This window comes from Serratia sp. CY56464 (genome assembly GCF_052168435.1).
Taxonomy (GTDB): Bacteria; Pseudomonadota; Gammaproteobacteria; order Enterobacterales; family Enterobacteriaceae; genus Serratia; species Serratia marcescens.
The window spans coordinates 111,132-224,892 of the sequence record NZ_JBJNMV010000005.1 but is presented as its reverse complement, the minus strand read 5'-3'; the positions used below and the strand labels follow the sequence as shown (position 1 = coordinate 224,892).

Sequence of the window (113,761 nt, the reverse complement as noted above, 5' to 3'; positions counted from 1 at the left end):
CACGATTTACCACAACCCACGCTGCTCCAAGAGCCGTGAAACCCTGGCGCTGCTGGAACAGCACGGCGTCGATCCGAAGGTGGTGCTGTACCTCGATACGCCCCCTACGGTCGATGAGCTGAAAAAGCTGTTGAAGGAACTGGGCTTCACATCGGCGCGCGATCTGATGCGCAAAAAAGAAGATCTGTATAAGGAATTGAAGCTGGCGGACGACAGCCTGAGCGAAGAGCAACTGTTGGCGGCGATGACGGCGAACCCGAAACTGATCGAACGCCCCATCGTGGTGAAAGGCAGCAAGGCGCGCATCGGCCGGCCGCCGGAGCAGGTGCTGGAGATTTTGTAAATTCGAATTCGGGCGCGGACTATTGCGCCCTTTCTTTTACGGTAGCGGCTACAGCCCCAGAATTTCTTTAACGAACGGAATGGTGAGCTTGCGTTGGGCAGTGATCGAGGCGCGATCGAGCTGATCGAGAGTCATAAACAGCGTGCGCATCTCGCGATCCAGCCGTTTCAGCAGGAAGCGGCCCACGTCTTCCGGCAGCTCGAAGCCGCGCAGTTTGCCACGCAGCTGCAGCGCCAGCAGCTTCTCTTCGTCCGACAGCGGCTGCAGCTTGTAGATCTGCCCCCAATCCAGACGCGAAGCCAGATCCGGCAAACGCAGGTTCAGCTGACGCGGCGGGCGATCCCCGGTGATGAACAAACGGGTGCGGCCGGTTTCCAGGATGCGGTTGTAAAGGTTGAAGATCGCCATCTCCCACTCTTCGTCGCCGGCGATGCATTCGATATTGTCGATGCAGACCAGCGCCAGCTGTTCCATGCCGTCCAACACTTCAGGCACGAAGTAAGCGCGCTTGTCGAGCGGCACATAGCCCACCGCTTCCCCCTTCTGCGAAAGCTCGGCGCAGGCCGCATGCAGCAAATGGCTGCGCCCGCCGCCTTCACGCGACCAAAAATAGATATAGCTGCCATGTTCCTGACGGACGGCGGATTGGATCGCGGCTAATAGGGATGGGTTCTCGCCCGGATAAAAACTGGCGAAAGTTTCATCATCGGGAAGATAAAGTGGCAGTGAAAGCTGTGCCGGCGTATTCAGAGAAGCACCTCAACCAAAACTGGCAGAAAAACGTGGGCAGTTTAACACAGAAAACGGGCGCTGTTGAACCGGCTGGATCTTATGCCGCAATAGTGAACAATGCCTAAGCGCCGCTTGATTGGCTGCGGCCCCCGCCAAGGCAAGAATTATCCGAGTTAATTCCCTAACCCCATGCCTGCGCAGGTTAAATTTGTCATTTAAGCCAAATCTGGCCTAGTATAGGTAGGCTAAACGCAATCACCATCAACAAGGTTTCTGCAAGGATATAGACGATGAAAGTATGGAATAAAGTGCTGTTGGCCTCCTTTATCGGGTTGTTGGTTGCCGGCTGTGATGACTCGTCCAAGGTTGACGCCAACCTGGATAAAGCCAAAGACAGCGCCGAGCAGATGAAAGACGCCGCCCAGAAAAAAGCGGACGATCTGACGGACAAGGCGAAAGCGACGGCGGATGAAATCAAAAAAGAGGCCGCCACTCAGGCGGATCAGCTGAAAGACAAAGCTTCGGCGATTAAAGAAGACGCCGCCAAGCAGGCGGACGCCATCACCAACGACGCCAAGGCCAAGGCCGCCGCGATCAAAGACGACGCAGGCAAACAGAGCCAGCAGTTGGTGGATCAGGCCAAGGCCATCAAAAACGACGCCATCAACGGCGCCAACGATCTGACCGAGCAGGCCAAGGCGAAGACCGAAGCCATCAAGAACAGCGCCGAAAACAAAGCGCAAGAGTTGAAACAAGAAACCGATGCGGCGGTGAACGGCAATACTCAGCCGGCCACCCAGCAGTAAGCTATTCTCAGCCACAAAAGAAAGGAGCAGTAAATGGGGATTATTTCCTGGATTATCTTCGGCCTGATCGCCGGTATTTTGGCTAAGTGGATCATGCCCGGCAAAGACGGCGGCGGCTTTATTCTGACCGTCGTGCTGGGGATCATCGGCGCCGTGGTCGGCGGCTATATCAGCACCTTCTTCGGCTACGGCAAGGTTGACGGCTTCAACTTCGGCAGCTTCGTGGTGGCGGTTATCGGCGCCATCGTGGTGCTGTTCGTGTACCGCAAAATTCGCAGTTAAGGCGAATGCCATAAGTCAAAAGGGCAGCCCAAGGGCTGCCCTTTTCGTTACTTCTGCTCCGCCGGTTCGTCCGGCGCGTCGAGCACCTCTTCTTCCTTGCGGAACAGGCTGATGACCTTGAACAGCAGGCTCAAGCCAATGCCGACGATGGTCGCCAGCGCCATGCCTTTCAGCTCCGCCGCGCCGATATGCACCTTGGCGCCGCTCACGCCGATAATCAGGATCACCGAGGTTAAAATCAGGTTTTGCGCTTTGTTGTAATCCACTTTGGATTCGATCAGCACGCGAATGCCCGAGGCGCCGATCACGCCGTACAGCAGCAGGGAAACGCCGCCCATCACCGGCACCGGCACCGCCTGGATCGCCGCCGCCAGCTTGCCGATGCAGGACAGCAGGATCGCCAGCACCGCCGCGCCGCCGATCACCCAGGTGCTGTAGACCTTGGTGATGGCCATCACGCCGATGTTCTCGCCGTAGGTAGTGTTCGGCGTGGAGCCGAAGAAGCCCGAGAATACCGTCGAGATGCCGTTGGCGAACATCGAGCGGTGCAGGCCCGGATCGCGGATCAGGTCTTTCTTCACGATGTTGGCGGTCACCACCAGGTGGCCGACGTGCTCGGCGATCACCACCAGCGCCGCCGGCAGAATGGTGAAGATGGCGAACCACTCAAAGCGCGGGGTGTAAAAGGTCGGCAGCGCGAACCAGTGCGCCTCGCGGATCGGAGTCAAATCCACCACGCCCATGAAGAACGACAGCGCATAGCCCACCAGCACGCCGATCAGGATCGGGATAATCGCCAGGAAGCCGCGGAACAGCACCGAGCCGAGCACCGTGACCGCCAGCGTCACCAGCGAAATGGTGATGGTGGTCGAGTCGGCGCTGGCGCCTTCCGCCGGCAGCAGGCCCGCCATGTTGGCCGCCACGCCCGCCAGCTCCAGGCCGATGACGGCGACGATCGCCCCCATCGCCGCCGGCGGGAACATCACGTCCAGCCAACCGGTGCCGGCCTTTTTCACGATCAGCGCCACCAGGCAGAACAGCACGCCGCACATGATGAAACCGCCCAACGCCACTTCGTAACCGAGCGGCAACAGCAGCAACACCGGCGAGATAAACGCGAAACTGGAACCGAGGTAGGCCGGGATCTTGCCTTTACAGATGAACAGATACAGCAGCGTGCCGATGCCGTTGAACAACAGCACGGTCGCCGGGTTGATCTTGAACAGGATAGGCACCAGCACGGTGGCGCCGAACATGGCGAACAGGTGCTGGAAGCTGAGCGGAATGGTCTGGAGCAGCGGCGGGCGCTCGCTGACGCCGATGGCGCGACGGGTCATGTGTGCTTTTCCTCTGAGTCATTAATCGTTATGCAAGCTGAATTGTCTATGCTCAATGGATTTCAAGTTACAGCCAGGCGGCCAGGGCAATAATCCCCAGGAGCTTATATCAAATAAGTGACTGGGGTTATTGCCTGCAGCCAACAACGCTGTAGCTTGAAAGACGAAGAGCATAAAAAAGCCGACTCGTTAAGTCGGCTCAAATGTTTACTTGGTACCAAATATCTTGTCGCCCGCATCGCCCAGGCCCGGCACGATGTAGCCCTTGTCGTTCAGACACTGATCGATGGAGGCAGTGTACAGCTCAACGTCCGGATGCGCTTTCTCCAGCGCGGCGATGCCTTCCGGCGCCGCGACCAGAACCAGCACCTTGATGCTGTGGCAGCCGGCTTTCTTCAGCAGATCGATAGTGGCGATCATCGAACCGCCGGTGGCCAGCATCGGGTCGACGACCAGCGCCATGCGCTCTTCGATGTTGGAAACCAGTTTCTGGAAGTACGGCACCGGCTCCAGGGTTTCTTCGTCGCGGTATACGCCCACCACGCTGATGCGCGCGCTCGGCACGTGCTCCAGCACCCCTTCCATCATGCCCAGACCTGCGCGCAGGATTGGCACTACGGTAATCTTTTTCCCTTTGATCTGATCCACTTCAACTGGCCCGCACCAGCCTTCGATGGTGACTTTTTCCGTCTCCAGATCGGCGGTCGCTTCATAGGTCAGTAAACTACCCACTTCTGAGGCCAGCTCACGGAAGCGTTTGGTGCTGATGTCATTTTCGCGCATCAGGCCAAGCTTGTGTTTTACCAGCGGGTGTTTCACCTCAACGATCTTCATCATTTTTCTCCTATTAAGGTGGTTGCGGCCAAAAAAATCGCGGGATTATACCTCCTTTTTTTCGCCGCGCCACCCACAATAGCCCGATCGGGATCAACAAAAGTTTGAATATCAGTATAGATGACGAAAAAGCGGAGCCGGTTCACAAGCCGCTCGCAAACGTTTGCCTGCGCTGTTAGAATTGCCGCGCCTTATTCCGGAATCAACATCGGAAGCACAGTTTTCAAACCGCAAACCGTCGTGGGGAATCGCGCAGTGACCGACAAAACCTCTCTCAGCTATAAAGACGCAGGTGTCGATATCGATGCAGGCAACGCATTGGTAGATCGCATCAAAGGTGTAGTTAAACAGACCCGTCGCCCGGAAGTGATGGGCGGTCTGGGCGGGTTTGGCGCCCTGTGTGCGTTGCCGCAGAAATACCGCGAGCCGGTGCTGGTTTCCGGTACCGACGGCGTGGGCACCAAGCTGCGTCTGGCGATGGATCTGAAACGCCACGACACCATCGGCATCGATCTGGTGGCGATGTGCGTCAACGATCTGGTGGTTCAGGGCGCCGAGCCGCTGTTCTTCCTCGACTACTACGCGACCGGCAAGCTGGATGTGGACACCGCGGCCAGCGTGATCACCGGCATCGCCGAGGGCTGCAAACAGTCCGGCTGTGCGCTGGTGGGCGGCGAAACCGCTGAAATGCCGGGCATGTACCACGGCGAAGACTACGACGTGGCCGGTTTCTGCGTCGGCGTGGTCGAAAAATCCGAGATCATCGACGGCAGCAAAGTGCAGTCCGGCGATGCGCTGATCGCCCTGGGCGCTTCCGGCCCGCACTCCAACGGCTACTCGCTGGTGCGCAAGATCCTGGAAGTGAGCAACACCGATCCGACCGCCACTCAGCTGGAAGGCAAGCCGCTGGCCGACCACCTGCTGGCGCCGACCAAAATTTACGTGAAGTCCGTGCTGGAGCTGATCGAGAAGGTTGACGTACACGCCATCGCTCACCTCACCGGCGGCGGCTTCTGGGAAAACATTCCGCGCGTGCTGCCGGAAGGCATGCAGGCGGTGATCGACGAAGCCAGCTGGCAGTGGCCGGCGGTGTTCACCTGGCTGCAGCAGGCCGGCAACGTCAGCCGTCATGAAATGTACCGCACCTTCAACTGCGGCGTAGGCATGGTCATCGCCCTGCCGGAAGCCGAAGTGGAAGCGGCCATCGCGCTGCTGACCGCGGCAGGTGAAAAAGCGTGGAAAATCGGTAAACTGACCGCCTCTTCCGACGAACAACAAGTGGTCATCAACTGATGAAAAAGATCGTGGTGTTGGTCTCCGGCCAGGGGAGCAATCTCCAGGCGCTGATTGACGCCTGCCAGCAGGGCCGCATCGCCGCCGAAATCGTGGCGGTGTTCAGCAACAAGGCGCAGGCTTATGGCCTGCAACGCGCCGAAGCGGCGGGCATCGCCGCCCAAGCGCTGGATGCCAAGGCCTACGCCGATCGCACGGCGTTCGACGCCGCGTTGGCGGACGCCATCGACCAGTACCAGCCCGATCTGGTGGTGCTGGCCGGCTACATGCGCATCCTCAGCCCGCAGTTCGTGCAGCGCTATGCCGGCCGCATGCTGAACATCCACCCTTCCCTGCTGCCGAAATACCCGGGGCTGCATACCCACCGTCAGGCCATTGACAACGGCGACAGCGAACACGGCACCTCGGTGCACTTCGTGACCGAACAGCTCGACGGCGGCCCGGTGATCTTGCAGGCCAAGGTGCCGATTTTCGCTGACGACGAAGAGGATGACGTGGTTGAACGGGTGCAAACCCAGGAACACACGATCTATCCGCTGGTGGTGAGCTGGTTCGTCGACGGCCGCCTGGCGATGCGCGACGGCGCCGCCTGGCTGGACGGCGAACGCCTGCCTGAACAGGGTCACGCCGCCGACTGATGCGCGCAGCCTGAACCTTGCCTAAACGGCGCCCGCGCGGCGCCGTTTTTTTTCGCCTTCATCCATTCTGTGAAGTTATACTTTGCACAATTTCACGGCACAGAGGAGCCCACATGTCCAGCACTGCCAGCGTCAGGTTACGCCCATTGGAACGGGACGATCTGTCGTTCGTCCACCAGATGGACAACAACGCCAGCGTCATGCGCTATTGGTTTGAAGAACCCTACGAAGCCTTTGTCGAGCTTTCCGATCTCTACGACAAACACATCCACGATCAGAGCGAGCGCCGCTTTATCATCGAGCACGAAGGCGCCAAGGTCGGCCTGGTAGAGCTGGTGGAGATCGATCACATCCACCGCCGCGCTGAGTTCCAGATCATCATCGATCCCGCCCACCAGGGCAAAGGCTATGCCAGCACCGCCGCCCGCCTGGCGATGGACTACGGTTTCTCGGTGCTGAACCTGTACAAGCTGTACCTGATCGTCGATAAGGAGAACCCGAAGGCGATCCACATCTACAGCAAGCTGGGCTTCAACGTGGAAGGCGAGCTGATCGACGAGTTCTTCGTCAACGGCGAATACCGCACCGTGCTGCGCATGTGCATCTTCCAGCCGCAATATCTGGCGAAGTTCAAAACGCCAAGCGATAAGCCGCTGGTGAAGTGACAATTCGCGAGAAAAAAGAGAAAACCCGCCCAGGCGGGTTTTTTATTGGAAAATAAGCGACTAGTATTAATAGATGCTATTTTATCGTCAGGAAATAGCCTGATGAATGCGGAAATAAATAATATTTAACCGAAATAATTAATCGAAAAATAATTAATAGTAAGAATTACCCTCTGCCTCTACAAAGGAAAAATGCCATGACGACCGTCTCAAACCTGCTGCTTTTTATCGGCCTGGCGATGCTCGCCATCGCCGCCGGCCTGAATACCTATAGCGGCTACGCGCCTGCAGATCCCAATAGCACCCCGCTGTTTTCCCCGCTCTGGTGGACGCGCTGGTTCCCACTCTATGCCTCGGGCGCTGCGTTGCTGCTGGTGGGGTTGGTGCTGCGGGTTTCGGCTAAAGGCCGCGCGCATTAAGGATTACCATTTCAGCACCGCCGAGCCCGCCACAGCCATTATCGACATGAACAATTATATTGATCATCACCGACAACATAATTGTGGTTGATAATAAATTGCAGAGAATGGATTGAATTCCACATGATGAAAAATGAATAAAACAAACTCGCCGGCAATCAGACTTATGCCATGCCTTAATTCATGCCGGCTTAATGCGCGGGTAAAATAAAACAGCAGACGCAGGCCGACTGCAACGGCCATTGCCGGCGACGGAGCGAAAACCTCCGTCGCTCATCCCTCACCCATATCGCCCGGTAATATAATCCTCGGTGCGGCGCTGGCGCGGCGAGGTGAAAATGGCGTCGGTGTCGTTGTACTCCACCAGCCGGCCCTGATGAATAAAGGCGGTGTAGTCGGAGACCCGCGCCGCCTGCTGCATGTTGTGCGTCACCAGCACCACGCTATAGCGCTGCTTGAGTGCGGAAATCAGCTCTTCGATGGTCAGCGTGGAGATCGGATCGAGCGCCGAGGTCGGCTCGTCGAGCAGCAATACTTCCGGCTCGATGGCGATGGCGCGCGCGATCACCAGGCGCTGCTGCTGGCCGCTGGACAAGCGGAACGCATTTTCGCGCAGCCGGTCCTTCACCTCATGCCACAGCGCGGCGGCGCGCAGCGAACGCTCCACCGCTTCATCCAGCAAGCGCCGGTCGCGCACGCCCTGCAGCCGCAGGCCGTACACCACGTTTTCATAGATCGATTTCGGGAACGGGTTCGGCCGCTGGAACACCATGCCCACCCGCCGCCGCAGCGCCGCCACGTCGATCTGCGCGCCGGAGATCGCCGCGCCGTTCAGCTGCAGATCGCCCTCGATGCGGCAGTTGTCCACCAGATCGTTCATGCGGTTGAAACAGCGCAGCAGCGTCGATTTGCCGCAGCCCGAGGGACCAATCAAAGCCGTCACCCGGTGCTTCGGGATACGTAACGAGATATCGTGCAACACCTGCTTGTCACCATAAAACAGGTTCAGGCCGTTGACCGCCAGCGCGGTCTGTTCATCGTCGAGATGCTGGACATCCAGCCGGGGCAAACTGCCTGGCGTCATCAAACCCATTACGCACTCCCCAAAAATAGCGTCATTGTTACTGCGACCATGCTCGGTACCGCTCCCTCAACGAATGGCGGATACCCATCGCCGCCAGATTCAAACTCACCACGATCGTCACCAGCAGGAAGGCGGTGGCGAACACCAGCGGCCGCGCCGCCTCTACGCTCGGGCTCTGGAATGCCATATCGTAGATCTGGAAGCTCAAATGCATGAACTTCCGCTCCAGGTGCAAATACGGGAAAATCTCGTCCACCGGCAGCACCGGCACCGATTTCACGACCCCCACCAACATCAGCGGCGCGGTCTCCCCGGCGGCGCGCGCCACTGCCAGGATCAGGCCGGTCATCATCGCCGGCGCCGCCATCGGCAGCACGATGCGCCACAACGTCTCGGCCCGGCTGGCGCCCAACGCCATCGAGCCCTGCCGCAGCGAGGTGGGAATGCGCGACAGCCCTTCCTCGGTGGCGACGATCACCACCGGCAGCGTCAGCAGCGCCAGCGTCAGCGCCGCCCACAGCACGCCGGGCGTGCCGAAAGTCGGGTTGGGCAAGGATTCAGGATAGAACAGCTGATCGAGCGTGCCGCCGATCATATAAACGAAGAAGCCGAGGCCGAAGACGCCGTAGACGATCGAGGGCACGCCGGCCAGGTTGACCACCGCGATGCGGATCACCCGCGTCAGCAGATTGTTGCCGGCATACTCGTGCAGATATACCGCCGCGATCACGCCAAACGGCATCACCACGATCGACATCAGGATCACCATCAACACCGTGCCGAAAATGGCCGGGAACACCCCGCCTTCTGTATTCGCTTCGCGCGGGCTGTCGGTGAGGAACTTCTTCACCTGCTCGCCCCAGTGCGCCAGCTTCTCGGCGGTGTTCATGGCGTTCGGGTACCAGGCATCGCGCACCTGACTGAGCGGAATGGTCAACGTCTGCCCGTGCATGTCGCGCAGCAGCAGCGCGTCGCGCTGGCGATCGCGGTTCAGCCCCGCCAGACGTTCGGACAGCAGCTGATACTGCCGCTGCAGCTCCAGCCGTTCGGCCTTGATGGCGTCCTGCGCGCGGGCGTCCAGCTTATCGTCGCGCTGCAGGCGCTTTTCCCGCAACCGCAGCGCGTCAAACTGCTGATTGATGCGCGCCATGTCGCGGAATTGAATGTCGTGCGCCTGGCGCGAGAGCGCGGCGATTTGCGGCAGCCGCTGCTGCAGCGCCTGCCCCAGATTGCGGCCGGTCAGCGGTTGCCCATCCTCCAGCAGCCCTGCCAGATAGCCGTAGGCGGTGCCGTGGCTATCACGCTCCAGCACCAGCAGGCTGCGCGGCGTGCTTTGGCTGCGGATGTCTCTGGCCAGCAGCGTGCGGAAATCCTGCCCCTCGCGCTCGCGGTTGCCGACCTTAATCAGATAGCGTTCGACGCTCTGCGCCTCGCCCGGCGGCGTGACGCCCGCCTCGGCCAGTTGGCGCCGGGAAATGCTTTGTTGCTGGTACAACTCGCCGATCACCGTCACCGGCCCGGCGCCGTTCTGATTCAGTTCGAACTGATAAACCGGGCTCGGCCAGAAATAGCGCATCCCCTGCCCGGCCAGCAGCAACAGAATGCCGATCAGCGCCAGCAGGCTGACGGCCACCGAACCGGCGGTCAGCCATATCCACGGCGACCCGCTCTTCACCCAGCTCTTCATGGCGCCTCCTGATTCGGCGTGTAACGCTTGCGCAACCGCAGGCGCACCGCCTCCGCCAGCGTGTTGAACACGAAGGTGAAGACAAACAGCACCAGCGCGGTCAGGAACAGCACGCGGTAATGGCTGCTGCCGGAGACCGCCTCCGGCATTTCAATGGCGATGTTGGCCGCCAGCGCGCGCAGCCCCTGGAACAGGCTGCCATCGATAATCGGCGTGTTGCCGGTGGCCATCAGCACGATCATGGTTTCCCCCACCGCGCGGCCAAAGCCGATCATCAGCGCGGAGAAAATGCCGGCGCTGGCGGATGGCAGCACCACCTTGATCACCGTCTGCCACTGGGTGGCGCCCAGCGCCAAAGAGCCCTGGCTCAGGGTCGCCGGCACGCTGAACAGCGCGTCCTCCGCCAGAGAGAAGATGATCGGCACCAGCGCGAAGCCCATCGCCACGCCCACCACCAGCGCATTGCGCTGATCATAATTATCCCCCAGCCAGAAATGCAGCGGCTCACCGAACAACGCCACCTCCAGCCGCGGCCCCAGGCTGAGCGCCAGCCACACCGTCAACGCCAGCAGCGGTAATAGCAACAGCAGATCGACGCCCGGCCGGCAGCGCGGCATAAAGCGATGGGTCAACGCGCCGCACAGCAACACCGCCGCCGCCAACAGCAGCGGCAACGCCAGCACCGCCAACAGATACTGCTCGATGATCGGCGCCAGCCAAATGCCGGCCACCAGCCCGATCACCACCGTCGGCAGCGCGCCCATCACTTCGATAGCCGGTTTGATCACCCGCCGCAGCCCCGGCGTCATAAAGTAAGCGGTATAGATGGCGCCGGCCAAGGCCAGCGGGATGGCGAACAGCATCGCGTAAGCCGCCGCCTTAAAGGTGCCGAAGATCACCGGCATCAGGCTGAATTTAGGTTGGTAACTGTCTTCGCCGGAGGTGGACTGCCAGACATAGGCCGGCTGCGGGTAGTTCTCATACCACACCTTGCCCCACAACGAACGCCAGGTGACGTCCGGATACGGGTTGTCGAGCGCATAGCGCTGCCAGCCCTGCGCGCTCTCCAACAGCAGGCCATCGCCGCGCGGCGCGAACGCCATCTGCCGCACCTCGGCGCCCAAACGGGTATTCAGCAGCGGCTGCGGTTGAATGGCGGAGAACAGCGAGAAGCCGCCATCGGGCCGCAGGGTGGCGAACACCCGGCGATAAGGTTCAGCCACCGTCAGCTCCTGCCCGTCGGCGCCGTGGTCGAAATGCTGCACCGGCGTCAGGCGCCAGCGCCGATCTTTTTCCACCTCGAACCACTCGCGCAGGTTGCCGTCGGCGCCCTTGATCAGAAGCGCGCTGCCGCCGGGCAGCGCCGTCATCTGATACGGTGCATGTTCGCCAAGGGTACGCGTTTCACGCAGCTGCACCTGTGCGCCGTCGATCTGATAACGCGCCAGCCGGTTGCCGGTCAGCAGATAAAGCTGGCGGCCATCCGGCGTCAGCACCAGCTGCTCCCCGTCGTGCTCCAGCGGCCGCTCGCTAAACTGTGGCGGCCGGTCGGGGCTGAAGCGGCCGAACACCAGCCGCCGATCGTCGGTCACTCCGGCCAGCAGATACTGCCCGCGATGCGCATCCGCCAGCGACAGCAGTTTCAGCGGCTTGCGCTGTGGATCCAGCGCCAATGGCTGCTGCCCGAGCGGGAACTGCCACTGCGGCCGGCCGTTTTCCGCCGTGGCGAAATCCGCGCGCGCCACCACCAACCGGCCGTCAGCCTGCGCCAACGCAAACAGATCGCGCTCGCCGGCGGCCTGCGCGAGCAGCGTCGGTTTGGCCAACAGCGTCTGCTGCGCCAGCGGCGTCTGAGCCTGGCCGCTCGGCGCCGGCGTCAGGCGATAAAATTGCCCCGAGCCCTGCGCGTCGATGCGATAACCGACGCGCTGCTGCACGTCCATGCCCAGCGCCAGCGCCGGGGCCGATACCGTGAGCGGCAGCGGCTGCGCCTGGCCGAGCGAGGCCGGTTTGAACAACGGCAGCACCGCAAACAGCAGATAAACGAAGATCAGCATCAACGTCATCAGCACCATCAGCCCGCTGGCGGTCACTGCCGCCTGCACGCCGCGGTCGATGCGCCCGCGCATGCGATCTCGGGGATGTTGATTGGCCGTCGTCTGTATCATGTGTCTCGCTGTCGCTGATGTAATCGGGCTTGCGCCGTAAGATAACCGGGCATCTTATGTCAGTTTTATGACGTTTGCATGACAAAGTTACCCACCATAACCCAGGTTTTTTACACTGCAAAAAGACAATATGGCTTTGATATATTGCTGAAAAATGAACGTAAACACGCTTAATATCACCAAGAATAAGTCTGCTAATCGTCATTTCCTGCTGTTCATTTCGCCACCTGGCGCCCCACCTCTGAGAAAATTTATTGCCGCCGAAAAACGCCGCGCGCCAACGCAATGGATATGTTGGACTTTCCTGTCAATCTCTCGCAATAATGATGAAGGACACTAGAGCGGCATCCGGGCGCTGCGTCCCGGATCCTATTCTAAATTTGAACTGGAGTGGCAATGGGTCAGGAAAAGCTCTACATCGAAAAAGAACTAAGCTGGTTATCCTTTAATGAGCGCGTGTTGCAGGAAGCCGCAGATAAGAGCAATCCCCTGATTGAACGTATGCGTTTTCTGGGCATTTACTCCAACAACCTCGACGAGTTCTATAAAGTCCGCTTCGCCGATCTCAAACGGCGCATCCTGATCAGCGAAGAGCAAGGCTCCGCCGGTTCTTCACGCCATCTGCTGAAAAAGATCCAGGCCAAGGTGCTGAAAACCGATCAGGAGTTCGACGGTCTGTACAACGATCTGCTGCTGGAAATGGCGCGCAACCAGATCTTCCTGATCAACGAACGCCAGGTGTCCGAGAACCAGCAAATCTGGCTGCGGCAATATTTCAAACAGCACCTGCGCCAGCACATCACGCCGATCCTGATCAACCACGACACCAACCTGGTGCAGTTCCTGAAAGACGATTACACCTATCTGGCGGTGGAGATTATCCGCGGCGCGCGCACCGACTATGCGCTGCTGGAGATCCCGTCGGACAAGGTGCCGCGCTTCGTCAATCTGCCACCGGAAGCGCCGCGCCGCCGCAAGCCGATGATCCTGCTCGACAACATCCTGCGCTACTGCCTGGACGATATCTTCAAGGGCTTCTTCGACTACGACGCGCTCAACGCCTATTCGATGAAGATGACCCGTGACGCCGAGTACGATCTGGTGACCGAAATGGAATCCAGCCTGCTGGAACTGATGTCCTCCAGCCTGAAACAGCGCCTCACCGCCGAGCCGGTGCGCTTCGTTTATCAGCGCGACATGCCGAACGAAATGGTGGAGCTGCTGCGCGGCAAGCTGGGCATCTCCAACTACGATTCGGTGATCGCCGGCGGCCGCTACCACAACTTTAAAGATTTCATCAGCTTCCCGAACGTCGGCAAAGCCAACCTGGTCAACAAGCCGCTGCCGCGCCTGCGCCACATCTGGTTCGACGGTTTCCGCAACGGCTTCGACGCCATTCGCGAAAAGGACGTGCTGCTCTACTACCCGTACCACACCTTTGAGCACGTGCTGGAGCTGCTGCGCCAGGCGTCGTTCGATCCGAGCGTGCTGGCGATCAAAATCAACATCTACCGGGTGGCGAAAGATTCGCGCATCATCGAATCGATGATCCACGCCGCGCACAACGGCAAGAAAGTCACGGTGGTGGTCGAACTGCAGGCGCGCTTCGACGAAGAGGCCAACATTCACTGGGCGAAGCGCCTGACCGAGGCCGGCGTACACGTGATCTTCTCCGCGCCGGGGCTGAAAATCCACGCCAAACTGTTCCTGATTTCGCGCCGTGAAGGCGATGAAATTGTGCGCTATGCTCATATCGGCACCGGCAACTTTAACGAAAAAACCGCGCGCATCTACACCGACTATTCGCTGTTGACCGCCGACTCGCGCATCACCAACGAGGTGCGCCGGGTGTTCAACTTTATCGAGAACCCCTACCGGCCGGTCACCTTCGACAACCTGATGGTGTCGCCGCAGAACTCGCGCCTGAAGTTGTATGAGCTGATTGACAACGAAATCGCCAACGCCCAGGCCGGGGAACAGGCCGGCATTATGTTGAAAATAAATAATCTGGTGGATAAAGGGCTGGTAGATCGGTTATATACCGCGTCCGGCGCTGGCGTGAAGATCCGTCTGCTGGTGCGGGGCATGTGTTCCCTGATTCCCAACCTGCCGGGGATCAGCGACAATATTCAGGTGATCAGCATCGTCGATCGCTTTTTGGAACACGATCGGGTTTACGTTTTCGACAACAAAGGTGACAAACGGGTGTATCTGTCCTCCGCCGACTGGATGACCCGCAACATAGATTACCGTATCGAAGTGGCGGTATCGCTGCTGGATCCGGCGCTGAAACAGCGCGTTCTGGACATTCTGGAGATCCTGTTCAGCGATACGGTCAAGGCCCGTTATGTGGATAAAGAACTGAGCAACCAGTACGTTCCGCGCGGCAACCGCCGCAAAGTGCGCGCCCAGGTGGCTATTTACGAGTATTTAAAAGCTCTGGAACAACCAGGACAGTAGGCCAGCAACTATGCCGCTAAAAAACACTGCAACGAACAAACCGCAGGAAATCGCCGCCATCGACCTCGGGTCGAACAGTTTCCACATGGTGATCGCCCGCGTCGTCAACGGCGCCTTACAGGTATTGGGCCGTTTAAAACAGCGGGTGCATCTCGCCGACGGATTGGACAGCAACAACGTACTCAGTGAAGAGGCGATAGAACGCGGCCTGGCCTGCCTGGCGCTGTTTGCCGAACGGCTGCAGGGCTTCCCGGCGGATAACGTCACCATCGTCGGGACCCACACCCTGCGTCAGGCGGTGAACGCTGAAGTGTTCCTCAAGCGCGCCGCCAAAGTGATCCCCTACCCGATCGAAATCATCGCCGGCCAGGAAGAGGCGCGTCTGATCTTCATGGGCGTGGAACACACCCAACCGGAGAAGGGCCGCAAGCTGGTGATCGACATCGGCGGCGGCTCCACCGAGCTGGTGATCGGCGAAGACTTCGAGCCGCTGCTGGCGGAAAGCCGCCGCATGGGCTGCGTCAGCTTCGCCCAGCTGTTCTTCCCGGGCGGCGAGATCAGCAAAAACAACTTCCGCCGCGCGCGGCTGGCGGCGGCGCAGAAGCTGGAAACGCTGGCCTGGCAGTACCGCATTCAGGGCTGGCAGTACGCGCTGGGCGCCTCGGGCACCATCAAGGCCGCCCACGAAGTGCTGGTGGCGATGGGCGAAAAAGACGGTCTCATCACCCTGGATCGTCTGGAAATGCTCGCCGAACAGGTGCTGCAGTTCAAAAGCTTCGGCTCGTTGAGCCTGCCGGGGCTGTCGGAGGATCGCCAATCGGTGTTCGTGCCGGGGCTGGCTATCCTGTGCGGCGTGTTCGACGCGCTGGCGATCCGCGATCTGCGCCTGTCCGACGGCGCGCTGCGCGAAGGCGTGCTGTATGAAATGGAAGGCCGCTTCCGCCACCAGGACATCCGCAGCCGCACCGCCAAAAGTCTGGCCGATCACTACAACATCGACCGCGAACAGGCCAAGCGGGTGCTGGAAACCACCGAGCTGCTCTACTCGCAGTGGATGGCGCAAAACACCAAGCTGGTGCATCCGCAGCTGGAGGCCCTGCTGAAATGGGCCGCCATGCTGCACGAGGTGGGGCTGAGCATCAACCACAGCGGCATGCACCGCCATTCGGCCTACATTCTGCAAAACTCCAACCTGCCCGGCTTCAACCAGGAACAGCAGCTGCTGCTGGCGGCGCTGGTGCGTTTCCACCGCAAAGCGATCAAGCTGGAAGAGCTGCCGCGCCTCAATCTGTTCAAGAAGAAACACTACCTGCCGCTGATCCAGCTGCTGCGTCTGAGCACCCTGCTCAACAACCAGCGGCAGTCGACCACCACGCCGGAAACGCTGCGCCTGACCACCGACGACAACCACTGGACGCTGCGCTTCCCGGCCGGCTACCTGGCGCAGAACAACCTGGTGCAGCTGGACTTCGAGCGCGAGCAGGCCTACTGGAACGACGTCGTCGGCTGGAAGCTGCTGATCGACGAAGAAGGCTCGCAAGACGAACAGCGCTCCGCCTGATCCCCGCCCCCTGCCAGCCAGGGGGTTTTTCTTTCCGCCCCGCCCCGTCAACCTAAACGAAACCCTAATACGCCGCGCCGCACGCCGGAAAAAAATGGACAACTTTTGTCATCAGCGCCTAAAATCCGGTTACAAATTCTCGAGCGAATAACACAGGATACCGGCATACCGGGTGATATATGCGCAAGAAAACCACCGGACAGATGACGAAGATAGTGTTGTTTATCAGCTTTATCATTTTAGTCGGCCGACTGCTGTACGCCGCCGTGGTGGCGGTGCCTCATCATCAGGAAAAAAAGCAGGCCGCTGCGCAAAACGCCGCCGAAGTCAGCGCCCCGCAACAGGACGCCTCCTCTGAATAACCGCCGCGCCCCGTCCGTTTCATAAAAATGACGCCGGCACTCGCTATGCTCTATCTTTTAATGAGCCTGCGTCAGGAAGGCCGAGCGCCCGTTAAGGAACACCATGTCAGCCGCAACCCATAACGTCAAAAAAGTCGCTGAACACCGCCAGCGCATTCTCACTCTGCTGTTGAACAATAAGGAATTGGTCGACGGCATTCTCGGCCGGCCAGGGGATGAACACGCCCTCAGCCAAAGCGAACTGCTGAACCAGACGGCGGAAATCACCGGCCTGCTGGACGACATGCACGCCGCCGACCTTGCGGACCTGCTGGAGGCGCTGCCGCAGGACGAACGTATGGCGCTGTGGCGGCTGGTGGGCAACAGCAAGCGCGGCCAGACGCTGGTGGAAGTCGCCGAACCGGTCTGGGATAGCCTGATCGAGGAAATGAGCGACAAAGACCTGCTCAAAGCGATCAAAACGCTGGACGTCGACGAACAGGCCTACCTGGCGCAATACCTGCCGCGCAACCTGATGGGCCGGTTGCTGACCTCGCTGGAGCCGGAACAGCGCGCCCAGGTGCGCGAGATGAGCCAGTACGCCAAAGACAGCGTCGGCTGGATGATGGATTTCGAACTGGTGACGGTGCGGCCGGACGTCACGCTCGGCGCGGTGCACCGCTTTTTGCGCATGCGCAAAACCATTCCCGACGCCACCGATAAACTGTTCGTCACCGACCGCAAAAACACCCTGCTGGGCGAACTGCCGCTGACCGCAGTGCTGCTGAACGACCCGGAGATCCCGGTGCGCGAGGTGATGGACAGCGATCCCGCCACCTTCCAGCCCGAAGACAAGGCCGATGAAGCGGCCGGCGCGTTCGAACGTTACGACCTGATCAGCGCCCCGGTGGTTGACGCCAAGGGCAAACTGATGGGCCGCCTGACCATCGAAGAGATCGTCGACGCCGTCAACGAAGAGAGCGACACCAACCTGCGCCGCATGGGCGGTTTGAGCCCGGAAGAAGACGTGTTTGCCCCGGTCAGCAAGGCGGTCAAGACCCGCTGGGCCTGGCTGGCGATCAACCTCTGCACCGCGTTCGTCGCCTCGCGCGTGATCGGTCTGTTCGAACACACCATTTCCCAGTTGGTGGCGCTGGCGGCGTTGATGCCGATCGTCGCCGGTATCGGCGGCAACACAGGCAACCAGACCATCACCATGATCGTGCGCGCGCTGGCGCTACACCAGATCGAAGTCGGCAACATCTCGCGCCTGATGCTCAGGGAGCTGGGCGTCGCCATCATCAACGGCGTGGTGTGGGGCGGCATCATGGGCGTGGTCACCTGGCTGCTTTACGGCGACGCGGCGATGGGCGGCGTAATGACGCTGGCGATGCTGCTCAACCTGCTGCTGGCGGCGCTGATGGGCGTGGTGATCCCGATGACCATGCTCAAACTGGGCCGCGATCCGGCGGTCGGCTCCAGCGTGCTCATCACCGCGCTGACCGATACCGGCGGCTTTTTCATCTTCCTCGGCCTCGCCACTCTGTTCCTACTGTAATACGCCAAAAGCCGGCCCTGTGCCGGCCCTTTCCACCGGATGACATCGTTGAAAACGTGCCCTGATGATTCGCCAGAATAACAGAGCCCCCGCCGCCATTTGCCGCGTTCAAACCACGCCGTATTCCCTCATCCGTCACATTATGTTAACCAAGACAAGATTAGTGATATAAATAACACCTGAGGCTTAAACGATTAAGTAAGATGAAGCGCCCATGCGAGTATCAGCGTATCCGTTGGTTTTCCTCGACATGTGATGGCTCAGGGATAAGGGACTATGGAAAAGAAATGGTTTTCCGCCAGGGAACTGATGGGTAAGGCGGGCTTGCCTTCAACTCCGCAAGGGGTCAATTTGATGGCCCGGCGTGAAGGCTGGGTCAGCCGCCGCCGCAGCGGCGTACAGGGCAAAGCGCTGGAATACCATATCGATAGCCTGCCGTTCGGCGCGCGCAGCCTGTCGGCCTTGCGCGAGGCCGATCATCCGGACTACGACGTCAAACGTCAGGATCCGATACGGGTCTGGATCGAGCATTACTACCACCTGACGCCGGCCGAGCGGGAAAAGCTGCTGGCGTTCCTGATGCGCGAGGGCATGAGCCGCCTGCTGCAGCTGATCGACGCCCCTCGCTAGCTCTGCGTTCAACTCTCCCCTTCCGGCGCCCAGCCGTCGTTGTGCCACAGATGCAGCGTGGCGTAAGAACGCCACGGGCGCCAACGTTCGGCGTAGCGTTCTATCTGGCGCGGCGTCATGCCGGGAAAACGCTGTTTGATCAGATAATCGCCGGCCAGGAACACGTCCGGCCACGACCAGGCGCGCATCGCGATATAGCTGGCGGTCCAGCTGCCGATGCCCGGCAGCGCGGTCAGCGCCTTGATGCCCCGCTCGATATCCAGCACGTTGTCGAGCTGCAGCCGCCCTTCGCCCAGCGCGCGGGCGATCTCGATCAGCGCCGCCGCGCGCTTCAGCTGCACCCCGAGCGGGCGCAGTTCTTCGGGCTGCAGCCGCGCCACCCGTTCTGCGGTGGGGAAGACATGGGTGATGCCCTCATGCGGCGTCGCCAGGGCTTCCCCCCAGCGTTCGGCCATCCGCCCGGCGAAGGTCGCCGCCATTTTTACGCTGACCAACTGGCCCAGCACCGCCCGCGCCGCCTGCTCGAAACTGTTCACGCAGCCCGGCAGGCGCAGCCCCGGCGCATCGGCCGCCAGCGAGCCCAGCGCCTCATTGATGCGATCCGGCGCGGCGTCCAGATCAAACAGCAGGCGCACCCGGCGCAACACCTCCGTCGTCACCAGACTGAGCGCAGGCGCGATCTCGACCCGAACCCGATTGCGCGCCTCTTCCGGCTGCACGCTGACCCAGCCGCAGTGTTCCGTGCCGCCCTGGCTGACGGCGATCGAGCGCAGGTAACGGCGTCCGTCGACCCGTTCCACGCCCTGCACGGCGCGCGCCTGCAAGAAATTCAGCATGCGCTCCCAGTCATAGGGCGGCCGATAGCCCAGGTGAAACACCAGCCCGCTGGCGGCGGCCCGTTCACCGCGCGCGCCGCCGCTGCGCAGCGCTGACGGGATCAGGCGGTAGCGCGCCTTGAACAGCTCGTTGAAACGCCGCAGGCTGCCGAAGCCGGCGGCGAACGCCACCTCGCTGAGCGGCAGATCGGTATCCGCCAGCAGGCGCTTGGCTTGCAGCAGCCGGTGCGACTGCGCGTAATCGATCGGCGAAGCGCCAAACTGTTCGGCGAAGATGCGCCGCAGATGGCGATCGGAAATGCCCAGCCGCGCCGCCAGCGCTTCGCAGCTGTGTTCGGACAGATATCCCTGCTCGATGAGCTGCACCGCCACCTGCGCATAACGGTTGCCCAGATCGATCAGCGCCAGACCGGGCGCCAGCTCCGGCCGGCATTTGAGGCAGGGGCGAAACCCCGCCAGTTCAGCCGCCGCCGCGCTCGGATAAAAGGTGCAATTTTCCCGCTTCGGCGTGCGGGCGCTGCACACCGGACGGCAATAGATACCGGTTGAAGAGACGCCGACGAAAAAGCGTCCGTCGAATTTGCGGTCACGCGCGCGCAGCGCGTCGTACAACGCTTGCTGTTGAGTATTCATGGCAACGCTCGGGGTCGGTTTTTTCGGCATTATGGGGCTCGGCTGGCGCGCTGACGTGCGGAATTCGGACATTAAGTTACGCGCCTTCCCGCCGTCCAGATTAGCGATTGTCTTTAATGATTATGCGTCTTAACAGCGTTCAGACGCACCATTTTTACCGCCACCGACATAAAGCCCCGCAGCCCGACGATTTATTGCCCCTGGCGCGGTACCCCCAATGCCCGACGCATCAGCCCATCGAAGGCGCGATCGGACAACAAGCGCCGCAGAAAAATCAACGGTTTCGCGCCAAACCCCACCGCATAGCGCGTTTTCGGACGATGGGCGGCGACGGCTTTGGCGATCGTATCGGCAATCACGCTCGGCGGCGATTGCCGTTTCTTGCTGGCGTCGCTGACCATGGCGTGGGCGACAGCATGAGCCTGAGCGGCGTACTCGCTCTGGCCGGAAACGCCGATCAGTTTTTCCGCGGCGATATCCGCCCATTCACTCTGGATGCCGCCGGGTTCGATCACCACGACGTCGATGCCGAAAGGTTGCACCTCCATGCGCAGACAGTCGCTGATGGCCTCCAAGGCGAATTTGGTGCCGTGATACCAACCGCCCAGCGGCGTATGTATTTTTCCGCCCATCGACGTAATATTGATGACGGTGCCGGAGCGCTGCGCTCGCATGTGCGGCAAAATCAGCTGCGTCAGCCGAACCGCACCGAACACATTCACATCAAATTGAGCGCGAGCCTCATCCGCAGAAACGTCTTCAATAGCGCCATAGGAGCCGTAGCCGGCGTTATTGACCAGCACATCGATACGCCCCGTTTCGGCGATGATGGTCTTTACCGCCTGCGCCATGGAAGCATCGTCGGTGACGTCCAACGGCAAAACGCGAATGCCAGCGGCAACCAGAGCCTGCATGCGCTCAACCCGGCGGGCGGCCGCATAAACGGTGTGCCCGCGCTGCTTTAACGTGACGGCGGTGGCTTCACCAATACCGGACGAAGCGCCGGTCACCAGGATCACTTTGGACTTCATACTGACTGCTCCTTATTAGGATGATTGCGTTGGCGACTGCCTGCGCAGTCTGTATGTTGTCCACTTTAAGCGACGGGCCCTGCCGCAACCATGTCGAACCGCGCCAATCAACTCGCAGAATGCGCCAACGTGAACAGCGCCTCTCGGCTAATTCAGCCGCATCGCCTGGCGAGCCGCTTCCGGCGTTTGCCCTGTCCATTCGTGAAAGGCGCGGAAGAAAGAGTTCGGCTCTTCAAAACCGAGCAAAAAGGCAATCTCTCCGCTGGTAAGGGTCGAATGCTTAAGATAGTGGCGCGCCAATTTTTCCCGGGTGCCGTTGCTCAGCGAACGAAAATTCTCGCCCTCATCTTCCAGACGCCGCTGCAGCGTCCGGCGGCTCATGCCCAATCTTGCCGCCACCGCATCGATGCCGGCGGTATTGCTGGGAATCAACTCCAGCAGCACCGCACAAACGCGCTCTCCGGTGGTTGCCGTGGCGTCCAGTTCACTGAGGCGACGACGCAGCTCGGGTTCGAAAACGCGCCACATGCCCTCATTCACTGTCAAAAAGGGACGCAAGGCATCTGCGGAGGAGAAAGTAATGCCCGGCCCTGCCCCAGGCGTTACCGCGCAGCCGAAGAAGGCTGCCAAGGGGCGTGAAAGCGCTGCAGGCGGCAGTTCAGGCAAGGTGATACGGCGCGCTTTTACCGGTTCGCGCGTGGCAAGCTGCGCCAGCCGAACATAAAATGCCAGCTCAGCCACCAGCAAAGACGCCGGTACTGCCTCCTCCGCCAACAGCCAGCGGGGTGAAATCGTCATTTCGCCTTCAGGGCCGATGGCGAGCTCCAGGCTCATCGGCGCCGTAAGTTGCTTGTATTTCGCTAACCGCTGGACAGCTTGCGCCAGATTGGCGCTGCACAGGGCGGCGAATATCGGAGGGTCAAACGATTCCGTTGACATCAGCGCAACGATTTTCAACGGAAACAACGGGTCGCCCGTTCCTTCCTCCATCGCGCGCCAGAAGCGGAAATATTCTTCCGTTGTGATCCCTTCAGCGGTGCGTGACAACAGATCTTCAGGCAATGCAGCCCGGCGTAAAACATCCGTCGGCTGGAGTCCCAGATCTTTCAGCAGGGTTCGCCAGCCGATATTCATGAGAAAGGTAGAGTTGCGCGTCATGGAATCCTCATCGCAGAGTCATAGGGAAAGGCATTCCCCGCTCGGAATACCTGTTGAGTATAAAGAAATGGCGTGCGTCTTGATGGGCGAAGCACGCCATTTTCATAGCCGACTGTGCCATTGCTGCGGCTTGAGCGTTATTCACACTGAGAAAGTTCGCGCACGCTAAATTTTTCGACACTCGCGCATTGGCGCATTGCCCGCCGGCCCCGTCTCGGGTAAAGTCGCCCCCCTTCATTGGCATGGGGACAAAAAAGAGATGTTTATTGGATTCGACTACGGGACAGCCAACTGTTCCGTTGCAGTGATGCGCGACCACGGCCCCGAGCTGTTGACGCTGGAAAACAACGCGCCCTATCTGCCTTCGATGCTGTGCGCGCCGACCCGCGAAGCGGTGAGCGAATGCCTGCACCGCCATTGGCAGATCCCGACCGGCAGCGAAGAAAACCAGCAGTTGCTGCGCCGCGCCATCAGTTACAACCGCGAAGAAGACATTCCGGTCAACGGCGACAGCGTGCTGTTCGGTCTGCAGGCGCTGGCGCACTACATGGAAGATCCGGAAGAGGTGTACTTCGTGCGCTCGCCGAAATCCTTCCTCGGGGCCAACGGCCTGAAACCGCAGCAGATCGCGCTGTTCGAAGACCTGGTGTGCGCCATGATGTTCCACATCAAACGCCAGGCGGAAAACGTGCTGCAGACCGGCATCGATCAGGCGGTGATCGGCCGGCCGATCAACTTCCAGGGCATCGGCGGCGACGAAGCCAACCGGCAGGCGCAGGGCATTTTGCAGCGCGCCGCCGAACGCGCCGGTTTCAAGGACATTGAATTCCAGTTCGAGCCGGTGGCGGCGGGGCTGGACTTCGAAGCGACGCTGAGCGAAGAGCAAACCGTGCTGGTGGTGGACATCGGCGGCGGCACCACCGACTGCTCGGTGCTGCTGATGGGGCCGCAGTGGCGCGACCGCGCCGATCGCCAGCAGAGCCTGCTGGGCCACAGCGGCTGCCGGGTCGGCGGTAACGATCTGGACATCATGCTGGCCTTCAAACAGCTGATGCCGCTGTTCGGCCTGGGCGGCGAAACCGCGAAAGGCATCGCCCTGCCGGCGCTGCCTTACTGGAATGCGGTGGCGACCAACGACGTGCCGGCGCAAAACGATTTCTACAGCGCCGCCAATGGCCGCGTGCTGCGCGATCTGATCCTCGACGCGGCGGAGCCGGAAAAGGTCAAGCGCCTGCTGAAAGTGTACCAGCAGCGCCTGAGCTACCGATTGGTGCGGGCGGCAGAAGAGAGTAAGATCGCCCTGTCCGGCCAAACGGCCATCAGCGCGCCGCTCAATTTCGTGCAGGCCGATCTGGCGGAGAACATCAGCCAGGCTCAGCTCGCCGACGCCATCTCGCAGCCGTTGATGCGCATTCAGGAGCAGGTCAGCGCCGCGCTGGCCAGCAGCCAGACCGCGCCGCAGGTGATCTACCTGACCGGCGGCAGCGCGCGCTCACCCCTGCTGCGCGCCGCGCTGCAACAGCAGCTGCCGGGCATTCCGATCGTCGGCGGCAACGACTTCGGCTCGGTCACCGCCGGGCTGGCGCGCTGGGCGCAAACGCTGTTCCGTTGACTGCCCACGGGCGCGGCTCGCCGCGCCCTTGTTCATTGGAGGCTATGCATCATGTCGACCATCCTTACCCTCGACAGCGCCAGGCTGCGGCTGCGCCCCTGGCGTGATGACGATCTGCCGGCCTTCGCCGCGCTCAACGCCGATCCGCAGGTGATGCGCTATTTCCCGGCGCCGATGACGGCCGAGGGAAGCCGCGCGCAGGCCGAACGCATCCGCGCCTTCATGCAACAACACGGCTGGGGGCTGTGGGCGGTGGAAGTGAAAGGCGGCGCGCCCTTTATCGGTTTTGTCGGGCTGGCGCGGCCGGGCGACGACCTGCCTTGCGCCCCCTGCGTGGAGATTGGCTGGCGGCTGGCGGCGGCCCACTGGGGCAACGGCTACGCCGCAGAGGCGGCGCGCGCCGCGCTGGCGTGCGCCTTCGACACGCTGCACTTGCCGGAAGTGGTGTCCTTCACCGCCGAAGATAACCAGCCGTCGCGCCGGGTGATGACGCGCATCGGCATGCGCTTCGACGGCGAAACCTTCCTGCACCCGCGTCTGCCGGCGGGCCATCCGCTGCAACAGCACGTCTTGTACCGGCTGAACCGGCAAACGTGGCGCGAACGCCACGGCGATTAATACAGCGTATCCTTCAGCCGCTGCGGCAGCGCGCTGTCGTACTCCTCACCGTCGAAGCGCGTTTGGCTCACCGCGGCCAAAATATGGCCGGGGCTGGGCAGCGCCGAACGTTCGAGGCGGCTGCCCTCTTCCCACAATCCCGAACGCAAGATCGCCCGGCTGCACTGGAAGAACACCGCCTCCACCCGAATGCGCAGCACCGAACGCGGCAACTGGTTGCGGTGAGCGAAGCGCTGCAGCACCGCCGGCGCCACCACGATCTCCGCCCGCCCGTTAATCCGCAGCGTTTCGCCGATGCCGGGGATCAGCAACAGCAGCGCCACCCGGTTATCGTGCAGGATATTGCGCAGGCTATCGATGCGATTATTGCCGCGCCGGTCCGGCAGCAGCAGGGTTTTCTCGTCTTCGATCTGGATAAAACCGGCCGGATCGCCGCGCGGGGAGACATCCATGCCGTCCGGCCCGACGGTCGAGAGGGCGGCAAACGGCGCCGCCTCGATAAACGGACGGTACGCCGGGTGGATATAGCTGACTTCTTTAAAAACCGAGGGCGCGGCGGGTTTGCCGTAAAGCTGTTCCAGCGCCGCGAGGTCGTTGATGATATCGCCAGACATTGCAGTTTCCTGAATAAGTCATATTGACCCCTTCAGCATAGAGCAAAATCGCCGGCGGCTTTTACTCAGCGCTGGCGTGGTTCAGCGTCTGAATGTCGTCCGCATCCAGCGTCAGGCGGGTGGCGCTGACCAACTCATCCAACTGCGGCAACGAGGTGGCGCTGACGATCGGCGCGGTGATGCTCGGGCGCGCAATCAGCCAGGCCAGCGAGACCTGCGCCGGGGAGCTGCCGTGTTTGCCCGCCACCTGATCCAGCGCCGCCAGAATGCGGAAACCGCGCGGGTTCAGGTAGCGTTCGACGATGCGATCGCCGCGCTGGCTTTTGCCCTCGTCCGCTTTGCTGCGGTATTTGCCGGTCAGAAAACCACTGGCCAGCGCGAAGAAATTGATCACCCCTAGCCCGTGGCGCTGCGCCACGCCTTCCAGCTCGGCTTCATACCCTTTGCGCGCATACAGATTGTACTCCGGCTGCAGGGTTTCGTAGCGCGCCAATCCGTTGTTCTCGCTCACCCGCAGCGCTTCTTCCAGGCGATCCGCCTGATAGTTGGAGGCGCCGATCGCCCGCACCTTGCCGGCTTTGATCAGCGCATCGAACGCCGTCAGCGTCTCTTCCAGCGGCGTATCGCGGTCATCGTCGTGCGACTGGTAGAGATCGATATAATCGGTTTGCAGACGGCGCAGCGAATCTTCCACCGCCTGCTGAATATAGCGCGGCGACAGCCCCTGTTTGCCTTCGCCCATCGGTTTGCCCACCTTGGTGGCGATGATCACCTGGTCGCGCTTGCCGCTCTTCTTCAGCCATTCGCCGATGACGGTTTCCGATTCGCCGCCCCGGTTGCCCGGCGCCCAGCTGGAATAGACGTCGGCGGTATCGATAAAGTTGAGCTGATTGTCCACCAGCGCATCCAGCAGACTGAACGAGGTCGCTTGATCCGCCGTCCAGCCGAACACGTTGCCGCCAAAGGTCAACGCCGGCACCTGAATGCCCGAACGGCCCAGTTGTTTCTTGCTCATCACAAAGGCTCCATGGGTTAAATGATTTGCCTGTTAATTATTAGCGCCAAATGCAGGAAATCGTTAAAACGTATTGGCTATAAGCCGGAATAAATCACTTATAAACATAGCACGCGCAAATCACCCACTTATTAAGACAATGCTGACGGTTCCTCCATATTTCCTTCATTTTTATGCCGTCTTCGCTGGCTAAACTAGTATCCTGTAAGGAGTGTCATTTTTGTGGCAATGAGTGCCCGCGCCCCTGCCTTTTGGAGAGAATTTTCACCACCATGAATGCAAAACCCCAACGTCGTTCCCTGCTGCTGCGCCTGCTGGCTGCGGCGATTGCGATCATCGTCGCCGTTCTGGCCTGGCGCCATTTCAGCGCCGTTCAACCGACCGCCGGGACGACGCCGGGCGCGCACCAGGCCGCCGGTAAAACGGGAGCGGACCGCGCGGCGGGCGGCAGACGCGGCGCGCCGATGTCGCCGGTGCAGGCGGCGACAGCCACGCAACAAACCGTGCCGCGCTATCTTTCCGGCTTGGGCACCGCCACCGCCGCCAATACCGTGACCGTCACCAGCCGGGTCGATGGCCAACTGATGGCGATCCACTTTACCGAAGGCCAGCAGGTCAAAGCCGGCGATCTGCTGGCGGAGATCGATCCCCGGCCGTTCCAGGTGCAGCTGACCCAGGCTCAGGGGCAGTTGGCAAAAGATCAGGCCACGCTGGCCAACGCCCGGCGCGATCTGGCGCGCTATCAGCAGTTGGTGAAAACCAATCTGGTTTCCCGTCAGGAGCTGGATACGCAGGCCTCGCTGGTGCAGCAGACCGAAGGCGCGATCAAGGCCGATCAGGGCGCGGTCGACAGCGCCAAACTGCAGATCACCTACAGCCGCATCACTGCGCCAATCGACGGCCGCGTCGGCCTGAAACTGGTCGACGTCGGCAACTATGTCACCAGCGGCAGCACCACCGGTCTGGTGGTGATCACGCAGACGCACCCGATCGACGTAGTGTTCACGCTGCCTGAAGGCAACATCGCCGATCTGCTCAAGGCGCAAAAAGCCGGGCCGGTGAGCGTCGAAGCCTGGGATCGCACCAACCAGAACAAGCTGACGACCGGTTCGCTGCTGAGCCTGGACAACCAAATTGATACCGCCACCGGCACCATCAAGCTGAAAGCGCGTTTCGCCAACGAAGATGACGCGCTGTTCCCCAACCAGTTCGTCAACGCGCGGCTGCAGGTGGATACCCTGCACGACGCGGTGGTGATCCCGACCGCCGCGCTGCAGATGGGCAACGAGGGCAACTTCGTCTGGACGCTCGGCGAAGACAACAAGGTCAGCAAACATCGGGTCACCGCCGGCGTGCAGGACAGCCGGCAGGTGGTGATCAGCGCCGGCCTCAACGCCGGCGATCGGGTGGTGACCGACGGCATTGATCGCCTGACCGAAGGCATGCAGGTGGAAGTGCTGGCGCCGAACGACGCGCCTGCGGCGTCAAAAGCCAAGCGCGAACCTGACGTTCAGAGGAAGTCCTGATGCAGGTGATGCCACCGACCCGCGGCGGCGGCCCTTCCCGCCTGTTTATCCTGCGCCCGGTCGCCACCACCCTGCTGATGGTGGCGATACTGCTGGCGGGGATCATCGGCTATCGCGCGCTGCCGGTGTCCGCCCTGCCGGAGGTGGATTACCCCACCATCCAGGTGGTGACGCTATACCCCGGCGCCAGCCCGGACGTGGTGACCTCCGCCATTACCGCGCCGCTGGAACGCCAGTTCGGCCAGATGTCCGGCCTGAAGCAAATGGCGTCGCAAAGCGCCGGCGGCGCCTCGGTGGTGACGCTGCAGTTCCAGCTGGCGCTGCCGCTCGACGTCGCGGAGCAGGAAGTGCAGGCGGCGATCAACGCCGCCACCAACCTGCTGCCGAACGATCTGCCCTACCCGCCGATCTACAGCAAGGTTAACCCCGCCGATCCGCCCATCCTGACGCTGGCCGTGACCTCCACCGCCATGCCGATGACGCAGGTGGAAGACATGGTGGAAACCCGCGTGGCGCAAAAAATTTCTCAGGTGACCGGCGTCGGCTTGGTGACCCTGGCCGGCGGCCAACGCCCGGCGGTGCGCGTAAAATTGAACGCCGCGGCGGTCGCCGCCTATGGCCTGGACAGTGAAACCATCCGCGCCGCCATCAGCAACGCCAACGTCAACTCGGCGAAAGGCAGCCTTGACGGCCCGACCCGATCGGTCACCTTGTCCGCCAACGACCAAATGAAATCTGCCGACGACTATCGCCAGCTGATCGTCGCCTATCAGAACGGCGCGGCGATCCGCCTGCAGGATATCGCCACCATCGAACAAGGGGCGGAAAACACCCGGCTGGCGGCCTGGGCCAACAAGCAGCAGGCGATCGTGCTGAACATCCAACGCCAGCCCGGCGTCAACGTCATCACCACCGCCGACAGCATCCGCGAAATGCTGCCGACTCTGATTAAAAGCCTGCCCAAGTCGGTCGACGTCAAGGTGCTGACCGATCGCACCACCACCATCCGCGCCTCGGTCAGCGACGTGCAGTTCGAGCTGCTGCTGGCGATCGCGCTGGTGGTGATGGTGATCTACGTGTTCCTGCGCAACGTGCCGGCGACCATTATCCCCAGCGTGGCGGTGCCGCTGTCGCTGGTGGGCACCTTCGCCGCCATGTACTTCCTCGGCTTCTCCATCAACAACCTGACGCTGATGGCGCTGACCATCGCCACCGGCTTCGTGGTGGACGACGCCATCGTGGTGATCGAGAACATCTCGCGCTACATCGAGAAAGGGGAAAAACCGCTCGACGCCGCGCTGAAAGGGGCCGGCGAGATCGGCTTCACCATCATCTCGCTGACCTTCTCGCTGGTGGCGGTGCTGATCCCGCTGCTGTTCATGGGCGACATCGTCGGCCGCCTGTTCCGCGAGTTCGCCGTCACGCTGGCGGTGGCGATTTTGATCTCCGCCGTGGTGTCGCTGACGCTGACGCCAATGATGTGCGCGCGCATGCTCAGCCACGAATCGCTGCGCAAGCAGAACCGTTTTTCCGCCGCCTCCGAACGCTTTTTCGAGCGGGTGATCGCGCGATACGGCCAGTGGCTGAAAACGGTGCTTAACCATCCCTGGCTGACGCTCGGCGTGGCCGTGGGCACCCTGGCGCTGACGGTATTGCTGTATCTGCTGATCCCGAAAGGTTTCTTCCCGGTGCAGGACAACGGCATCATTCAGGGCACGCTGGAAGCGCCGCAGAGCGTCTCGTTCAGCAACATGGCCGAGCGCCAGCAGCAGGTCGCAGCGCAGATCCTCAAGGATCCGGCGGTGGAAAGCCTGACCTCGTTCGTCGGCGTCGACGGCAGCAACGCCACGCTCAACAGCGGCCGGTTGCAGATCAACCTGAAGCCGCTGAGCGAACGCAGCGACCGCATTCCGGCGATCATCAGCCGCCTGCAGCAGCAAACGGCGCAGTTTCCCGGCGTGAAGCTGTACCTGCAGCCGGTGCAGGATCTGACCATCGATACCCAGGTCAGCCGCACCCAGTACCAGTTCACCCTGCAGGCGATGTCGCTGGACGATCTCAGCCTGTGGGTGCCGCAGCTGATGGATGAGCTGAAACAAACCCCGCAGTTGGCGGACGTCACCAGCGACTGGCAGGATCAGGGGTTGGTGGCCTACGTCAACGTCGATCGCGATTCGGCCTCCCGCCTCGGCGTCACCATGAGCGACGTGGACAATGCGCTGTACAACGCGTTCGGCCAGCGCCTGATCTCCACCATCTACACCCAGGCCAACCAATACCGCGTGGTGCTGGAGCACGACGTCAGCGCGACACCGGGGTTGGCGGCGCTCAATGAGATCCGTCTGAGCGGCAACGATGGCGCCGTGGTGCCGCTGAGCGCCATCGCCAAAATCGAAGAGCGCTTCGGCCCGCTGTCGGTCAACCATCTCGACCAGTTCCCGTCGGCCACCGTTTCGTTCAACGTCGCCGACGGCTACTCGCTCGGCGAGGCGGTGGACGCGGTCACCCAGGCGGAAAAAAATCTCAACATGCCAAGGGACATCACTACCCAATTCCAGGGGGCGACCCTGGCCTTCCAGGCGGCGCTCGGCAGCACGCTGTGGCTGATTTTGGCGGCGGTGGTGGCGATGTACATCGTGCTGGGCGTGCTGTATGAAAGCTTCATTCATCCGGTCACCATCCTCTCCACCCTGCCGACCGCCGGGGTCGGCGCGCTGCTCGCGCTGATGATGGCCGGCAGCGAGCTGGACGTGATCGCCATCATCGGCATCATCCTGCTGATCGGCATCGTGAAGAAGAACGCCATCATGATGATCGACTTCGCGCTGGCGGCGGAACGCGAGCAGGGCTTATCGCCGCGCGACGCCATCTATCAGGCCTGCCTGCTGCGTTTCCGGCCGATCCTGATGACCACGCTGGCGGCCCTGCTCGGCGCGCTGCCGCTGATGCTGAGCACCGGCGTCGGCGCGGAGCTGCGGCATCCGCTCGGCGTCTGTATGGTCGGCGGTTTGATCATGAGCCAGATCCTGACGCTGTTCACCACGCCGGTGATCTACCTGCTGTTTGACAAACTGGCGCGCAACACGCATCGCCAGCCGGATACGCAGGAGTTGCCGTGAGATTCTTCGCCCTGTTCATTCACCGGCCGGTGGCCACCACCCTGCTGACGCTGGCCATCGCCATCAGCGGCGCGATCGGCTTTCGCCTGTTGCCGGTATCGCCACTGCCGCAGGTGGATTTTCCGGTGATTTCGATCAGCGCGTCGCTGCCGGGCGCCTCGCCGGAAACCATGGCGTCTTCGGTGGCGACGCCGCTGGAGCGCGCGCTGGGCCGCATCGCCGGGGTTAACGAAATGACGTCGATGAGCTCGCTCGGCAGTACCCGGGTCATTTTGCAGTTCGATCTCGATCGCGACATCAACGGCGCCGCGCGCGACGTGCAGGCGGCGATTAACGCCGCGCAAAGCCTGCTGCCGACCGGCATGCCGAGCCGCCCCAGCTACCGCAAGGTCAACCCTTCCGACGCGCCGATCATGATCCTGACGCTGACCTCGGACACCTACAGCCAGGGGCAGCTTTACGATTTCGCCTCCACCCAGCTGGCGCAGAAGATCAGCCAGACTGAGGGCGTCGGCGACGTTTCCGTAGGCGGCAGCTCGCTGCCGGCGGTGCGGGTGGAGCTGAACCCTTCGGCGCTGTTCAATCAGGGCGTGTCGCTGGACACCGTACGGCAGGCCATCGCCAACGCCAACGTGCGCCGCCCGCAGGGCGCCGTGGAAAACCCGCAGCAGCGCTGGCAGATCCAGGCCAATGACGCGCTGAAAACCGCCGACGCCTACCGCCCGCTGATCGTTCATTACAACAACGGCTCGGCGGTGCGTTTAGCCGACGTGGCCGAGGTCAAAGACTCGGTGCAAGACGTGCGCAACGCCGGGATGACCGACGCCAAACCGGCGATCATTCTGGCCATCAGCCGCGCGCCGGACGCCAACATCATCGAAACCGTCGATCGCATTCGCGCCGAGCTGCCCGCCCTGCAGGAGAATATCCCGGCCTCGATTCAACTCAACGTCGCGCAGGATCGTTCGCCGACCATCCGCGCGTCGCTGGCCGAGGTGGAACAGTCGCTGGCGATCGCCATCGGGCTGGTGATCCTGGTGGTATTCATCTTCCTGCGCTCCGGGCGCGCCACGCTGATCCCGGCGGTCGCCGTACCGGTGTCGCTGATCGGCTCGTTCGCCGCCATGTATCTGTGCGGGTTCAGCCTCAACAACCTGTCGCTGATGGCGCTGACCATCGCCACCGGCTTTGTGGTGGACGACGCCATCGTAGTGCTGGAAAACATTTCCCGCCACGTCGAGGCCGGCATGAAACCGATCAACGCCGCGCTGCTGGGCGCGCGGGAGGTCGGTTTCACCGTGCTGTCGATGAGCGTTTCGCTGGTGGCGGTGTTTATCCCGCTGCTGCTGATGGAAGGCCTGCCCGGCCGGCTATTCCGCGAGTTCGCCGTCACCCTGTCGGTGTCGATCGGGCTGTCGCTGATCGTCTCGCTGACGCTCACGCCGATGATGTGCGCCTACCTGTTGCGCCACCAGCCGCCGCGTTCGCAGCGGCGGGCGCGCGGCTTCGGCAAAATGCTGCTGGCGCTGCAGCAGGGCTACGGGCGCTCGCTGAACTGGGTGCTCGGCCACTCTCGCTGGGTGCTGGCGGTGTTCCTCGCCACCGTTGCGCTCAACGTCTGGCTGTATATCAGCATCCCGAAAACCTTCTTCCCGGAACAGGATACCGGGCGTCTGATGGGCTTTATTCAGGCCGACCAAAGCATTTCGTTCCAGGCAATGCGCGGCAAACTGGAAGACTTCATGAAAATCGTGCGCGAAGATCCGGACGTGGAAAACGTCACCGGTTTTACCGGCGGTTCGCGCACCAACAGCGGTTCGATGTTCATCTCACTGAAACCCCTGTCGGTACGCAGCGACGACGCGCAGAAAGTGATGGCCCGCCTGCGCGCCCGCCTGGCCAAAGAACCGGGCGCCAGCCTGTTTTTGATGGCGGTGCAGGATATCCGCGTCGGCGGCCGGCAGGCCAACGCCAGCTACCAATATACGTTGCTGGCGGACGATCTCGCCGCGCTGCGCGAATGGGAGCCGAAGATCCGCACCGCGCTGGCCGCATTGCCCGAGCTGGCGGACGTCAACTCGGATCAGCAGGATAAAGGCTCGGAGATGGATCTGGTCTACGATCGCGAAACCATGGCGCGCCTCGGCATTTCGGTGTCCGACGCCAACAACCTGTTGAACAACGCCTTCGGCCAGCGACAGATTTCGACCATCTACCAACCGCTCAACCAATACAAAGTCGTGATGGAAGTGGCGCCGCCCTACACCCAGGACGTGAGCTCGCTGAACAAAATGTTCATCATCAACAACGAAGGCAAAGCGATACCGCTCTCCTACTTCGCCAGTTGGCGGCCGGCCAACGCGCCGCTGTCGGTCAACCATCAGGGGCTGTCCGCCGCCTCGACCGTCTCCTTTAACCTGCCGGACGGCGGCAGCCTGTCGGACGCCACCGCGGCGATAGAGCGCACCATGACTCAGCTCGGCGTGCCGTCCACGGTGCGCGGCGCGTTCGCCGGCACCGCCCAGGTGTTCCAGGACACCCTGAAGTCGCAGCTGATCCTGATCCTGGCGGCGATCGCCACGGTGTATATCGTGCTCGGCGTGCTGTATGAGAGCTATATCCATCCGCTGACCATCCTTTCCACGCTGCCTTCCGCCGGCGTGGGGGCGCTGCTGGCGCTCGAGCTGTTCGGCGCGCCGTTCAGCCTGATCGCGCTGATCGGCATCATGCTGTTGATCGGCATCGTGAAGAAAAACGCCATCATGATGGTCGACTTCGCGCTCGAAGCGCAGCGCAACGGCGGCATCAGCGCCCGCGAGGCGATTTTCCAGGCCAGCCTGCTGCGTTTCCGGCCGATCATGATGACCACGCTGGCGGCGTTGTTCGGCGCGCTGCCGTTGGTGCTGACCAGCGGCGACGGCGCGGAGCTGCGCCAGCCGCTCGGCATCACCATCGCCGGCGGCCTGGTGATGAGCCAGTTGCTGACGCTGTACACCACCCCGGTGGTCTACCTTTACTTCGACCGGCTGCAGGCGAAGTTCCGCCGCAACAAGCAACTGGCTCCGCTGCCCCATTAATGGCCGACTGATGCTGATGAAACACGCCGCCACGGTACGCTGGCAACTCTGGATAGTGGCATTCGGCTTCTTTATGCAGACGCTGGATACCACTATCGTCAACACCGCCCTGCCCTCAATGGCCGCCAGCCTGGGGGAGAACCCGCTGCGCATGCAGTCGGTGATCGTCTCCTATGTGCTGACGGTGGCGGTGACGCTGCCGGCCAGCGGCTGGCTGGCGGACAAAGTCGGCGTACAGCGGGTGTTTTTCAGCGCCATCGTGCTGTTCACCCTCGGCTCCCTCCTCTGCGCCCGTTCGGAAACCCTGAACGAGCTGATCGCCTCGCGCGTGCTTCAGGGCGTCGGCGGCGCGATGATGGTGCCGGTCGGGCGCCTGACGGTGATGAAGATCGTGCCGCGCGAGCAGTACATGGCGGCGATGACCTTCGTGACGCTGCCGGGCCAGATCGGCCCGCTGATGGGGCCGGCGCTGGGCGGTTTCCTGGTGCAATACGCCAGCTGGCACTGGATTTTCCTGATCAATATTCCGGTGGGCATCGTGGGCGCCATCGCCACACTGCTGCTGATGCCCAACTACCAAATGCAGACCCGCCGCTTCGATCTCAGCGGCTTTATCCTGCTGGCGATCGGCATGGCGTCGCTGACGCTGGCGCTCGACGGCCATAAAGGCATGGGGCTGTCCGGCGGCGCCATCGCCGGCCTGGTGGCGCTGGGCGCAGCGGCGCTGTTGGGGTATGTTTGGCATGCCTACGGCAATAGCCGCGCCCTGTTCTCGCTGCGGCTGCTTCGCACCCCAACCTACAAAATCGGGCTGCTGGCCAGCCTGCTGGGGCGCATCGGCAGCGGCATGCTGCCGTTCATGACGCCGCTGTTCCTGCAGGTGGGCATGGGTTTCACGCCGTTCCACGCCGGGCTGATGATGATCCCGATGATCATCGGCAGCATGGGCATGAAGCGCATCGTGGTGCAGGTAGTCAACCGCTTTGGCTACCGCAACGTGCTGGTGGCCGCCACGCTGCTGCTGGCGCTGGTCAGCCTGAGCTTCCTGCTGGCGGCGATGCTCGGCTGGCTGTGGCTGCTGCCGGTGGTGCTGTTCTTCCAGGGGATGATCAACTCACTGCGCTTCTCGGCGATGAACACTCTGACGCTGAAAGATCTGCCGGACCGGCTGGCCAGCAGCGGCAACAGCCTGCTGTCGATGGTCATGCAGCTGTCGATGAGCCTCGGCGTCAGCGTCGCCGGCATCTTGATCGGCAGCTTCGCCCATCACCAGGTGGTGGCCGATAGCCCGGCCATCCACAGCGCATTCATTTACAGCTACTGCTGTATGGCGTTGATTATCGCTCTGCCCGCGCTCGCCTTCGCGCGCGTGCCGGCCGATAGCGCGCCCAACCGCACGCTGACCAAAGAGCCGGGTACCGGCTCAACGAGGTTGCAATGAGGATAGGCATTACCGGAAAACTGTTCCTGGCCATTTTCGCTACCTGCATGCTGGTGTTGATCACCATGCATTGGGGGGTGCGTGTCAGCTTTGAGCGCGGCTTTATCGATTACATCAAGAGCAGCAACGAGCAGCGCATCAACATGCTGAGCGAAGCGCTGGAGGAACAGTACAGCCATCATGGCAACTGGATATTCCTGCGCAACAACGATCAGGTGGTCTACCAAATCATGCGTTCGTTCGAGCAGAATAGCGACAGCAGCCACAATCTGCCGCCCAAGGGGTGGCGCACCCAGTTTTGGGTGGTGGACAGCCAGTTCAATCGGCTGGTCGGGCATTCCGGCCCGTTGCCGAAGGAAGGGCCTCGCCACCCGATCCGCTACAACAACGAGATCGTCGGCTGGGTGCTCACCACCCCGGTCGAGCGCCTGACGCGCAATACCGACATCAACTTCGATCGCCAGCAGCGGCGCACCAGCTGGATTATCGTCGCGCTCTCCACCCTGTTGGCGGCGGCGGTGACCTGGCTGCTGTCGCGCGGCATGCTGGCCCCGGTCAAGCGCCTGGTGGCGGGCACCCACCGCCTGGCGGCCGGCGATTTCACCACCCGCGTGGCGGTCAGCAGCCAGGATGAACTGGGCAGGCTGGCGCACGACTTCAATCAGTTGGCCACCTCGCTGGAAAAAAACGAGCAGATGCGTCGCGCCTTTATGGCCGACGTGTCGCACGAGCTGCGCACGCCGCTGGCGGTGCTGCGCGGCGAGCTGGAGGCGCTGCAGGACGGCGTGCGCCAGCCGACGCCGGCGTCGCTCAGCTCGCTGCAGGCCGAGGTATCCACCCTGACCAAACTGGTCGACGATCTGCACCAGCTGTCGCTCTCCGATCTCGGCGCGCTGGCCTATCGCAAGGCGTCGGTGGACTGCGTGCACCTGGTGCAGATCGCCGTCGCCGCCTTCCGCGAACGCTTCCGCGCCAAAGGGCTGGAGATCGTCACCCATCTGCCGGCGCAAGCGCCGCTGTTCGGCGATCCCGATCGCCTGAACCAACTGTTCAATAACCTGCTGGAAAACAGCCTGCGTTACACCGACGCCGGCGGCCGATTGGAGATCGGCGTCGAGCAGCAGCCGGGGCGGCTGCTCCTTTACTGGCAGGACAGCGCGCCGGGCATCAGCGATCAGCAACTGACGCGCATTTTCGAACGTTTCTACCGGGCGGAAGGTTCACGCAACCGCGCCAGCGGCGGTTCCGGGCTGGGGTTGGCGATCTGCCACAACATCGTGGAAGCGCACGACGGGAAAATCCGCGCCGAGCATTCGCCTTTAGGCGGCGTGCGCATTACAGTAGAATTTGCTACCCCGATAAAAAATAAGGCGCCCTGATGGACATTCAGAATCAACCCGTGCAGATCATGATTGTTGAAGATGAGCCCAAGCTGGGCCAACTGCTGGTGGATTATCTCCAGGCGGCGGGCTACGCCACCCGCTGGCTGACCAACGGCAATGAGGTGGTGCCGACCGTGCACCAGCATCCGCCGGCGCTGATCTTGCTCGACCTGATGTTGCCGGGGGCCGACGGCCTGACGGTGTGCCGCGAGCTGCGCCGCTTCAGCGACGTGCCCATCGTGATGGTGACGGCGAAAATTGAAGAGATTGACCGCCTGTTGGGGCTGGAGATCGGCGCCGACGATTACATCTGCAAACCCTACAGCCCGCGCGAAGTGGTGGCGCGGGTGAAAACCATCCTGCGCCGCAGCTATCGGCCGCAGGAGAACGCGCGGGAAGATGACCTGCTGCACATCGATGAACCGCGCTTCCAGGCCAGCTATCAGGGGCAGTTATTGGATCTGACGCCGGCGGAGTTCCGCCTGCTGAAAACGCTGGCCAGCCAGCCGGGCAACGTGTTTTCACGCGAGCAGCTGCTGAACAACCTGTACGACGACTACCGGGTGGTCACCGACCGCACCATCGACAGCCACATCAAAAACCTGCGCCGCAAACTGGAACTGATCGACGGGGAAAAATCCTTCATCCGCTCGGTATACGGCGTGGGCTACCGCTGGGAAGCCGAGCCCTGCCGGCTGATGAATGGGGTTTAGGGGAAATCAGCGCGTCCAGTCTTCAACCGCCAACCCGGGCACCATGGCGAATGCGCGATCGTTGGTCACCAGCGTCGCGCCACGGCTCTGCGCGTGAGCGGCGATCAGTTGATCCATCGCGCCCATGATTTTGCCCTTTCTCTCCATGGTTGCCCGCATTTCACCGTAGCAACGGGCGGCCTCGCTATCCCATGCATAGACCGTCACTGCAGCAAGAAAGGCCTCGACCATGCTTTGCAACGCCTTGTTCCGCCGTTTAGCCACACCGTAAAGCAGTTCCGCCTCCGTGACGCTGGAAATACATACGGCAGAAGGCGGGAGCTTTTCCATGACGTTAAGCACCTGCGGATGCTGCCGAAACAAGTGGCTGACGGTGTTGGTATCAAACATGTACATCGCCTACTCTTCCTCTGAGAACGGATCGCGGTCTGCCACCCCTTGCTGACGATCTTCCGCGCCAAGAAATTCTTGCGGCACCGGCGTTTGGGCGATAATGCTCAGCAGCGGTGCCCAGCTGTCCGGCTTTGCCGGATATTTGGATAAAATCACGTTGCCCTCCCGATCGCGACGGATATAGACACGATCCGTATCAAATTCAAATTCCACCGGTAACCTCACCGCCTGATTTCTGCCGTTTTTAAACAGCTTTGCGATTCTTTCCATCTTGACACCTCCACAGCAGGCATAGGCCAAAGCATATGCCTGTAGCGTTTCGATGCCAAGATATATCGCTCATTTTTCATCCACATTGACGAAACGGCCAAACAGTAACGCACAATCTCACGGGGTGAAACCCTGTTCCCCTTGTTATGCGGCGCACTGCGCAATCGCCGCCCGCTCCCTTAGCTTCCCGTGCGGCGCTGTGCTTCTCGGACGAAAACTCCGCGCCGGCGCAAAAAAACTGCGCATTTTTTCGACTAAGCTGCTGTGAGGTTTAGCCGCCGATTTTCAAGCGATTGGCTACACTTACATCACGAATCGGAACCTACAGGAGAAGAACCATGGCAATCGGTCATTACGAGCTGAAAAAAGCAAAGAACGGACAGTACCACTTCAACCTGAAAGCCAGTAACGGCGAGATCATTCTGGCCAGCGAGATGTATGCCAGCAAAGCCTCGGCGGAGAACGGCATCGCCTCGGTGCAGACCAATTCACCGCACGAAGCGCAGTACGAACTGAAGCACAGCGCCAGCAATCAGCCCTATTTTGTGCTGAAGGCCAAGAACCATCAGGTGATCGGCGTCAGCGAAATGTACAGCTCCGAAAGCGCGGCCAAAAACGGTATCCAGTCGGTGACGAAAAACGGCCCGACCACCGACATCCGCGATTTGAGCGCCTGATCCCCCGTTTCGCCCGCGCGGTGGCCGCCACCGCGCGTTTTCCGTTTGACCGGGATCAATCTCCCTTGAATAAATCCGGTTAACTGCTGATTTCTTGCCGCGCTGCGGCTACAATCCCCCGCTTTTACTGCGCCATCAGGTGGCGTGGTGCTGACCTGAAATCAGACCGAGACACACTATGTTTACACCGGAACTTCTCTCCCCGGCCGGCACGCTGAAAAATATGCGTTACGCCTTCGCCTACGGCGCCGATGCGGTTTACGCCGGCCAGCCGCGCTACAGCCTTCGGGTGCGCAACAACGAGTTCAACCATGAGAATCTGGCGCAGGGCATCAACGAAGCGCATGCGCTGGGCAAAAAATTCTACGTGGTGGTCAACATCGCCCCGCACAACGCCAAGTTGAAGACTTTCCTGCGCGATCTGAAGCCGGTTATCGATATGGGCCCGGATGCGCTGATCATGTCCGATCCTGGCCTGATCATGATGGTGCGCGAAGCCTTCCCGCAGATGGACATCCACCTGTCGGTGCAGGCCAACGCCGTTAACTGGGCGACGGTGAAGTTCTGGAAGCAAATGGGCCTGACCCGCGTGATCCTGTCGCGCGAACTGTCGCTGGAAGAGATCGCCGAGATCCGCGCCGAAGTGCCGGACATGGAGCTGGAAATCTTCGTCCACGGCGCGCTGTGCATGGCCTACTCCGGCCGCTGCCTGCTGTCCGGCTACATCAACAAGCGCGATCCCAATCAGGGCACCTGCACCAATGCCTGCCGCTGGCAGTACAAAGCGGAAGAAGGCAAAGAGGACGACACCGGCAATATCGTGCACCTGCACGAACCGATCCCGGTGCAAACCGTCGAGCCGACGCTGGGCATCGGCGCGCCCACCGACAAGGTGTTCATGCTGTCTGAAGCGCAAAAGCCAGGCGAATATATGAGCGCCTTCGAGGACGAACACGGCACCTATATCATGAACTCCAAGGATCTGCGCGCCATCCAGCACGTGGAGCGTCTGACGCAGCTCGGCGTGCATTCGCTGAAGATCGAAGGGCGCACCAAGTCCTTCTACTACTGCGCCCGCACCGCTCAGGTCTATCGCCGCGCCATCGACGACGCGGCCGCCGGCAAACCGTTCGATCCGACCCTGCTCACCACGCTGGAAGGCCTGGCGCACCGCGGCTATACCGAAGGCTTCCTGCGCCGCCACGTGCACGAAGCGCAGCAGAATTACGACTACGGCTCCTCGCTCTCCGAGCGCCAGCAGTTCGTCGGCGAATTCACCGGCGTGCGCCGTGATGGCTGGGCGGAAGTCGACGTGAAGAATAAGTTCGCGCTCGGCGACAGCGTCGAAATGATGACACCGGGCGGCAACGTGGTGTTCACCCTCGAGAGCATGAAAAATAAGAAAGGCGAATCGATTGAGGTGGCGCCGGGCAACGGCCATATCGTTTATTTGCCGATCCCGCAGGATATCGATCTCAATTATGCGTTGCTGATCCGCAATTTGGCGGAAGAAAATAGCGCCGGGGCATAAAAATGAATCGCCGTCATTCGGCGGCGATTTTTAGCAAATATTAGAATTGGATCACATCAATGTGCGCGCAGCTTGGTTACTATCACGCTGCTTAAAACGAACAACGAAAATATTTGCATAGCAATACTAGGAACCACCTCCTTAGCCGGCCCAATCTCCCTTGGGCTGGCTTTTTCTTTATGGGTGCGCCTATTTTTTTCCACCACGCCTATTTCCATAACTTATTCCCATTATCCGTTTTAATAATAATAATCACGCCGCTTCGATATATAAATAACGCTACAGCGATTAATCCTCGCTTCTTTAACACTTTGCTTATTTCCGCGTAAAATTCAGATAAATTCGCATTGCTTCATATTCACTGAGCGCCGGGAAATAACCGGAATTAGCTGAATATTCTGATGGCCTGGTGGCGGCAGCTGGTTTATCTTGAGGCATTCTTGGTTTTCCGCCGGAGGATATCGGCAATGCCTCAACACTCACATGCGTCCGCCCTGCTTATCATCAACGGCAAAGGCGCCGGTAACGAAGAGCTGCGTCAGGCGGTCAACCGGCTGCGCGAAGAACAGATAACGTTGCACGTGCGCGTCACCTGGGAGCACGGCGATGCCGCGCGCTATGTCGCGGAAGCCGCGCAGCTCGGCGTCGGCACCGTCGTCGCCGGCGGCGGTGACGGCACCATCAACGAAGTGGCCGCCGCGCTGGTGCAGCTGCCGGCGCACAACCGGCCGGCGCTGGGCATCCTGCCGCTCGGCACCGCCAACGACTTCGCCATGGCGTGCAATATCCCTCCGTCCCCCGAACTGGCGCTGCAGCTGGCGATCAAGGGCCGTTCAGTGCCGATCGATCTGGCGAAGGTCAACGGCGAGCGCTACTTCATCAACATGGCCACCGGCGGCTTCGGCACCCGCATCACCACCGAAACGCCGGAGAAGCTGAAGGCGGCGCTGGGCGGCGTGTCCTACTTTGTGCACGGCCTGCTGCGCATGGATACGCTGCAGGCCGACCGCTGTGAAATCCGCGGGCCGGACTTCCGCTGGGCCGGCGAGGCGCTGGTGATCGGCATCGGCAACGGCAAACAGGCCGGCGGCGGCCAGGAACTGTGCCCCAGCGCGCTGATCAACGACGGCCTGCTGCAGCTGCGCCTGCTGATCGCCGATGAACTGCTGCCGGCGCTGGTCGCCGCCCTGTTCAACGACGAAGAGAGCAACAGCATCCTCAGCGCGGCGCTGCCGTGGCTCGAGATCGACGCGCCGCATGAGATGACTTTCAACCTCGACGGCGAACCGCTCAAAGGCCGCCATTTTCGCATCGAAGTGTTGCCACAGGCCATCGAATGCCGCCTGCCGCCTAACTGCGCCCTGCTGGGCTGACCTTGTCGGGCGCAGCCGCTGCGCCCCGCTTCTTCCCCTCCGCTCATCCGCTTACACTCGCGATCAAATGTGATCCTCTCCGGCAAATTCATTAATTCATACTTGTATGGTAGTTAGTTCATGGCGTATTTTCGCGCTATCTCTCCGCAGCTACAGGATGTGAAGGTTATGAAAATCGTCAACGCCGAGGTGTTCGTCACCTGCCCGGGGCGCAACTTTGTCACGCTGAAAATCACCACCGATGACGGCATCATCGGCCTCGGTGACGCCACGCTGAACGGGCGCGAATTGCCGGTGGCCTCTTACCTGAAAGATCACCTCTGCCCGCAGTTGATCGGCCGCGACGCGCAGCGGATCGAAGACCTCTGGCAATTCTTCTACAAAGGCGCTTACTGGCGGCGCGGCCCGGTGACCATGTCAGCCATTTCCGCCGTCGACATGGCGCTATGGGACATCAAGGCCAAGGCCGCCAATATGCCGCTGTATCAGCTGTTGGGCGGCGCCTCGCGCTCGGGAGTGATGGTGTATTGCCACACCACCGGCCACTCGATCGACGAGGTGCTCGACGACTACGCCAAACATAAAGAGCAAGGCTTCAAGGCGATCCGCGTTCAATGCGGCGTGCCGGGCATGAAAACCACTTACGGCATGGCCAAGGGCAAAGGCCAGGCTTATGAGCCGGCCACCAAGGGCGACTGGCCGGAAGAGCAGCTGTGGTCGACGGAAAAATACCTCGATTTCACCCCCAAACTGTTCGACGCGGTGCGCACCAAGTTCGGTTTCAACGAGCACCTGCTGCACGACATGCACCACCGCCTGACGCCGATCGAAGCGGCGCGCTTCGGTAAAAGCGCCGAGCCGTATCGCCTGTTCTGGATGGAAGATCCGACGCCGGCGGAAAATCAGGCCTGCTTCCGCCTCATCCGCCAGCATACCGTCACGCCGATCGCCGTCGGCGAGGTGTTCAACAGCATCTGGGACTGCAAACAGCTGATCGAAGAACAGCTGATCGACTACATCCGCACCACCCTGACGCACGCGGGCGGCATTACCGGCATGCGGCGCATCGCCGACTTCGCCTCACTGTATCAGGTGCGTACCGGTTCACATGGCCCTTCCGATCTGTCGCCGATCTGCATGGCGGCGGCGCTGCACTTCGATCTGTGGGTGCCAAACTTCGGCGTGCAGGAATACATGGGCTATTCCGAGCAAATGCTCGAAGTGTTCCCGCACAGCTGGACGTTCGACGACGGCTATATGCATCCGGGCGACAAGCCGGGCATCGGCATCGAGTTCGATGAGAAGCTGGCGGCCCGTTACCCGTATGAACCGGCCTACCTGCCGGTCGCGCGTCTGGAGGATGGCACCTTATGGAACTGGTAAACACCATGCGCAGCGTCGTGATCGAACAGCCCGGGCGCCTGGCGATCCAGACGCGCGCGCTGCCGCTACCGGCGGCCGGCGAAGTGCGGGTCAAGGTGAAATTCGCCGGCATCTGCGGCTCCGACGTCCATATCTATCACGGCCATAACCCGTTCGCCCGCTACCCGCGGGTGATCGGCCACGAGTTCTTCGGCCTGATCGATGCACTGGGCGAAGGCGTCGATCCGGCGCGCCTCGGCGAACGCGTCTCGGTAGACCCGGTGGTGAGCTGCGGCCACTGCTATCCCTGTTCGGTCGGCCGCCCCAACGTCTGCACCTCGCTGCAGGTGATCGGCGTGCACTGCGACGGCGGCTTCAGCGACTACGCCTGCGTACCGGCGCGCAATGCCTACCCGGTTCCGCCGGCCATCAGCGATCGCCACGCCGCGATGATCGAACCCTTCAGCATCGCCGCCAACATTACCGCCCATCTGCAACCGCGCCCCGACGACATCGCGCTGATCTACGGCGCCGGGCCGATGGGGCTCACGGTGATCCAGACGCTGAAAGGGGTGTATGGCGTCAAGCAGGTATGGGTCGTCGATCGCATCGCCGAGCGGCTGGACATGGCGCGCGCCAACGGCGCCGACGAAACATTCAACAACGCCGAGGCCGCATTGCCGCAGGCGCTGCAGCAGCGCGGCGTTCAGCCGACGCTGATCGTCGATGCCGCTTGCCACCCCGCCATTTTACCGGAGGCGATCGCGCTGGCTTCGCCGGCGGCGCGCATCGGCATCATGGGCTTTTCCGGCGACGCCTGCACCCTGACCCAGCAGAGCATCACCAGCAAGGAGCTGTCGATCTTCTCTTCGCGCCTGAACAGCGCGCGCTTCCCGCAGGTGATCGCCTGGATGGCGGACGGCAAGCTGGACCCGCAGCGGCTGCTCACCCACTGCGTGCCCGCCGACGACGTCGAACGGGCGATGCAGATGTTCGAGCGGGATCAGCGCACCTGCTGCAAGGTGCTGCTGCAGTTCGAGTAACGCCAAGGCGGCATCGGGGCATGGGGCGGCGCCCGCCGCCCGTGCAAACAACGAAGCATCACGATTAAAACGACACCCAGTGGAGTGCTTTATGTTTAAAAACCTGCGTTGGACCATCGTGTTCCTGCTGTTCATGGTCTACATGATCAACTACCTCGATCGCGTGGCGCTGTCGATCACCGTGCCGATGATCGAACAGGATCTGATGCTGAACGCCGAACAGTTCGGTCTGATCTTCGGCAGCTTCTTCTTCGGCTACGCCATTTTCAACTTCGTCGGTGGGCTGGCGGTCGACCGCTTCGGCCCGACGCTGGTGCTGGGCGTGGCGGTCGGCCTGTGGTCCATCTTCTGCGGCATGACGGCGATCGCCACCGGTTTTTACTCAATGCTGATCCTGCGCGTCCTGTTCGGCATGGCCGAAGGGCCGATCTGCGCCTCGGCCAACAAGATGATTAACGGCTGGTTCCCGAAGAAACAGGCGGCGACCGCCGTGGGCCTGCTCAGCGCCGGTTCGCCCTTGGGCGGCGCGGTGGCCGGGCCGATCGTCGGCTATCTGGCGCTGGCGTTCGGCTGGCGGCCGGCGTTTATGATCATCTGCGCCATCGGCATCGTCTGGATGCTGGTGTGGTTTTTCGTGGTGGCGGATAACCCGGCGAAAAGCCAACGCGTCAGCAACGAAGAACGGGCGCTGATCGCACGGTTGAAACAGGAAAATCTCGGCGAGGAAAGCGCCTTGAGCGACGCTCCGCACGGGCTGGGTTACTACCTGAAGCAGCCGATCATTCTGGTCACCGCCTTCGCCTTCTTCTGCTACAACTACATCCTGTTCTTCTTCCTGAGCTGGTTCCCCTCGTATCTGGTGCAGGCGCACAACCTGAACATCAAAGAGATGAGCCTGACCACGATGATCCCGTGGATCGTCGGCTTCGTCGGGCTGGCGCTCGGCGGCTATATTTCCGACAAGATCTTCAACATCACCGGAAAATTGCTGCTGTCACGCAAGATCGTGCTGGTCACCAGCCTGCTGGCGGCGGCGGTGTGCGTGGCGTTGGCGGGCACCGTCAGCAGCGTGGTGCCGGCGGTGATGCTGATGTCGGTGTCGATCTTCTTCCTCTACATTACCGGCGCTCTCTACTGGGCGATCATCCAGGACGTGGTGCATAAATCCCGGGTCGGCGGCGCCAGCGGGTTCATTCATTTGATCGGCAGCGTCTCCGGCATCATCGGGCCGATCGCCACCGGCTACATCGTGCAGAACACCGGCAAATTCGACAGCGCCTTTATGCTGGCGGGCGGCGTCGCCGCGCTGGGCGCGCTGCTGGTGCTGCTGGTGATCAAGGCGCCGCGCGCAACGGCGGGCGTGCAAATCTTAAAACCCTAACGCCAGACGGGGCGGCTTCGCCCCTTTGCTTACCTCTCCAGGGACATTGAACATGAGACTTTCCGACCACAGCGCGCTGCCGGCCGCCGTTATCCGGCCCGGCTACGCACGTGAGCGCGTGAAACCGCGCATGGCGCATATCGGCTTCGGCGCGTTTCACCGCGCGCACCAGGCGATGTACGCCGACAGGCTGGCCAGCGAGCACGGCAGTGACTGGGGCTACTGCGAAATCAGCATGCAGCACGGCCAGCAAAAGATCGCCGATCTACGGCAACAGGACCTGCTGTTCTCGGTGGCGGAGATGGACGACGACGGCTGGCGGGGCCGGGTCATCGGCGTGGTGCGCCAGGCGCTGCACCTGCAAACCGACGGGTTAGCGGCGGTGCTGGCGGCCCTGACGCAGCCCGAGATCGCCATCGTCTCGCTGACCATCAGCGAAAAGGGCTATTGCCACCACCCCGCCAGCGGCCGGCTGATGGCGGAACACCCGGCGATCGCGCATGATATCGCCCACCCGGCACAGCCGCAGTCGGCGCCGGGGCTGCTGCTGGCGGCGCTGCGCCTGCGCCGTGAACGCGGGCTGCCGCCGTTCGCCGTGATGTCCTGCGATAACATGCCGGCCAACGGCCGGGTCACGCGCCAGGTGCTGGTCGAACTGGCGCAGCGGCAGGATCCGGCGCTGGCCGACTGGGTGCGTCAAGAGGTCGCCTTCCCTTCCACCATGGTGGATCGCATCGTGCCGGCGGTAACGCCGGAGGCCCGCCGGCAGTTGCGCACCTGGCTGGGCGGCGTCGAAGATGAGGTCGGCGCAGCCTGCGAGCCGTTCAGCCAGTGGGTCATTGAGGACCGATTTCCCCAGGGGCGCCCGGCCTGGGAAAAGGTCGGCGCCGAACTGGTGAGCGACGTGCTGCCGTACGAGGAGATGAAGCTGCGCATGCTGAACGGCAGCCATTCGTTTCTCGCCTACCTCGGCTACCTGGCCGGTTATCAGCACGTCGGCGATTGCATGCAGGATGCGGATTTTGTCCGCGCCGCCCGTCACCTGATGCTGGCGGAACAGGCGCCGACCCTGCAGGTGCCGAACGTCGATTTGGCGCAGTATGCCGACTCGCTGCTGCAGCGTTACCGCAACCGCGCGTTGAAGCACCGCACCGCGCAGATCGCCATGGACGGCACGCAGAAGTTGCCGCAACGGCTGCTGGACGCGATCCGCTGGCATCTGGCGCGCGGCAGCCGCTTTGACTGCCTGGCGCTGGGCGTCGCCGGCTGGATGCGCTACGTCGGCGGCCGCGATGAACAAGACGAGCCGATCGCCATCAGCGATCCGCTGCGCGAACGCCTCGCCGCGTTGGTCGCCGACAGCGAGGAAGGCCGGCCCCGCGTCCTGGCGTTGCTGCAACTCGACAGCGTCTTCGGCCGCGATCTGCCCGATTCGCCTGACTTCGTCCACGCCGTCAGCCACGCTTATCACCAATTGCTGAGCCGGGGGGCCAAAGCCGCCGTCGCCGCTCTGCCGCTTACCGACCGGGAGGTTTCCGATGACCGTCACCACGCATAACGCCGTCAATACCGGCAATCAACCGCTGCTGCGGCGCGTCGCCAGCGCTTCGGCCATCGGCACCGCCGCCGAATACTATGATTTCTTCGCCTACGGCACCGCCGCGGTGCTGTTCTTCGGCCAGCTGTTTTTCCCCAGCGCCGATCCGCTGATCAGCACGCTGGCGGCCTTCGCCACCTACGCGGTCGGTTTCCTGGCGCGCCCGCTGGGCGGCATCGTGTTCGGCCATATCGGCGACAAGGTCGGCCGCAAGAAGGCGCTGGTGATCACCATCCTGATCGTCGGCCTCGGCACCTTTTGCATCGGCCTGCTGCCCACCTATGAGCAGATCGGCATCTGGGCGCCGATCGCGTTGATCTTTATCCGCGTGCTGCAGGGCTTCGGCGTCGGCGGCGAACAGGCCGGCGCGGTGCTGATGACCGCCGAATATGCGCCGCCGCCGCGGCGCGGCTTCTACGCCAGCTGGGTGCAGATCGGCGCGCCTGCCGGTTTCTTGCTGCCGTCCGGGCTGTTCGCGCTGCTGACCGCCGTGCTGTCGCCGGCGCAGATGCTGGACTGGGGCTGGCGCATTCCGTTCCTGCTCAGCCTGCTGCTGGTGCTGGTCGGGCTGTTTATTCGCCTGAAGATCGACGAATCGCCGGTGTTTACCCAGATCCGCGCCACCAAAGCGGTGGAGAGCCGGCCGGTGGTGGAAGTGGCCCGCCGCTATCCCGGCCTTATCGCCAAAGGAGTGTGCGCCAAGCTGATCGAAGCCTGCGCCTTCGCCATGTTCACGGTGATCGTGCTGGCCTACGGTAAGGCCAACCACCTCAACGAAAGCATTCTGCTGGAGGCGATGATCGTGGCGGTGCTGCTGGAGATTTTCGCCATTCCGCTGATGGGCCGCCTCTCCGATCGGCTGGGGCGCAAACCGGTTTACATCGCCGGCGCGCTGCTGCAGGTGGTGTGCATCGTGCCGTTCTTTATGGCGATCAACATCGATAATTTCTGGGTGACGCAGATCGCCATGATTGTAGTGCTGACCTTCGGCCACAGCATGTGCTACGCGCCGCAGGCTTCCTACTTCCCGGAACTGTTCCCCACCCGCGTGCGCTGCAGCGGCATCGCGCTGATCTGGCAGATCGGCTCGCTGATCGGCAGCGGCATTCTCGGGCTGCTGGCGGTGAAGATCCTGCAGGTGACCGGCGGCCATTACTACGGGCTGGCCGGCTACATGATGGTGCTGGGCGTGGTGTCGGCCCTCGGCCTGAGCCTGATGCCGGAAACCGCGCCAGAGCGGCGCAAGCAGGAGTATCAGGATTGGCATCACTGAGTTACCCTGCCCGGCGGGTGGATTTATCCCCCCGCCCTCAACCAATAATCTGCTAGTATGGTGGCATTCGAATTCCAGCCAGATGCCTGATTGTCGCCATGTCTGAAACGTACAGTCTCACCAACAACGTCCCGGTCAACCAGCAGATCTATCGCTTCCTGCGCAAAGATATCGTCGACTGCACCATCCCCCCCGGCACCCTGCTGTCCGAGAAAGAGATCTCCACCCGCTTTTGCGTTTCGCGCCAGCCGGTGCGCGAAGCCTTCATCAAGCTGGCGGAGGCCGGTCTGGTGCAGATCCTGCCGCAGCGCGGCACCTTCGTGATGAAGATTTCCGCCAAGCGCGTGGCCGACGGGCGCTTTATCCGTCAAGCGGTGGAATGCGCCATCGTGCGCCGCGCGGCTGAGCGCGCCACTCCGGCGCAGCTGATGACGCTGGAGCATAACCTGCACCGTCAAGAGCTGGCGGCGCAGAACGGGCAAACGCGCGAATTTTTGGCGCTGGACGACGAGTTCCACCAGCTGCTGACCCAGTTTGCCGACTGCCCGCTGGCGTGGGAGACCATCGAAACCATCAAGGCCACCATGGATCGGGTGCGTTTCCTCAGCCTGAGCGAAGTCTCGCCGCCGGAGAGCCTGATCAAGCAGCACTACCGCATCTACGAAGCGCTGAAAGCGCGCGATGCCGAGGCGGCGGAGCGCGCCATCCACGATCATCTGCAGGAGATGATCTACTCCATCACCCCGATCGCCCTGCAGAACACCGAGTGGTTCGAGATCGAATAATCAACCGCTTAGCAAGCCGGGGGCGATCGCCCCCGCGTATTTGGCCACGCCAATGGCATTTCCTCTCAATCGCATCTATTGTTTGTCCTTGCCGGATCAAGTTCGGTAGCATCGCTTTACAGCTTCAATCACCGCTTTTTTACTACGCCGGTGGTCAAAAACCCTTGCATTGCCGGTGTATGAAGAAGCTTAATCGGGAGTGAATCATGACTGATATTGTGCAGTTGCTAGGAAAGGAAGCGGAAGATCTGCTGCAACACCGCTGTACCACTATCCCCGCCGAGAATCTCTACCTGCCGGGCGCCGACTTCGTCGACCGCGTAATGATCGATAACAACCGCCCCAACAGCGTGCTGCGTTCGATGCAAACCCTGTTCAACCACGGCCGCCTGGGCGGCACCGGTTATCTGTCTATCCTGCCGGTCGATCAGGGCATCGAGCACTCCGCCGCCGCCTCGTTCGCCGCCAACCCACTGTATTTCGATCCGAAGAACATCGTCGAGCTGGCGATTGAAGCCGGCTGTAACTGCGTCGCTTCCACCTACGGCGTGCTGGCGTCGGTATCGCGCCGCTACGCGCATAAGATCCCGTTCCTGGTCAAACTCAACCACAACGAAACGCTGAGCTACCCGACCCAGTACGACCAGACCCTGTACGCCAGCGTCGAGCAGGCGTTCAACATGGGGGCAGTGGCGGTCGGCGCCACCATTTACTTCGGCTCCGAACAGTCGCGCCGCCAGATCGAAGAGATCTCGATCGCCTTCGAGCGCGCGCATGAGCTGGGCATGGTCACGGTGCTGTGGGCCTATCTGCGTAACCCGGCGTTCAACAAGGACGGCGTGGACTACCACTCCAGCGCCGATCTGACCGGCCAGGCCAACCACATCGCCGCCACCATCGGCGCCGACATCGTCAAACAGAAAATGGCCGAAAACAACGGCGGTTACCGCGCAGTGAAATTCGGCTACACCGACGATCGCGTCTACACCAAGCTGACCACCGATCACCCGATCGATCTGGTGCGCTACCAGCTGGCCAACTGCTACATGGGTCGCGCCGGGCTGATCAACTCCGGCGGCGCCGCCGGTGAGAACGATCTGCAGGAATCGGTGCGCACCGCAGTGATCAACAAACGCGCCGGCGGCATGGGCCTGATCCTGGGGCGCAAGGCGTTTAAGAAATCGATGAAAGACGGCGTGGCGCTGATCAACGCCGTGCAAGACGCCTACCTGGACAAGAAGGTCACCATCGCCTGATGTGACGGACCGTCTGTCCCAAAGCCCGGTTCGCCGGGCTTTTTTGTTCCCGTTATCCCGCCTCACGCGCCGTTCACCTTCTCTTTCTTTCACTTTAAACTTTCAAAATAAAATATTTATCTTTCAAATTGTGATCTATTTAAAACAAATAGCCCAACAAAGTGACTACTGTAAGGCCCATGGCGACAGAGCCGCCGTTCGCTCCAGGCCATATCAGTCCATTACAGGAGAACATAATGATTGAGCTAATCACCCACGGCGCCGAGTGGTTTATCGGCCTGTTTCAGAAAGGCGGTGAAGTGTTTGTCGGCATGGTGACCGGCATTTTGCCCTTGTTGATCAGCCTGTTGGTTATCATGAACGCGCTGATCAAATTTGTTGGCCAGGAACGTATCGAACGATTGGCGCAGCGCTGCGCGGGCAACCCCGTTTCGCGTTATCTGCTGCTGCCGCTGATCGGCACCTTTGTCTTCTGCAACCCGATGACCCTCAGCCTGGGGCGCTTCATGCCGGAAAAATACAAGCCGAGTTACTACGCCGCGGCCTCCTACAGCTGCCACTCGATGAACGGCCTGTTTCCGCACATCAACCCCGGCGAACTGTTCGTTTACCTCGGCATCGCCAGCGGCCTGACCACCCTCGGCCTGCCGCTCGGCCCGTTGGCGGTGAGCTATTTCCTGGTGGGGCTGTTCACCAACTTCTTCCGCGGCTGGGTCACCGATCTCACCACCAGTCTGTTTGAACGCAAGATGGGCATCCGTCTGGATCGCCAGGTGCAACTTTAATTCGTGGAGTGCAGCATGAGTGCTTATATCCGTATTGAAAAAGGCGCCAGCGGCTGGGGCGGCCCCCTGGAGCTGCCGATAGAGCCCGGCAAAAAAGTGGTGTACATCACCGCCGGCACCCGGCCTTCCATCGTCGATCGCCTCAGCGAATTGACCGGCTGGCCCGCCGTCGACGGTTTCAAAGAGGGCGAACCGCCGGCGGAAGAGATCGGCGTGGCGGTGATCGACTGCGGCGGTACCCTGCGCTGCGGCCTGTACCCGAAACGCCGCATTCCGACGGTCAACATCCATGCCACCGGCCAGTCCGGCCCGCTGGCGCAGTTTATCCTCGAAGACATCTATGTCTCCGGCGTGCGTGACCACAACATCAGCCGAATCGACGCGACGGAGAACCCACCCGCCGCCGCGGTTGCAGCGCCGCCCAAGGCGCGCGACTACGACACCAGCAAGAAGATCACCGAACAAAGCGACGGGCTGCTGGCGAAGGTCGGCATGGGCATGGGATCGGTGGTGGCGGTGTTCTTCCAGGCCGGACGCGACACCATCGACACCGTGCTGAAGACCATTCTGCCGTTTATGGCGTTCGTCTCGGCCTTGATCGGCATCATCATGGCCTCCGGCCTCGGAGACTTTATCGCTCACGGCCTGACGCCGCTCGCCAACAGCCCGATCGGCCTGGTGACGCTGGCGCTGATCTGCTCATTCCCGCTGCTGTCGCCATTCCTCGGCCCCGGCGCGGTCATCGCCCAAGTGATCGGCGTGCTGGTCGGGGTACAGATCGGCCTCGGCCATATTCCGCCGCAGCTGGCGCTGCCCGCGCTGTTCGCCATCAACGCGCAGGCCGCCTGCGACTTCATTCCGGTCGGCCTGTCGCTGGCGGAAGCCAAACAGGACACCGTGCGGGTCGGCGTGCCTTCAGTGCTGGTCGGCCGCTTCCTGACCGGCGCGCCGACGGTGTTAATCGCCTGGGCCGCCTCGGCCTTCATTTATCAATAATGTGATCCCCAGGGAGACGTTTATGCACACCATTTTTCACACCACCATCACGCAGATCGGCGGCTGCGCCCGCGACGCGTTGCTGGACAACATGCTGATCACCTTCCGTGAAGGCGCCCCGGCGGATATCGAAGAGTTCTGCTTCATCCACCGCCACGGCGCAACCGCCGGCGAGCTGCAGGTCGGCGGCGTGATGGAACTGGCGCAGCAGCGCTACGCCATCACCGCCGTCGGCAGCGTCGCCACGCAGAATCTGCGCGAGCTGGGCCACATCACCGTGCGCTTCGACGGCGAAGCCGAAGCCGAATTCCCCGGCTCGATCCACGTTTCCGGCCCGACGCCGACTGATATCCCGTTGGGCAGCACGCTGTCATTTATCGCATAAGGAGTAGACCATGTCTGAAGTAGCTGTAGTGATTGGCGGCGGCCAAACGTTAGGCGCCTTTTTGTCCCACGGGCTGGCGCAGGCCGGTTATCGGGTGGCGGTGGCCGATCTGAACGCCGACAACGCCAATCGGGTGGCACAGCAGATCAACGAAGAGTACGGCACAGGCAGCGCCTGCGGTTTTCAAGCCGACGCCACCGACGAGCAGAGCGTGATCGCGCTGGCGACGGCGGTTGACCGGGCGTTCGGCCAGGCCAACCTGCTGGTGTACAGCGCCGGCATCGCCAAGGCGGCGCCAATCACCGATTTCCCGCTGGGCGACTTCGACCGCTCGCTGCAGGTGAACCTGGTGGGCTATTTCCTCTGCGCCCGCGAATTCTCGCGCCTGATGATCCGCGACGGCATCGCCGGGCGCATCATCCAGATCAACTCCAAGTCCGGCAAGGTCGGCAGCAAGCACAACTCCGGCTACAGCGCCGCCAAGTTCGGCGGCGTGGGGCTGACGCAGTCGCTGGCGCTCGATCTGGCGGAATACGGCATTACCGTGCATTCGCTGATGCTCGGCAACCTGCTGAAATCGCCGATGTTCCAGTCGCTGCTGCCGCAGTACGCGCAAAAACTGGGCATCGCACCGGACCAGGTGGAGCAGTACTACATCGACAAGGTGCCGCTGAAGCGCGGTTGCGACTATCAGGACGTACTGAACACCCTGCTGTTCTACGCCAGCGATAAGGCCTCTTACTGCACCGGCCAATCGATCAACATCACCGGCGGCCAGGTGATGTTCTGACGCCATCGACGCCTCCTTCCACGGAAGGGGGCCTAAGGAGAACCCCATGACACAAGCTTTGATCGCCTTCGCGCTGCTGGCCTGGCTGCTGCAAATCGCCTTCGGCTGGTGGCAACTGCAACGTTTCAACCGCGCCTTCGACGGTTTATGCCGGCTGGGCGCCGTGGGCGTCGGCCGTTCCGGCGGCCGTTTTCGCCCACGGGTGGTGCTGGCGCTGGCCTTCGACGACGATCGGCGGGTATGCGGCAGCCTGTTGCTGCGCGGCCTGACCGTCTTCGCCCGGCCCCGCCCGCTGCCTCATTTACACGGATTGCATCAGCGGGATTTGCGCCCGGATGTGATCTTCCCCGAGGATCGCGCATGCCAGTCTGCACTATCGTTAGCGATTGACCCCAAATCGTGATATTTTCACATTAAAAGACATTACCTTTCATAGTGAATTATTCAGCGAGGGGAAATGCCCAACTCTTGTGAACGGGAATCGCGATGAAACCAAAGCAGCGGCAGGCCGCTATCCTTGAATATCTGCAGCGGCATGGCAAAACGGCGGTGGACGCCCTGGCCGAGCATTTCTCCACCACCGGCACCACCATCCGCAAGGATCTCACCCTGCTGGAAGAAGAAGGCGAGGTGATCCGCACCTACGGCGGCGTGGTGCTCAGCCGCGACGACGGCGATCAGCCAATCGACCGTAAAACCCATATCAACACCGAGAAAAAGCGCCGCATCGCCAGCGCCGCCGTGGCGCTGATCGCCGACGGCGACTCGCTGATCTTCGACGCCGGCAGCACGGTGCTGCAGATGGTGCCGCACCTGGCGCAGTTCAATAACATCACGGTGATGACCAACAGCCTGACCATCGTCAACGCGCTGGTGGAACTGGACAACGATCAGACCATCCTGATGCCCGGCGGCACCTACCGCAAAAAATCGGCCTCGTTCCACGGCAGCCTGGCGGAATCGGCGTTCCAGCAATTCAGCTTCGACAAGCTGTTTATCGGCGCGGACGGCGTCGATCTCAACGCCGGCGTCACCACCTTCAACGAAGTGCACAACGTCAGCAAAGCGATGTGCGAAGCCGCCGGCCGCATTATTCTGTTGGTTGACTCCTCGAAATTCGGCCGCAAGAGCCCGAACGTGGTGTGCGAACTCAGCGCCGTCGACACGCTGATCACCGACCGAGACATCAACCCCGATTACCTCGCCGCCCTGCAGGCGAAAGGCATCAATATCATTCTGGTAGGAGACCCCGATGAGTAACGCCAACGCCCTGCTCGCCTTCGCCCGCGAAACGCTGGAGATCGAGTTGACCGAAGCGCAGCGCCTGCTGGCGCGCCTGGATGACAACTTCGTCTGCGCCTGCGAGCTGCTGCTGAACTGCCGCGGCAAAGCGGTGATTTCCGGCATCGGCAAGTCCGGCCATATCGGCAAAAAAATCGCCGCGTCGCTGGCCAGCACCGGCACGCCGTCATTCTTCGTGCATCCGGCGGAGGCGCTGCACGGCGATCTCGGCATGATCGGCGCCGACGACGTGGTGGTGTTCATCTCCTACTCCGGCCGCGCCAAAGAGTTGGATCTGATCCTGCCGCTGCTGGCGGAGAACGGCATTCCGGTGATCGCCGTTACCGGCGGCAAAGAGTCGCCGCTGGCGCAGGCCGCGGCCTGCGTGCTGGATATCGGCGTCGAGCGCGAAGCCTGCCCGATGGGGCTGGCGCCCACCTCCAGCGCGGTCAACACCCTGATGATGGGCGACGCCCTGGCGATGGCGCTGATGCGCCAGCGCGGCTTCAACGCGGAAGACTTCGCCCGATCGCACCCGGGCGGCAGCCTGGGCGCGCGTCTGCTGAACCGCGTGCATCACCTGATGCGCACCGGCGATCGCCTGCCGCGCGTGAGCGAAAGCGCCAACGTGATGGAGGCGATGCTGGAACTGAGCCGCACCGGGCTGGGGTTGGTGGCGGTCTGCGACGCGCAGCAGCGGGTGGTGGGCGTATTTACCGACGGCGACCTGCGCCGCTGGCTGGTGAAGGGCAACAGCCTGCAGGATCCGCTCAGCCCGGCGATCACCCGCCCCGGCTATCGGCTGCCAGAGCAGTGGCGCGCCGGGGAGGCGCTGGAAGCGCTGCACGAACAACACATCAGCGCGGCTCCGGTGGTCGATATGGACGGCGTGCTGGTGGGGGCGCTCAACCTGCACGATCTGCATCAGGCCGGCATCGGCTGATCAACGCCGGGGGCGCCATCACCGGCGCCCCCCGGTCAGATCATTTCCAATCGGGATTGTTCTCGAACTGCTGCTTCAGCAGCGCTTTCATGTCGTCATTCGGCTTGCCGAGCCACTGGTACTTGGCATACTTCTTCGGATGATCGACGGCTTCCGGCCGATCTTCCACTTCCACCCGCACGCCCCAGGCCTGGGATTTGTCCGCGCTGAACGCCACGATCAAAAAGTTATTGCCGCAGTCGTGGGGCTTGCACAGGTTGCCGACCAGATACTCTTTGCCCTTCCAGTTCAGATTCTGCGCCGGCGTAGAGGTGCCGACGCCCTTGCGCGCCCAGCCCGGCATCCGCGCCTGGCCTTTCACCATGTTTTGCCAGCTGGCCTGATACCCCGGCAGCTGAATCAAATCCGATGTGGTGACGATTTGTTGGGCAAAGCTGCCCGCGCTGAAGCTGAGCAGTGCGCCAAAGAGGGCGCAACGCAGCGCCTGGTGTCCCGTCATAGTCCTTCTCCCTAGGTTAAATCAGGTTTCGCCCATAAAACCGGGCCTGAACTAGTCAGACCACGATTGCGGCAAAAAGTTGACTCACCACCAGGCGTGAAAATGATGCACCGGCCCGATGCCGTGCCCCACTTCCAGCGTATCCGCCTGCTGCAGCGCTTGTTGCAGGTAGCCCTTGGCGGCGGCCACCGTGGCCGCCCAGTCGGCATGGCGCGGACGCAGCGCCGCCAGCGCGGCCGAGAGCGTGCAACCGGTGCCGTGGGTATGGCGGGTGGCGACGCGCGGCGCGGTAAAACGCTGCTCGCCTTCGGCGGTAAACAGCCAGTCCGGGCTCTCGCTTTCGCTCAGGTGGCCGCCCTTCATCAGCACCGCCCGGCAGCCCATCGCCAGCAGCGCCCGCCCCTGCTCGCGCATCTGCGCTTCATCTTCCGCCGGCGCGCACGCCAGCAGCGCCGCCGCTTCCGGCAGGTTTGGCGTAATGATCGACACCAGCGGCAACAGCTCGCGCCGAATAGACTCTACCGCCTCCGGGGCCAGCAACGGATCGCCGCTTTTCGCCAGCATCACGGTGTCCAGCACCACGAATTCCGGCCGGTAATGGCGCAGCCGTTCGGCCACCGCCTGCACGATATCGGCGTTGGCCAGCATGCCGATCTTGACGCTGTCGATGCGCACGTCGCTGAACACCGAGTCCAGCTGCGCGGCGACAAACGCCGGATCGATGTAATACACCGACTGCACGCCGCGGGTATTCTGCGCCACCAGCGCGGTGATCACCGAGGTGCCGTAGGCGCCAAGCGCCGAGAAGGCCTTCAGATCGGCCTGAATGCCGGCGCCCCCGCTGGGATCGGTGCCGGCGATGGTCAGCGCGTTAATGCGTTTCATCACAGATCCTCCCCGCGCAGCTGATACAGGGCGTCGAGGAACGCCGGCGTAAAGCTGCCCGGCCCGGCGGCCTGCCTGGCCGCGAGGCCGCCGCAGTGGGACATCACCCGGCAGGCGGCCGCCACGTTGTCCAGGCGATCGCCCGGCAGGGCGCAAAACGCCGCCGCCACCGCCGACAGCGCGCAGCCGGTGCCCACCACCCGCGTCATCAGCGGGGAGCCGCCTTCGATCGCCCAATCGCGTTGGCCGTCGGTGACGTAATCCACCGCGCCGGTGACCGCGACTACCGCGCCGCTGCGCTGCGCCAGCTCACGCGCGGCGGGCAATGCCGCCAAGGAATCGTCGCCGCTGTCCACGCCGCGGCCGCTGGCCAGCAACCCGCTGAGCGCCATGATTTCCGAGGCGTTGCCGCGTATCGCCGCCGGTTTCTCGTCCAGCAGCTGTTTGGCGAAGGCGGTGCGGTAGGAGAGCGCGCCGACCGCCACCGGATCCAGCGTCCAGGGCTTGCCGGCCCGATTGGCGGCGGCCACCGCCGCGCGCATCGATTCGGCGCGCAGCGCGTTGAGGGTGCCGACGTTGATCAGCAGGCCGTCGGCCAGCGCGCTGAACTGCGCCGCCTCTTGCGGCTCCACCACCATCGCCGGGGAGGCGCCGAGCGCCAGCAGCACGTTGGCAGTCAGCGATTGCACCACTTCGTTGGTCAGGCAGTGGATCAGCGGAGGCCGCTGTTGGAATTGAGTCAGGCAGGCCGCGGCGCGAGCGCCGGGTAGTGCATCAGGTCGAGCGATCATATTCCTCCCAACCGGCGTTCAAGAAGGCGGCGCCGGTTGGGCGGCCGTGACTTCCCTACGCTGGCATTATCCAGATCAGGTAATACGGGTATTTCTCAGCCTTCACGCAGAAGGGCACCCCGAGTCATGAAAATCAATAGGTTGTGATCAACGTTGCGTTAATCCCTGAGCGGGATCATGCCAGCGGCGGCGCGGACAAACAAGCGAATAAATTCGCTCGCGCCTAAGCGATGTTGCCCTCTTTTCCCGCCAGATACAGGCTCAGCACGCCGGGCAGCTCCGCCAACGTAAACGCCACGCTCTGCGGCGCCGTTTTGAAGATGTGATGCAAGGTGCCGGCCACCAGGCTTTGCAACAGCCGGGTTTGCTGCAGGATCTCCGCTTCGACGGTCTCGGGGCGGCGCAGCTGCAGCACTCGGGCAATCAGCGCCAGGAAGCTGGACTTTTCGTCCGGCAGATTCATTTCCCGCATCACCGGCAGGTAGTCGGCGTGCTCGCGCAGGTACTGCGCATAGGGTGAAAACAGCCGCTGGATCACCGCTTCAGCGGAGAGGCGCCGCCACTCGTCGTCGCTGGCCAACGCCATGTCGCGCACCAGCGCCTCGATCGATTCAGTGTGCCGATCCGCCAGCGCCTTGATCACCGCGTGGCGATCGGGGAAAAAGTGATACATCGAGCCGATGGAGGTTTTGGCGTGTTTGGCCAGCCGCTGCATGCTGAGCGCCGCCAGGCCATCCTGCGCCACGATCGCCGCCGCTGAATCCAGAATGGTTTGTACGCGTTGCCGCCCTCTTTCCTGCTGCGGCTCTCGCCCGGTGATGTGTTCGTCGATTTGCATATTCGTTTCTGCCCGCTGTCATCAACGCATTATACCCATTTGCCGCCGCGAAGGCAGGGTGACACAAAAAACTAGATTAACTCCTCTAGTTTAGAGTAGAGTATTTATTCTAGTTTACCCTTGCGCAAGCATGAGGGTGACAAACAGTGACCTCACTCACTGAAAAAGAGTCATTTCATTCGGCCCGTCGACCAAGCCAATCGCCAGAGAACGCCCTATGCCCGACAAAAAACTGCTTATCACCTGCCTGACCGCGCTGTTGCTCACCGGGTGCTCGCCGGCACCGTCCATGGTGGTGTTCGGCGCTTCGTTCCCCGACTGGCTGTTTTGCCTGTGCGGCGGCGTGGCGGGCATGGTGGCGATCCACCTGCTGCTGCGCACCCCGGAAAAACGCGCCTGGCTGGCGCCGCAGCTGCTGACGTATCCGGCGCTGACCGCGCTGATCGCCATGCTGACCTGGTTACTGGTTTTCCCCCACTGAGACTGACGCCATGACCCAACCACAAACCTCCAACAAGCGCAGACTGCTGGTGCTTACCATCCTGGCGTTGACGCTCATCGTGGCCGCCGTCGTCGTCTGGCGGGTGGAAAACGCCCCCACTACCGACGATGCCTACGCCTATGCCGACACCATCGACGTAGTGCCGGAGGTGAACGGCCGCATCATCGAGATGCCGATCCGCGACAACCAGGAAGTGCGGCAAGGCGATCTGCTGTTCCGCATCGATCCGCGCCCTTACCAGGACGCGCTGGCGGCCAGCGAAGCGCGCCTGATCACGCTGAATGAACAGATCAAGCTGACGCAGCGTTCGGTCAACGCGCAGCAGTACAACGCCGAATCGATGAACGCCATCGTCAAACGCTCGCAGGCGCTGGTGGCGCAGGCGACCGACACCCTCAACCGCCGGCAGAAGCTGCTCGGCAAGAACTACGTTTCGGCGGAAGAAGTGGAAACCGCCCGCACCTCCCAGCGCTCGGCGCAGGCGGAACTGCAGGCCGCATTGCTGCAGGCGAAACAGGCGGAAGCCGCCGTCAGCGGCGTCGAAGCCCTGGTCGCGCAGCGTGCCGAAGTGCAGGCCGACATCGCCATCGCCAAACTGAACCTGGAGTTCACCGAGGTGAGAGCGCCGTTCGACGGCCGCATCGCCTCCCTGAAAACCACCGTCGGCCAATATGCCTCCAGCGCCAAACCGGTGTTCACGCTGATCGACACCCGCCACTGGTACGTGGTCGCCAACTTCCGCGAAACCGACCTGAAAGGCGTGCATCCCGGCGTGCCGGCCACGCTGTATTTAATGAGCGACGCCGGCCAGACCTTCAGCGGCAAGGTGGAATCGATCAGCTACGGCGTGCAGCCTGACGACGGCGGCACAGTGCTGGGCGGGCTGCCCAACGTGTCGCGCAACATCAACTGGGTGCACGTTTCGCAGCGCTTCCCGGTCAAGATCGCGGTAGAGGCCCCCAACCCGGCGCTGTTCCGCGTGGGCGCTTCGGCGGTGGCCAAGCTGAACCTGCGCCATGAAGAATAAAACGATGTCTCACGGCTGGCTGTCCCAGTTGATCGACGAGCTGCGCCCTTCGGACAGCCGCATCAACCTGGTGATCCGCGCCCTGCTCTCCAGCGCGATCGCCATCGTGATCTCGCAGACGCTGCAGGTGCCGTGGCTGGCGCTGTCACTGATCGCTGTCTTCTTTATCACACAGTCCAATATCGTGATCACCCGCGCAATCGGCATCCTGTTTTTCGTCAGCTCCACGCTGGCGATCGGCGCCGCTATCCTGGTGCTGAAATTCACCTACGACTACCCGATGCTGCGCATCCTGCTCTCCAGCGCGCTGTTTTTCCTCAGCGTGTTCCTGATGCGGGTGACCAAGGTTGGGGTGCTGTTCTTCCTGATGGCGCTGGTGGTGATCTACACGCAAAGCTTTGTCGATCTCACTCCGCAGGCGGAAGTGGTGATACGGCTGGTGCTGTGGGTATGGGTGGCGATCAACTACGCCATCCTGCTCACCCTGATCGTCAATACCCTGCTGCTGCCGGCTGAACCGCTGAAACAGCTAAAGGGCCGGATGAACGCGGTGTTGGACGAAACCCGCGCTATGTTGGCCAGCGGCGGCGAGACGCGCGATCTGAGCGCCATCTCGCAGCACGCCACCGAGCTGCACAAGCTGCTGCGCTTTTCGGTGATGCGCAGCGATCGCTGCCGCGCCAACGAGCCCGGTTATCTGGCGCTGATCACCTTGGTGTTGCAGCTCAATATTCTGGCCTACCAGCTGCCGCCAGCTTTCGGCGCGGCCGCGCGTCAATTGGCGCAAGAGATAGACGCCGCCTGCCGCGCGCTGCAAACCGCGATCAGCCACGACAGCGCGCTGCGATTTTCCGTCGCGATCGCCGGCAGCGACGATCCGCAGGTGCCGGCGCCGCTCAATGAAATGGCCGGCCTCCTGCAGGTCTACGCCAACCGCAGCGACTACGCCGACGCCCTGCAGGCCGCGCCGCCGCCAAAAGTGCCCTTCTTTACCCCTGATGCCCTGACCAACCCGGTTTACATCCAGTTTTCGTTGAAAACGCTGCTGACCGTGCTGGTCGCCTACGTGTTTTATACCGCCGTCGATTGGTCCGGCATTCATACCATCATGCTGAGCTGCCTGATCGTGGCGCAGCCCAGCCTCGGCGCCACACAGCGGCGGGCGCGGCTGCGTCTCGGCGGCGCGGCGATCGGCAGCCTGCTGGCGCTGATCTCGGTGGTGTGGATCATGCCTCACCTCGACAGCCTCGTCGGCTTGCTGCTGCTGACGCTGCCGGTGATCGCCCTCTCCGCCTGGATCGCCGCCGGCTCCGAGAAAATAAGCTATGCCGGGGTACAGATCCTGTTCACCTTTTCCCTGGCGCTGCTGGAAAGCTTCGGCCCGGTCACCGAGCTGACCGAGATCCGCGATCGCCTGATCGGCATCGTGCTGGGGGTAGGGTTCGCCACCTTCATTCACGCCACGCTGTGGCCGGAATACGAAGGGGAGTCACTGCGGCAGCAGGTTGCCAACGTGCTGCGGGAACTGTCGCGCTTCCTCGGCGGCGAGAACACAAACGCCATCGGCATCTGGCAAAAGATCGAGGGCTGCGAAGCGGTGGTGGCCCGGGTGACGCTGGAGCCCACCTGGCAGCTGGCGGACGATAATCATGAAAGCTTCACCCGGCATATCCAACTGATCTTTAACCAGACGCGCAGCCTGTTGCTGACCAGCGAAAAGCTCAACACCTATCTGGCAGGCGGCGGTGCGGCGCTGTCCGCGCAGGAACGCCAGGCGCTGATCGAGGTGCAACGTCAGGGCGGGCGCGTTCTCGCCGAGTATGCGGCGCAGCTTTCCCGCGCGCCGCAAGCGTTGCGGGCGCCCGACTTTCATCCACCGTCGGCCGCCCTGCACGCCGACACCGTGCGCCATCTTGCTCAGGAGCTGAGCGACGGAGTCAATCGCCTGCCCGCCTGGGGCGACGCCTAGCATTTTCCGTTTGTGGCCATGCACGCCCGGCGCCATGCGCTATAGTGAGCACAAACCACCGGGAGATGTCATGCAAATAAGACCTTACCAAGAGGCCGATCGCCCCTTCCTGCGCACGCTGTACCTGGCGTCGCGCAAGGCGGCGTTCGGTTGGCGCAATACCTCAAACTACCAGTTGGAAGATTTCGACCGCGCGACGCTGGGCGAAGCGATTTGGGTGGCGGAAGACGGCGGCGTGCTGCTGGGATTCGTCTCCATCTACCGCGAAGACAACTTCATTCATAACCTGTATGTCGATCCCCATCAGCCGCCGCGCGGCGTCGGCAGTGCGCTGCTGCAAGCGGCGCAAGCCACCTTCACCGCCACCGGCTCGCTGAAATGCCTGGTGAAGAATGAAAAGGCGCTGACGTTCTACCGCAAACACGGTTGGCGTATTATCTCTACCGGCAACGACGGCGAAGAAGATTATTACCTGATGCATTCGCCGGCCCGCTAGCTATTACCCTAGGCATCCGGCATCCCGCGCAGCGTCAGCCGCCAAAACAGCAGCGCGCTCAGGCTGACGCCCGCCCCCAGCCAGCAGACGCCGCTCCACCCCGCCCAGACGTACATATGGGTGCCGGCAAAGGCGCCCAGCCCGCTGCCGACGGCGTAAAACAGCATGTAGCAGCCCACCAGCCGGCTATGCGACTGCGGGTGCGCGCGGAAGATCATGCTCTGGTTCAGCACGTGGATCGCCTGGCCCGCCAGATCCAGCAGCACGATGCCCGCCACCAGCCAAACCAGGCCGCTGCCGAGCAAACCGAGCGGCAGCCAGGCCAGTGTCAACAGCAGCAGACACGCGCCGCTGGCCGCCTGCCCCAGCCCGCGATCCGCCAGATGCCCGGCGCGCACCGCCGCCAGCGCGCCCACCGCGCCGACCAGGCCGAACGCTCCCACCGCGGCATGGGTGAAGTTGAACGGCGCCTGGCTCAGCGGCAACACCAGCGAACTCCAAAAGAGGCTGAAAGCGCCGAACATCAGAAGCGCCAGCATGCCGCGAATTTGCAGCGTGCGGTCATGCAGCAACAGGCTCAACATTGAGCCCAGCAGCGCGGGATAACTCAGCGTGCTGGGAACGGTGCGTGGCGCTGGCAGCAGGCGCGACAGGATCGGCAGCAATACCAACGTCACTCCGGCGGAGAAGAAGTACACCGTGCGCCAGCCGCCAACGTCCGCCAGCGCGCCGGAGAGAGTGCGCGCCAGCAGCAACCCCAGCACCACCCCGCCCTGCGCCGCGCCGACTACCCGCCCGCGCTCCTGCGGCGGCGCCAGGGCGGCGGCGAACGCGATCAGGCCCTGCGTCATGGCGGTGCCCAGTAGCCCCACCAACATCATCCCCACCAGCAGCCAGGCCGCACTGGGCGCCCAGCCCACCAGCAGCAGCGCAGCGATCAGCCCCAGCTGTTGCCCCGCCAGCAATCGATGCCGGTTCAACCGATCCCCCAGCGGCACCACCAACAGCAACGCCAGCGCGCAGCCCAACTGAGTCACGGTGATCACCATGCCGACCGCCGCCAGGCTGATGGAAAAATCGCGGGCGATGGCGTCCAGCAGCGGCTGCGCATAGTAAACGTTGGCCACGCTAAAGGCGCTGGCGGCGGCCAACAGCAGCACCAGGGCTGCCGGCAGACGCCCCAGCGCCGCACAGGGAGGATCCAGCAGTTTGTCGCTCATCGCACACCTCAATCTGGTTTCATAATTAAACCCAATGAACTTTAGATGTAGAGGTTTTATAATGCAACCATAATATGTCGTTGGAGATAAACGCCGTGAAACGTAAAAGCCTGGAAGACGCGCCGTGCCCGGTGGCGCGCACGCTGGATGTGATTGGCGACTGGTGGTCGCTGCTGATCGTGCGCGACGCCTTCGACGGCGTCACCCGTTTCAGCGAGTTTCAAAAAGGGCTGGGGATGGCGAAGAATATCCTCGCCACCCGGCTGCGCGCCCTGGTGACGCACGGCGTGCTGGAGATCGTGCCCGCCGCGGACGGCAGCGCCTATCAGGAGTATGTGCTGACCGAGAAAGGCCGCGCATTGTTTCCGGTGCTCGTCGGCCTGCGCCAGTGGGGGGAAGATCATTTGTTCGCCGAGGGAGAGGCGCATTCGACGCTGGTGGAAAGCGACAGCGGCCGCCCCGTGCCGCGCCTGACGCCGATCGGCAGCGCCGGGCAGACGCTCACCCCGCTTAACACCCGGGTGGTGAAGGTGGGGGAACGGTTTGAGCCATCTTTTAACAATCGCCAATTAGCTATAAAAGAAACACTTCCAGCCGAAATCGCCGCACAGATCGACGCCGCATACAATGTGCTGACAGAGCAACTCGGCGAGACACTCTTGGGCATCCATCTGTATGGATCTGCGGTCGATGGCGGTCTTAAACCCAACAGCGATATCGACATCTTGGTCGTCATCAGCAAGCCGCTGATGTCAACCACTCGGGCCGCCCTCATGAAAGCTTTGCTGACCGTGTCGGCTCCGCCAGATGCCGACAGTATTTTTCGCCCGCTGGAAGTCACCGTGCTGGTACAGACCGACATCAAACCTTGGCGCTATCCGCCACGACGTGAGTTACAGTTTGGCGAATGGCTGCGTGAAGAGTTGCTGGTGGGAATTGTCTCCCCCGCCACCTTGGATCCTGATGTGGCGATCCTGCTTACCAAAGCCCGGCAGCATCATCGACATCTGTTCGGCGCCTCCTTTGAACTCCTGTATGACAGCGTCCCTCGCAGTGACTTCATCGCCGCGCTCACCGATACCCTGAGTCAATGGAACGAACCTGATGACTGGCATGGCGACGAATGCAACATTGTGCTTGCGCTGGCGCGCATCTGGTTCAGCGCGGCAACCGGTCGGATCGCCCCCAAAGATGTGGCCGCCGAATGGCTGCTGGAACGCTTGCCATCTGAACACCAGCCGGTACTTAGCACCGCGCGGCGAGTTTATCTCGGACAAGCGATAGATGACCTGTCTCAGCATCAGCAGCCGTTGGCGGCATTCATCGGCTATGCCAAAACGACGATCGCAAGTCTATTGACGACAACAGCATCGCAATAAGACGCAGGCCTGTCGACACCACTTATCGTCTGCACTTTTTGATGCAGGGACGGATTTTGTTCATAGCCGCCGCCCCCTGCATGATTCGCTTCGCAGCGCCATCCGGGTAATGTATAGTCCGCGTTTTACGGAGATCCCATGCTGACCAACTCATCCATTCGTTTGAACAAATACATTAGCGAGAGCGGCATCTGCTCACGCCGCGACGCCGATCGATACATCGAACAGGGCAACGTTTTCATCAACGGTAAACGCGCCACCGTTGGCGCCCAGGTATTTGCCGGCGATGTCGTGAAGGTTAACGGTCAGCTGATCGAACCGCGCAATGAAGAAGATCTGGTGCTGATCGCGCTGAACAAGCCGGTCGGCATCGTCACCACTACCGAAGACGGCGAGCGCGACAACATCGCCGACTTCGTCAACCACAGCAAGCGCATCTTCCCGATCGGCCGCCTGGACAAGGATTCGCAGGGGCTGATCTTTCTGACCAACCACGGTGACCTGGTCAACAAGATCCTGCGCGCCGGCAACAATCACGAGAAAGAGTATCTGGTGACGGTCAACAAGCCGGTGACCGACGAGTTTATTCGCGGCATGGGCGCCGGCGTGCCGATGCTGGGCACGGTGACCAAAAAGTGCAAGGTGAAGAAAGAAGCGCCGTTCGTGTTCCGCATCACGCTGGTGCAGGGGCTGAACCGCCAGATCCGCCGCATGTGCGAACACTTCGGCTATGAGGTCACCAAGCTGGAACGCACGCGCATCATGAACGTCAGCCTGAAAGGCTTGCCGCTGGGCGAATGGCGCGATCTGACCGATGACGAGCTGATTGAGCTGTTCAAGCTGATTGAAGGCTCTTCGTCCGAGGCCAAGCCGACGAAGAAAACCCCGGCCAAATCTGCCCCGGCGAAAAAGCCGAGCGCCGGCGGGCCGAAAAGCGCCGATAAAACTGCTGCGCCGGCCGGCCGCAAGCGCTTTACCCAGCCGGGGCGCAAGAAAAAAGGGCGTTAAACGCCTTCCCCCGCTCAGCCCGCCGTTGCGCGGGCTTTTTTATCATAAAAGTCAGTCGCAGGCCGCCACTGAGTTCTCACCATAAAAAAGGCCCGCATCAAGCGGGCCAGTCGGTACCAGAGAAGTCTAGAGGGAAAATCAGAACGACCAGCGCAGGTTGGCGTTGACCGAATTAACGCGGGTATCGGCGCCGAATTGCCCCTGATAGCCGACATCCAGCGTCGCGGCGCGCGACAGTTTCACGCTCACGCCGATATCGCCCACCATCACGTTGTCATCCACGGCCTGGCCCTGCGTGACGAACGCGTCGCTGCCGGCAAACGCCATGCGCGATGAGGTGTTCTTATCGCCGTAAGCATGTTGCCATCCGAGCGAGCCGTAGAGGCTGACGTTCTTCGGCAGTTCGGTCACGCCGCGCACCCCGAGCGTGGAGTAGAAGGTATTCATCGTTTCATTGCGCACGCTCAACGCCGCCGCGCCGCCCGACTCCTGGAAGCTGTCGGTATGCAGGCGGATATAGCTCAGGTTAATGAACGGTTCGACGTTCATCTCCGGCTGGCCGAAACGGTAACCCGCTTCGGTGAACGCCAGCAGCGAGTTCGCGTCGTAATCTGACTTCAGCCGATCCGAGAAGCCGCTGAAATCGACGTTGCGCTTGCCTTCAATCTTGTGCCAGGTGTAACCCAGCGCGCCGCGCAGTGAGAACGCATCCTGCTGCCCGGCCGCATACAGACCGAGGTGGTAGTTGTCGGTATCGGCCTTGGAGCGGCGGCTGTCAACGTCGTAGTCGCCGCGGCTGTAACCGAAGTAACCGCCGATGCGCACGTTATGGTCCGCCAGTTTGCGATCAGCCCCCAACAGGAAGCCGGTGGTATTGCCATCCAGCTTGCCCACGTTGCCGTTGCCGCTGTTTCTGCCCCAGGAACTGAAGGTCTGCCCCCAGACGCCGCTGTTTTGCGCCTGCGCCGATTGCACCAACGACATCGCCAACGGCGGTACCGGCAGGCTGTCGTTGTCGAACAGGCGCAGCATGCGCTGGTTCAGCACGTTGAACAGCTGGGTGCTGCCGGCGATCAGGTTAGACTGCATCGACGGATAGACTTCGCCGGACAGCTGATTGAACGCCTCGCGCGCTTCCGGCGCGCTCAGCAGCAGCAGCGAGTTGTACAGCGCCAGCGAAGGGCCGCTCTGCGTCAGCGTCGAGAGCGCGCCGGCGGTATTCCACTGGTTGCCGCTTTCGGCCACCGTTTGGAAAATGCCCGGCTTGCCGCTGCCTGGGTTCTCGCCCCCCGGGTTTTCCCCGCCCGGGTTCTCGCCCCCAGGATTCTCACCGCCCGGGTTTTCTCCGCCCGGATTCTCACCGCCCGGATTCTCACCGCCCGGGTTTTCCCCGCCCGGATTCTCGCCGCCAGGGTTTTCCCCCCCCGTGTCTTTCTGCGCGATGGTCAGATCCACGGCGTTGGCGCTGTGCTTCAACGCCACATCGAGGAAGGCAGACTTGGAGACCGCCGCCGCGAACTGGCCTTCAATGCCGCCGTCCGAGGTCAGAATGCGGTAGCTTTGGCCAGTTTTATAGCTGGTTTGCGGATCCAGCGCCGTCACCTGCACTTTGGCCTGATCGCTGATGGTGGTTTTGCCCGCCACCAGCAGTTGATCGCTGCGTCCGTCGCCGGCGATATCGACGTCATAGAAGGATTCGCCGATAAAGTTCAGGTAGCGTTTCAGCGTCAGCGTGCCGATATTGCCGTCGCCGGGCGAGATATGGCCGCCGGACAGGATCTCGGTCTGGCCCAGCGTGCCGTTGCCGCCCAGCATGCCGCCGGCCTTGATCGACGCTGCGCTGCTGTAGCCCTGCCCATTATTGACATCGGCGCCCGCCGTCGCGTTGAGGATCAGCGTGCCGCCGTTCTCGGCGCTGAGGGTTTGGATCTCAAAGATGTCGTCTTCTTTCTGGGTGTTGATGTCGCTGGCGATGATGAGCTTGCCGCCGCGCGCGGTGACGTTCGCCTGCAGGCCAGTGAGATCGCCATTCAGCGTCGTATGCCCGGCGGTGTTGATCACCTCGCCTTCGCCGCTCATCTTGTTGCTGAAGACGTAATTGCCGTCGGTATGGTTGAAGTACACATAGCTGCGGAACAATCCGCCCCGCAGGGCGATCGCCGTCTGGGCATCGATAGTGCCTGCAGCGCCCGCCGCGCCGAGCGTCGGCTCGGTCAACCCGGTGCCGGTATCCATGTTGCCGCGGCTGCCGATAATCAGCGCGCCGCGGTTAGAACCGGAACCGGCCTTGCCCAGCACCACTTCGTTGCCGCCGGCGGAGAATGTCCCGCCGTCCATGACCGCCAACACGCCATTGCCGTAATCGCCGACGTTGACGCTGCTGCCGCTGGTAAACCGTGAGCCGTTGCCGGCGATCGTCAGCTCGGCGGTTTTACGCGCGCCCGAGACGCCCGCCACCTGAATATTACCGACGTTGACCGCGCCGCCGTTCAGCACGTCCAGATCGCCGTAAAGCGTGAGCGCGCGGCCGACGTTCCATTGGGAATTGGCCCCCGTGACCGTGGCTTTCGGGCTCAGCGTATCGGTCTCGCCCGGCCCGCTGCCATTGCCGATGCGCGCGTCAAAGGCGGTGTTCAGCACCGCGCCGTCTTCAATCGCCAGCGTGGATCGCGCCCCTAAGTCGGTGCCGACGCTGAGAAAATTGCTGGTGACTCGAGAACCGGCGCCGGTGGCGATAAGGTGGCTGTCGTAGCCGCGGGTGGTGCCGACCACGATCTCTTTCGCGCTGGCCAGCGCGCCGTCTTCAACCCGCAAAGTGCCCCGCCCCAGATTCAGGCCGCCGCGCAGCACGAACTGATCGTTCACCGCGTTCAGCTCGGCGTTCGGCCCACGGACCGTGACCAGGCTGTCATGAATTTGGCCGTTGAACATCCGGCCGATATTGATGTTATAGGCGCTGATCTTGCCATTCTCGATCAGCAGGTTACCGCTTTGATTACGGCCGACGTAAACGTCCCCGGTGTAGGCCAATGATTCGGTAATTTTTGAGTCACCGTCAAAAATGGCATCGTCTGCGCGAGCGATATCGGCAGGCGCCAGCATCAACAACGGCGCGGAAAATAGAGCGAGGTAAAGTTTGGAAAGCGGTGTTCTAACCGCTAAAGGGTGCGATGTCTTGTCATTCACGGGCTATCTCCGTACTCGTTAGCGTGATGTCGCGAAATTTATTGTTATAGGGAACTCAATACACTAGAGGAGGTGTGAGGCGTTATTTCGCGCACGCCGGTTTAGTGATCGTCGAAGCAAAAGCTTATTGCCCCCCGGCGCTGACGCTCCGACGATGAAAAACCAGGAAGCGGTAATACCGCCCCCCAAAGCGAATTATTTATGCGTGACCACCGGCGTACAGGTCGGCGCGCTCAGCGACGGCGATGAACCTAAAATTCCCGGCATCATCAGCGACGAGCAATCGAAAATGCGGCCTTTTTCCGTGGTGGCGCGATAAGAAAGTTTTTGGCCGCCCAGCGCATCCGGCTGCGCGCCATTGACGTTGGTCACGGTAATTTCGTCCGACGATCCCAGCCCCAGCATTTTGGCGGTTTCCGCCTGCAGCAATGGAATGGCCTGATCGGTTTTCAGGGTGGAACAACCGGCTAGCATCATCGTAACGGTTAAAGCGATAAGTGGTTTCTTCATAAATTATCCTTTATAACCAATCAGTTAAAATTACCGATTGGCTTTATGTTTTCTCTTATCCAAATCCTCGAATAATATATTTCCCTTTCCTAAACGAAAAAACCCTCCTAAAGTAGGGAGGGTTGATAATAATTCATCAGACCTATCTGATATTTGAAGGCGAAAGGAGAATCCTTTGGGGCAGGATTATGCGTTGGTCGTTGATGACCATCCATTGGTAGCAAGCGGCATCGCCAATTTTCTCAGCACGCATTGCCGATTCAAACAGGCGCATGTGGTGACCAATGAAGAAAGTTGCTACCGCCATATTAGGGAAAATGGCCCACCGCGTTTACTGGTGATCGATTTTTGGCTCTCTTCCGGTACCGCGTTGAAATTACTCAAAGAAGTAAAACAACGTTATCCGCAGGTGCGGATTTTGGTGGTCAGCGGCGACGAGAATAACGATATCTGGCAGAAAGTTAACAATGCCGGCGGGCATGGATTCGTGTTAAAAAACGAACCACCGGAATTATTCGCCAGGGCGGTTTTTGCGCTGAATAATAATCATGAATGGTTCCCTGACGGTAATGAAGCCACCGTTAAAAGCCACCATGAACACTTAAATAAATTCAATTTAACGCCGAGGCAAATCGACGTATTAACTATGATGCTGCGCGGCCTACCAAATAAAAGAATTGCGACGCAACTGTCTATTTCCGAACCCACCGTCAAAGAACATATCAGCAATATATTGAAAAAGATCGGCGTCAACAGCCGGGTGGAAGCCATCACGCTGTTGCACGGCAAACGGGATCCGTCGTCATGAGGTTTTTCCAGCATTTACAAAATGATGGCATCTCCCCGCGCGCGCAGATCCGCCTGCTGGACAACACCTTCATGCGGCTGGTGTTCAGCTTCACCGCCGTGCCTTTTGTCGGCATCCCTTTCGCCATCTGGATTTATTTGCTGGGCGACAAGCTCGGCCCAACCATTGCCTGGATCATCGTTTACCTGCTATGCGCCGTGGCGATCCGAATAGGGCATCGGCGCTACCAGCGCGAAGCCAAAGAAAATGATGAAGACGCCGTGCTGCGCCGCTGGCTGCCGCGTATTAATAAGGTGGCCTTTATTCACGGGTTGGGGATCTCATCACTCTATTTAATTACGCCGCAGACCCATAACTTTGACTTTTTCCTGCTGCTCAATATCAGCATCGCCGCGATCGTCGCCGCCAACGCAACGCACCTGACGCCCGTCATCAGCACCTTTACCCGCTTTTTCTTCGCCTCCTGGGGGCTGCTGAACCTCGGCATCATCTGGCGGCTGGAAGACGTGATGTTCATCGTGCTGATGCTGAACTTGTTGTACGGCTTCGCCATTTACCGCCACGCATTAACCTCGCATGCGTTCTTTATTCAGCAGGCGCTGCTCGAAGAGCAAAGCTCGCGCCTGGCGGAGCAGTTCCGCCAGGCTAAAGAAGAGGCGGAACAGGCGCTGTTGGACAAGAACCAGTTCCTGACCACCGCCAGCCACGATCTGCGCCAGCCGGTGCACGCCATGGGCTTTCTGATCGAGGCCATCATCCACAAAAACCGCGACGACAGCCTGACGCCGCAGTTGCTGGATCTGCAGCAGAGCGTGCGTTCGGTGCATTTGATGTTCAATTCGCTGCTCGATCTCAGCAAAATCGAATCCGGCAACGTGCGCACCGCCGCCACCCATGTGGATATCGGCGCCCTGCTCGACTCGGTGGTCACCCTGTTCCGCGAAGAGGCCAACAGCCGCGCCCTGACGCTGCGCACCTGGCGCCCCAGACGGCGTATCAGCGTGATGGGCGATCCGCTGCTGGTGCGGCAATCGCTGATCAACCTGATCCAGAACGCCCTGCGCTACACGCAACGGGGCGGCGTGCTGATCGCCATCCGCCCGCGCGGCGCCGAGTGCCTGGTGGAAGTGTGGGACACCGGCGTGGGCATCGCCGACGAAGAGAAAAGCAAAATCTTCTCCCCTTACTACCGCCCCGAGCTGGCGTGGAAAATCGACAGCGCCGGCCACGGGCTGGGGCTGGCGGTGGTGGCGCGCTGCGCCAAGCTGATGAAGGTGAAGTACGGCATGCACTCCGTCGAAGGCAAAGGATCGCGTTTCTGGATGCGCTTCACGCAATACATCGGCGAAGACAAAGCGCCGGAAACCGCGGCCGCCTACGACAACACCGCCGCGCCTACCCGCTATGCACCACTGCGCGGCGCCTGCCTGGTGGTGGACGACGATCCCTTGGTGACCTCCGCCTGGGAAAGCCTGATGAGTACCTGGGGCATCACCGTGCGCTGCGCGGCCTCCGCCGAGGAAGCCTTCGCCATCGTCGACGACGGTTTTACGCCGTTCGCCGTGCTGTGCGACCAGCGCCTGCGTTCCGGCGAGAGCGGTTTTGACATCCTGAAAGCGCTGTTCGAACGCCTGCCGGACGTGAGCGGCGCGATGGTCAGCGGCGAGTTCAATTCGCAAATATTGCAAGAGGCCGAGCAGGAAGGCTATCTGGTGCTGCGCAAGCCGCTGGAACCGGCCAGGCTGCATGCGCTGCTGACCCAGTGGGGGGCAAGTTAACTGCGTCGATGGCGCACGTTATCCGCCAGCAATAAGGCAGGCTTAATGAATAAAACATTAAGCCTGCCGCATATTACGCTGCGTTATCTAAATACGATTAATCGCATTTAGGCGGTTTTGGTTTGCAGACCGGCGGCTCAGGTTTACATACCGGCGGTTTTGGTGTGCAACCGCCCCAGGCATTATTCCACGCGTTTCCCCAGCTGTTAACAACCTTGCCGATGATAGCCAAACCCAGGCCAATCGTTGCGCCGTTCACCTGCTGAACTTCTGTTGAGTTTAATTCTCTCATTTTTCATCTCCATTCACTAAAAAGAATCAATTAAAAAAGACTGCCTTTTATGAACCGTCGGTTCACGTTTTAGGTATAAGACGCTCAATAAATTAACTCAATAACGAAAATCTTAATTAAAGATGAAATAAATATAAAATTTTATATTTCATCAAACAATTATGTCATTGTATTTACAGGTTGCAATGTAATTACCCGATCTGCCGATGCAATCGTCGATGGCCGATGAGCAATGATAACGCGGGTCATTTTCAACGAGGATATGGCTTCGTTCACCCTTTTTTCATTGTCCAGATCCAAATGACTAGTCGCTTCGTCCATAAACAGAATACTGGGCCTTCGATATAACGCGCGGGCGATAAGAACCCGCTGTTTTTGCCCGCCGGAAAGGCTCCCCCCCAATTCGCCCACCAACGTTTCATATCCCATCGGCATTTTCATAATATCGTCGTGAATATTGCAATGCTTGGCGCATTCAACGATAAATTCCGTATCGGGATGAGCATCAAAACTGCATATGTTCTCGGCAATTGAACCAGCAAGCAGTTTATCTTCTTGCAATACACACGCGATGCACTCCCGATAATTATTAATGCCGATATCATGAATGTTAATGCCGTTGATAAACAAGCGCCCTTCCGTCGGTTCCAACAGCCCACACATCAGCTTCATCAACGTGGTTTTGCCGACGCCTGAAGGCCCGACGATCGCCACGCTTTCTCCCGCCGCGATCTGCAGGCTGAGCCCGGGGATCACTGGGCGCGAAAGGCTGTCATATTGATAAAGCAGATCGCGCACTTCAAAAGTCACCGCCTCGTTGGGATTGCATATCTTGCGATAGGGCTTCTCTTCCTCTGTCGTAGAAAGCACGATGTCCGCCAGCCTTTCATTATGCAAATTCAGCATTCGCAGCCGAATTACCATATCGATAAGATTTGACGCGCGATCGGAGAATTGCCCCCGATAGGCATTAAAGGCGACAAACATGCCTAATGTCATTTGACTGTCGATCACTAAAGACGCGCCTAACCACAAGATAACGATTTGATCGCAGGCCGCAAGAAACGCATTCACGCCGCCAAAGAACATATCGAGCTTCGTCACCCGAATATTGGCGTTTGCCGTATCGATATTTAAATTTAGCCAGAACTGCGAACGCGTTCCCGCCAACCCCAACGACTTCAGCGTCGCGATGCTGTACAACGTCTCCATAAAATGTGAGCTGGCTTTCGCCGACTTCACCAATTGCTCCTCGGACGCTTGCCGATAATAGCGATAGGTCGAAAGGCGCAGCAGAATATATAAGACCGTAAAGCCGGAGGCTACCCACACCAGCCAGCCGCCGTACATGAACATCATGATAAATACGCCGACCGACATGATGCCATCAATGATGCTGGAAACGATACTGGTGGTAAACGTGGTGCGAATGGCGTCCAGCGAGCCAAAGCGCGATTGAATATCACCCAGCTTGCGCTTTTCAAAATAGGCAAGCGGGAGCTTCATCAAATGATCAAACAGCCCTGATTTCCACTGTATATCGATCAGCGCGCCCATCACGATGGAGATCCACGAGCGAAACATCGAAACGCAGGTGCGGAACAAGATAAAAAACAGTAAACCGACGCAAATAATGACCAATAAATTATGGTCGCCGGCCTGAATGACGTGGTCCATCACCAACTGAGTCCCGACGGGCATCAGCAGGTTGACGGCCTCAATGACCAGCGACAGAGCGAAAATTTTTACCAGCGCGCTTTTAAGACCGGTGACATTGTTGAGCAGTTTTCTAAAGTGCAGGCGGTTTTTCTGCACTACAGGCGTGAATTCACTGCTGGGCCATACCTCTAAAGCTATTCCGGTAAAATGAAGGGAAAACTCCTGCAGGCCGATAACCCGGCGGCCAAATGCCGGATCGTGCAGGGTTATCCGTCCACCGCGAATGTTGACCAGGACCACAAAGTGATTCATATCCCAGTGCAATATGCAGGGCCTTTTCACCTGGTGAATCTCATCCAGGCTCAAGGATAAAGCCCGCGTTTTCAAATTGAGATTCTCGGCGATCGCGATCAGCGAGCTCAGGGTGGCGCCGCGGGCCGAGATATCAAACTTCTGGCGCATCGACAGCATATCGATGTGCATGCCGTAATAGCCGCACACCATCGCTAAACTGGCCAGCCCGCATTCGGCGGCCTCCGTTTGCAAGACCTGCGGCACTTTTCTTCTGAGCGACAGGTTTAGCTTGCCAACGATATTCTCATAAACTTTATTCACGAAGTGGCCCCGACACACTGTTTTTCATGTCATAAAATGGCGCGAACATCCATTGGTAGATGGGTCTTTTCTCCAGGAAAAGCGTAGCTTGCGCCTTCATGCCGCTTGAAAGGTTCAGCTGCTTTCCCTGATAGCCGAACTGCGTGTTATCGATAGCCACCAGCACTTTGTAGTACGACTCAACCAGTTCAGCCGATTGTCGAGTTGGCGAACTGCTGTAAGTGGACATTTCCTGAATCGATGCGGGAACATAAGCGATGCTTTCGATCACGCCGGGAAACTGACCAAATTTTTCATACGGAAAGGCGTCATAACGAACGTTGATATGATCGCCTCGGCTCACGTAAGGCACGCTGCTGTTGGGCAACCATAAAACCAAATAATAGATGGCATGATTACTGGGGATTAATTGCGCCAGGCTGTCCCCCGTATTGACCATTTGCCCAGGCGTCACGCTGAGCGATTCAACACGCCCGTCCGCCGGCGCATTGACAATCAATGAGCCGCTGGCGTCCGCTTCGGCCAGCTGCCTCAGGAGATCATTGCGCTGAAATTGATATTGCGAGATTTGATTATCGAAATCGGACGCTCTTGTCGCGAGATCGCTATTCAGATTAGTTATCTGCAAAGACTCTTGAATGCTTTGGTTATAGAGACTGTGGAACGTGCTCTGCTGCTGATAGTAGAGGTAAACCTGGTTATTCAGCTGATCCCGATTAATGAGCCCCTTACTGCGATACTCATCGTAATTTTTCATGGTTTCGCGCATAAAGTTAACGCCGTTGCGTGAATTTTCGACCATCTGTTTGGACTGGCTGTGCGCCAGTTTATATTGGTCAATCTGCGCTTGCAGATTGACCAAGGTCGTTTTCTTGTTCGCCTCCAATTTGGCGATAATGCTATCGACCTGCGCCAGTTGATTTTCTATCGCCTGCCGCGTGCTTGCGCTGACGGTGCCGGAATCCGTCACCCTGCTGACGTCTATCTGATAAAGATGCTGCCCTTTTTTTACCTGATCGCCCACATTGACAAAGCGTTGTGCAATGAATCCCTGCTGAGTAGCAAATATGTTGACCGATCTTGGCAGCGTCGTGACCTCTCCGCCCACGCTGATACGCCGGGTATAACCGCCATAGGTCACGAAAATGATCAGCACAGAAACGAATGAAAGTGAAATGCCCGCGATGACCCAGGCCGGCAACCCTGCAATTAACAATGCTTTTCCTGCCCATTTAGAACGACTATGCGATAAGGCCTCTTCCCTAAACAAATTCTGACCTCTCCATATATAGCGACACCGTTCATTTTTATCTTATCCATGGCCCAACACGGCGCTTATTTAGATTTAGTCCTTGTTGGCAAAACCCACAAGTAATAATAATCTTAAAAAATCATAAAACTGCTTAAACGTCACAAAAAGTGCGACCCTAATATTATCGTCGGCGTTATGAGTTGCATATTGCAACGCCGACCTCTTTAATCTAAGCGTATTCTCATCAAGCCGTCATTCACAGAGGCCGCGAGAATTAAGTGGCGAAACGCTTTACGTTTCGTTCCTGAGGCATAGGGATAAAGTTGAAAGGATTTACTATGAAAGAGCTAAATACTGCAGAGATCGAAATCGTTTCTGGTGCTGGGATTATTTCCGATACGGCAAGCTTTGTATCAGGATTTGCCGGCGATGTTGTCATTGATACCGTAAAATTGGCCAATGATGCGCTTAATACCCGATTGATCTCTTCCGTAGGCCAAGGGTTCAACGCGATCGGTTTTGGCTTGGGCGCCGTTCATAATGTCGCGGACTCGCTTGGCTATGCGGCATTTAAAAGCGTTGCAGCCGTAGGCTCCCTGCTGGGCGGGGATGCAAGCCGTATCGAATATCATTACGAGAAAGAATGGGGTGCTTGAAAACAAGCGACTCCCTCTGAAAGATTAATAATGCTAACCACCTGCCCAATCAGGTGGTTATTTCAATTACGCACTCACTAACTCTTCTGTTTGAAAACCGCTTTGGTCAATGGAGAGGAGAACACGTTGTGCGGATCATACTTATTCAGCACGTTGCAGGCATGATTCCAACTGTCATTTTTCCCTGCCCCGGCATTAAAGCTGCGCGGAATGTTTTCTTCGAGTACGGTTTTATCCTGCCACGCTGCCTGTGAAGTATAACCCCAGCCTTTACTCCACTCTACGCGAACCGTCGCATAGTCGCCCGCATAGTGGCTAAAAATCCATTTTTCCATTTCACTGTAGAATTTATTGGCATCCGGCGTATCGGGCATGGTCAGAATATCCAACCAGATCGCGACATCCCATTCCGGATGGGATTCAACGGGGCGAATGGCCGAAAGATCGGGAACAATGGCATTGGCCACCGCGCTCTCTTTTGCACTGTCCAACCCGGTGACGCGAATTTCAATTGGGCCATTCATCGGAAATGAATTTTTGCGCTGGTAATCGGCCACCATTTCTTCATATTTTTTCGTGAAATCGTGCAATACATTCTGAATATTGCTCCGTTTCGTGATTATCGCGTAACCATTGGCCGTCACGCGCAGCGTTGTCGGCTTCACATACAACAGCAGATCCTTGCTCCACCCCCACAGATCCGCCGACACGGTGGCCCCTAAACCAATGCTGACCAACTCCATCTGCGCCTTGCCGAGTGTCGGAGTCAGCTCCGGGTGGCCATTATTGATTTTTTTAATGATATCTGAAATTTTAACCGGCAAATTATCCGAGAACGGATAGTTAAATGGACCATTAACCGGTTTTGACACTTTTGGGAAGCTATCTTCTTGCTTCCACACTTTCAGCCATGGTTTTTCCGTGAACGGGAACCAGATGACTTCAACGCGCCCGCACAGATCCAAGAAATGGCTGAAGGTATTTTTTGTCGTGCTTGCAGTGGAAAAAAGATCCGTCGCGGTGACATTAACATAACTTTGACAGCGTAAACGCCTGTTGCGCGGCACCTGCAGCGTCACTTCGCTGATAAAAGCCCGGCCGACATGCACCAGGAATGCCGAGCTCTCCGCATTATCACGCGTAAACTCCTTTAATTCATACTTCGACCGTGCCTGATCCCAAACGACAGCTTTTAGCGACACCACGCTATTGCTCACGGAACCAAAGCTGGCAAACTCAGCCAGACGCTCATCTTTTGCCGGGATGCAGGTTCCATGGCCGCCGATGGCGAGCACGCCCCCCAGGGTCAGATCACCAGGCGCCGGCGTCGCATAAAAGCCGAGTTTCTTTTTTTCTAATTCAGTGAGCAAAGCCTGCATTGTCACCCCCGTTTGCGCGGTGACGTATCCATGCTCTTCCACTTTATTGATTGAGATGTTTTTGAATTTCCTGGTGAGGTCGATCAGCACGACATTGCTGTTATCCTCCCCGTTTGCAATAACGAGCGGTGACCAGTTGTGCTTGATGCCAACCGGACGCACGCAATATTTATTCTCATGCGCCCAGTTAATCACGGCCAAGAGCTCATCCGTATTTTGTGGATAGCAGGTCAGAATATGATTGCCGGATATTTCTTTTGACCAATTAACAAAGTTGACATACTCATAACCCACAGGGAACGTGTTCAAACTAGAACTAGTCATAACTGACTTCCTTTTAAAATTAAAATCGATAGAGATAAAAACGGCAACAGCCCGAGCGCTAATTAATCACCCTGATAAGCACCTCCTTTTCCTTGGGATACCCCCCTCTGTTTTACTGCCCGAATAGCGTCAAGACTTGCCAATATAAACCAACACCTTGACGTTAAGTTCTGCGTATTGAAAATTCTTTTCTTTATGCAATTCAATTAAAAAGCCGTTTCTTATTCGCACGCCAAGCAAAGGAAGATAGGCGTCATAGATGCTGTCAAAAAAAACCAGGTATTCGTTCAACCTGCCGTTAAACTCGAACAACAAATACTGCCCTCTTATCAACGTCAGATTGCGTGTCTCGTAGTACCCTTTGCTGAGCGTTACCTCCCAACCGGATGATGCCAACTTTACCGTGCGCATTGACGTATCGGTGTTTTTCCCTGTGCGGCTGCTGTATTTCTGTCGTTCCTCTCCTCCAGAGCTGGAAGCACTCATCGAATGATAGAGAAAAAACTTATATCCCTTAAGCAGGTATATGTTCTTGGGCATTTCGACAAAATGATATGCTGACGGATTTTGTATTAAAAAAGGAGGGAGGTGCTTGGAAAAGTCCCATTCCTGGCTCGTTCTAAAGTCCTTTGGGCTCTCACCGAAAAAGCGTTGAAAGGCGCGGCTAAAAGCCTGCTGCGAGCTAAAGCCGATAGCAGTAGCCACTTCCAATACTTTTAAATCAGACTGTTTGAGCATAACGGCGGACTTGCTCAGGCGCCTATTTCTGATATACGTCGCTATTTTCATTCCCGTATAACGCTGAAACATTCTTTGCAAGTGCCATTTCGAATAACCAGACAAATCCGATAACTTTTCTATCGAGAGATCATGCTGTATATTCATCTCGATCAAATTAACTAGCTCGACCACGATACTATGCTGGTAACTCATAATGACATCCATGCCCTAACAAAACCCACCCTCAGACAACCTGTTCATTGGGCTTTTATCCATTAAAATGAAAAACAAAGCGCTGCCGCAATCATGCAATTAGGATTATAATGTGAAAAACGATGAACCTTTCATAGTTGATTGACAGAGAGATACTTCTTTTGGGGTAGACGTCCTCCGCGTGACGTTATTGGTATAATTCTTATAAAGCTTTTCCCTAGTGAAGGCTTTTCCTGTCTCTTTCATCTCGACCAATATCCATCCTGATGTTGTGCAACTAAACAGTCAAAAGAAAGCATGTCCTGGCATCCATTGATAAATCACTTGCCTCCCTCTCGGCGGTACATTTTAATACCCTTACATTTAGAGTAGCCTATGTAGATAGCTTAGAAAATATCAAATGCCAGATAATTATACAGTTCGCACTTTATGTTACGACGATAATTAAAAGATAAGAAAAATCATACAATTATAATTTCAACTCCAAGAAACGAATGCTGATAAAACTTAGAATCCGCCCTTGAGAAGCGTTATTAAATACAATGAAACCGCTGATTTCCCCAATAAAAACAGAAGGAAAGATTTATAAAATAAGAAATAGACTAATTCACCATATCCTTCTGATATATTTATTCGTCAGACCAAGTATTTCAGAAAAATCCCATAAAAAGACTTGCAGAGTCCTTTAATTTTCGCAGAGGATTAATTAGCTACGCTATAGCCCGATGCCGATGAGTCGACGCGCCTCAATACGGCAATTCATTTTAATGCCGCGGCCCGGCGGGTACGGTGAATAAAGACCCGTTATCCGACGATATCGTCGCGCCGACGAAGTGCGCGTGGTTGCAGAATACCGTGCTGCGGATAGGCGCAAAGCCGAGATGGAAAACGCCGCGTCTCAGGAAATGAGCCGTAAGCAAAGCGTGGGCTGCTCCGTGCGGACTGTCTTCTCCGTTCGCCCCTCTCCTCCTTTCGGCTCGGAGGCCGTCTACGGCTTAGGGCGCCAAACATCGGGCATAAAAAAACCCGCCGTTAAGCGGGTTTGGTTCTCATGTGTGGTTCACTGACGCCAGCCTACGCCGGACGCGGGATTACTCCCACTCAATCGTCGCCGGCGGCTTGCCGCTGATGTCGTACACCACGCGGGAGATGCCGTCCACTTCGTTGATGATGCGGTTGGAGACGCGGCCGAGGAAGTCATACGGCAGGTGCGCCCAGTGCGCGGTCATGAAGTCGATGGTTTCCACCGCACGCAGGGAGACGACCCAGTCGTATTTGCGGCCGTCGCCCATCACGCCGACCGAACGCACCGGCAGGAACACGGTGAACGCCTGGCTGACTTTGTTGTACAGGTCGGCTTTGTGCAGCTCTTCGATGAAGATGGCGTCGGCGCGGCGCAGCAGATCGCAGTACTCTTTCTTCACTTCGCCCAGCACGCGCACGCCCAGACCTGGGCCCGGGAACGGGTGACGGTACAGCATGTCGTACGGCAGGCCCAGTTCCAGGCCGATCTTGCGCACTTCGTCTTTGAACAGCTCTTTCAGCGGCTCGACCAGGCCCAGCTTCATCTCTTTCGGCAGGCCGCCCACGTTGTGGTGCGACTTGATCACGTGCGCTTTGCCGGTGGCGGAAGCGGCGGATTCGATCACGTCCGGATAGATGGTGCCCTGCGCCAGCCATTTCACCTGCTCTTGCTTGCAGGCTTCTTCGTCGAACACTTCAACGAACACGCGGCCGATGATTTTACGCTTGGCTTCCGGTTCGTCCACGCCCGCCAGTGCGGTCAGGAAGCGGTTTTCCGCCTCAACGTGCACGATGTTCAGACCGAAGTGGTCGCCGAACATTTCCATCACCTGCTTGGCTTCGTTCAGGCGCAGCAGGCCGTTGTCGACAAACACGCAGGTCAGGCGCTTGCCGATGGCGCGGTGCAGCAGCATCGCGGTGACGGAGGAGTCAACGCCGCCGGACAGGCCGAGGATCACGTGGTCTTCACCCACCTGCTCGCGGATGCGCTCGACCGCATCTTCGATAATGGTGGCCGGCGTCCACAGGGCTTCACATTGGCAGATGTCCAGTACGAAGCGCTCCAGCATGCGCTGGCCCTGACGGGTGTGGGTCACTTCCGGGTGGAACTGCACGCCGTAGAAGCGTTTTTCTTCGTTGGCCATAATGGCGAACGGGCAGGTGTCGGTGCTGGCGACGGTCACGAAGTCGGACGGGATCGCGGTCACTTTGTCACCGTGGCTCATCCACACGTCCAGCAGCGGTTTGCCGGCCGGGCTGATGGCGTCTTCGATGTCGCGCAGCAGCGCGCTCTCGTTGACGATTTCCACCTGCGCGTAGCCGAACTCGCGTTCGTTGGAGCCCTGCACATGGCCACCCAGCTGCATCGCCATGGTCTGCATGCCGTAGCACACGCCCAGCACCGGCACGCCGGCGTTGAACACGTAGTCAGGGGCGCGCGGGCTGCCGGCTTCGGTGGTGCTTTCCGGGCCGCCGGACAGGATGATGCCGCTTGGGTTGAATTCGCGGATCTGCGCTTCGCTAACGTCCCAGGCCCACAGTTCGCAGTAAACGCCGATTTCGCGCACGCGGCGGGCGACCAGTTGGGTGTATTGCGAACCGAAGTCCAGTATGAGGATGCGATGCTTATGGATATTTTGTGTCATGTGAGGCGAATTCCAGCAACAAGAGAAAAAGAGCGAAAATGTATGTTTTCGGGATGGGGCTTGGCGCCCCACCCCGGCCTCTCACTCAGGAGAGGTTAAGGCATCAGCCCATGCGGTAGTTCGGCGACTCTTTGGTGATGGTCACGTCGTGCACGTGGCTTTCCTGAATGCCGGCGCCGCTGATGCGCACGAACTCCGCCTTGGTGCGCAGATCGTCGATGGTGGCGCAGCCGGTCAGGCCCATGCAGGAGCGCAGGCCGCCCATCTGCTGGTGCACGATGGCTTTCAGCATGCCTTTATAGGCCACGCGGCCTTCGATACCTTCCGGCACCAGTTTGTCGGCGGCGTTATCGGTTTGGAAGTAACGGTCGGAAGAGCCTTTGGACATCGCGCCCAGCGAGCCCATGCCGCGGTAAGATTTGAACGAACGGCCCTGATACAGCTCGATTTCGCCCGGAGATTCTTCGGTGCCCGCCAGCATGGAGCCGACCATCACGCAAGAGGCGCCCGCGGCGATCGCTTTGGCGATATCGCCGGAGAAGCGGATGCCGCCGTCGGCGATAACCGGAATACCGGTGCCTTCCAGCGCTTCCACCGCGTCGGCGATGGCGGTGATCTGCGGCACACCCACGCCGGTCACGATGCGGGTGGTACAGATGGAGCCAGGGCCGATACCCACTTTCACCGCGCTCACGCCGGCTTCAGCCAGCGCTTTGGCGCCCGCCGCGGTCGCGACGTTGCCGCCGACGATCTGCAGATCCGGGTATTTGGCGCGGGTTTCGCGGATGCGCTGCAACACGCCTTCGGAGTGGCCGTGCGAGGAGTCGATCAGCAGGACGTCAACGCCTGCCGCCACCAGCGCATCAACGCGCTCTTCGTTGCCGGCACCGGCGCCGACCGCCGCGCCCACGCGCAGGCGGCCGTGCTCGTCTTTACAGGCGTTAGGTTTACGTTCCGCTTTCTGGAAGTCTTTAACAGTGATCATGCCCAGCAGGTGGAAGCTGTCGTCCACCACCAGCGCTTTTTCTACGCGCTTTTCGTGCATCTTCTGCAGCACCACGTCGCGCGCTTCACCTTCTTTCACGGTGACCAGGCGATCTTTCGGCGTCATCACCGCGGTGACCGGCTGGGTCAGATCGGTCACGAAGCGCACGTCGCGGCCGGTGATGATGCCGACCAGCTCGTTGTCTTCGGTAACGACCGGGTAACCGGCGAAGCCGTTGCGCGCGGTCAGCTCTTTCACTTCCTGCAGCGTGGTGGCCGGAGTAACGGTCTGCGGGTCGGTGACTACGCCGCTTTCATGTTTCTTCACGCGGCTGACTTCTTCAGCCTGGCGCTCGATGGACATGTTTTTGTGGATGAAGCCCAGGCCGCCTTCCTGCGCCAGCGCGATGGCCAGGCCGGATTCGGTAACGGTATCCATGGCTGCGGACAGCATAGGGATGTTCAGGCGGATGGTTTTGGTCAGTTGAGTGCCGAGCTCTGCAGTGTTAGGCAGAACCGTGGAGTGGGCTGGAACCAGGAGGACGTCGTCAAACGTCAGAGCTTCTTTAGCGATACGTAGCATGGGCAATATCTCACCAGGGTGGGCTGTGAAAAAGATAAAATATTGCCGCGGCATTATACAGAGCGGAATCGGTTGCCTCCAGCACTTTCTTACAAAAAGTCTTGATTACCTTTTTCAGCCATGTAGTATCGACCAATTAAGTGATTGTTTTGAAATTTGATCTGGGTCACATGACGCTACCTGTTTCGCCTTCCATTTTTACCGTAAGCCGCCTGAATCAGACGGTTCGCCAACTGCTGGAAAGGGAAATGGGGCAGATTTGGCTCTCCGCCGAGATCTCCAACCTCTCCCAGCCCGCCTCCGGCCACTGGTATTTCACGCTGAAAGACGATCGCGCCCAGGTGCGCTGCGCGATGTTTCGCAACAGCAACCGCCGCGTCACCTTCCGGCCGCAAAACGGCCAGCAGGTCTTGGTGCGCGCCAGCATCACGCTGTATGAACCGCGCGGCGACTACCAGCTGATCGCCGAAAGCATGCAGCCCGCCGGCGACGGCCTGCTGCAGCAACAGTTCGAGCAGTTGAAACAGCGCCTGAGCGCCGTAGGGCTGTTCGATCAGCAGTTCAAGCAGCCGCTGCCCGCGCCGGCCAAACGCGTCGGGGTGATCACCTCCGCCAGCGGCGCGGCGCTGCACGATATCCTGCAGGTGTTGCAGCGGCGCGATCCGTCGCTGCCGATCGTCATCTACCCCACCTCGGTGCAGGGCGCGGAAGCGCCGATGCAGATCGTGCGCGCCATCGAGGCCGCCAACCGCCGCGACGAATGCGATGTGCTGATCGTCGGCCGCGGCGGCGGTTCGCTGGAGGACCTGTGGAGCTTCAACGACGAACGCGTGGCGCGGGCGATCTTCGCCAGCCGCATTCCGATCGTCAGCGCCGTCGGCCATGAAACCGACGTCACCATCGCCGACTTCGTCGCCGACCTGCGCGCGCCGACCCCTTCCGCCGCCGCCGAACTGGTCAGCCGCAATCAGCTTGAGCTGTTGCGCCAGCTGCAGTCGCAGCAGCAGCGGCTGGAGATGGCGATGGATTACTACCTGGCACAGCGCCAGCAGCAGTTCACCCGCATTCACCACCGTTTACAGCAGCAGCATCCGCATCTGCGCCTGGCGCGCCAGCAGACGCTGCTGTTCAAGCTGCAACGCCGGATGGAAGACGGCATGCAGCAGCAGCTGCGCCAAGCCGCCCGCCGCAGCGAACGCGCCCAGCAGCGGCTGGCGCAGGTGCAGCCGCAGGGCCGCATTCACCGCTACCAGCAGCGCGTGCAGCAGCAGGAATACCGTCTGCAGCAGGCGATGGAGCGGCAGCTCAACGCCTACCGCCAGCGCTTCGGCGTGGCCTGCAGCCAACTGGAAACCGTCAGCCCGTTGGCGACGCTGGCGCGCGGCTACAGCGTGACGCAAACTCCGCGCGGCGAGCTGCTGAAAACCACCAAGCAGGCGCAGGTCGGCGAACTGCTGAAAACCCGCCTGCAGGACGGCTGGGTGGAAAGTGAGGTGAAAACCATCACCGTCGCCAAAAAGCCGCGCAAGAAACGCGCGGCCGAGTAAGCCTTACTCCAGCGTAAAACGCTCGCCCGGTTCGCCGTTCACCCACAGCGCGCGCGTTTCGCCTTCCGGCAGACTGAGTAGCAGCGTGCGCCAGGCCGGGCGGAAACGCCCTTCCGTCGTGATATCCAGCATGATGCGCTGAGGGTCGCAGCGCATTTCCCAGCGCAGCCACAGCGCATCGCCCTGCCGCCAGCCTTCGCTTTCACCGTCGTCCTCAAACAACAGCCCGCTGCTTGCGCCGCAGCCCTTGAGCGGAAACAGCCGCAGCTCGCGCCGATCGTCGGCGGCCACGTCCACATGCGCCAGCCGCTGCGACAGCGGTAGCGCCGCCCCGGCGCGCACCAGCAGCGGCAGACGCTCCAGCGGCGCCGCCAGCGTCACCGTCTGGCCGCCGCCGAACCACTGGCCGCTGTAGAAGCAGTACCAGCCTTCGCCGTTATCCGGCAGATACACCGAACGGCGACGTTGCCCCGGTTCCACCACGCTGGCCACCAGCAGATCGCGGCCGATCAGAAAATCGTCGTTCTCGCCGAAGGTGCGCGCATCCTGTTCGTGATCGAGGAAGGTCGGGCGCAGCATCGGCTCATCGTCGGCGCAGGCCTGCCACAGCAAGGTGTAGAAATACGGCAATAGCCGGTAACGCAGGTTGATCGCCTCGCGCACCGCCGGGGTGGCGCCCGGGTACATCCAGGGCTCGTTGACCGTAGCATCGTCGTTCCAGGAGTGGATGGTGAAACGCGGGTGCATCACGCCGTTTTGCACCCAGCGCACCAGCAGCTCCGCGTCCGGTTTGTGGCCGGAGAAGCCGCCGACGTCGTGGCCGAGGTTATACAGCCCGGACAGGCTCATGCCCAGCCCCATGCGGATGTTGTAGCGCAGCGTCTGCCAACTGGTGCGGTTGTCGCCGCTCCAGGTCTGCACGTAGCGCTGCATGCCGGCGCAGCCGGAGCGCGAGATCAGGTACGGCCGCCGCTGCGGCGCGAAGCGCTGCTGGGCCTCCATCGAGGCGCGCATCATCAGCAATGGCATCACCGGTCGGATATGCTTGATGGCGATCGGGCGCCCGAAGCCGTGGCAGCGCGCTTCGCCGTCCCACACTTCGTATTCGTTGTTGTCATTCCAGGTGGAATCGATGCCCATCTCCAGCAGCTGCTGCGTGACACCCTGCTGCCACCAGCGCACCGTCGCCGGATTGGTGAAGTCGAGGTGCGATCCTTCGTCGTCCCAGAAGCTGGAGCGTTCCGGCGCGTCGCTTTGCGAATCGCGGATAAACAGCCCCTGCGCCGCCACCGCCTGATACTGCGGGTGATCCTGCAGCAGGCACGGCTTGATGTTGGCCGCCAGCCTGAGGCCGGCGTCGTGAAACGCCTGGCTGAGCAGCCTGGGCTGCGGCACCTTGTCGTAGTTCCAGTTGAACACGTAGCGCTTGTTGTTGATCGAGGTGTAGCCCGACGACAGCTGGAAAGAGTCGCAGGGAATGGCGTGCTGGCGGCACAGCGCAATGAACTGTTGCAGCTGCTGCTGGGCGTCCGGCGCGTCGGTGTAGTGCATGGTCGAGCCGCTGTAGCCCAGGCTCCACTTCGGCCCGAAGTGGGTGCGGCCGGTCAGGCGCACGAACGCCTTGGTGACGTCCAATACCTTCGGCCCGAGGAACAGGTAGTAATCCAGATCGCCCGCTTCGGCCTGATAGCGGCGATAGGCCGTATGGTAGTTGTCTATCTCGTTGCCCAGATCCAGCCAGCAGCTGCTCAGGTTATCGTAGAACAGGCCAAAGCTCGCCTCCGGCCCACGGGTGATGGTGAACGGAATGTGTTTGTACAGCGGATCGGTGCTGGCCGCGTTGTACCCCATGGCGTCCAGATTGCGCATCTCGAAGCGGCGGCCGGTGCGCTCCAGATCGCCGGTTTTCTCCCCCAGGCCGTAATAGCGCTCATCGGCGAAGCGGCGTTGGTAGTGCGCCACGCCGTCGCCGTGCGCATTGAGCAGGTAGGCGCTGGTTGGCCGATCCGCCGCCAGCGGCCGCCACTCGCCAGCGGCATTGCAATGCTCCCATTCCAACCACAGCGGCTGATGCACCGTCACCCGCAGCAGCGGCGTGCTGACCACCAGCCGACCGCTCTCCTGGCGCAGCTGATAGCCCGGCAGGCTGAAGCCGGCGACGCTGAGCCGTTCGCGCCCTTCCCAAGGCACATCCTCCTGCGGCGCGATGCTCCAGGTGCGATCCAGCGCCAGCTCGCCGTTGCGCTTGATCAACACGCGGAACAAACCGTCTTCCAACACGTACAGACAGAAACGGTGACGTTCATCGACCAGCAGCTCGACATGGTCGGCATGCTGCGCCGCCAGCGTCCAATTTTTCAAGGTTTTCATAAATATCCCACTTAGCTGTGTGAAGGGGTTTTCTTACCGCCGCGCTCGGCGATCAGGGCAATCAGGAACACAGCGCCGATCAGATCGAAGAAGCCCATGGCGATAAACAGCGGGTTGAAGCCGATGGTGTCGGACACCGCGCCGATCAGCAGCGTGAACAGGAAGCTGGCGATCCAGGCGCTGGAGCCGCGCATGCCGTTGACCGTCGCCATCTGGTTTTTATCGAACGACTCCACCACCAGCGCGCTGAGCATGCAGGAGATCACCTGGTGGCCGAAGCCGCCGATCGAGATCAGCGCGATCGCCACATAGGGATTTTGGGTGATCGCGACGAACGCCAGCGACACCATCAGGAAAGCGCCGGTCACCGAGCTGGCGACCACGGAGTTGACGCGGCTGCAGCCGAACCATTTGCGATACAGGGTGGTGAGATAGCCGCTGGCGACGCTGCCGATATCTGCCGCCAGGAACGGCAGCCAGGCGAACATCGCGATCTGTTTCAGATCCATGCCGCGTTCGGTGGCCAGGTACAGCGGCACCCAGAAACTGAATACCGCCCAGGCCGGCTCGGCGAGAAAGGCCGGGATGGCAATGCCGTAAAACTTCTTGTTCTTGCACAGGCTGGCCAGCGAAGTGAAGAACGGCAGCTTCGGCAACACCGGCTCGTTGTCTTCGCGGATCAGATCCAACTCCTGCTGGCTAAGGTTCGGGTGCTGCTGCGGCGAGTGGTAGAACAGCCACCACAGCACTACCCAGATCAGCGCCAACCCGCCGGAGAACAGGAATGCCCCCTGCCAGCCGAAGGAGACGTGAGCGATGACAATGATCGGCGGCGCCAGCATGGCGCCGATGGAGAAACCGACGCCCGCCCAGCCGGCGGCGATCGGCCGCTCCTTTTTCGGGAACCAGTCGGAGATCGCCTTGGCGTTGGCCGGGGTGGCCGCCGCCTCCGCGCCCCCCATGAAGAAGCGCAGAATGGCCAATTGCAGCCAGCTGCCGGCGCCGGCGTGCAGCATGCATACCACCGCCCAAATGCCGGCGCAGATCAGAAAGCCCATCTTCAGGCCGATAACGTCGATCAGCCAGCCGCAGATCGGCTGGAACACTGTGTAGGCCAGCTGGAACGACGCCACTACCCAGGCATATTGCTCGGTGCTCATGTTCAGGCTGGATTTCAGCTCCGGCGCCAGAATGCCCAGCGAGTTGCGGGTGATGTAGTTGACCGTCACGCCCAGCAAGAACAGCGCCAGCATCCACCAGCGCAGCGATTTGAACTTGCGCCGGCCGCTCTGCGCGACCGCCTGATTGATCTCCACACTCATCGGTTCTCTCCCCGCGGCGGCCGGCTACGGCGACGCGCGTTTTGGTAGGGTACGTTGTGCTATCAAACACGGGACGGTGAAAACGGATCGGCGCCGTATCATTTGCCGACAGACAATCACAACCCCATGATTTATTTTTTGTTTTCTTTTTCGCACACCGTTAAAATTGGACTGACAGGTCGTTAAAATTGGTGTACCAATGCAGACTACTCAGCGATAGCGCACAGCGAAACGGGGTTTTTTGCAAAGATTTTCACTGGCGGGTGAAAAAATAGCCATAATGACCGTTAAATCCGGTCAAGACGCTGAAAATGCGCAGTGAAAATATTCTCATGGACGAATTTGAAGGAGATCACAAAATGAACGGAAAGCTGAAAATCCAGGAGATCGCCCGCCAAACCGGGCTGTCGATCAGCACCGTTTCCCGCGTGCTGGCCGGCAAGGCCAACACCAGCGCCGAGGCGCGCCGCAAGGTGTTGGACTGTGCGCAACAAAATGGCATTCTGCAGGGCATTTCCAGCGGCCGGCTGATGCTGAACAACGTGATGGTGTTCGCGCCGCAGCGCGCGTTCGACGTGCGCACCGACATCTTCTACTACAAGGTCATTCAGGGCATTGCCGCCGCGCTGATGGAGCACGAGGTGCGCATCCGCTACTGCGGGCTGGAAGAGCAACACAGCGACGGCGCGCTGTTTCTGGAAAAGATGAGCGATCCGCACACCGAAGCGGCGCTGATCATCGGCATCGATGACGAGCATATCCACACCCTGGCCGCCGATCTGCACAAGCCCTGCGTGCTGATCAACTGCAGCGATCGGCAGATGCGGCTGGACAGCGTCTCGCCGGATCATCAGCTGATCGGCGATTACTCCGCCAGCTACCTGTTCCAGCAGGGGCACAGCCATATTCTCAACCTGCAGTGTCTGCGCCGCCACACCATGGAGCTGCGGCTGGCGGGCATCCGGCAGGCCTACGCCCGGCATCATCTGCCGTTCGACGACGGCCGCCATCTGATCACCACCTCCGGCTTCGGCGGCGAAGAGGCCGAGCAGGCGCTGACCACCTATCTCAACGGCATCCACGGTCACGCCCCGCTGCCGACGGCGATCCTGGCCGGCGGCGACTACATGGCGGTCGGGGCGGTCAAGGCGCTCAACAAGCGGGGGCTGAACGTGCCGGGCGACGTGTCGGTGATGAGCACCGACGGCTTCAACCTGGCGGAAATCCATGACGTGCCGCTGACCTCGGTGCAGGTGCCGCGCGACGAACTGGGTTACGAAGCGATCCAACTGCTGCAGCGGCGCATGCTGCGCGCCGACGCGCCGCCGTGCAATCTGCTGCTGCACGGCCGGCTGGCGGTGCGCGCCTCGGTGCGGCGCATCAGCCCGCACAAGACCGCGCCGGCGGTGAGCACGCATGACCACAGGCTTTATGACGAGTAGGCTACACTTAGGCACAGTGCATTCATTCGATGAGGTAAAATTTTTTGCCTAAGGAGAGCCACTATGCCAGCCCAGCGCATGCGTTCCGTCATTCCTCCCTACATGCTGCGCCGCATCATTGAACACGGCAACGCCCCGCAGCGCGACTGCGCGCTGCACACCCTGAACCACGTGCAAAGCCTGCTCGGCAACAAGCCGCTGCGTTCGCCGACCGAGAAAAACGCCCGAGCCGGCGAAGCGCTCCGCGATATCTACGACGCCCAGAACGGCACCCAACTGCCTGGCAAACCGGTGCGCAAAGAGGGCCAGCCCAGCAACCACGATGTGGCGGTGGACGAAGCCTACGACTACCTCGGCGTCACCTACGATTTCTTCTGGCAGGCCTACCGCCGCAACTCACTGGATAACCAGGGGCTGCCGCTGGTCGGCAGCGTACACTACGGCAAGGAGTACCAGAATGCCTTCTGGAACGGCCAACAAATGGTGTTCGGCGACGGCGACGGCGAGATTTTCAACCGTTTCACCATCGCCATCGACGTGGTCGGCCACGAGCTGGCGCACGGCGTGACCGAGAGTGAAGCCGGGCTGATCTACTACCAGCAGTCCGGGGCGCTCAATGAATCGCTGTCCGACGTATTCGGCTCGTTGGTCAAACAGTTCCACCTGCAGCAAACCGCCGATAAAGCCGACTGGCTGATCGGCGCCGGGCTGCTCGCCAAGGGCATTAAAGGCAAAGGGCTGCGCTCGATGTCGGCCCCCGGCACCGCCTACGATGACCCGCTGCTGGGCAAAGATCCGCAGCCCGCCAGCATGAAGGATTACATCCAGACCAAGGAAGACAACGGCGGCGTGCACCTCAACTCCGGCATTCCCAACCGCGCCTTCTACCTGGCGGCGACGGCGCTCGGCGGCTTCGCCTGGGAGAAAGCCGGCTACGTCTGGTATGACACGGTGTGCGACAAAGCGCTGCCGCAAAATGCCGACTTCGCCACCTTCGCCCGCGCCACGGTGAAACATGCGCAAGCGCGTTTCGACCAGAGCGTGGCGGACAAGGTGCAGCAAGCCTGGCATCAGGTGGGGGTGGAATAATGAAACCGCTGCCGACGCTCAATCAGGATACGGTCATTGAGCTGGCGCGCGAGGGAGGCTTCGCCTACATTCCCAAACTGGCGGGCCAGCGCCGCATCGCGCTGGCCGATATCACGCCGGAACAGCGGCAGCGCCTGAATCAGTTGCTGAACCAGACGCTGCCCTATGCGCAGGAAGAAGGCCAGCCCAACTCCCCCGGCTGCGGTGACCAGCGCTACTACCGCGTACAGATCAACTACACCAGCCCCACCCTGAGCACCGAGATCGTGCTGTTAATCCCGGAAAGCAGCGCGCCGCAAGCGCTGGTGGATCTGTGGAAAACCGGCCAGGTGGATGAGTGAGGGCTTACAGCGGCTGATAGCTGAAATTCACCCGTTTTTTGGAGATCAGCCCGTGCCCGTTCTGGCACAGGTAATCCACCGCCCCGCAGGCCTTCAACTCTTGCAGCGGCTGCCCGCACTCCGGGCAGCTCGCCTGCTGCCGATAATCACGCTGACAGGCGGCACAATGGTAGTGACCCGCTACCCAATTCATGGTCTGACGACAATGCGGACAATGCGCATCCATAACGGCTCCCAGGTTAAATCGCGCCCCATGAGCGCAAGAAATAGATCCCCAACGCGGTGGTGAAGAACGACCCGACGGTGGTGATAGCGATAATGTTAGCCGCCAGCGTGGCGTTGCCGCCCATGGCGCGCGTCATCACATAGCTGCCCGAAGCGGTCGGCGTGGCGGAAAACAGGAAGATGATGCCCAACGCCGCGCCGTGAAACCCGCACAACCAGCCGGCCAGCGTCATCAGGAACGGCACCAGAAACAGCTTGGCCGCCGACGACAGCGCCGCCACGTTGGACGAGCGGAACATGGCGCGGAAATCCAGGCTGGCGCCGGTGCACAGCAGCGCCAACGGCAGCGACAGCGCGGAGATATAGCTGCCGGTCTGGCGGATCACGGTCGGAATGCCCAGCCCGGTTTGCGCATACAGCAGCCCGCACACCAGGCCGATGATCAGCGGATTGGTGACGATGCTGCGCAGCAGCGACAGGTGGCTGATTTTCTTGCCCTGCCCGCCCTGCAGGCTGCGCGTGAGGGTGATGACCGACAGTATGTTGAACAGGATCACCGTCACGGTCAGGTACAGCGAGGCGAGCGCAATGCCTTCGCTGCCGTAGGCGGTCATGGCGTAGGCCAGACCGACGATGGCGGTGTTGGCGCGAAAGCCGCCCTGTACGAACACCCCGCGCTCACGCGGTTCTTTCACCAGCCACTTGGCCGCCAGCTCCAAGAGCAGGAAGGTCGCCAGCGTGCCGACTGCGCCGAACAGCACCAGCGGCAGATTGCCAAGCAGTTGCGGATGGTTGGTGGCGATGCTGAAAAACAGCAGGCACGGCAGCGCCAAATTGAACACCAGGCGGGTCGCGCCGTCGACGAAACGGTCATCCATCAGGCGCCAATGGCGCAGCAGGATCCCCAGCAGCATCATCAGCAGATTCGGCACGGTGACGTTAAACGCAAAACTCCAGGTTTCCCAGGACATGGTGTTCCTTCAGGCAGGCGAGGTAATCCTCAGATAATAAAACGATTTCGGGCCAATAAAAAAGGGCGCGGCATCACTGCCGCGCCCCTCATGAGCGATTACTTGCTCTTTTTCAGGTGGCTCATCAGGCGCTTGCGCTTACGCATCTGGGTTGGCGTCAGCAGATTGCGTTTACCGGCGAACGGGTTGTCACCCTCTTTGAACTGGATGCGGATCGGCGTCCCCATCACGTTCAGCGAACGGCGGAAGTAGTTCATCAGGTAGCGCTTGTACGAATCGGACAGATCGCTGACCTGGTTGCCGTGGATTACCACGATCGGCGGGTTGTAACCGCCGGCATGGGCGTATTTCAGCTTCACGCGGCGGCCGCGCACCAACGGCGGCTGGTGATCGTCCACCGCCATCTGCATGATTTTGGTCAGCATCGAGGTGTTTACGCGGCGGGTTGCGCACTCGTAGGCTTCCTGTACCGATTCGAACAGGTTGCCGACGCCGCTGCCGTGCAGGGCGGAAATGAAGTGCACGCGCGCGAAGTCGACGAAGCCCAGACGCAGATCGAGCATTTCTTTCACATGCTCGCGATCTTCTTCACTCATGCCGTCCCATTTGTTGACCGCAATCACCAGTGAGCGCCCACTATTGAGGATAAAGCCGAGCAGCGAGAGATCCTGATCGGAGATGCCTTCACGCGCGTCGATCACCAGCAGCACCACGTTGGCGTCTTCAATCGCCTGCAGGGTCTTGATCACCGAGAATTTCTCGACGGTTTCGGTCACCTTGCCGCGTTTGCGCACCCCGGCGGTGTCGATCAGCACGTATTCGCGTTCGTCGCGCACCATTGGAATGTAGATGCTGTCGCGGGTGGTGCCCGGCATGTCATACACCACCACGCGCTCCTCGCCCAGGATGCGGTTAGTGAGCGTAGACTTACCGACGTTCGGGCGGCCGACGATCGCCAGCTTGATCGGCAGATCCTGCGGGTTGAACGCTTCTTCCGGCTCTTCGTCTTCTTCGCCTTCCAGCGTTTCACCGTTTTGCTCAGCCCAGTAAGCGGCGTTGGCCTCTTCCTCGGTCAGTTCTACGTCCTCCGGTTTTTCCGGCACGAACGGCACCAGCACGTGTTCGATCAGCTGGGTCACGCCGCGGCCGTGAGAAGCGGCGATAGCGAACACTTCCCCCAGGCCGAGCGAGTAGAAATCGGCGGTGGCGGTGTCCGGATCCAGGCCGTCGGTCTTGTTGGCCACCAGGAAGGTCGCCTTCTGGCGGCTGCGCAGGTGCTGGGCGATGCCCTGATCCGCCGGCATCAGCCCGGCGCGGGCGTCGACCATGAACAGCACGATATCCGCTTCTTCGATCGCCAGCAGCGACTGGCCGGCCATGCGCGTTTCGACGCCGTCTTCGGTGCCGTCGATGCCACCGGTATCGACGATGATGAATTCATTGCCTTCGATTTCAGCACGACCATACTTGCGGTCACGCGTCAGCCCCGGGAAATCCGCCACCAGCGCATCACGCGTATGGGTTAAACGGTTGAACAAGGTGGATTTACCCACATTCGGGCGCCCGACCAGCGCGACGACAGGTATCATTGTTGAAGCCTCATTACTTAATAATCAATGCGTTACTGCACTGTGGGTAGACACCAGCGGTGCAGCTTATAAAATACGAAACGGCCCCTGAACATTCAGGAGCCGTTTTCCCCTTCATCTTTCGCGCCACAGCGGCGTTGTCTGCGCACCTTCGCCTCGGTCACTTAGCTCACTAAGCTCCCGAGGACTCATGCGCTTGCCGCCTGGCTGCAACCCGAAATCTTTCGGGCGCAAGAAGGATCGCGACGAGCGGCGTTAGCGGGTGAAAGCGTAAACTTTCCCGCCGCGAGCCTGGATGACCAGCTTGTCGCTGGCCACCATCGGCGCAGACAGGAAGCCGGAGCTGTCCACTTCCTGCTGGGCGACAAAACGACCATCGGTGGTGTTGATCCAATGCAGATAGCCTTCGGCGTCACCGGTCACCAGATAACCATTATACATCACCGGCGGCGTCAGGTTACGGTGCAGCAGATCGCTCTGCGTCCACACGGTCACGCCGCCTTCGGTGCTGAGCGCCACCACGCGATCGTTCTGGTCGATCAGGTAGATGCGGCCCGCGTCGACGATGAAATCATTCACCGAACCCAGTTCGCGTTTCCAGATGATCTGGCCGGAACGCAGATCCAGCGCCGTCAGGTTGCCGTTGTAACCCAGCGCGTAGACCACGCCGTCAACGATCACCGGCGTGGTGTCCACGTCGTTCAGGCGATCGATTTCGGTCGCGCCACTCGGCTGAGAAATGCGCTGTTGCCAGATAATCTGGCCCTGCTGCATCAGCACGGCGCTGACGCGGCCGTTGTCACCGCCGACGATGGCGGCGCCAAAGGCGACGGCCGGCGCGGATTCACCGCGCAGCGACAGCGAAGGCATATCCAGGTTAACCGTCCACTTCACCGCGCCGTCGGCTTCATTCAGCGCCTGCAGCATGCCGTTGGAGGTGTGCACCAACACCATACCGTCGCTGACAACCGGACGGGAGATCGCTTCGCCGGCCACTTTGGTCTGCCAGGCGATGGCGCCATCGGCGGTGTTCAATGCGTAAACCACCGCTTTTTCGCTGCCGACGTAAACCTTGTCGCCCGCGACCGTCAGGCCGCCCGACAGCAGCGCAGACAGGTTGCTGGAGAAGAAGCCGGTCTTCTCGGAGAGATTGACCTTCCACTTCTCGTTGCCGCTGTCGGCATCCATCGCTTTCACGATGCCGAAGCGATCGGCGGCGTAAATGGTGCTGTCCTGATAGGCCGGACGCAGGTGGGAGTAATACTCACCGATGCCGTCGCCCACCGAGGTGCTCCACGCCTTGCTCGGCGTAAACTGATTTTCAACTTTCGGCAACGGCGACATGGTAACCACGTCTTCTTCGCTGTTAAACAGCGAGCAACCACTCAGCAAGGCAGCGGAAACCAGTCCGACCAAGAGTGTTTTACGCAATTGCATGGGAATTCCCCTTAGCTGGACAAGTTATTCAATTTCATGCGCAGCAGAACCTGCAGCGCCTGAGAAGCATTGGACTCAATGCCTTTGCTGTAAGCTTCGCGCGCGCCCTTGGCGTCGCCCTTGGCCAGCAATACATCGCCGCGCACATCCTGCATCATCGCCGCCCAGCCTTCGCCTTTCACGCCATCCAACGTTTTCAGCGCTTCATCCAGCTTTTTCTCCTGCAGCTGGACGCGCGCCAGACGCAGGTCGATCATCGCCAACAGGTTGTCGTCTTTGGTCTGGCCCTGCGCCAACGTCAGCTGCTGTTCCGCCTTGGCGAAATCATTCTGTTCGACAAAGTGCTTGGCCAACTGCAGCGCGGCCAGTACGCCGTAGCTGTTGCCGTTGGCCTGGACAAATTTCTCCGCGGCAGCCACGTCATCCGGCTTGCCGGCCGCCAGACGATCGCTGGCTTCCTGATAGGATTGCGATGCCGCCATCATGTTGGAGTTTTCATGGCTCTGCCAGTAACGCCAGCCAACCAGGGCACCAATTCCGAGCACCACGCCCACCGCCAGCGCTTTGCCGTTCTCGGCAAAGAACCGACGCAGTGCGTCGACTTGTTCGTTTTCAGTGGTATAGACTTCCACGGTGTCCTTCTCCTTAACCTAACATCAAAGCCAGACGCGCAGCGACTTCGCTTTGCGCCAGCGTTTCTTGTTCACCACTGCGCAGGTCTTTCACCACCACCTGCTGCGCCGCCACTTCGCTCTCACCCAGGATCAGCGCGATGCGCGCGCCCCATTTGTCCGCACGGGTGATCTGCTTCTTGAAGTTGCCGCCGCCGTAATTGGTCATCAGCTTCAGCTGCGGCGCCGCGTCGCGCACCTGCTCAGCCAGCCGCATCGCCGCGCTCTGGGTGCCCGCGCCGGAAGAGATGACGTACACGTCGATAGCCGACGGCGCCTTGAATTCCGGGTTGACCGCCTGCACCAGCAGCACCAGACGCTCCAGGCCCATGGCGAAACCGACCGCCGGGGTGGAGCGGCCGCCCAGTTGCTCGACCAGACCGTCGTAACGGCCGCCCGCGCAGACGGTGCCCTGCGCGCCCAGGCTGGTGGTCACCCACTCAAACACGGTGCGGTTGTAGTAATCCAGACCGCGCACCAGGCGCTCGTTAACGGTATATGGGATACCTGCCTGCGCCAAAAGTTCACACAGACCGGCGAAGTGAGCACGGGATTCTTCATCCAGGTACTCGGACAGGCGCGGCGCGTCATTCAGCAGCGCCTGCACCTCAGGATTCTTGGAGTCCAGCACGCGCAGCGGGTTGCTGTACATACGGCGTTTGCAGTCTTCGTCCAGCACCTCGACGTGCTGCTCCAGGAACGCCACCAGCGCGTCGCGGTAGTTGGCGCGCGCCTCCAGCGAGCCGATGGAGTTCAGCTCCAGCTTGACGTGCTCGGCGATGCCCAGCGCTTTCCACCAGCGGGCGGTCAGCAGGATCAGCTCGGCGTCGATATCCGGGCCTTGCAGGCCGAACACTTCCGCGCCCAGCTGATGGAACTGACGGTAACGCCCCTTCTGCGGGCGCTCGTAGCGGAACATCGGGCCGATGTACCACAGACGCTGTTCCTGATTGTACAGCAGACCATGTTCGATGCCGGCGCGCACGCAGCCAGCCGTCCCTTCCGGACGCAGCGTCAGGCTTTCGCCGTTGCGGTCTTCGAAGGTATACATCTCTTTTTCCACGACGTCGGTCACTTCGCCGATCGCGCGTTTGAATAACGGGGTCTGCTCTACAATCGGCAACCGGATTTCGCTGTAACCGTAGCCGCCCAGCACCTGTTTGAGGGTGCCTTCAATACGCTGCCATAATGCCGTTTCTTCCGGCAGGTAGTCGTTCATGCCGCGAATGGCTTGAATGTTCTTTGCCACGTGAGTTCTCTGTCCGTTGTCTGTAAAAATGAACCCGATTATAGGGACTTTGCCGCCCGGTATTCAACGCGGATGCGGTTTTCCGCCCTTCAGGTACATAAACAAGCGGGCCAACAGGCCCGCCGTGTAGCGATAACGCTTATTTTTCCAGCAGATTGACCGTGATGCGGTTGCTTTCGTCCATCATCGCGGCCTTGGCGCGAATTTTCGCTTCCAGCTGGTCGATCATCTGTTCGTTGTCGAAACGCTCTTTCTGGCGCACGCCGTCTTCATAGAAGCCGCTCTTCTTGTGGCCGCCGGTTACGCCCATGGTGGACACCAGCGCTTCGCCCGGGCCGTTCACCACGCAGCCGATGATCGAAACGTCCATCGGCGTGATGATGTCTTCCAGGCGCTGCTCCAGCGCGTTCACCGTGCCGATCACGTCGAACTCCTGACGCGAGCAGGTCGGGCAGGCGATGAAGTTGATGCCGCGCGCGCGGATGCGCAGCGACTTCAGGATGTCGAAACCGACCTTCACCTCTTCGACCGGATCCGCCGCCAGCGAGATGCGCAGGGTATCGCCGATGCCTTCAGACAGCAGCATGCCCAGGCCGATGGCCGATTTGACCGACCCGCTGCGCGCGCCGCCGGCTTCGGTGATGCCCAGGTGCAGCGGCTGATCGATGCGCGACGCCAGCAAGCGGTAGGATTGCACCGCCAGGAACACGTCCGACGCCTTGACGCTGACCTTAAACTGGTCGAAGTTGAGGCGATCGAGGATGTCCACATGGCGCATGGCGGATTCCAGCAGCGCTTCCGGCGTAGGTTCGCCGTACTTCTCCTGCAGGTCTTTCTCCAGCGAGCCGCCGTTGACGCCGATGCGAATCGGGATGTTCTTGTCGCGGGCGCAGTCCACCACCGATCGAATGCGCGATTCGTTACCGATGTTGCCCGGGTTGATGCGCAGGCAGTCTACGCCATATTCGGCCACCTGCAGCGCGATGCGATAATCGAAGTGGATATCGGCGACCAGCGGCACGTTGACCTGCTGCTTGATCAGTTTGAACGCCTCGGCGGCGTCCATGGTAGGAACCGAAACGCGGACGATGTCGACGCCCACGCGCTCCAGCGCTTTGATCTGATTAACCGTTGCTTCAACATCGGTGGTACGGGTGTTGGTCATCGACTGCACGGCAATCGGCGCGCCATCACCAATAGGCACCTTGCCGACGTAAATGCGTGTAGATTTTCGACGGTTGATGGGCGCTTGGTTATGCATTACTTACTCTCCATTGCTGCTCTGACATCACGACCAGCCGCGCGATTACTGCGCGGCGACGGTCAGGCGAGCAACACGGTTTGACTTAACGAACCGGCTTAAATCAACCGGTTTACCCTGATACTGGATCTGAACTGCCGCCGGCGCACCGATGGTCAGTTTATACGGCGCAGTGCCGGTCAGGTTCAGCTTGCCGCCTTGCTTCTGGGTGCCGCTGAACAGCGTTTTACCGCTCGCGTCGGTCACCTGCAGCCAGCAGTCGGCGGAGAAATCCATCACCAGCGCGTTCGGATCGGCCGCTGGCGCAGCCACGCCCGCATCGGCGGTCGGCAACGGCGCTTGTGCCGCCGGCGCGGTTTCCGGCAGGGTGGTCTGGCTTGGCGACACCACGGCAGGCTGCTGCTGGGCCGCGCTCGGCGCCTGGGCGGTCGCCACCGGCGCCTGAGTCGCTGCGCCGGTATCAGCCGGCGCGGCGCTGTTGTCGGTCAACGGCACGTTGGTGCCGGCGTCGGCATTGCCGTCGGTCAGCGGCACGGACTGCCCTTCGTTATTCTGTGAAAGCTGTGCCGAGGATTGATCGGCCATGGTGGCGATCTCTTCCTGCTGCGCCTTGTGGTTTTGCCACCACCAGGCGCCGGTCAGGCCGATCACCACGAACACGATAAGCCAGGTGAAGCTCATCAGCCAGCCGTCGCGTTTCTTGCGACGCTTGCCCAGCGAGAAACTTTGCATCGGCGCCACTTTCGCCATCTTCAACGGCGCCTGCTTGGCCAACATCGGCAGCAGTTCGTCTTCCGGCAGATGCACCAGCTTGGCGTAGGAACGGATGTAGCCGCGCACGAAGGTGGACGCGAGGTCAGCGGACACGCTGTCTTCCTCGATATCGCGCACGGTGGACATTTTGAGACACAGGCGTTCTGCAACGGTCTGTTGGCTCAGCCCGAGTTGCTCACGGGCCTGACGCAGGCGCTGGCCCGTCGTCATGGATACGGTTTTATCTTGGGAGGCTTCAGTATTCATTAGCTAAGAACTGCTGGTACTGTTTGGATTGTGGAAAACTTCGCGCTAGCTGCTTGCCATAGCGTTGAACGCTATCCTGGCGGCCGGCTAACGCGGCGAAACGAATCTGTAACCATAAGCTGCTGGCGCTGGCCGGCAGAACATGCTGATAAACATCCAATAAAAGTTGCGACTGGGCGCGCTTCCCTTCTCCAAATTGCTTTTCGGCCTCCGCCAGCAGCGGAGCGCCTTTGTCCGGATCGACTTTCAGCGCGCGGCTCAACAGCGTGCGCGCTTCATCGTTTTGTCCGGCCTTGAGAAAACAGTAACCTGCGTTTTCCAGGCTGTCGGCGACCTGGCCATAATCGGGCGCCAGCGCCGCAGCGCTAAACTGCTGTTGCGCCGGTACATACTGCCCTAAACCGCAAAGAAACGCACCGTAATTATTCAAGACGGTGCCATTGCCCGGCGCAAGTTTGAGCGCTTGCCGATAACGCTGTTCGGCCGCGGCGTTTTCACCGTTCCGCTGCGCGTAGAGCGCCATGCCCAACTGCGTGCGGTAATCCTGCGGGGCCGCGTCCAGCGCCTTTTCCAGGTTCTGGCGCGCGGCGTCCATGTCGCCTTGCTGCAGGTACTCCAGGCCCAGCTGCAACCGCGTCTGGCCCGCCTCAGAGACTTGCGCTTCCTTTTCCGGCGCTGAACCGGAACACCCGGCCAACAGTCCGGCCGCCAGCCACACACCCCACAGTTTCAGCTTCATGCCCGCATTCATTTCCTTATCGGCCGCCAGCTAACGCCCATTAGCGTGAATATTTCACATAACAGGCTGTTAGATAACAAAAAAAATGGTGCTATAGGATTCAGACCGCCCGTACGTTGATAGGTTCCCCGGCCATTTTCTTTTTCAGGGTACGCTTGGTACGGTCGATCACTTCACCCGCCAGTTGCCCGCAGGCGGCGTCGATATCGTCACCGCGGGTTTTACGAACAATAGTCGTAAAGCCGTATTCCATCAACACCTTGGAGAAACGATCCACCCGGCTGTTGGAGCTGCGGCCGTACGGAGCGCCCGGGAACGGGTTCCATGGGATCAGGTTGATCTTGCACGGCGTGTCTTTCAGCACTTCCGCCAGCTGATGCGCGTCGTCGGTGCTGTCGTTGATATGATCCAGCATCACATACTCGACGGTGACGCGGCCCTGGTTGGCGTTGGATTTCTCCAGGTAGCGACGCACCGCGGACAGGAAGGTTTCGATGTTGTACTTGCGGTTGATCGGCACGATCTCATCACGGATGGTGTCGTTCGGCGCGTGCAGCGAAATAGCCAGCGCCACGTCGATCATGTCACCCAGCTTGTCCAGCGCCGGCACCACGCCAGAGGTAGATAGAGTCACGCGGCGTTTGGACAGGCCAAAGCCGAAGTCGTCCAGCATGATTTCCATCGCCGGCACCACGTTGTTCAGGTTGAGCAGCGGCTCGCCCATGCCCATCATCACCACGTTGGTGATCGGGCGTTGGCCTGTCACCTTCAGCGCGCCGATGATCTTCGCCGCGCGCCACACCTGGCCGATGATTTCCGACACGCGCAGGTTGCGGTTGAAGCCCTGCTGCGCCGTCGAACAGAATTTGCACTCCAGCGCGCAGCCTACCTGCGAGGAGACGCACAGCGTCGCGCGGTCGGCTTCCGGGATGTATACGGTTTCGACCTGCTGATCGCCCACCTTGATCGCCCACTTGATGGTGCCGTCGGCCGAACGCTGTTCTTCCGCCACTTCCGGCGCGCGGATTTCCGCCACGCGCTGCAGCTTGCCGCGCAGGACTTTGTTGATGTCGGTCATCTGCTCGAAATCGTCGCAGCAGTAGTGGTAAATCCACTTCATCACCTGATCGGCGCGGAACGGTTTTTCGCCCATTTCGGCGAAGAACTCGCGCATTTGCTGGCGGTTCAGATCCAGCAGGTTGATTTTGGCCGCAGCCGGTTGCTCCACGTTAACGGAGGGGGTAGTCAGCGAATTATTTTCAGACACGGTGTGCTCGGACGTGATGGGTTCTAACATAATGATCTCTGGCCTCGTTATTACACGTTATGGCGCTAAAGAATGGACAGTAAGTTGTGCATTTCAGCCCGCATGATTCGGGTGGCGGCACTAAAAACACGCCCCTGACAAGTCGTCTTATCAGGGGCGCGGCATTGTACAAATTTTAGTAGCGGGTTTCTATGGCTGAAAGGCATTCAGGGCATTTTTATTGTTTCAGCCGGTGAATGCCTGGCTATCAGCTCAGAAACGGCACGATTAACGTGCGCAGATTTCGCTTTCGTTGAAGAAGTAAGCGATTTCACGCTGTGCGGATTCAACGGAGTCGGAACCGTGAACGGCGTTAGCGGTGAAGCTGTCCGCGTAGTCGGCGCGCAGGGTGCCGGCCAGTGCGTTGTCCGGGTTGGTTGCGCCCATGATGTCGCGGTTGCGCTGCACGGCGTTTTCAGATTCCAGAACCTGCACCATGATTGGGCCAGAGGTCATGAACTCAACCAGACCGTCGAAGAATGGGCGGCCTTTGTGCTCAGCGTAGAAGCCTTCAGCTTGTTCGCGAGTCAGACGCAGCATTTTAGCGGCGATGATTTTGAAACCGGCGCGCTCGAAACGCGCGTAGATAGCGCCGATGTCGTTGTTGGCTACAGCGTTTGGTTTAACGATGGAAAAGGTACGTTCTACGGTCATGATGGCCTCTGTATGACTTCCAAAACAGGCCGGTCTGCAATGTTGCCGGCCTTCTCAAGTGGCGCAGATTATATGTGCGCCGTTAACGCTTGCCTACGGGAAAATCAACATTTCATTAAAAAAATATGATCTTCCTGCGGCATTTCCGACCACGCGCCGCGTTACTGGGTTTTGTCGGTGGACGGGATCAAATTGCGCAGCCAGCTGCCCCAGCGGCGCTGATAAAACGGCTGCGTATGGGCGATCAGGTAGTGGCTGATGCCGCGCTCTTTCTCCGACACCAGACAGAAATCCACCGGCTCGTCATTCGGCGCCGTTTCGCTGGCGACGCTGCCGGCCTCGTTGATCAACGCCTCGATCTCCGCCGGCTCGGCGTCTACTTCCAGCCCGATCAGCAGATTCGGCTTCTCGTCCGCCGCCTGGTCGTGCATCAGCGCCAGAAACGCGCGGCGCACCGGCTTGCGCTGGCTGAACAGCGTGGTCAGCGCATCCACCATCGCCGACGGGTACTCTTCGGGCTGCCCCAACAGGATTTGGGTTTCTTTGTCGACGTAATGCTCCACCGGTTTGACGACGCCGCCGGTCGCCAGCAGCATCGCCACCTCTTCCGGATAGAACTCTTTGCCGTACTCCGCCTTCGGGTTGAGGAACAGATCCGCGCCCTGGGTGATTTCGAACAGCACCCGCGCCGGCATGGCGATGAACGGCTGTTCGTCCTCAACGGCCTTCTGCAACGCTTCCAGCGAGGTGAAGAACGGAATGATGCTGCCGCCGTCCTGCTTTTCCCAATGCTGGATATTGACCGGCGTATCCGCGTTCAGCGTGATGTCGCCGTCCTGCTGCACCTGTTCGCTGTCGCCGAGGATCAACACCGTGGCATCGAGCAGTTCACGGAAGAACGCCGGGCGGTGGGCCGGCTCCGTCACCGCCAGCTTCAGCAGGCGTTCAAGTTCGTTCTCGCTCGGGGCGGCATCGTGATGATGGGCACTCATGGCAAACTCCAGGATCAAATAGCGAGGCCCAGCATGCTGGGCCCCGAAGATAATGCGTATTCTAGCGCCCGACGCAGCGGGCGTTCAATTATTTGGCTTTGCTCAGCAGCAGATTGGCCAGGGTGCGCACGCCCAAACCGGTCGCGCCGGCCGACCACTGATCCACCGCGCCTTTGCGGTAGGTGGCGGAGCAGTCGATGTGCAGCCAGCCCTGTTGGTAATTCTTGACGAAGTGCGACAGGAAAGCCGCCGCGGTGCTGGCGCCGGCGGTGTAGGCCGGGCCGGCCACGTTGTTCAGCTCGGCGAAGTTGGACGGCAGCTGGCTGCGGTGGAACTCGGCCAACGGCAGACGCCAGAATGGCTCTTGCTCGGCGGCGGCGCTGCTCAGCAGCTCCTGCGCCAGCGCATCGTCGAAGCTGAACAGGGCGTGGTAGTCGTTGCCCACCGCGGTTTTGGCCGCGCCGGTCAGGGTGGCGCAGTCGATAATCAGTTGCGGATTCTGCTCAGAAGCGTCGATCAGGCCGTCGGCCAGCACCAGGCGCCCTTCCGCATCGGTGTTCATCACCTCAACGGTTTTGCCGTTGCGGTAGCGAATGATATCGCCCAGTTTGAAAGCGTTGCCGCTGACCATGTTGTCGGCGCAGCACAGGTACAGCTTCACGCGCTGCTTCAGGCCGCGCGCCGCCGCCAGCGCCAGCGCGCCGGTGATGGTCGCTGCGCCGCCCATGTCAGCCTTCATCGAATCCATAAAGGCGCTCTGTTTCAGGCTATAACCGCCGGTATCGAAGGTGATGCCCTTGCCGACCAGGCATGCGAACACCGGCGCATCCGGGTTGCCGGTCGGGTTGAAGTCCAGAGCCAGCAGCACCGGCGGGCGTTCGGAACCGCGGCCGACGGTGTGGATGCCGGCATAGTTCTGCTCGCGCAGATCTTCGCCCTTGGTGATGCGGTAGCTGACGGCATCGCAGCCGACGTCGCACATCAGATCGACGGCGCGGGTCGCCAGTTGCTCCGGCCCCAGCTCTTCCGCCGGCATATTGATGGTGTCGCGCACCCAGTCAACGATCTTCAGGCGCTTATCCAGCTCCTGACGCGCGGCTTCCGGCAGCTCGGCCCATTCGACGTTGCGCTGCCCTTTCGGCCCGCGGTAGCCCTGCCAAAACGCCCAGCTGTTTTCCAAATCCCAACCGTCGCCGGCCAGCTTGACGTTTTTGATGCCCTGGCCGTCAATTTTGCGGCCCGCGCGCTGGATCGCGCCCAGTTTGTCGGCGCCGGTCAGGTGGATGGTCATCCCTTCGCCGTTGGTGCTCAGCAGCGCTTTCTCGCCCCAGCGGGCGTCGGCAGGTTGTTGCGACAGCGTGACCTGCATGAATTCTGTTGTCATAGCCTTCTTACTCCGGATTATTCTTTTATTAATCTTGTCGGATACAAAATAAACGGGCCGCCCATGGCAGCCCGTTACGCTATTTACTCCGCTTCATCTAACCAGACCAGCAGGATCGCTTCCAGTATTTTTTCGTTGGAAGCCTGCGGATCGTCATCGAACTCTTCCAGATCGCAGATCCACTGATGCATGTCGGTAAAACGCACGGTTTTCGGATCGGTGTCCGGGTATTGGTCGTACAGGGCTTCGCCGATTTCACGGCTGTCGGTCCACTTCAGTCCCATTATGATCTCCTGGTTGGCGCCGCGGCTAACAATTAATGCTCACGCGCGTGGTTGACGGTGTAACGCGGCATTTCGACCACCAGATCTTCGTCGGCGACCAGCGCCTGGCAGCTCAGACGGCTTTCCGGCTCCAGCCCCCACGCTTTGTCCAGCATGTCGTCTTCCAGCTCGCTGCTCTCTTCCAGCGAATCGAAGCCTTCACGCACGATGCAGTGGCAGGTGGTGCAGGCGCAGGATTTCTCGCAGGCGTGCTCGATTTCAATGCCGTTGCGCAGCGCAACGTTGAGGATCGACTCCCCTTTTTCGGCTTCCAGAACCGCCCCTTCCGGGCACAGATCTTGATGGGGCAGGAAAACAATTTTAGGCATGGTTAAACCTCATCCACAGAATGGCCAGCCAGCGCGCGGCGAATGGAAGCGTCCATGCGGCGCGCGGCAAAATCTTGCGTTTGTGCATCTAATGTTTTGATGGCGTCTTCGATAGCGGCGGGGTCTTCACCCTGCGCCGCCTGCTGCAACGCCTGGGTCGCGGCGGCGATCGCCTGGCTTTCCGCCTCGCTCAGCAGCGCGGCGTCGGTGGCCAGCGCGCCCTGCAGGCTTTCCAGCACCCGCGCGGCTTCCACGCGTTGCTCCGCCAGCTTGCGCGCGCCCACGTCGCTTTGCGCGTTGGCCATCGAATCCTTGATCATGCCGGCGATTTCGCTGTCCGACAGACCGTACGACGGCTTGACCTGGATCGAGGCTTCCACGCCGGTGGATTTCTCCATCGCGGTGACGCTCAACAGGCCGTCGGCATCCACCTGGAAGGTGACGCGAATATGCGCCCCCCCGGCAGGCAATGGCGGCAGGCCGCGCAGCGTGAAGCGCGCCAGCGAACGGCAATCCTGCACCAGCTCGCGCTCGCCCTGCAGCACGTGGATCATCATCGCGCTCTGGCCGTCTTTAAAGGTGGTGAACTCCTGCGCGCGCGCCACCGGAATGGTGGTGTTGCGCGGGATCACTTTCTCCACCAGGCCGCCCATGGTTTCGAGGCCCAGCGACAGCGGGATCACGTCAAGCAGCAGCATGTCGCTGTCCGGCTTGTTGCCCACCAGAATGTCGGCCTGGATCGCGGCGCCGATGGCGACCACTTTATCCGGATCGATCGACGTCAGCGGCGTGCGGCCGAAGAAGGCCCCCACCTGCTCACGCACCAACGGCACGCGAGTGGAACCGCCGACCATCACCGCTTCCAGCACCTCGTCGGCGGCGACGCCGGCGTCTTTCAGCGCGCGGCGGCAAGCCATCAGCGTACGTTTCACCAGCGGGGCGATCAGCGCTTCAAACTGGGCGCGGGTCACTTCGCCCTGCCAACCGGCCACCTCAACGCGCACGCTGTCGGCATCGCTTAATGCGATTTTGGCGGCGATGGCGGCATCCAGCAGTTGGCGCTGCACGCCGTGATCGCTGCGATCGGCCACGCCGGCCTGCTCGCGCAGCCAGTCGGCCAACAGATGATCGAAGTCGTCGCCGCCCAGCGCGGAATCGCCGCCGGTGGCCAGCACTTCGAACACGCCGCGGCTGAGGCGCAGAATGGAGATATCAAAGGTGCCGCCGCCCAGATCGTAAACCGCGATCACCCCTTCCTGGCCGGAATCCAGCCCGTAGGCGATCGCCGCAGCGGTCGGTTCGTTCAGCAGGCGCAGGACATGCAAGCCGGCCAGACGCGCCGCGTCTTTAGTGCCCTGGCGCTGCGCGTCGTCGAAGTAAGCGGGAACGGTGATCACGACGCCATCCAGCTCGCCTTCCAGCGCCGCTTGCGCGCGCGCGGACAGAGCCCGCAGGATGTCGGCGGAGACGCCGACCGGATTAACCGGGCCGGCGGCGGTGACGATCAGCGGCAGGCCGTTGTCGCTGGCCTGAAATTGATACGGCAGGTTCGGGTAACGTTGCTGCACGTCCGCCAACGAACGGCCCATCATGCGTTTGATGGAGCTGACGGTATTGGCCGGATCCTGCGCCGCCTGTTGGCGCGCATCCCAGCCGACGCGCTGCGCGTCCGCCTGATAATGCACCACCGAAGGCAGCAAATGGCGCCCCTGATCGTCGGCCAGCGTTTCCGCTTGCCCGCTGCGCACCGTGGCGACCAGCGAGTTGGTGGTGCCTAAGTCGATGCCGGCGGCCAGACGTCGCTGGTGCGGCGCGGCGCTGAGGCCAGGCTCACTAATTTGTAATAAGGCCATGTTGAAGCTTCCACAATCAGAATCAGAAGGTGTTACTCAAAACCCAGCAGTTTTTCTTCGAGTTGTTCAACCTGTTGCTGGAGTTTGTCCAAAAAGCGCAGCTTGCGCACGGTGTCGGCGGCATCCGCCCACTGTTCACTGTCCAACTGCTGCAGCATCAGCGCGCTGCGCTGCTTGATGGAGGTGGCCAGCCGCGCGCCGAAATCGGCCAGCAGGCTTTCCGCATCCGGCTTGCGCTCAATGGCGTCGAGCTCTTCACGCAGCTCCAGCTGTTCCATCAGAAACGCGGTGTCGCGCATCGTATGCTGTTCGTTGCCCAGATCGAAGCCGTGCAAAGATAGCATATACTCCGCGCGTTTTAACGGGTGCTTCAGCGCCTGGTAGGCTTCGTTGATGGTCGCCGCTTGCTGCAACGCCATCAGGCGTTCGCGCTCCGGCTGGTTGGCGAAACGATCGGGGTGAAATTGGCGCTGCAGATCCTGGAAGCGGGACGCAAGCAGGCTGCCGTCCACGGTGTAGCGAACTGGCAGCCCGAATAAAGTAAAGTAATCCATAGCGTGCTCTGGGCGTTAGCGGATGAAGTTCCCCCGCCGAAACGGGGGAGCACGATGGACTGTCAGACGTTGAAACTCTCGCCGCAGCCGCACTCGCTTGAGACGTTCGGGTTGTTGAACTTGAAGCCTTCGTTCAGGCCTTCCTTAACGAAATCAAGCTCGGTGCCGTCAAGGTAGACCAGGCTCTTGCCGTCGATGATCACCTTGATGCCTTTGTCTTCAAATACGATGTCGTCATCGTTGGCTTCGTCAACAAATTCCAGCACGTACGCCATCCCGGAACAACCGGAAGTTCGCACTCCCAGACGCAGACCGAGACCCTTGCCGCGGTTCGTCAAAAACGCCTGAACACGCTGCGCAGCGCTGTCGCTCATGGTAATAGACATCACAACCTCACACTTCACATCAAAGCCCGGCGCGGCCGGGCCGACTCAGACAAATTACTTGGCGCTATGCTTGCTCTTATAGTCGGCAATCGCTGCTTTGATGGCGTCTTCAGCCAGGATCGAGCAGTGAATTTTGACCGGCGGCAATTCCAGCTCTTCGGCGATCTGGGTGTTTTTGATCGCTTCAGCCTGATCGAGCGACTTGCCTTTCATCCATTCGGTCACCAGCGAGCTGGAGGCGATGGCGGAACCGCAGCCGTAAGTTTTAAAGCGCGCGTCTTCGATGATGCCTTCATCGTTAACCTTGATTTGCAGCTTCATGACGTCGCCACAAGCCGGCGCCCCTACCATGCCGCTGCCGACGGTAGGATCTTCGTTGTCGAAAGAACCCACGTTGCGCGGGTTTTCATAATGATCGATTACTTTTTCGCTGTAAGCCATGACCTTGCTCCTGAAACCTGAGAATTAATGATGCGCCCATTCGATGCTGTTGATGTCCACGCCCTGCTTGAACATCTCCCACAGTGGGGACAGATCGCGCAGACGGCCGATGGATTTACGCACCAGTTGAATGGTGTAGTCGATCTCTTCTTCCGTGGTGAAACGCCCCAGGGAGAAACGGATCGAGCTGTGCGCCAATTCATCGCTCATGCCCAGCGCGCGCAGCACGTAGGACGGCTCGAGGCTGGCGGAGGTACAGGCTGAACCGGAAGAAACGGCCAGGTCTTTCAGCGCCATGATCAGCGACTCGCCTTCAACGTAGTTGAAGCTGACGTTCAGGATGTTCGGTGCGCCGTGCTCCAGATCGCCGTTCAGATACACTTCTTCCATATCTTTCACGCCGTTCCACAGACGGTCACGCAGGGTGCGCAGACGCGCCATCTCTTCGGTCATCTCTTCTTTGGCGATGCGATAAGCTTCGCCCATGCCGACGATCTGGTGGACAGGCAGGGTGCCGGAACGCATGCCGCGCTCGTGACCGCCGCCGTGTACCTGCGCTTCGATGCGGATGCGCGGCTTGCGACGCACGTACAGCGCGCCGATGCCTTTCGGGCCATAGATTTTGTGGCCGGAGAACGACATCAGGTCGACTTTCAGCTTGCTCAGATCGATAGGCAGTTTGCCCACGCTCTGGGTGGCGTCAACGTGGTAGATGATACCGCGCGCACGGCACATTTCGCCGATCGCTTCGATGTCCTGCACCACGCCGATTTCGTTGTTGACGTGCATGATGGAGACCAGGATGGTGTCATCGCGCAGCGCCGCTTCGAGATCCTGCAGGCTGATGATGCCGTTGCTCTGCGGCGCCAGGTAGGTGACTTCAAACCCTTCGCGCTCCAGCTGACGGCAGGTGTCGAGCACGGCTTTGTGTTCGGTTTTGCTGGTGATGATGTGCTTGCCTTTTTTCTGGTAGAAATTGGCAGCGCCTTTGATCGCCAGGTTGTCGGATTCGGTCGCCCCGGAGGTGAAGACGATTTCGCGCGGGTCGGCGCCCACCAGTTCGGCGATTTGGTTACGGGCGATGTCTACCGCCTCTTCCGCCTGCCAACCGAAACGGTGGGAACGGGAAGCCGGGTTGCCGAAAGTGCCGTCCAGGGTCAAAAACTGCATCATCTTCTCAGCAACGCGCGGGTCAACCGGCGTCGTTGCTGAGTAATCCAGATAAATCGGTAATTTCATTGCTCTTGTGCTCCGTACATCACTTCCAAAAACTAAAATAATTTCGCCAGCTGCTTATGCGCGCAGATTAACGTTGATAGTTTCTTGCGGACGGCCGTTGGCCGTGCGGCGCGTATCGTTGTTTTGACGATCCGCCACCACCAGCACTTCCTGGTTGTTGACCAGTTCTGCCAGCGTAATGTTGTTCAGGAACCCGCTGATGCGCTCGCTCAGATCGCGCCACAGGGCGTGGGTCAAGCAGCGATCGCCGCCCTGACAGCCTTCTTTGCCCTGGCAACGGGTTGCATCTACCGATTCATCGACGGCAGTGATGACAGCGCCAACGGCGATCTCACCCGCGTCTTTACCCAGCAGATAACCACCGCCCGGGCCGCGCACGCTGGCCACCAGGCCATTCTTGCGCAGACGGGAGAATAATTGTTCCAGATAAGAGAGCGAAATACCCTGGCGTTCGGAAATGTCCGCCAGTGGCACCGGCCCTTCCTGGGAATGCAGCGCTACGTCGAGCATAGCGGTTACGGCATAACGGCCTTTGGATGTCAGTCTCATAGCTCAATGGTTACCTGTTGGTCAAATATGGCCGAAAGTCTGACATTCCTGAGTAAAACAGTCAACTATTTAACCCAGTAATTAACTCAAGTATTAGCACGTTTTGAACTTAGCAAGAACAAAGGTATATAAAATACATGTTATAACCTTTGGATAACTAATACTATTGTCACCCACCGTTATGCCACATCAATTAATTACCTTGATGTTTATCCTGTTTCTCGATCGACGTCAGCATGCCGCGCAGGATATTCAGCTCCTGCCCTTCCGGGCGCGCGCGGGTGAACAGCCGACGCAGGCGGTTCATCACCTGGCCCGGATGCGACGGGCGAATGAAACCGGTGCGCTGCAGCGTCTGCTCCAGATGCTGATAGAAACGCTCGAGGTCGTCCACCAGCGGATACGGCGTCTCTTCCAACTGCGGCGCGCCCGCCTGTTGGCGATCGAGGTAAGCCACGCGCACTTCGTACGCCAGGATCTGCACCGCCATCGCCAGGTTCAGCGAGCTGTAGTCCGGGTTGGCCGGAATGGCGACGTGGTAGTGGCACTTTTGCAATTCATCGTTGGTCAGCCCGACGCGTTCGCGGCCGAACACCAGCGCCACCGGCGCGTGCTCGCCCTCGTGCACCGCGCGCACGCCGCATTCGCGCGGCTCCAGCATCGGCCACGGCAAGGTGCGAGAACGTGCGCTGGTGCCCACCACCAGGCTGCAGCCGGCGATGGCGTCATCGAGGGTATCGACGATAGTGGCGTTGCCGATCACGTCGCTGGCGCCGGCGGCCAGGGCGATGGCCTGAGAATCGGGTTTGATCAGCGGATTAACCAGATAAAGGTTGGTTAAACCCATGGTTTTCATGGCTCTGGCGGTCGAGCCCATGTTGCCGGTATGTGAAGTCTCTACCAGAACAATGCGGATATTGTGCAGCATACAAACTCTGAGCGTGGCGGAAAATCGCAGCATCTTAACACAGCCGTAGGCAATTTGCCGAACAGCTGCTATACTTCGCGCCGTTTCCTGTTCTTTAACATCCTAGTTGGAAGATACCCATGCATCCGATGCTGACTATCGCCGTGCGCGCTGCGCGCAAGGCCGGTAACCTGATTGCCAAAAACTACGAAACCCCGGACGCTGTAGAAGCGAGCCAGAAAGGGACCAATGACTTCGTCACCAACGTCGATCGCGATGCAGAGCATCTGATCATCGACGTCATCCGCAAGTCTTATCCGCAACACAGTATCGTGAGCGAAGAACGCGGTGAGCTGATCGGCGAAGATCGCGATGTGCAATGGGTGATCGATCCACTGGATGGCACTGCAAACTTCATCAAACGTTTCCCTCATTTCTCCGTTTCCATCGCCGTACGCATCAAAGGCCGTACCGAAGTGGCCGTGGTTTACGATCCGATGCGCAACGAACTGTTCACCGCCACGCGCGGCCAGGGCGCACAGCTCAACGGTTACCGTCTGCGCGGCACCAACGCCAAAGATCTGGATGGCACCATCCTGGCGACCGGCTTCCCGTTTAAAGTCAAACAGCACGCCACGCCTTACATCAATATCGTCGGCAAGCTGTTCACCCAGTGCGCGGACTTCCGCCGCACCGGTTCCGCTGCGCTGGATCTGGCCTATGTCGCCGCCGGCCGCGTGGACGGTTTCTTCGAAATCGGCCTGAAGCCGTGGGACTTCGCCGCAGGCGAACTGCTGGTGCGTGAAGCCGGCGGCCTGGTCACCGACTTCGTCGGCGGCCACAATCACTTCAGCTCCGGCAACGTGGTCGCAGGCAACCCGCGCGTGGTGAAAGCCATGCTGGCCACCATGCGTGAAGAACTGAGCGAAGCGCTGAAGCGTTAATCGCCAGAAGCGAATCGAAAAAAAGCGCTGCCGATGCAGCGCTTTTTTTATGCCCGTTAGCGGGAGAAGGGGCGGATGCCGCCGCCGAATTCCGGCTGCGCGCTGACGTACAGCAACAGCCCGGCGGCCAACAGGATCAGACCGCCGGCCAGCGCCAGCGCCCCCCAGGCCACCGCGCTCCAGGCGGCGGGCGCGCGCGAACGGCTGAGGCGCACCGCCAGCCGGCGGCTGTAATGCACCAGCAGCGCCAGCATGGAGATGGTCAACGAGGTGCCGAACGCCATCGCCAGCGCGGAGATCACTCCCCAGCCGAACACGCCGATCACCTTGGAAAACAGCAACACCAAAATCGCTCCCGAACAGGGACGCATGCCCATCGCCAGCACGATGGCGGCCTGAGTGCGCCAATCGCTTCCCGCCTGCAGCTCGCTGTCGCTCGGCAGATGCCGGTGGCCGCAGCCGCAATTGGCGCTGTGCACATGATCCGCCGCCAGCGGCGTCAGGCTGTTGATGCGCAGCGCCGGCGCCGGGCGCATCGCCTTGATCGCCGCAAACAGGCGTTTCAGCGCGCGCCAACTCAGCAGCACGCCAAGCAGCATCACCAGGATAAAGCTGCCCTTCTCCAGCCAGAAACTGCTTTGATGCAGCTGG

The 113,761-nt window shown here is 60.5% G+C and carries 103 protein-coding genes, 1 pseudogene and 1 riboswitch (2 of these 105 only partly in view); of the genes and pseudogenes, 52 read left to right on the top strand and 52 right to left on the bottom strand.

The features are described 5' to 3' along the window. Positions 1-343: the 3' portion of an arsenate reductase (glutaredoxin) gene (gene arsC / locus ACJ8KE_RS20490; protein ID WP_015378717.1), read on the top strand. It extends 11 nt beyond the left edge of the window; only the last 343 of its 354 coding nucleotides appear in the window; its start codon lies beyond the left edge, outside the window; it ends in the stop codon at positions 341-343. 48 nt (positions 344-391) lie between these two features. Here arsC and hda read toward each other — a convergent pair whose 3' ends face one another. After that, a complete protein-coding gene (hda, locus tag ACJ8KE_RS20485) occupies positions 392-1,093 on the bottom strand; it encodes a DnaA inactivator Hda (RefSeq protein ID WP_025159568.1) in 702 nt (233 codons plus the stop codon). Between the two features lie 272 nt (positions 1,094-1,365). Between hda and ACJ8KE_RS20480 the strand changes: the two genes are divergently transcribed. Both ACJ8KE_RS20480 and ACJ8KE_RS20475 read left to right on the top strand, forming a co-directional pair. Continuing rightward, positions 1,366-1,881: a hypothetical protein gene (locus ACJ8KE_RS20480; protein WP_016926729.1), complete on the top strand. Its 516-nt coding sequence runs from the start codon at positions 1,366-1,368 to the stop codon at positions 1,879-1,881. Between the two features lie 33 nt (positions 1,882-1,914). Continuing rightward, the gene (locus ACJ8KE_RS20475) at positions 1,915-2,163 is read left to right on the top strand and encodes a GlsB/YeaQ/YmgE family stress response membrane protein (RefSeq protein ID WP_016926728.1); all 249 of its coding nucleotides are present in this window, start codon (positions 1,915-1,917) and stop codon (positions 2,161-2,163) included. Positions 2,164-2,210: 47 nt separating this feature from the next. Here ACJ8KE_RS20475 and uraA read toward each other — a convergent pair whose 3' ends face one another. Together uraA and upp are read right to left on the bottom strand one after the other, a co-directional pair. Continuing rightward, on the bottom strand, positions 2,211-3,500 hold the full coding sequence (gene uraA / locus ACJ8KE_RS20470; protein ID WP_004941645.1) for a uracil permease: 1,290 nt from the start codon (positions 3,498-3,500) through the stop codon (positions 2,211-2,213). 207 nt (positions 3,501-3,707) lie between these two features. Next, positions 3,708-4,334, bottom strand: coding sequence for a uracil phosphoribosyltransferase (gene upp / locus ACJ8KE_RS20465; protein ID WP_004941642.1), 627 nt, complete (start codon positions 4,332-4,334; stop codon positions 3,708-3,710). Positions 4,335-4,589: 255 nt separating this feature from the next. On the opposite strand from upp, the gene purM reads away from it, so the two are divergent. From purM to ACJ8KE_RS20445, 4 genes are all read left to right on the top strand, one after another. Further along, positions 4,590-5,627, top strand: a complete 1,038-nt coding sequence (gene purM, locus ACJ8KE_RS20460; protein WP_016926726.1) for a phosphoribosylformylglycinamidine cyclo-ligase — start codon at positions 4,590-4,592, stop codon at positions 5,625-5,627. Further along, positions 5,627-6,265, top strand: coding sequence for a phosphoribosylglycinamide formyltransferase (gene purN, locus ACJ8KE_RS20455; protein ID WP_004941635.1), 639 nt, complete (start codon positions 5,627-5,629; stop codon positions 6,263-6,265). The genes purM and purN overlap by 1 nt, the downstream gene beginning before the upstream one ends. A 113-nt stretch (positions 6,266-6,378) precedes the next feature. After that, the gene (gene speG / locus ACJ8KE_RS20450; protein WP_028127778.1) at positions 6,379-6,930 is read left to right on the top strand and encodes a spermidine N1-acetyltransferase; all 552 of its coding nucleotides are present in this window, start codon (positions 6,379-6,381) and stop codon (positions 6,928-6,930) included. Positions 6,931-7,127: 197 nt separating this feature from the next. Next, positions 7,128-7,349 (top strand): hypothetical protein, encoded by a 222-nt coding sequence (locus tag ACJ8KE_RS20445; protein ID WP_016926724.1) that lies wholly within the window; start codon positions 7,128-7,130, stop codon positions 7,347-7,349. A 280-nt stretch (positions 7,350-7,629) separates the two neighbouring features. Here ACJ8KE_RS20445 and pstB read toward each other — a convergent pair whose 3' ends face one another. Genes pstB through ACJ8KE_RS20430 form a run of 3 tightly spaced genes read right to left on the bottom strand, consistent with a single transcriptional unit; the run spans position 7,630 to position 12,288 of the window. Beyond that, complete coding sequence (gene pstB / locus ACJ8KE_RS20440) at positions 7,630-8,442, bottom strand: phosphate ABC transporter ATP-binding protein PstB (RefSeq protein ID WP_019452422.1); 813 nt, start codon at positions 8,440-8,442, stop codon at positions 7,630-7,632. A 28-nt stretch (positions 8,443-8,470) separates the two neighbouring features. Next, positions 8,471-10,120: a phosphate ABC transporter permease PstA gene (gene pstA, locus ACJ8KE_RS20435; RefSeq protein WP_016926722.1), complete on the bottom strand. Its 1,650-nt coding sequence runs from the start codon at positions 10,118-10,120 to the stop codon at positions 8,471-8,473. After that, positions 10,117-12,288 (bottom strand): ABC transporter permease subunit, encoded by a 2,172-nt coding sequence (locus ACJ8KE_RS20430; protein WP_079450419.1) that lies wholly within the window; start codon positions 12,286-12,288, stop codon positions 10,117-10,119. The genes pstA and ACJ8KE_RS20430 overlap by 4 nt, the downstream gene beginning before the upstream one ends. 396 nt (positions 12,289-12,684) lie before the next feature. On the opposite strand from ACJ8KE_RS20430, the gene ppk1 reads away from it, so the two are divergent. From ppk1 to ACJ8KE_RS20405, 5 genes are all read left to right on the top strand, one after another. Next, a complete protein-coding gene (gene ppk1 / locus ACJ8KE_RS20425) occupies positions 12,685-14,748 on the top strand; it encodes a polyphosphate kinase 1 (protein ID WP_016926720.1) in 2,064 nt (687 codons plus the stop codon). 10 nt (positions 14,749-14,758) lie between these two features. Continuing rightward, a complete protein-coding gene (gene ppx, locus ACJ8KE_RS20420) occupies positions 14,759-16,309 on the top strand; it encodes an exopolyphosphatase (protein ID WP_016926719.1) in 1,551 nt (516 codons plus the stop codon). Between the two features lie 179 nt (positions 16,310-16,488). Beyond that, positions 16,489-16,671 (top strand): YfgG family protein, encoded by a 183-nt coding sequence (locus tag ACJ8KE_RS20415; protein ID WP_004941600.1) that lies wholly within the window; start codon positions 16,489-16,491, stop codon positions 16,669-16,671. A gap of 103 nt (positions 16,672-16,774) precedes the next feature. Then, complete coding sequence (gene mgtE, locus ACJ8KE_RS20410; protein ID WP_016926718.1) at positions 16,775-18,208, top strand: magnesium transporter; 1,434 nt, start codon at positions 16,775-16,777, stop codon at positions 18,206-18,208. A 276-nt stretch (positions 18,209-18,484) separates the two neighbouring features. Continuing rightward, positions 18,485-18,838: a DNA-binding protein gene (locus tag ACJ8KE_RS20405; RefSeq protein ID WP_028127779.1), complete on the top strand. Its 354-nt coding sequence runs from the start codon at positions 18,485-18,487 to the stop codon at positions 18,836-18,838. An 8-nt stretch (positions 18,839-18,846) separates the two neighbouring features. Here the strand turns inward: ACJ8KE_RS20405 and alkA are convergent, their stop codons facing one another. The 3 genes from alkA to ACJ8KE_RS20390 all read right to left on the bottom strand — a co-directional run bounded on the left by alkA (position 18,847) and on the right by ACJ8KE_RS20390 (position 22,496). After that, on the bottom strand, positions 18,847-20,337 hold the full coding sequence (alkA, locus tag ACJ8KE_RS20400) for a DNA-3-methyladenine glycosylase 2 (protein ID WP_033639658.1): 1,491 nt from the start codon (positions 20,335-20,337) through the stop codon (positions 18,847-18,849). Positions 20,338-20,498: 161 nt separating this feature from the next. Beyond that, complete coding sequence (locus ACJ8KE_RS20395; RefSeq protein ID WP_016926715.1) at positions 20,499-21,338, bottom strand: oxidoreductase; 840 nt, start codon at positions 21,336-21,338, stop codon at positions 20,499-20,501. A gap of 147 nt (positions 21,339-21,485) precedes the next feature. Beyond that, positions 21,486-22,496, bottom strand: a complete 1,011-nt coding sequence (locus tag ACJ8KE_RS20390; protein ID WP_016926714.1) for an AraC family transcriptional regulator — start codon at positions 22,494-22,496, stop codon at positions 21,486-21,488. 259 nt (positions 22,497-22,755) lie between these two features. Here ACJ8KE_RS20390 and yegD point away from each other — a divergent pair, with 259 nt between their 5' ends. Together yegD and ACJ8KE_RS20380 are read left to right on the top strand one after the other, a co-directional pair. Next, complete coding sequence (yegD, locus tag ACJ8KE_RS20385; RefSeq protein WP_033639655.1) at positions 22,756-24,108, top strand: molecular chaperone; 1,353 nt, start codon at positions 22,756-22,758, stop codon at positions 24,106-24,108. A gap of 51 nt (positions 24,109-24,159) precedes the next feature. After that, on the top strand, positions 24,160-24,726 hold the full coding sequence (locus ACJ8KE_RS20380; RefSeq protein ID WP_016926712.1) for a GNAT family N-acetyltransferase: 567 nt from the start codon (positions 24,160-24,162) through the stop codon (positions 24,724-24,726). On the opposite strand, the gene ACJ8KE_RS20375 is transcribed toward ACJ8KE_RS20380, so the two are convergent. Both ACJ8KE_RS20375 and ACJ8KE_RS20370 read right to left on the bottom strand, forming a co-directional pair. Then, a complete protein-coding gene (locus ACJ8KE_RS20375) occupies positions 24,723-25,340 on the bottom strand; it encodes a pyridoxamine 5'-phosphate oxidase family protein (protein ID WP_016926711.1) in 618 nt (205 codons plus the stop codon). The two genes, ACJ8KE_RS20380 and ACJ8KE_RS20375, sit on opposite strands and share 4 nt — an antisense overlap. Positions 25,341-25,401: 61 nt before the next feature. Further along, positions 25,402-26,355 carry an aldo/keto reductase gene (locus ACJ8KE_RS20370; protein ID WP_261106596.1) on the bottom strand — a complete coding sequence of 318 codons (954 nt, stop codon included), beginning with the start codon at positions 26,353-26,355 and terminating at the stop codon, positions 25,402-25,404. 272 nt (positions 26,356-26,627) lie between these two features. Here ACJ8KE_RS20370 and ACJ8KE_RS20365 point away from each other — a divergent pair, with 272 nt between their 5' ends. Genes ACJ8KE_RS20365 through baeR form a run of 6 tightly spaced genes read left to right on the top strand, consistent with a single transcriptional unit; the run spans position 26,628 to position 37,613 of the window. Further along, complete coding sequence (locus tag ACJ8KE_RS20365) at positions 26,628-27,881, top strand: MdtA/MuxA family multidrug efflux RND transporter periplasmic adaptor subunit (RefSeq protein WP_261420257.1); 1,254 nt, start codon at positions 26,628-26,630, stop codon at positions 27,879-27,881. Continuing rightward, positions 27,881-31,000, top strand: coding sequence for an MdtB/MuxB family multidrug efflux RND transporter permease subunit (locus tag ACJ8KE_RS20360; protein WP_261420259.1), 3,120 nt, complete (start codon positions 27,881-27,883; stop codon positions 30,998-31,000). Before ACJ8KE_RS20365 ends, ACJ8KE_RS20360 begins: the two co-directional genes overlap by 1 nt. Then, positions 30,997-34,077, top strand: a complete 3,081-nt coding sequence (gene mdtC, locus ACJ8KE_RS20355) for a multidrug efflux RND transporter permease subunit MdtC (protein ID WP_442517364.1) — start codon at positions 30,997-30,999, stop codon at positions 34,075-34,077. The genes ACJ8KE_RS20360 and mdtC overlap by 4 nt, the downstream gene beginning before the upstream one ends. Before the next feature lie 10 nt (positions 34,078-34,087). Then, positions 34,088-35,518, top strand: coding sequence for a multidrug transporter subunit MdtD (gene mdtD, locus ACJ8KE_RS20350; protein ID WP_016926706.1), 1,431 nt, complete (start codon positions 34,088-34,090; stop codon positions 35,516-35,518). After that, entirely contained in the window at positions 35,515-36,897 is a 1,383-nt protein-coding gene (gene baeS / locus ACJ8KE_RS20345; RefSeq protein WP_016926705.1) for a two-component system sensor histidine kinase BaeS, read from the top strand. Before mdtD ends, baeS begins: the two co-directional genes overlap by 4 nt. Beyond that, positions 36,897-37,613 carry a two-component system response regulator BaeR gene (gene baeR / locus ACJ8KE_RS20340; protein WP_004941568.1) on the top strand — a complete coding sequence of 239 codons (717 nt, stop codon included), beginning with the start codon at positions 36,897-36,899 and terminating at the stop codon, positions 37,611-37,613. Before baeS ends, baeR begins: the two co-directional genes overlap by 1 nt. A gap of 6 nt (positions 37,614-37,619) precedes the next feature. Here baeR and ACJ8KE_RS20335 read toward each other — a convergent pair whose 3' ends face one another. Beyond that, on the bottom strand, positions 37,620-38,009 hold the full coding sequence (locus tag ACJ8KE_RS20335) for a type II toxin-antitoxin system VapC family toxin (RefSeq protein ID WP_016926704.1): 390 nt from the start codon (positions 38,007-38,009) through the stop codon (positions 37,620-37,622). Positions 38,010-38,012: 3 nt separating this feature from the next. Further along, the gene (locus tag ACJ8KE_RS20330) at positions 38,013-38,276 is read right to left on the bottom strand and encodes an antitoxin (RefSeq protein ID WP_004941563.1); all 264 of its coding nucleotides are present in this window, start codon (positions 38,274-38,276) and stop codon (positions 38,013-38,015) included. A gap of 338 nt (positions 38,277-38,614) precedes the next feature. Here ACJ8KE_RS20330 and ACJ8KE_RS20325 point away from each other — a divergent pair, with 338 nt between their 5' ends. The 17 genes from ACJ8KE_RS20325 to gutQ all read left to right on the top strand — a co-directional run bounded on the left by ACJ8KE_RS20325 (position 38,615) and on the right by gutQ (position 55,734). Continuing rightward, on the top strand, positions 38,615-38,953 hold the full coding sequence (locus ACJ8KE_RS20325; RefSeq protein WP_016926703.1) for a YegP family protein: 339 nt from the start codon (positions 38,615-38,617) through the stop codon (positions 38,951-38,953). 178 nt (positions 38,954-39,131) lie between these two features. Continuing rightward, the gene (gene trhP / locus ACJ8KE_RS20320; RefSeq protein WP_028127781.1) at positions 39,132-40,484 is read left to right on the top strand and encodes a prephenate-dependent tRNA uridine(34) hydroxylase TrhP; all 1,353 of its coding nucleotides are present in this window, start codon (positions 39,132-39,134) and stop codon (positions 40,482-40,484) included. Positions 40,485-40,951: 467 nt separating this feature from the next. Beyond that, a complete protein-coding gene (gene yegS, locus ACJ8KE_RS20315; protein ID WP_016926701.1) occupies positions 40,952-41,857 on the top strand; it encodes a lipid kinase YegS in 906 nt (301 codons plus the stop codon). Between the two features lie 168 nt (positions 41,858-42,025). Then, the gene (gene manD / locus ACJ8KE_RS20310; protein WP_016926700.1) at positions 42,026-43,240 is read left to right on the top strand and encodes a D-mannonate dehydratase ManD; all 1,215 of its coding nucleotides are present in this window, start codon (positions 42,026-42,028) and stop codon (positions 43,238-43,240) included. Positions 43,241-43,245: 5 nt separating this feature from the next. Beyond that, complete coding sequence (locus ACJ8KE_RS20305) at positions 43,246-44,262, top strand: Zn-dependent oxidoreductase (protein ID WP_115436746.1); 1,017 nt, start codon at positions 43,246-43,248, stop codon at positions 44,260-44,262. Positions 44,263-44,353: 91 nt separating this feature from the next. Continuing rightward, on the top strand, positions 44,354-45,643 hold the full coding sequence (locus tag ACJ8KE_RS20300; RefSeq protein WP_015378745.1) for an MFS transporter: 1,290 nt from the start codon (positions 44,354-44,356) through the stop codon (positions 45,641-45,643). A 52-nt stretch (positions 45,644-45,695) separates the two neighbouring features. Further along, entirely contained in the window at positions 45,696-47,201 is a 1,506-nt protein-coding gene (locus tag ACJ8KE_RS20295; RefSeq protein WP_318670143.1) for a mannitol dehydrogenase family protein, read from the top strand. After that, positions 47,182-48,513 carry an MFS transporter gene (locus ACJ8KE_RS20290; protein WP_318670142.1) on the top strand — a complete coding sequence of 444 codons (1,332 nt, stop codon included), beginning with the start codon at positions 47,182-47,184 and terminating at the stop codon, positions 48,511-48,513. Before ACJ8KE_RS20295 ends, ACJ8KE_RS20290 begins: the two co-directional genes overlap by 20 nt. A 98-nt stretch (positions 48,514-48,611) precedes the next feature. After that, complete coding sequence (locus tag ACJ8KE_RS20285) at positions 48,612-49,298, top strand: GntR family transcriptional regulator (RefSeq protein ID WP_016926696.1); 687 nt, start codon at positions 48,612-48,614, stop codon at positions 49,296-49,298. A gap of 206 nt (positions 49,299-49,504) precedes the next feature. Next, positions 49,505-50,554 (top strand): class I fructose-bisphosphate aldolase, encoded by a 1,050-nt coding sequence (gene fbaB / locus ACJ8KE_RS20280; RefSeq protein WP_015378749.1) that lies wholly within the window; start codon positions 49,505-49,507, stop codon positions 50,552-50,554. Between the two features lie 236 nt (positions 50,555-50,790). Then, entirely contained in the window at positions 50,791-51,339 is a 549-nt protein-coding gene (gene srlA, locus ACJ8KE_RS20275; protein WP_004941528.1) for a PTS glucitol/sorbitol transporter subunit IIC, read from the top strand. 15 nt (positions 51,340-51,354) lie between these two features. Next, on the top strand, positions 51,355-52,335 hold the full coding sequence (gene srlE / locus ACJ8KE_RS20270; protein ID WP_016926695.1) for a PTS glucitol/sorbitol transporter subunit IIB: 981 nt from the start codon (positions 51,355-51,357) through the stop codon (positions 52,333-52,335). 22 nt (positions 52,336-52,357) lie between these two features. Continuing rightward, positions 52,358-52,720, top strand: coding sequence for a PTS glucitol/sorbitol transporter subunit IIA (gene srlB / locus ACJ8KE_RS20265; RefSeq protein WP_004941520.1), 363 nt, complete (start codon positions 52,358-52,360; stop codon positions 52,718-52,720). A gap of 10 nt (positions 52,721-52,730) precedes the next feature. Then, entirely contained in the window at positions 52,731-53,510 is a 780-nt protein-coding gene (gene srlD, locus ACJ8KE_RS20260) for a sorbitol-6-phosphate dehydrogenase (RefSeq protein WP_028127783.1), read from the top strand. 46 nt (positions 53,511-53,556) lie between these two features. Next, the gene (gene gutM / locus ACJ8KE_RS20255) at positions 53,557-53,913 is read left to right on the top strand and encodes a transcriptional regulator GutM (protein WP_049299964.1); all 357 of its coding nucleotides are present in this window, start codon (positions 53,557-53,559) and stop codon (positions 53,911-53,913) included. A gap of 83 nt (positions 53,914-53,996) precedes the next feature. Continuing rightward, complete coding sequence (gene srlR, locus ACJ8KE_RS20250) at positions 53,997-54,770, top strand: glucitol operon DNA-binding transcriptional repressor SrlR (RefSeq protein WP_016926692.1); 774 nt, start codon at positions 53,997-53,999, stop codon at positions 54,768-54,770. After that, on the top strand, positions 54,763-55,734 hold the full coding sequence (gene gutQ, locus ACJ8KE_RS20245) for an arabinose-5-phosphate isomerase GutQ (protein WP_016926691.1): 972 nt from the start codon (positions 54,763-54,765) through the stop codon (positions 55,732-55,734). Before srlR ends, gutQ begins: the two co-directional genes overlap by 8 nt. A 40-nt stretch (positions 55,735-55,774) precedes the next feature. Here gutQ and ACJ8KE_RS20240 read toward each other — a convergent pair whose 3' ends face one another. From ACJ8KE_RS20240 to ACJ8KE_RS20225, 4 genes are all read right to left on the bottom strand, one after another. Next, complete coding sequence (locus ACJ8KE_RS20240; RefSeq protein WP_016926690.1) at positions 55,775-56,233, bottom strand: inhibitor of vertebrate lysozyme family protein; 459 nt, start codon at positions 56,231-56,233, stop codon at positions 55,775-55,777. A gap of 84 nt (positions 56,234-56,317) precedes the next feature. Next, complete coding sequence (gene thiD / locus ACJ8KE_RS20235; protein ID WP_016926689.1) at positions 56,318-57,118, bottom strand: bifunctional hydroxymethylpyrimidine kinase/phosphomethylpyrimidine kinase; 801 nt, start codon at positions 57,116-57,118, stop codon at positions 56,318-56,320. After that, complete coding sequence (gene thiM, locus ACJ8KE_RS20230) at positions 57,118-57,909, bottom strand: hydroxyethylthiazole kinase (protein WP_028128367.1); 792 nt, start codon at positions 57,907-57,909, stop codon at positions 57,118-57,120. Before thiM ends, thiD begins: the two co-directional genes overlap by 1 nt. Before the next feature lie 35 nt (positions 57,910-57,944). Then, a riboswitch (TPP riboswitch) is annotated at positions 57,945-58,041 on the bottom strand. A gap of 91 nt (positions 58,042-58,132) precedes the next feature. After that, complete coding sequence (locus ACJ8KE_RS20225) at positions 58,133-58,747, bottom strand: TetR/AcrR family transcriptional regulator (RefSeq protein ID WP_016926684.1); 615 nt, start codon at positions 58,745-58,747, stop codon at positions 58,133-58,135. A gap of 217 nt (positions 58,748-58,964) precedes the next feature. Between ACJ8KE_RS20225 and ACJ8KE_RS20220 the strand changes: the two genes are divergently transcribed. The 4 genes from ACJ8KE_RS20220 to ACJ8KE_RS20205 all read left to right on the top strand — a co-directional run bounded on the left by ACJ8KE_RS20220 (position 58,965) and on the right by ACJ8KE_RS20205 (position 62,741). Then, positions 58,965-59,228, top strand: a complete 264-nt coding sequence (locus tag ACJ8KE_RS20220; RefSeq protein ID WP_004941494.1) for a YtcA family lipoprotein — start codon at positions 58,965-58,967, stop codon at positions 59,226-59,228. Positions 59,229-59,238: 10 nt separating this feature from the next. After that, positions 59,239-60,276, top strand: a complete 1,038-nt coding sequence (gene mdtN, locus ACJ8KE_RS20215) for a multidrug transporter subunit MdtN (RefSeq protein ID WP_016926685.1) — start codon at positions 59,239-59,241, stop codon at positions 60,274-60,276. Between the two features lie 4 nt (positions 60,277-60,280). Continuing rightward, a complete protein-coding gene (locus tag ACJ8KE_RS20210) occupies positions 60,281-62,245 on the top strand; it encodes an FUSC family protein (protein WP_079450430.1) in 1,965 nt (654 codons plus the stop codon). Between the two features lie 70 nt (positions 62,246-62,315). Next, positions 62,316-62,741, top strand: a complete 426-nt coding sequence (locus ACJ8KE_RS20205; protein ID WP_016926687.1) for a GNAT family N-acetyltransferase — start codon at positions 62,316-62,318, stop codon at positions 62,739-62,741. An 8-nt stretch (positions 62,742-62,749) separates the two neighbouring features. On the opposite strand, the gene ACJ8KE_RS20200 is transcribed toward ACJ8KE_RS20205, so the two are convergent. Further along, on the bottom strand, positions 62,750-63,961 hold the full coding sequence (locus ACJ8KE_RS20200; RefSeq protein WP_442517363.1) for an MFS transporter: 1,212 nt from the start codon (positions 63,959-63,961) through the stop codon (positions 62,750-62,752). 95 nt (positions 63,962-64,056) lie between these two features. Between ACJ8KE_RS20200 and ACJ8KE_RS20195 the strand changes: the two are divergent. The 3 genes and pseudogenes from ACJ8KE_RS20195 to rluF form a co-directional block, all read left to right on the top strand. Continuing rightward, positions 64,057-64,494: pseudogene (locus ACJ8KE_RS20195) on the top strand (winged helix-turn-helix transcriptional regulator); the annotation flags it as partial. 42 nt (positions 64,495-64,536) lie between these two features. Then, a complete protein-coding gene (locus ACJ8KE_RS20190) occupies positions 64,537-65,340 on the top strand; it encodes an aminoglycoside nucleotidyltransferase ANT9 (RefSeq protein WP_028127795.1) in 804 nt (267 codons plus the stop codon). Positions 65,341-65,478: 138 nt separating this feature from the next. Further along, positions 65,479-66,348 carry a 23S rRNA pseudouridine(2604) synthase RluF gene (gene rluF / locus ACJ8KE_RS20185; RefSeq protein WP_079450432.1) on the top strand — a complete coding sequence of 290 codons (870 nt, stop codon included), beginning with the start codon at positions 65,479-65,481 and terminating at the stop codon, positions 66,346-66,348. A 138-nt stretch (positions 66,349-66,486) separates the two neighbouring features. Here the strand turns inward: rluF and ACJ8KE_RS20180 are convergent, their stop codons facing one another. Together ACJ8KE_RS20180 and ACJ8KE_RS20175 are read right to left on the bottom strand one after the other, a co-directional pair. Then, entirely contained in the window at positions 66,487-69,534 is a 3,048-nt protein-coding gene (locus ACJ8KE_RS20180) for an autotransporter outer membrane beta-barrel domain-containing protein (RefSeq protein WP_442517362.1), read from the bottom strand. 195 nt (positions 69,535-69,729) lie between these two features. Beyond that, entirely contained in the window at positions 69,730-70,044 is a 315-nt protein-coding gene (locus ACJ8KE_RS20175) for a lipoprotein (protein WP_004941478.1), read from the bottom strand. A 175-nt stretch (positions 70,045-70,219) separates the two neighbouring features. Here ACJ8KE_RS20175 and ACJ8KE_RS20170 point away from each other — a divergent pair, with 175 nt between their 5' ends. After that, on the top strand, positions 70,220-70,852 hold the full coding sequence (locus ACJ8KE_RS20170) for a LuxR C-terminal-related transcriptional regulator (RefSeq protein ID WP_442517361.1): 633 nt from the start codon (positions 70,220-70,222) through the stop codon (positions 70,850-70,852). Next, the gene (locus ACJ8KE_RS20165; protein WP_442517360.1) at positions 70,849-72,630 is read left to right on the top strand and encodes an ATP-binding protein; all 1,782 of its coding nucleotides are present in this window, start codon (positions 70,849-70,851) and stop codon (positions 72,628-72,630) included. The genes ACJ8KE_RS20170 and ACJ8KE_RS20165 overlap by 4 nt, the downstream gene beginning before the upstream one ends. 97 nt (positions 72,631-72,727) lie before the next feature. On the opposite strand, the gene ACJ8KE_RS20160 is transcribed toward ACJ8KE_RS20165, so the two are convergent. The 3 genes from ACJ8KE_RS20160 to ACJ8KE_RS20150 form a co-directional block, all read right to left on the bottom strand. Next, the gene (locus ACJ8KE_RS20160) at positions 72,728-72,922 is read right to left on the bottom strand and encodes a hypothetical protein (protein WP_126186674.1); all 195 of its coding nucleotides are present in this window, start codon (positions 72,920-72,922) and stop codon (positions 72,728-72,730) included. Between the two features lie 159 nt (positions 72,923-73,081). Continuing rightward, positions 73,082-75,196 (bottom strand): peptidase domain-containing ABC transporter, encoded by a 2,115-nt coding sequence (locus tag ACJ8KE_RS20155; protein ID WP_079452382.1) that lies wholly within the window; start codon positions 75,194-75,196, stop codon positions 73,082-73,084. Beyond that, positions 75,189-76,466, bottom strand: coding sequence for an HlyD family secretion protein (locus tag ACJ8KE_RS20150; RefSeq protein ID WP_033639628.1), 1,278 nt, complete (start codon positions 76,464-76,466; stop codon positions 75,189-75,191). Before ACJ8KE_RS20150 ends, ACJ8KE_RS20155 begins: the two co-directional genes overlap by 8 nt. A gap of 320 nt (positions 76,467-76,786) precedes the next feature. On the opposite strand from ACJ8KE_RS20150, the gene ACJ8KE_RS20145 reads away from it, so the two are divergent. Continuing rightward, entirely contained in the window at positions 76,787-77,104 is a 318-nt protein-coding gene (locus ACJ8KE_RS20145) for a hypothetical protein (protein ID WP_016929740.1), read from the top strand. Between the two features lie 77 nt (positions 77,105-77,181). On the opposite strand, the gene ACJ8KE_RS20140 is transcribed toward ACJ8KE_RS20145, so the two are convergent. The 4 genes from ACJ8KE_RS20140 to guaB all read right to left on the bottom strand — a co-directional run bounded on the left by ACJ8KE_RS20140 (position 77,182) and on the right by guaB (position 83,976). Beyond that, positions 77,182-78,807, bottom strand: a complete 1,626-nt coding sequence (locus tag ACJ8KE_RS20140; RefSeq protein WP_249263142.1) for a cholesterol oxidase substrate-binding domain-containing protein — start codon at positions 78,805-78,807, stop codon at positions 77,182-77,184. A 129-nt stretch (positions 78,808-78,936) separates the two neighbouring features. Then, positions 78,937-79,740 carry a helix-turn-helix domain-containing protein gene (locus ACJ8KE_RS20135; RefSeq protein ID WP_048325718.1) on the bottom strand — a complete coding sequence of 268 codons (804 nt, stop codon included), beginning with the start codon at positions 79,738-79,740 and terminating at the stop codon, positions 78,937-78,939. Positions 79,741-80,831: 1,091 nt separating this feature from the next. After that, positions 80,832-82,409, bottom strand: coding sequence for a glutamine-hydrolyzing GMP synthase (gene guaA, locus ACJ8KE_RS20130; protein ID WP_015378768.1), 1,578 nt, complete (start codon positions 82,407-82,409; stop codon positions 80,832-80,834). A gap of 103 nt (positions 82,410-82,512) precedes the next feature. Continuing rightward, a complete protein-coding gene (gene guaB / locus ACJ8KE_RS20125) occupies positions 82,513-83,976 on the bottom strand; it encodes an IMP dehydrogenase (protein WP_004941460.1) in 1,464 nt (487 codons plus the stop codon). A gap of 170 nt (positions 83,977-84,146) precedes the next feature. On the opposite strand from guaB, the gene xseA reads away from it, so the two are divergent. Beyond that, entirely contained in the window at positions 84,147-85,523 is a 1,377-nt protein-coding gene (gene xseA / locus ACJ8KE_RS20120) for an exodeoxyribonuclease VII large subunit (protein WP_442517359.1), read from the top strand. A gap of 3 nt (positions 85,524-85,526) precedes the next feature. On the opposite strand, the gene ACJ8KE_RS20115 is transcribed toward xseA, so the two are convergent. Both ACJ8KE_RS20115 and ACJ8KE_RS20110 read right to left on the bottom strand, forming a co-directional pair. Continuing rightward, the gene (locus tag ACJ8KE_RS20115) at positions 85,527-87,893 is read right to left on the bottom strand and encodes a glycoside hydrolase family 31 protein (protein ID WP_442517358.1); all 2,367 of its coding nucleotides are present in this window, start codon (positions 87,891-87,893) and stop codon (positions 85,527-85,529) included. Positions 87,894-87,904: 11 nt separating this feature from the next. Further along, positions 87,905-89,215 (bottom strand): MFS transporter, encoded by a 1,311-nt coding sequence (locus tag ACJ8KE_RS20110; protein ID WP_016929747.1) that lies wholly within the window; start codon positions 89,213-89,215, stop codon positions 87,905-87,907. 359 nt (positions 89,216-89,574) lie between these two features. On the opposite strand from ACJ8KE_RS20110, the gene ACJ8KE_RS20105 reads away from it, so the two are divergent. From ACJ8KE_RS20105 to ACJ8KE_RS20095, 3 genes are all read left to right on the top strand, one after another. Beyond that, positions 89,575-90,657, top strand: a complete 1,083-nt coding sequence (locus ACJ8KE_RS20105; RefSeq protein WP_033639625.1) for a LacI family DNA-binding transcriptional regulator — start codon at positions 89,575-89,577, stop codon at positions 90,655-90,657. A gap of 63 nt (positions 90,658-90,720) precedes the next feature. Next, positions 90,721-91,746, top strand: a complete 1,026-nt coding sequence (locus tag ACJ8KE_RS20100; RefSeq protein ID WP_033639624.1) for a M4 family metallopeptidase — start codon at positions 90,721-90,723, stop codon at positions 91,744-91,746. Then, on the top strand, positions 91,746-92,087 hold the full coding sequence (locus ACJ8KE_RS20095) for a protealysin inhibitor emfourin (RefSeq protein WP_016929750.1): 342 nt from the start codon (positions 91,746-91,748) through the stop codon (positions 92,085-92,087). The genes ACJ8KE_RS20100 and ACJ8KE_RS20095 overlap by 1 nt, the downstream gene beginning before the upstream one ends. Positions 92,088-92,091: 4 nt before the next feature. Here the strand turns inward: ACJ8KE_RS20095 and ACJ8KE_RS20090 are convergent, their stop codons facing one another. The 22 genes from ACJ8KE_RS20090 to trmJ form a co-directional block, all read right to left on the bottom strand. Continuing rightward, positions 92,092-92,313, bottom strand: coding sequence for a zinc ribbon domain-containing protein (locus tag ACJ8KE_RS20090; protein WP_028127372.1), 222 nt, complete (start codon positions 92,311-92,313; stop codon positions 92,092-92,094). A gap of 13 nt (positions 92,314-92,326) precedes the next feature. Beyond that, a complete protein-coding gene (locus ACJ8KE_RS20085; RefSeq protein WP_048795796.1) occupies positions 92,327-93,283 on the bottom strand; it encodes an AEC family transporter in 957 nt (318 codons plus the stop codon). Between the two features lie 98 nt (positions 93,284-93,381). Next, entirely contained in the window at positions 93,382-94,872 is a 1,491-nt protein-coding gene (gene der, locus ACJ8KE_RS20080; RefSeq protein WP_015378774.1) for a ribosome biogenesis GTPase Der, read from the bottom strand. Positions 94,873-95,127: 255 nt separating this feature from the next. Continuing rightward, positions 95,128-96,309, bottom strand: coding sequence for an outer membrane protein assembly factor BamB (gene bamB / locus ACJ8KE_RS20075; protein WP_016929753.1), 1,182 nt, complete (start codon positions 96,307-96,309; stop codon positions 95,128-95,130). An 11-nt stretch (positions 96,310-96,320) separates the two neighbouring features. Then, the gene (locus ACJ8KE_RS20070; protein WP_016929754.1) at positions 96,321-96,941 is read right to left on the bottom strand and encodes a YfgM family protein; all 621 of its coding nucleotides are present in this window, start codon (positions 96,939-96,941) and stop codon (positions 96,321-96,323) included. A 13-nt stretch (positions 96,942-96,954) separates the two neighbouring features. Beyond that, the gene (gene hisS / locus ACJ8KE_RS20065) at positions 96,955-98,229 is read right to left on the bottom strand and encodes a histidine--tRNA ligase (protein WP_239442439.1); all 1,275 of its coding nucleotides are present in this window, start codon (positions 98,227-98,229) and stop codon (positions 96,955-96,957) included. A 139-nt stretch (positions 98,230-98,368) separates the two neighbouring features. After that, positions 98,369-99,490: a flavodoxin-dependent (E)-4-hydroxy-3-methylbut-2-enyl-diphosphate synthase gene (gene ispG, locus ACJ8KE_RS20060; protein WP_016929756.1), complete on the bottom strand. Its 1,122-nt coding sequence runs from the start codon at positions 99,488-99,490 to the stop codon at positions 98,369-98,371. 45 nt (positions 99,491-99,535) lie between these two features. Continuing rightward, a complete protein-coding gene (rodZ, locus tag ACJ8KE_RS20055) occupies positions 99,536-100,510 on the bottom strand; it encodes a cytoskeleton protein RodZ (RefSeq protein WP_016929757.1) in 975 nt (324 codons plus the stop codon). Next, positions 100,500-101,249 (bottom strand): type IV pilus biogenesis/stability protein PilW, encoded by a 750-nt coding sequence (gene pilW / locus ACJ8KE_RS20050; protein WP_028127503.1) that lies wholly within the window; start codon positions 101,247-101,249, stop codon positions 100,500-100,502. The genes rodZ and pilW overlap by 11 nt, the downstream gene beginning before the upstream one ends. A 100-nt stretch (positions 101,250-101,349) precedes the next feature. Next, positions 101,350-102,546: a bifunctional tRNA (adenosine(37)-C2)-methyltransferase TrmG/ribosomal RNA large subunit methyltransferase RlmN gene (locus ACJ8KE_RS20045; protein ID WP_004941426.1), complete on the bottom strand. Its 1,197-nt coding sequence runs from the start codon at positions 102,544-102,546 to the stop codon at positions 101,350-101,352. Positions 102,547-102,783: 237 nt separating this feature from the next. Continuing rightward, positions 102,784-103,209 (bottom strand): nucleoside-diphosphate kinase, encoded by a 426-nt coding sequence (gene ndk / locus ACJ8KE_RS20040; protein ID WP_004941424.1) that lies wholly within the window; start codon positions 103,207-103,209, stop codon positions 102,784-102,786. Positions 103,210-103,370: 161 nt separating this feature from the next. Then, on the bottom strand, positions 103,371-104,201 hold the full coding sequence (gene sseB, locus ACJ8KE_RS20035; RefSeq protein ID WP_028127504.1) for an enhanced serine sensitivity protein SseB: 831 nt from the start codon (positions 104,199-104,201) through the stop codon (positions 103,371-103,373). A gap of 88 nt (positions 104,202-104,289) precedes the next feature. Next, complete coding sequence (gene pepB, locus ACJ8KE_RS20030) at positions 104,290-105,585, bottom strand: aminopeptidase PepB (RefSeq protein WP_025303913.1); 1,296 nt, start codon at positions 105,583-105,585, stop codon at positions 104,290-104,292. Between the two features lie 83 nt (positions 105,586-105,668). Continuing rightward, positions 105,669-105,869 (bottom strand): Fe-S cluster assembly protein IscX, encoded by a 201-nt coding sequence (gene iscX / locus ACJ8KE_RS20025; RefSeq protein WP_006327336.1) that lies wholly within the window; start codon positions 105,867-105,869, stop codon positions 105,669-105,671. Positions 105,870-105,901: 32 nt separating this feature from the next. After that, positions 105,902-106,237, bottom strand: a complete 336-nt coding sequence (gene fdx, locus ACJ8KE_RS20020; RefSeq protein ID WP_004941417.1) for an ISC system 2Fe-2S type ferredoxin — start codon at positions 106,235-106,237, stop codon at positions 105,902-105,904. 2 nt (positions 106,238-106,239) lie between these two features. Next, positions 106,240-108,090 carry a Fe-S protein assembly chaperone HscA gene (gene hscA, locus ACJ8KE_RS20015; protein ID WP_116404013.1) on the bottom strand — a complete coding sequence of 617 codons (1,851 nt, stop codon included), beginning with the start codon at positions 108,088-108,090 and terminating at the stop codon, positions 106,240-106,242. A gap of 32 nt (positions 108,091-108,122) precedes the next feature. Further along, positions 108,123-108,644 carry a co-chaperone HscB gene (gene hscB, locus ACJ8KE_RS20010; RefSeq protein WP_016929762.1) on the bottom strand — a complete coding sequence of 174 codons (522 nt, stop codon included), beginning with the start codon at positions 108,642-108,644 and terminating at the stop codon, positions 108,123-108,125. A gap of 62 nt (positions 108,645-108,706) precedes the next feature. After that, positions 108,707-109,030, bottom strand: coding sequence for an iron-sulfur cluster assembly protein IscA (gene iscA / locus ACJ8KE_RS20005; protein ID WP_004941410.1), 324 nt, complete (start codon positions 109,028-109,030; stop codon positions 108,707-108,709). 54 nt (positions 109,031-109,084) lie between these two features. Next, positions 109,085-109,471 (bottom strand): Fe-S cluster assembly scaffold IscU, encoded by a 387-nt coding sequence (gene iscU, locus ACJ8KE_RS20000; RefSeq protein WP_004941408.1) that lies wholly within the window; start codon positions 109,469-109,471, stop codon positions 109,085-109,087. A gap of 24 nt (positions 109,472-109,495) precedes the next feature. Further along, positions 109,496-110,710, bottom strand: a complete 1,215-nt coding sequence (gene iscS, locus ACJ8KE_RS19995) for a cysteine desulfurase (RefSeq protein WP_016929764.1) — start codon at positions 110,708-110,710, stop codon at positions 109,496-109,498. Positions 110,711-110,764: 54 nt separating this feature from the next. After that, positions 110,765-111,259, bottom strand: coding sequence for a Fe-S cluster assembly transcriptional regulator IscR (gene iscR / locus ACJ8KE_RS19990; RefSeq protein WP_004941404.1), 495 nt, complete (start codon positions 111,257-111,259; stop codon positions 110,765-110,767). A 193-nt stretch (positions 111,260-111,452) separates the two neighbouring features. Then, the gene (gene trmJ, locus ACJ8KE_RS19985) at positions 111,453-112,187 is read right to left on the bottom strand and encodes a tRNA (cytosine(32)/uridine(32)-2'-O)-methyltransferase TrmJ (RefSeq protein WP_015378781.1); all 735 of its coding nucleotides are present in this window, start codon (positions 112,185-112,187) and stop codon (positions 111,453-111,455) included. Positions 112,188-112,306: 119 nt separating this feature from the next. Here trmJ and suhB point away from each other — a divergent pair, with 119 nt between their 5' ends. Further along, a complete protein-coding gene (suhB, locus tag ACJ8KE_RS19980; protein ID WP_004941400.1) occupies positions 112,307-113,110 on the top strand; it encodes an inositol-1-monophosphatase in 804 nt (267 codons plus the stop codon). 56 nt (positions 113,111-113,166) lie between these two features. Here suhB and ACJ8KE_RS19975 read toward each other — a convergent pair whose 3' ends face one another. Continuing rightward, a protein-coding gene (locus ACJ8KE_RS19975; protein ID WP_016929766.1) for a nickel/cobalt transporter crosses the window boundary here: on the bottom strand, positions 113,167-113,761 show its 3' portion. Its footprint extends 428 nt past the window's final position; only the last 595 of its 1,023 coding nucleotides appear in the window; its start codon lies beyond the right edge, outside the window; the stop codon is at positions 113,167-113,169.

Excerpts from the sequence above, each read along its gene's own strand:
- hscB (WP_016929762.1), bottom strand. The coding sequence starts at position 108,644 with ATGGATTACTTTACTTTATTCGGGCTGCCAGTTCGCTACACCGTGGAC.
- mdtD (WP_016926706.1), top strand. The coding sequence starts at position 34,088 with ATGCTGATGAAACACGCCGCCACGGTACGCTGGCAACTCTGGATAGTG.
- trhP (WP_028127781.1), top strand. The coding sequence starts at position 39,132 with ATGTTTACACCGGAACTTCTCTCCCCGGCCGGCACGCTGAAAAATATG.
- ACJ8KE_RS20045 (WP_004941426.1), bottom strand. The coding sequence starts at position 102,546 with ATGTTAGAACCCATCACGTCCGAGCACACCGTGTCTGAAAATAATTCG.
- ACJ8KE_RS20220 (WP_004941494.1), top strand. The coding sequence starts at position 58,965 with ATGCCCGACAAAAAACTGCTTATCACCTGCCTGACCGCGCTGTTGCTC.
- ACJ8KE_RS20305 (WP_115436746.1), top strand. The coding sequence starts at position 43,246 with ATGCGCAGCGTCGTGATCGAACAGCCCGGGCGCCTGGCGATCCAGACG.
- ACJ8KE_RS20205 (WP_016926687.1), top strand. The coding sequence starts at position 62,316 with ATGCAAATAAGACCTTACCAAGAGGCCGATCGCCCCTTCCTGCGCACG.
- ACJ8KE_RS20160 (WP_126186674.1), bottom strand. The coding sequence starts at position 72,922 with ATGAGAGAATTAAACTCAACAGAAGTTCAGCAGGTGAACGGCGCAACG.
- ACJ8KE_RS20290 (WP_318670142.1), top strand. The coding sequence starts at position 47,182 with ATGACCGTCACCACGCATAACGCCGTCAATACCGGCAATCAACCGCTG.
- sseB (WP_028127504.1), bottom strand. The coding sequence starts at position 104,201 with ATGAGTGCCCATCATCACGATGCCGCCCCGAGCGAGAACGAACTTGAA.
- srlB (WP_004941520.1), top strand. The coding sequence starts at position 52,358 with ATGCACACCATTTTTCACACCACCATCACGCAGATCGGCGGCTGCGCC.
- iscS (WP_016929764.1), bottom strand. The coding sequence starts at position 110,710 with ATGAAATTACCGATTTATCTGGATTACTCAGCAACGACGCCGGTTGAC.
- upp (WP_004941642.1), bottom strand. The coding sequence starts at position 4,334 with ATGAAGATCGTTGAGGTGAAACACCCGCTGGTAAAACACAAGCTTGGC.
- ACJ8KE_RS20200 (WP_442517363.1), bottom strand. The coding sequence starts at position 63,961 with ATGAGCGACAAACTGCTGGATCCTCCCTGTGCGGCGCTGGGGCGTCTG.
- ACJ8KE_RS20095 (WP_016929750.1), top strand. The coding sequence starts at position 91,746 with ATGAAACCGCTGCCGACGCTCAATCAGGATACGGTCATTGAGCTGGCG.
- guaA (WP_015378768.1), bottom strand. The coding sequence starts at position 82,409 with ATGACACAAAATATCCATAAGCATCGCATCCTCATACTGGACTTCGGT.
- pstA (WP_016926722.1), bottom strand. The coding sequence starts at position 10,120 with ATGAAGAGCTGGGTGAAGAGCGGGTCGCCGTGGATATGGCTGACCGCC.
- trmJ (WP_015378781.1), bottom strand. The coding sequence starts at position 112,187 with ATGCTGCACAATATCCGCATTGTTCTGGTAGAGACTTCACATACCGGC.
- manD (WP_016926700.1), top strand. The coding sequence starts at position 42,026 with ATGAAAATCGTCAACGCCGAGGTGTTCGTCACCTGCCCGGGGCGCAAC.
- pilW (WP_028127503.1), bottom strand. The coding sequence starts at position 101,249 with ATGAAGCTGAAACTGTGGGGTGTGTGGCTGGCGGCCGGACTGTTGGCC.
- ACJ8KE_RS20295 (WP_318670143.1), top strand. The coding sequence starts at position 45,696 with ATGAGACTTTCCGACCACAGCGCGCTGCCGGCCGCCGTTATCCGGCCC.
- hscA (WP_116404013.1), bottom strand. The coding sequence starts at position 108,090 with ATGGCCTTATTACAAATTAGTGAGCCTGGCCTCAGCGCCGCGCCGCAC.
- ACJ8KE_RS20335 (WP_016926704.1), bottom strand. The coding sequence starts at position 38,009 with ATGTACATGTTTGATACCAACACCGTCAGCCACTTGTTTCGGCAGCAT.
- der (WP_015378774.1), bottom strand. The coding sequence starts at position 94,872 with ATGATACCTGTCGTCGCGCTGGTCGGGCGCCCGAATGTGGGTAAATCC.
- ACJ8KE_RS20240 (WP_016926690.1), bottom strand. The coding sequence starts at position 56,233 with ATGACGGGACACCAGGCGCTGCGTTGCGCCCTCTTTGGCGCACTGCTC.
- ACJ8KE_RS20175 (WP_004941478.1), bottom strand. The coding sequence starts at position 70,044 with ATGAAGAAACCACTTATCGCTTTAACCGTTACGATGATGCTAGCCGGT.
- purN (WP_004941635.1), top strand. The coding sequence starts at position 5,627 with ATGAAAAAGATCGTGGTGTTGGTCTCCGGCCAGGGGAGCAATCTCCAG.
- ACJ8KE_RS20140 (WP_249263142.1), bottom strand. The coding sequence starts at position 78,807 with ATGACTAGTTCTAGTTTGAACACGTTCCCTGTGGGTTATGAGTATGTC.
- uraA (WP_004941645.1), bottom strand. The coding sequence starts at position 3,500 with ATGACCCGTCGCGCCATCGGCGTCAGCGAGCGCCCGCCGCTGCTCCAG.
- ACJ8KE_RS20480 (WP_016926729.1), top strand. The coding sequence starts at position 1,366 with ATGAAAGTATGGAATAAAGTGCTGTTGGCCTCCTTTATCGGGTTGTTG.
- srlA (WP_004941528.1), top strand. The coding sequence starts at position 50,791 with ATGATTGAGCTAATCACCCACGGCGCCGAGTGGTTTATCGGCCTGTTT.
- ACJ8KE_RS20330 (WP_004941563.1), bottom strand. The coding sequence starts at position 38,276 with ATGGAAAGAATCGCAAAGCTGTTTAAAAACGGCAGAAATCAGGCGGTG.
- ACJ8KE_RS20145 (WP_016929740.1), top strand. The coding sequence starts at position 76,787 with ATGAAAGAGCTAAATACTGCAGAGATCGAAATCGTTTCTGGTGCTGGG.
- thiD (WP_016926689.1), bottom strand. The coding sequence starts at position 57,118 with ATGAAACGCATTAACGCGCTGACCATCGCCGGCACCGATCCCAGCGGG.
- ACJ8KE_RS20475 (WP_016926728.1), top strand. The coding sequence starts at position 1,915 with ATGGGGATTATTTCCTGGATTATCTTCGGCCTGATCGCCGGTATTTTG.
- ACJ8KE_RS20360 (WP_261420259.1), top strand. The coding sequence starts at position 27,881 with ATGCAGGTGATGCCACCGACCCGCGGCGGCGGCCCTTCCCGCCTGTTT.
- speG (WP_028127778.1), top strand. The coding sequence starts at position 6,379 with ATGTCCAGCACTGCCAGCGTCAGGTTACGCCCATTGGAACGGGACGAT.
- baeR (WP_004941568.1), top strand. The coding sequence starts at position 36,897 with ATGGACATTCAGAATCAACCCGTGCAGATCATGATTGTTGAAGATGAG.
- yegS (WP_016926701.1), top strand. The coding sequence starts at position 40,952 with ATGCCTCAACACTCACATGCGTCCGCCCTGCTTATCATCAACGGCAAA.
- iscX (WP_006327336.1), bottom strand. The coding sequence starts at position 105,869 with ATGGGACTGAAGTGGACCGACAGCCGTGAAATCGGCGAAGCCCTGTAC.
- ACJ8KE_RS20085 (WP_048795796.1), bottom strand. The coding sequence starts at position 93,283 with ATGTCCTGGGAAACCTGGAGTTTTGCGTTTAACGTCACCGTGCCGAAT.
- ACJ8KE_RS20390 (WP_016926714.1), bottom strand. The coding sequence starts at position 22,496 with ATGACGCGCAACTCTACCTTTCTCATGAATATCGGCTGGCGAACCCTG.
- fdx (WP_004941417.1), bottom strand. The coding sequence starts at position 106,237 with ATGCCTAAAATTGTTTTCCTGCCCCATCAAGATCTGTGCCCGGAAGGG.
- iscA (WP_004941410.1), bottom strand. The coding sequence starts at position 109,030 with ATGTCTATTACCATGAGCGACAGCGCTGCGCAGCGTGTTCAGGCGTTT.
- ACJ8KE_RS20090 (WP_028127372.1), bottom strand. The coding sequence starts at position 92,313 with ATGGATGCGCATTGTCCGCATTGTCGTCAGACCATGAATTGGGTAGCG.
- iscR (WP_004941404.1), bottom strand. The coding sequence starts at position 111,259 with ATGAGACTGACATCCAAAGGCCGTTATGCCGTAACCGCTATGCTCGAC.
- srlR (WP_016926692.1), top strand. The coding sequence starts at position 53,997 with ATGAAACCAAAGCAGCGGCAGGCCGCTATCCTTGAATATCTGCAGCGG.
- ACJ8KE_RS20105 (WP_033639625.1), top strand. The coding sequence starts at position 89,575 with ATGAACGGAAAGCTGAAAATCCAGGAGATCGCCCGCCAAACCGGGCTG.
- suhB (WP_004941400.1), top strand. The coding sequence starts at position 112,307 with ATGCATCCGATGCTGACTATCGCCGTGCGCGCTGCGCGCAAGGCCGGT.
- baeS (WP_016926705.1), top strand. The coding sequence starts at position 35,515 with ATGAGGATAGGCATTACCGGAAAACTGTTCCTGGCCATTTTCGCTACC.
- ACJ8KE_RS20225 (WP_016926684.1), bottom strand. The coding sequence starts at position 58,747 with ATGCAAATCGACGAACACATCACCGGGCGAGAGCCGCAGCAGGAAAGA.
- ndk (WP_004941424.1), bottom strand. The coding sequence starts at position 103,209 with ATGACCGTAGAACGTACCTTTTCCATCGTTAAACCAAACGCTGTAGCC.
- ACJ8KE_RS20135 (WP_048325718.1), bottom strand. The coding sequence starts at position 79,740 with ATGAGTTACCAGCATAGTATCGTGGTCGAGCTAGTTAATTTGATCGAG.
- ACJ8KE_RS20100 (WP_033639624.1), top strand. The coding sequence starts at position 90,721 with ATGCCAGCCCAGCGCATGCGTTCCGTCATTCCTCCCTACATGCTGCGC.
- alkA (WP_033639658.1), bottom strand. The coding sequence starts at position 20,337 with ATGCCGAAAAAACCGACCCCGAGCGTTGCCATGAATACTCAACAGCAA.
- ACJ8KE_RS20405 (WP_028127779.1), top strand. The coding sequence starts at position 18,485 with ATGGAAAAGAAATGGTTTTCCGCCAGGGAACTGATGGGTAAGGCGGGC.
- thiM (WP_028128367.1), bottom strand. The coding sequence starts at position 57,909 with ATGATCGCTCGACCTGATGCACTACCCGGCGCTCGCGCCGCGGCCTGC.
- xseA (WP_442517359.1), top strand. The coding sequence starts at position 84,147 with ATGACGCTACCTGTTTCGCCTTCCATTTTTACCGTAAGCCGCCTGAAT.
- ACJ8KE_RS20370 (WP_261106596.1), bottom strand. The coding sequence starts at position 26,355 with ATGAGCAAGAAACAACTGGGCCGTTCGGGCATTCAGGTGCCGGCGTTG.
- fbaB (WP_015378749.1), top strand. The coding sequence starts at position 49,505 with ATGACTGATATTGTGCAGTTGCTAGGAAAGGAAGCGGAAGATCTGCTG.
- ACJ8KE_RS20165 (WP_442517360.1), top strand. The coding sequence starts at position 70,849 with ATGAGGTTTTTCCAGCATTTACAAAATGATGGCATCTCCCCGCGCGCG.
- ACJ8KE_RS20375 (WP_016926711.1), bottom strand. The coding sequence starts at position 25,340 with ATGTCTGGCGATATCATCAACGACCTCGCGGCGCTGGAACAGCTTTAC.
- pstB (WP_019452422.1), bottom strand. The coding sequence starts at position 8,442 with ATGGGTTTGATGACGCCAGGCAGTTTGCCCCGGCTGGATGTCCAGCAT.
- ACJ8KE_RS20365 (WP_261420257.1), top strand. The coding sequence starts at position 26,628 with ATGAATGCAAAACCCCAACGTCGTTCCCTGCTGCTGCGCCTGCTGGCT.
- ACJ8KE_RS20325 (WP_016926703.1), top strand. The coding sequence starts at position 38,615 with ATGGCAATCGGTCATTACGAGCTGAAAAAAGCAAAGAACGGACAGTAC.
- ACJ8KE_RS20115 (WP_442517358.1), bottom strand. The coding sequence starts at position 87,893 with ATGAAAACCTTGAAAAATTGGACGCTGGCGGCGCAGCATGCCGACCAT.
- yegD (WP_033639655.1), top strand. The coding sequence starts at position 22,756 with ATGTTTATTGGATTCGACTACGGGACAGCCAACTGTTCCGTTGCAGTG.
- iscU (WP_004941408.1), bottom strand. The coding sequence starts at position 109,471 with ATGGCTTACAGCGAAAAAGTAATCGATCATTATGAAAACCCGCGCAAC.
- ppk1 (WP_016926720.1), top strand. The coding sequence starts at position 12,685 with ATGGGTCAGGAAAAGCTCTACATCGAAAAAGAACTAAGCTGGTTATCC.
- ACJ8KE_RS20430 (WP_079450419.1), bottom strand. The coding sequence starts at position 12,288 with ATGATACAGACGACGGCCAATCAACATCCCCGAGATCGCATGCGCGGG.
- ispG (WP_016929756.1), bottom strand. The coding sequence starts at position 99,490 with ATGCATAACCAAGCGCCCATCAACCGTCGAAAATCTACACGCATTTAC.
- mdtN (WP_016926685.1), top strand. The coding sequence starts at position 59,239 with ATGACCCAACCACAAACCTCCAACAAGCGCAGACTGCTGGTGCTTACC.
- gutQ (WP_016926691.1), top strand. The coding sequence starts at position 54,763 with ATGAGTAACGCCAACGCCCTGCTCGCCTTCGCCCGCGAAACGCTGGAG.
- ppx (WP_016926719.1), top strand. The coding sequence starts at position 14,759 with ATGCCGCTAAAAAACACTGCAACGAACAAACCGCAGGAAATCGCCGCC.
- ACJ8KE_RS20300 (WP_015378745.1), top strand. The coding sequence starts at position 44,354 with ATGTTTAAAAACCTGCGTTGGACCATCGTGTTCCTGCTGTTCATGGTC.
- guaB (WP_004941460.1), bottom strand. The coding sequence starts at position 83,976 with ATGCTACGTATCGCTAAAGAAGCTCTGACGTTTGACGACGTCCTCCTG.
- srlE (WP_016926695.1), top strand. The coding sequence starts at position 51,355 with ATGAGTGCTTATATCCGTATTGAAAAAGGCGCCAGCGGCTGGGGCGGC.
- pepB (WP_025303913.1), bottom strand. The coding sequence starts at position 105,585 with ATGACAACAGAATTCATGCAGGTCACGCTGTCGCAACAACCTGCCGAC.
- ACJ8KE_RS20285 (WP_016926696.1), top strand. The coding sequence starts at position 48,612 with ATGTCTGAAACGTACAGTCTCACCAACAACGTCCCGGTCAACCAGCAG.
- bamB (WP_016929753.1), bottom strand. The coding sequence starts at position 96,309 with ATGCAATTGCGTAAAACACTCTTGGTCGGACTGGTTTCCGCTGCCTTG.
- srlD (WP_028127783.1), top strand. The coding sequence starts at position 52,731 with ATGTCTGAAGTAGCTGTAGTGATTGGCGGCGGCCAAACGTTAGGCGCC.
- rodZ (WP_016929757.1), bottom strand. The coding sequence starts at position 100,510 with ATGAATACTGAAGCCTCCCAAGATAAAACCGTATCCATGACGACGGGC.
- ACJ8KE_RS20110 (WP_016929747.1), bottom strand. The coding sequence starts at position 89,215 with ATGAGTGTGGAGATCAATCAGGCGGTCGCGCAGAGCGGCCGGCGCAAG.
- rluF (WP_079450432.1), top strand. The coding sequence starts at position 65,479 with ATGCTGACCAACTCATCCATTCGTTTGAACAAATACATTAGCGAGAGC.
- ACJ8KE_RS20395 (WP_016926715.1), bottom strand. The coding sequence starts at position 21,338 with ATGAAGTCCAAAGTGATCCTGGTGACCGGCGCTTCGTCCGGTATTGGT.
- ACJ8KE_RS20445 (WP_016926724.1), top strand. The coding sequence starts at position 7,128 with ATGACGACCGTCTCAAACCTGCTGCTTTTTATCGGCCTGGCGATGCTC.
- ACJ8KE_RS20380 (WP_016926712.1), top strand. The coding sequence starts at position 24,160 with ATGTCGACCATCCTTACCCTCGACAGCGCCAGGCTGCGGCTGCGCCCC.
- ACJ8KE_RS20415 (WP_004941600.1), top strand. The coding sequence starts at position 16,489 with ATGCGCAAGAAAACCACCGGACAGATGACGAAGATAGTGTTGTTTATC.
- mgtE (WP_016926718.1), top strand. The coding sequence starts at position 16,775 with ATGTCAGCCGCAACCCATAACGTCAAAAAAGTCGCTGAACACCGCCAG.
- ACJ8KE_RS20210 (WP_079450430.1), top strand. The coding sequence starts at position 60,281 with ATGTCTCACGGCTGGCTGTCCCAGTTGATCGACGAGCTGCGCCCTTCG.
- gutM (WP_049299964.1), top strand. The coding sequence starts at position 53,557 with ATGACACAAGCTTTGATCGCCTTCGCGCTGCTGGCCTGGCTGCTGCAA.